Raw genomic sequence first — 115,343 nt, forward strand, 5'->3', positions numbered from 1 at the left:
GCACCATGCGGATGTCGTTCACCAGCCGGTTCGACAGCGCCGAGTAGTCCTCAAGCGAATCGAGCGAGCTCCTGATCTCGTTTGCGATGCCGGTGGTGAGCTGGCCAAGCGAGGCGAGCCGCTCCATTCCGCCCACCTGTTTCTGCAGCGAGTTCAGGCTGTATCGGGTTTCGGCCAGCTCGTCGGCGCGCGCCTGCGCCTCTTCGGCAAGCTTCTTCGTCTCGATCGCGATCACCGCCTGGTCGGCGAAAGCCCGCACCAGCTCGATCTGCTGTTCCGTAAACGGTTGCGGCCGGGTCAACACGAAGACGCCGGTAGCGGCACCGTCGCGCAGCAGCGGCACGCAGAGGAATGCGCCCGAGCCGGCGCCGCCTGACGCTTCGCTCACATCAGGCACATGCACCACCGCCTTCTCCAGCGCCGCGCGGTCCATCCAGTCGTCGCGTCGCGGCCCGCGGGCTTCGCCGGTCGCCGCACCGAGACGATAGGCGCCGTCCTCCAGCCTGTAGATCTCGGCGCTCGCGGTGCCGCAGAGCGCGGCCGCCGACCCCGTCAGTGTGCCCAGCACCTTGTCGAGGTCGAAAGCCGAGCGGCCGAGCGTCTTCAGCACATAGGCTATCGCCGTCTGCTGCCGCAGCGTCTCGCTCACCTCGGCGGTGCGCGTCTCGACCTCGTCGGCGAGGCGCACGGTCTCGATCGCGGCAGCCGCCTGGTCGGCGAAGGTCTGGACGAGCCCGATCTCGCGCTCGCTGAACGGTCCGGGCAGCGGCCGCGTCAGCGTGAAGATGCCGACGGCGGCGCCGTCGCGCAGCAGCGGCACGCAGAGCACGGCAGCGATGTCGTTCGTCTTCGCGACCTCGGGGTGGTCGCTGTCGTTGGCCGTATCAGGTACGTGCAGGACCGCCAGATCGAGCGCGGCGTTGCCGGCCCAGCTGCTGTCTCCCCGTCGGACGGGGTTCGTCTTTTCCTGCGCCAGCCGATCCGGTCGGAACCCGGTGGCGGCAGCGAGATGATAAGCGCCGTCCTGCAGAAGGTGGATGCTGGAGGTACCGGCGCCGCAGAGCGCCGCCGCCGATGCCGCCAGCGACGCCAGTACCTTGTCGAGGTCGAAGGTCGAGCGGCCGATCGTCTTCAACCCCTCGGCGGTGGCGGCCTGCTGCCGCAGCACGTCGTCGAGCTCGGCCCTGCGAGCCCGCACCTCGTCTATTAGGCGCACGTTGCCGACGGCGATTGCCGCCTGATCGGCTATCGTCGAGGCCACCGCGATGTCCTGTCCGCCGAACGGCGTCGGCCGGATGATCACCAGCGCCCCGATCGCTCCGCGCTCCGCGATCAGCGGCACGGCAAGCGTGCTGTCGGCGGCTGCATCGTCCGACAGTTGCAGCGGCGCGGCTTCGCTGACGGCGCGCGCTGCCAAGTTTGCCGCCTGCGCATGCGCTTCGTCGCCGAGCCATCCCTGCGGGAAACCGGCGCTGCCGGCGTTCGCAAGGGCGCCGCCATTGTCCGCCAGGCAGATCGCCGTCCTGTCTGCGCCGCAGAATTCGGCTGCGGACCGCGCCAGCGTGTCGAGGACGGAGCCGAGGTGGAAGCGCGAGCGGCCGAGGGTAGCCAGCATGCGTGCCGTCGTCTCCCGCTCGTTCAGCGCGCGGCCGAGGCTTTGGGTGCGTTCTGAAAGAGCGCCGGCGAGCCGCGTCTTGGCGATGGCGATGGCCGCCTGCGCTGCCAGCGTGCGCGCCAGCTCGATCTCGCCTTCGTCGAAGGCCGCCAGCCGCCGCAGGGTCAGCGAGCCGGCCGCCTTGCCGCCGAGCATCAGCGGAACGGCCAGCACGGCGCCGACGGAGGATGCGGCATGGATCATGCGCCCCTCCGCGATGGCGTGTTCCGCCGCAGAGTTGTCTCCCGCCGTGCCCGCCACGGCGACGAGGAGGAGCGCTCCACCCTCGGCAAGGTTGAGCTCAGCGGCCTCCGCCCGGCACAGTTCGGCTGCGGTCGCCACGACCGCGTCGAGCGCCTGCCGGGGATCTGCCTCGACATCGGCGACGAGATCGAGCGTCCGGGCAACGGCTTCGCGGAACTGCCGCGCGCCTTCGAGTTGGTCGGCGCGCAGCGCGGCGAGCCCGGACAGCCGTTCCGTCTCCATCGCGATTGCCGCCTGGTCGGCAAAGCTGTCCGCCAGCGCTGCCGTCTCTTCGTCGAAGGCTTCTCCTTCGGTGCGCAGCAGCACCAGCGCTCCCTGCGCGGCGCCGTCCTTGCGCAGCGGGACGCCGAGCGCGGCGTTGAAGGCCGCTTGGCCCGGCATGCCGGCGAGGTGGACGGTCCTGTTCTGCGTGATCGCGGCGGCCGCCACTGCGTCGCGCGCCGCGGCGAGCGTCGCCTCGGAGTCTTCTTCCGGCATTCCCGCCGTCGCGTAGACCTCGATTCCGTCGCTGCCTTGGCCGAACAATATGCCGGAGCTTGCGCCGCATGCCCGCGCAGCCGCATCGGCCACTGCTTGGAGCACGGCGCCGAGGCCGTCCGCCGGATTGGCGACGTGTTTCAGCGCCTCGCCGGCCGCCATGCGCTGCAGGCGCGCCGTCTCGCGATCCCTGGCATGCAGCCTGCGCGCACCGTCCAGCTCGCCGGTATAGACCCCGATCGTTTCGGCAAGCTCGGCGGCATGCGCCTCGATCGTTCCTTTCAATTCCCCGGCGTGCAGGCCGCGCGTCTCGGCAAGCTCCGCCTCGCGCCGATCATGCGCCTCGGCCAACTCGACGGCGTGACGCTCGCGGAGCTCGCCGATCTCGGCTGCGTGCCGCTGCTCCGCCGCTTCCACGTCGGCGACATGGCGCTGGCGCGACTCGTCGCGCTCGGCGGTGCGTTCGCCGAGTTCCTCGGCGTGCAGGCGGCGCATCTCGGCAAGCTCCGCCTCGTGTTGCTGGCGGGTTTCTTCCACCTCGGCGGCGTGCCGCTGAAGCGTCTCGTCCATCTCGGCCGCGCGCCGCCGCTCGGCCTCGTCCACGTCGGTGACATGGTGCTGCCGCGATTCGTCGCGCTCGGCCGTGCGTTGGGCGAGTTCCTCGGCATGCAGGCGGTTTGCCTCGGCAAGCTCTGCCTCGTGCTGCTGGCCGGTCTCCTCCACCTCGGCGGTGTGTCGCTGAAGGGTCTCTTCCACCTCGGCGGCATGCCGCTGGAGCGTCTCGTCCATCTCGGCCACGCGCCGCCGCTCGGCCTCTTCCAGGTCCGCGGCATGGCGCTGGCGCCACTCGTCGCGCTCGGCCGTGCGTTCGCCAAGCGCCTCGGCGTGCAGGCGGTTCGTCTCGGCAAGCTCCGCCTCGTGCCGCTGGCGGGTATCCTCCACCTCGGCGGCGTGCCGCCGCAGGGTCTCGTCCATCTCTGCCGTGCGCCGCTGCTCGGCCTCTTCCAGGTCGGCGGCATGGCGTTGCCGCCACTCGTCGCGTTCGGCCGTGCGCGTTGCGATCTCGGTCGGCAACTGCGTGCCGGCGATGGCAAGCGCCGCCTGGTCGGCCAGTTCCGCGGCGAGCCTTCCCTGCTCCTCGTCGAACGGCAGCACCTGGCTGCGGGCCAGCGTCATCACGCCGACCATCTCGCCCTTCGCGAGCAGCGGCAGCCCCAGCATCGAGCGGGTCCCGGCGAATTTTCCGGAGTGCTCCGGGTCCTGCCACGCGTCGGTCAGGCTGAGCCCAGCAGCCCCGGCGACGACGCGGCGTGCAAGGCTGGCATGGCCCTCGGTGGGGGCTTCTGCGCCCGAGGCGTCGCGCAAGACCGTGCCGTCGAGACGGAAGAACTGCGCGTCGTCCGCGGCGCATTCGCGGGCTGCCCGTCCGGCCAGCCCGGCCAGCATCGCGTCCAGATCGTAGTCCGTCCGGCTGACCGCCCGGAGCAGGGCGCCGGTGGCGGTTTCGCGGTCGAGCGAAGCGGCGAGCCCCGAAGTACGCGTATTGAGGTCGCCGGAAAGCCTTGCGCTCTCCAGGGCGATCGCCGTCTGGTCCGCGAAGGTCTTCAGCAGCTCGATCTGCCTGGCGGGCAGGGCGCCTGCCTCCGGCCTTTCGACGGTCAGCACGCCGATCGGCCGGCCGTTGCTCAGCAGCGGTACCGCCACCAGGCTCTTCGAGCCGAGCTGCGCGGACAGCGGGCCTGCTTCTTGCTCTGCCTCGATGTCGGCGATCTCGACCACGCCGCGGGTTTCCATCGCTCGCGCGGCGGCCGTGCCCGGCACCGGCTCGGCCGGGAATGTCCTCGTCGCAAGCTCGATCGCCTCCGGCGGCAAGCCGTGCACCGCCTTGAGATGCAGCCGCTCGCCGTCGAACAACTCGATGTGGCAATAGGGGGCGTCGCAGAACCGGGCGGCGTTGCGGGCGATGGCGTCGAGTGTTTGTCCGGCGCTCGCCGGCGACCTCGCGATCCCCCGCAATATATCGTCCGTCGCCATCTGCTCTTCGGACGACCGCGCCAGCTTGCGGTCCCGCGTCTCGATTTCGTCGAGCAGCTTCATGTGCCGGATGGCGATCAGCGCCTGGTCGGCGAAATCCTCCGCCACCGCCGCCTGCCGGTCGCCGAAGGCGATGGGGTCGGCGCGCGACAGCGCGAACACGGCCTCGACGCGGCCGTCATGCTTGAGCGGCAAAGCGAGCGCCGAACGTTCGTCGCTGTAGGCGGGCCGTTCGCCGTAGTCGCCGGCGAAGCGGACGTCGCGCAGCACGTCGTCGACATTGATGATCTGTCCGGAGAAGGCCGCCGCCGCCGCCATCGCATGCTTCTCGGACCCGGCCGTGAAGGGTTCCTTGCGCGCCGCCTCGGCCCATTCGCGGGTGTGTCCGAGCTGAGCCGCGAGGCGGAACGCATCGCCCTGGCGCAGCCATACCGCGCCGACATTGGCCTCCGTCAGCCGCACCGCCGAGCCGATCAGATCGTCCAGCACCCGCTCGAGCTGGTAGTCCGTACGGCTGATCGTCTTCAGCATGTCGACCGTCAGCCCGGCCTGCTGTTGGGCGATGTCCATGCCCTGCGTTCGGTCGTCGACCTCGGCCTCCAGCCCCTTCCGGTTCTGCTGCAGCCGGCTCGCCATCGTATTGAAGCGGTCGGCCAGCGCGCCGATCTCGTCGCGCCGGTTCAGGACGACCCGCTGCGCCAGGTCGCCTTCGCCGAGCTGTTCGGCGCCGGCCTGCAGCTTTCGGATCGGAACGGAGACGCGGCGCGCCAGCCATATGCCGGCTGCGGCGGCGACCAGCAGCCCGGCGGCCGCCAGCAGCGCCGACTGCCAGGCCAGTGTCATGAAAGGCGCGAGCGCCGCGCTCCGCGGCGTCTCCGCTATAACCCGCCAGCCCGTATCGGGGACCTCGGCATAGGCGGCGAGCGCCGGCGTGCCGTCTTCGGTCAGCGCGTCGGCGGTGGTGCCGGTGCCGGCGGCTGCGAGCGCCGCCGCCACCTGCGGCAGCGCCGCCATGTCGCTGTCGCCGGCGATCGGGTTCTTCTCAGGATGCGCGATCAGCCGACCGGTGCCGTCGACCACGAATGCCCGGCCGTCTTCTCCGCCGGCGGCGTTCACCAGTTGCGCGACGAAGGCGAGGTCGATCTCGGCGACGGTGGCTCCGCCGCCCGGATGCGCCATGCCGATCGTCGTCGAAAGCTCGGCCCCGTTGCGGACATAGACCGGGCCGAACCATGTCCGCGCCTTGACCGTTTCGGTGAAGCGCGGCTCATTGGCGTGGTTGGTGCGGCTGGCGATCGAATCGGGTGCGAAGCGCGACACCTTGAGCTGCTCGAGACCATTGCCGTCGATATGGAAGAGCTCGGTGACGGCGGGGAACTGCTTCAGCATGCGGGTGAAGTCGGCGCGCTGCTGTTCGATGCCGGCGCTCGTCCAGGCGGGCTGCGTCGTCCAGGCGATCTGGCTTTGCAGTTCCGACACCGCCGCGCCGATGCGCCCGGCAAGCGTCTCCGCCTTCTGGCGCTCCGCCGCGAACGCGCTGCGCTGGGCATTGTCATAGGCCCACCAGAGGCCTGCCGCGCTGCCGAGCGCCAGCAGCAGCAGGGCAAGCGCCACCATTGCAGTGGCGAATTTCAGCGACAGCGGAATGCGCAGCCGTCGGCCCGGCCCGTCGGCCGCGGCTTTCGATCCGTTCACGGCGATAGCCACCGTTCAGCTCGGCCGTGCGAGCGGACTGGTCCGTGCCATTACAACCCCCCGGAATCCCGCAATTCTGAACCGGGCCGTCACAGGCGTATGTCGGCTGCCGGTTGAGAGACCGGCAACCTAAGCATCTTTGAAAACCTTGTCCATGAAGGGCGGTCCGGAAAGCCTTAATTTCCTGCGTAAAACCGCCATCGCCTCATCCTCTCCCCGAGCCGGGGAGAGGATCGTTTGCGAGGCGCCCGTCGCCCCGGGCGTCTCGGTCTTGGCTCGACAGCATCGGACCGAAAAGTGCGAAGCGGTTTTCGGATAAATCCGATGCCGAACAAAGAGATAGAACGGCGAACGCTATTCGGGCGTTCGTCGTACTAGTGCGCCGAGTGGTCGGCTTCCTTGCCGCCGGCCTTTTCGACGGCGAACTCGACCTCCACCGTGCCGGCCTTCTCGAAGGTCAGCGTGCCCGGGAATTTCACGCCCTCGACCGCCGGCGCCTTCAGCTCCATGAACATCAGATGGTAGGAGCCCGGCTCGAGCTTGACCTCGCCGCCGGCCGGGATTTCCACCCCGCCGGTGACCGGCCGCATGTTCATCACGCCGTCCTTCACCGTCATCTCGTGGATTTCGCCCTTGCCGGCGATCCCCGCGGTCGCCGAGACCAGCCTGTCCGGCGTCGACCCGTGGTTCTTGACGGTCAGGTAGCCGGCCGCGACCTTGGCGCCGGGAAGCGTCGCGCGCGACCAGGGATGGCCGATCTCGAGATCGCCGAGCTTGTATTCATGCGCCGTCGCCGCCTGCGCGAACGACAGGGCCAAGGCGAAGGCGGCCGCGGGCAGGGCGGCGTTGCGGAAAGAGAAGATCATCATATTGCTCCGAAGAATGGTGTCGCGCCGCGTCCTGCGGTCGGCGAACCTCTGCTGCTGACAAGGGCATGATCCGGAATCCGGTTTTGGAAGGGACCATGCCAGACATTCGGTCGGCCGCGCCTTGTTGGAGCGCGGCGTCCGGCTGTCAGGCGGCAGGCGGAGCGCGGGGATTGGCCGGGGTTCGCCGCTCGCGCGGGAAAACGGGCTGCGGCGGCGGAAAGCTGATCTCCTCGCCGACAAGCGCGACGGCCGGCCATTCGACCTCGACGGGCAGGCCGGCGGCGGTCTGGAAGGCGGCGCTGCAGGAAAGCATGCAGCAGTCGGGCATGTGGCCGCCGTCGCGGCCCGGGCCGGATGGGCTGTGGCCGGTGCTGCCTTCCGCGCAGATGACGTTGCCGAAAAGGTCGCGCTGGACGGGCGGGGCGGCGATGGCGAGGGCCGTCTGCAGGACAAGCGCCAGCGCCGCGACGAAAGCCGCGAGCCTTGCCATGCCGATCCTGTTGTCACCCTGTCTCATGAGGCGCGCCGCCTGGAGCATTTCCGTCCGTCCTGGATAGTCCCGGAAACGTCCCACCTCCTTGCTCTTGCGCAAATTCGGTCCCGAAACCGGCGCGCGCCTGCCGGGTTTTTAGCATGCGCGTCCTGCCCGGCAAACGCGGCGCATGCCTCTGCGGCAAGATGACCGTCGGGCCGCCGCCTATCCCGCCTGCGGCGCGAACCGCGCCATCAGCGAATGCGTCTCGCCGGCATAGGTCAGCCGGACATCCGTCACCGGCATGTCGTCGCCACCCCAGGTGCGCCGCTGCACGACGAGGCAGGGGCTGTGGCGCGGCACGTCCAGCATCTTCGCCACATGCTCGTCCGCCGCCACCGCGCGGATCGTGTGCTCGGCGGCGTTCCAGGGCACGCGGGACAGCAGCCAGGGCCCCGGCACGGCCGTCTCGAATTTTTCGTCGGCAGCCTCCGGCACCGCCGCCAGGCTGATCGCGCGTTCCTCCAGGCAGAAGGGGGCTGCCCCGGCGAAATGCCGGCAGACCAGCTCGACCAGCCCCGTGCCTGCCGGAAAACCGTCTTCGTCGTCGGCCGCCAGACGCTGCTTGCGCGACGCGAGTTCATAGCGATAGGGCAGGCCCAGCGCCTCGACCTCCGTCCTGATGTCGTGGATCTCCAGGATAGCCGCCTGGCTCTGCGGCCGCCTGACGAAGCTACCGGAGCGCCGGCGCCGCTCGATCAACCCGCTCCGCGCAAGCTCCGACATCGCCTTGTTCACGGTCATGCGCGAGCAATGGTATTCGGCCGACAGTTCATGCTCGAAGGGAATGCGGTGGCCGGGCGGCCATTCGCCCGACAGGATGCGGCCGCGAATGTCGGACAGGATGCGCTGGTAGAGCGACACTCCCTTTGCGTCCGCTTCGGCGTCCATCCTGTCCTGCTGCTCCGCTTTCTATGCCGTCACCGGATCGTCCGGAAGCCGTCTTGCGGCTTCGGTCCGGTACTCTGCTTGGAATCGGCCCGCTAGCCGGCCGCCAGGTCCATCATGACCTTCCGGAACCGCTTGGCAATGGCGTCGGCGCGTATATGCCGGCCGCCCTCGACCAGCTTCTGCCCGCGCACCCAGGTGCAGTCCACCCTCGCGCCGCCGGCAAAGATCCAGGCGTCGAGGATGGCGTCCTCGTCCTTGCCGGCGAGCGTCGGATGCGACGGATCGAGCGACACGAAGTCGGCCGGCGCGCCTTCGGCCAGCCCACCGCCGCCCGCGCCCAGAGCGACGGTTCCGCCGGCAACCGCCGCGTCGAACAGCGCCCGCCCGTTCGACTGGCCGGGTCTCGCCAGCACGTTGCGCGCCTCCCGGGCGAGGCGCTGCGAATATTCGAGCTGGCGCAATTCGTCGGCCAGCCCGATCAGCACGTTGGAATCCGAGCCGATGCCGAAGCGCCCGCCGCTCTCCAGGAAAAGCGGTCCCGGAAAGGTGCCGTCGCCGAGATTGGCCTCGGTGATCGGGCAGAGCCCGGCCACCGCGCCGGCCTTCGCCATGCCCGCGGTCTCGGCATCGGTCATGTGGGTGGCGTGGATCAGGCACCAGTTGCCGTCGACGCCGGCATTGGCCAGCAGCCACTCCACCGGTCGCGCGCCGGACCATGCCTGGCAGTCCTCGACCTCGCGCATCTGCTCGGCGGCATGGATGTGGATCCGGCCCTTTTGGCCGCCCGCGACCAGCGCCGTGACCGCCGCCAGTTCTTCCGGCGTCACCGCGCGCAGGCTGTGCGGCGCCACGCCGACCACCGCTTCAGGAACTGATTCAACCGCCTTCCGGCTTGATTCAAACAGGCGGGAGAAGCCGTTGAGATCGTTGATGAAACGGCGCTGTCCCTCGCTCGGCGTCTGCCCCCCGAAACCCGAGTGCGCGTAAAACACCGGCAACAGCGTCAGCCCGATGCCTGTCTCGCTCGCGGCTGCCGCGATCCGCGCCGCCATCTCGGCGATATCAGTATAGGGCCGCCCGTCGACATCGTGGTGCAGATAGTGGAATTCGCCGACGCGGGTGAACCCCGCCTCCAGCATCTCCGCATAGAGCTGGCAGGCTACCGCCTCCACCTGGTCCGGCGTCATCGACAGCGCGAAGCGGTACATCACCTCGCGCCACGACCAGAAGCTGTCGGCGCCCGGCCCGCGCGTCTCGGCCAGCCCCGCCATGCCGCGCTGGAAGGCGTGGCTGTGCAGGTTGGGCATGCCCGGCACGAGGATCGCGCAGCGCTCGTCGCCGGCCCTCGCCGCCGCTCCAGCCGTCACCGAAGCGATCCGCCCGCCACCTGTCTCGATGCGCACGTCCTTGGCCCAGCCGTCCGGCAGGAGTGCGGTCCCTGCGAACAGCGAACTCATGCCATGCCCCTTTCAGATTGCGGCATTTCCTTCCGGCCTTTCATGGCAGTTGACCTTGCACGCCCTGCTTCACCCCGGCGCGTCCGGACGGCTATAACACGTCGTCGCAACCAGTCGCAGGCCGTAGATGCGTCCTCTTTCGTCGCCGATCTCTTCCTCCAGCCTCTGGGCCGGCTGATGGCTCCCGTTACCGTCGATCCCCGCAAGGTCCGCGAGTTCGAGACCGCCGGCGCCTTCTACGAATGGCTCGGCAGGAACCACGACCGGACCGACGAGGTCTGGATCAAGATCCACAAGGTCGGTTCCGGGCTAGCATCGATCACTCCGAAGGAGGCGATCGACGTCGTGCTCTGCTGGGGCTGGATCGACGCCATCCGCAAGGGGTTCGACGAGAAGAGCTATCTGCAGCGCTACACGCCGCGCGGCGCGAAAAGCACCTGGAGCCAGATCAACGTCGACAATGTCACGCGCCTCGTCGGGGAGGGCCGCATGACCGAGCACGGGCTGAAGCATGTCGAGGCGGCCAAGGCCGACGGCCGCTGGGACCGCGCCTATGCGAGCGGAAAGGACATGACCATCCCCGGCGACCTGCAGGCCGCCATCGACGCCGAGCCGAAAGCGAAGGCGATGCTGGCGCGGCTCAGCGCGCAGAACCGTTTCGCGCTCGCCTTCCGCGTCGGCAACATGAAGACCGAAGCCGGCCGCAGGAAGAAGATCGAGACCTTCGTCGCCATGCTGAAGCGCGGCGTGACGATCTACCCGCAGAAGAAGTGAGCTTTCCTAGCGGAAGGCAGTCAACGCGTGGCCCGATAAAATTGTCGTGGGCAAGCTTTCATCGGGCAGAAGAATGAATTAGGGGTCTGGGAAACCATCTTTGAGGGACTTGAGATGAAATCTCTGCTTCTTGCACTGGCGGCATCCGCCGCCTTGGTTCTTCCCGCGCAGGCCGAGGATGTGACGGTCGCCGTGACCGCCATCGTCGAGCATCCGGCGCTCGACGCCACGCGCGACGGCGTCAAGGACGCGCTGGCCGCCGCCGGCTACAAGGAAGGCGAGGGGCTGACCTTTGTCTACCAGTCGGCCCAGGGCAACCCGGCCACCGCTGCCCAGATCGCGCGCCAGTTCGTCGGCGACGCGCCCAACGTCATCGTTCCGATATCGACGCCGTCGGCCCAGGCCGTGGTTTCGGCCACGCAGGACATCCCGGTGGTGTTCACCGCGGTGTCCGATCCGCTCGGCGCACAGCTCGTCAAGGACATGCAGAAGCCCGGCGGCAACGTCACCGGCCTTTCCGACATGTCGCCGGTCGCTGCCCATGTCGACCTGATCAAGGAAATCCTGCCGCAGGTGAAGACCATCGGCTACCTCTACAATTCCGGCGAGGCGAACTCGGTGTCGCTGCTTGCCGCCCTGAAGGAAGCAGCCGAGCCCGCCGGCATCACGGTGGTCGAGTCCGCCGCCACCAAGACGGCCGAGGTGCAGGGCGCCGCCCGCGCGCTGGTTGGCCGGGTCGACGCCGTCTACGTACCGACCGACAACACCATCATCTCGGCCCTCGAGGCTGCGGTGGCGGTAGCCGAGGAAGCCAAGATGCCGCTGTTCACGGCCGACACGGATTCGGTCAGCCGCGGTTCGATCGCCGCGCTTGGCTTCAACTACTACGACGTCGGCAAGCAGACCGGCGAGGTCGTGGTGCGCATCCTCAAGGGCGAGAAGCCCGGCGACATCGCGGTCGAGGTTGCCAAGGGCACCGATCTGGTCGTCAACAAGTCGGCGGCGCAGAAGATCGGGCTCGAGCTGCCCGAAAGCGTCGTTTCGCGCGCCACCAAGGTGATCGACTGACAGGACGGCTGGGCGATCCAGGGATCGCCCGGCCTCGTTTTTCCCGTCCGGCGTGCGGCTCCGCGGGGCAAGCCCGGATCGGAAGGCCCGCCGCAGGAGTATCCGTGAGATGCGCATGCTGCTGAAAGGCAGGCAATCTTGAGCCAGATCGCTTTTTGGGGCGCCGTCGAGCTGGGGCTCGTCTACGCGTTCGTGGCGCTCGGTGTCTATCTGGCCTTCCGGGTGCTCGATTTCCCCGACCTAACGGTCGACGGTTCGTTTCCGCTCGGCGCCGCCGTGACGGCGGTGCTGATCCTCGCCGGCCTCAATGCGTGGCTGGCCGCGCTCGTGGCGATGGCCGCCGGCGCCGCCGCGGGGCTGGTCACGGCCCTGCTCAACGTGCGCTTCAAGATCCTGCACCTCCTGGCATCGATCCTGACCATGATCGCGCTGTTTTCCGTCAACCTCAGGGTGATGGGCAAGCCGAACGTGGCGCTGATCAACGCCGACACGATGCTCACGCCCTTCTACGGGTTCGGCCTCAGCAGCTATCTGGTCCGCCCGCTCTTCGTCGGCATCCTTGCCGTGATCGCGCTTCTCGTCGTGTGGCGCTTCCTCGTCAGCGACGCCGGGCTCGCCATGCGGGCCACCGGCGCCAATCCCCGGATGGCGCGGGCGCAGGGCGTCAACACCGCCGGGCAGATCTATCTCGGCATGGCCATCTCCAACGCGCTGGTGGCGCTGGGCGGGGCGCTGTTCGCACAAACCAACGGCTTTGCCGACGTCACCTCGGGCGTAGGCACCATCGTGGTGGGACTGGCTGCGGTCATCATCGGCGAGACGCTGCTCGGCGCACGCGGCATCCTCATTGCGCTGATCGGCTGCGTCATCGGCTCCATCCTCTACCGCATCGCCATCCAGCTCGCGCTTTCCAGCGACGCGCTCGGCCTGCAGGCCTCCGACCTCAACCTGGTGACGGCCGTGCTCGTCACCTTCGCCCTCGTGCTGCCCCGTCTTCGCCGCGGAGGTAACCGATGATCTCGCTCCGCAACATAGGCGTCGTGTTCGGTAAGGGCACCCCGCTCGAGAAGAGGGCGCTGAACGGCATCAATCTCGAGATTGACGAGGGCATGTTCGTCACCGTGATCGGCTCCAACGGGGCTGGCAAGTCGACCCTGCTCGGCGTGCTTGCCGGCGACATCGCGCCGAGCACCGGGCAGGTGCTCATCGGCGGCGTGGACGTCACCCACAAGCCGACCGCGCGGCGCGCCGAGCTGGTGGCGCGCGTGTTCCAGGACCCGCTGGCGGGAAGCTGCGGCGCGCTGACCATCGAGGAGAATCTGGCGCTGGCCGAACGGCGCGGCCGGCGTCGCGGCCTGACGATGGCGCTCAATGCGGGACGCCGCGCGATGTTCCGCGAGCGCGTTGCCGACCTCAATCTCGGCCTCGAGAACCGTCTCGGCGACCGCATGGACCTGCTGTCCGGCGGGCAGCGGCAGGCGGTGTCGCTGGTCATGGCCACGCTCACCGGATCCGATATGCTGCTGCTCGACGAGCATACCGCCGCGCTCGACCCCGGCATGGCCGAATTTGTCATGAAGCTGACCGAGAAGTTTGTCGCGGAACGCAAGCTGACGACGCTGATGGTCACCCATTCCATGCGTCAGGCGCTCGATTTCGGCGACCGCACCATCATGCTGCATGGCGGCGAGATCGTGCTCGACGTCCGCGGGGACGAGCGTAAGGGCATGCAGGTCGAAGATCTGATCGAGATGTTCCGCCGCATCCGCGGCCAGACCATCGACGACGACGAACTGCTCATCGGCTAGGGCTGTCGAGGTTCAGCTCAGGCGGCCGGCATCGGCTGAAACCGCCAGACCTCAGTCCACCTTGGCCTTCACCGCCCATGCGCGCGCCTTCAGCGCGATGGAGCCGTCGTCGCTGCGCGGCAGCCTGGCCTCCAGCCGGTCCTTCAGGCGCTGCCGTGCGTCGGGCGCGAGGCTGGCGACATAGCCCGGCGCCGGACCGGCGCCCAGCGTGAAGGGCCGCCAGTAATCGTCGAAATCCGAAAACACCGTCGGCGCCTCGAGCGCCTCGCAGGCCGCGCCCGCCAGTCCGGCCTCCCGAGCCGTCGCGGTCAGCGCGTCCGGCGTGCAGAAGGGAAAACGCCGGTCCTCGGTCAGCTCGCCCGCCTTGGCGTCGAGTGCCGCGGCCTCCCGCCAGAAGGCGCGCAGGAATTCCAGCCCGGCGCCGGGATAGTCCCAGACATAGAAGGCGACGGTGGCGCCCGGCCGCGCCGCGCGCTTCATCTCGCCGACCGCCTTCACCCTGTCGGGCACGAAATTCAGCATCAGCGCCGAGACGACGGCGTCGCGGCTGGCCGTCTCCACAGGCAGCGCCTGCGCGTCCCCCTGGCGGAAGTCGGCGCGCTGGTCGGGAACGCTTGCCCGTGCCTTGGCGAGAAACCCTTCGGAGGGATCGACGGCGACAAGGCTTTCCGGATCGCAGTGCGCAAGGATCGCCGCCGACAGCGCGCCGGTGCCGCAGCCGACCTCCAGCCAGTCGAGTTCGCGCGGCAGCGCCAGGAGGTCGAGGAAGAGCGGGGCGATGCGCCGGCTCCATCGGCCCATGTAGAATTCGTAGGCGTCGCCTGCCTGCCAGGCGTCATGTCGGGAAGCTTCGCTCATGGCGCATCCTCCGGCGCCCCGCCCGGGAACGCCATGCGAGAATACATGCTCGGGGAGCCTGCCGTCGAGCGCTAAGGCGGGCCCGGCATCAACGACGCGCCAGCGCCTCGATGTCCAACCCCAGCAGGTCGCCTATCCCCTCCACCGTGACGTCCGGCGCGCGGTATTTTCCCGCATTGGCCGGGTCGAGCGCATAATGCCCCTGGCGCGGGAACACCGTCACCAGCCGCTCGCCCCAGACCTTCTTCACCGCATCGAGGATGCGCTGCTTGTCGTCGATCAGCACGTAGCGCCTTGCCGGAAATTCGCGCTCGACCGTCGCGAGCATCTCCTCCTTGTGAACGAAGATCAGCACGCGGCCGTCCACCGCCTTCCAGATGCCCGAGCGCTGCACCTTGCGCGGCTGGAACACCACGTCGCCATCCGACAGGATCACCGTCGGCCCGGTTTTCGCGAGCCTGTCCAGCACCGCCAGCGCGCCCGGATAGAGCCGGTCGGCGAACGGATAGTCGATCAGGAAGCCGGAAACCGAGAGCAGCCGGTGCGCCGCCTCGCCGTTCTCTTCGAGGTCGGCCCGGTAGCGCTGCAGCGCGCCGAGATAGTCGGCATAGCCGAGTTCCTCCCTCAGCCTTTCGAAATGCCTCCAGTAGAGTTCTCCCGCCCTGCCGAAATTGCCGGTCAGATGCGCCCGGAGGTCGTCGGCGACGCGGTCGTTGTCGAGCAGCGTGTTGTCGACATCCAGGAGAAAGACGACGTCGTGCGTCATGCGTGTCCCCACGTGTTGCTCATGTGTTGCCGGTCCCGCAAACACGAGGCGAGGCTAGCGCCGTTCGTGCCTGACGCCTAGCACCTGCAACTTCCGGGGGAACCGGAGCCCTCGCCGTGCATTCTCTAGCGGACAAGGAAAAGGAGCACAGGGTGAAGGCGCTGCTGGCGATCGTTGCGGGTTTTGGGGCGTCGCTCGGCATGTTTGCCGGCGGGCTCGCCCTTGCCATCTATCTGGTCGCGGTGGAGCCGGAACAGCAGCCCGGCCCCAGCGTCGACGTCGCCGACCTCTGGACGGCGGAGCCGCGCAAGGTGGACAGGGCGGCGCAGCATCTCGAACGGCTGCCGGCCGAGACACCTTCCGATCCTAAGCTGACCGACGGGAATGCCGCCGACCCGGCCCGGAATCCCGCCACCGGCGCGGTGGACGATTTCGTCACCGGTTCGGTTCAGGCGGCGGTAGGCGAGGGCGCCCGCGAGGATCGCGTGCCCCCTGACGAATACCCCTCGAACGAACTGTCGGCGGCCCATCTCGCCTGGTGCGCCGACCGTTACCGCTCCTATCGTCCGGAGGACGACAGCTACACGTCCTACAGCGGCGACCAGCAGCCCTGCGTCTCGCCGTTCTCCGGCGACCTTGCCGCCACCGCCGAAGACGTGTCGTCCCCGCTCGCCGAGAGCTATCCGGAGCTCCTCGCGGAACCCGCGGTGCAATATGCCTCGGACGGCCCGGCCGCCTTCGCCTCGGACGACCATGTGAGCTACTGCTTCAGCCGCTACCGCTCCTACCGCCCCGAGGACAACAGCTACCAGCCCTATGGCGGCGGCCCGCGCCAGCAGTGCCGGTAGCCTGCGGGCCCTCCGGTCCCGATATCCGCCCCGTTCCTCCGCCGCCGGCGTTCCTCCCGGCGCGGCGATGTGGCAGTCTGCCCCCGAATATCCCTCGGAGGTGGAATCATGACCGATCTGGGAGAACTGCTCGACCCCGTCCGCAGGCAGGTCATCGACCTCAAGGACGCGCTGCTTCATGCTCGCTACCGCTATGACGGCCTCGACCTCATCCTGGAGGGCGTCGCGGACCCGAAAGTCCGGGGCGCGGCGCAGGAAATCTTTGCCGTCGCCGGCGAGAAGATGAACGCGGTCGACGACCTGCTCGACGAGCTCTACCGCGAGCTTTCCGATCTCGACCGCAAGCTCGAGACGCTCGACCGCAAGGCCTGACCCGGCCTACCGGGAGGGCAGCCGGCGGCGCTCGCGCTCGGCTGGCGGCAGCAGGTCGCCGACACGGAAGGCGAAACCCACCACCCGGGTCGCGTCCGCATCTACCTCGCAGCGATAGCTCAAATCGTACCATTCTCCGCCGACGCGGAAGGCGGCCTTCTGGGCGTCGATGACCTCCGCGCCGTCATCCAGCCGGAAGGATGGCAGGAGATCAGGGAAGTAGGGCGGCCACGTGTTGCGCAACTGCTCGCGCAGTTCGGTGACGCAGAGCCGGCCGCCCCTGACGCCGCGCGGCAGCCTGCCCATCGCGCTGGTCGCGATCACGTCGCCGGTGGCCTGTTGCGAGTACAGCCTTTCGGCCTCCTTCGGCTCGGCGCCTTCTTCCGCCTTGGCGGCTTCTGCCGGGTCCGGCGCCGCGGCCTCCGGCTCTCCGGGCGGCGGAAGCTGGTTCTCCGACCCGTCCGCCGTCAGGGCAGGCGGCTGCACGGGCTCCGGCTTTTCGGCTTCGCGCTCTGCTTCCGGCGACGCCGAACCTTCCTCCGGGCTGTTGCCGTCCAGGGCCTGGCGAGGCCCGGCATCCTTCTCGCCGAACTGGAAGACCGGGCTGATGACCTCAGGGGCGGCCTGCTGGCCGTCTGCCTCATCGCCGGTCGGAGGCGGCTTCTCCTCCGCCGCCTGTTCCGGCTCCTCGGGTTTTTCCGGCTCGGGCTCTTCAGCCTTTTCCTGCGGCGGCGGCTCGGCCTTCGCTTCTTCCTGCTGTTCGGGCGGCTGCACGAGCTCGACGTCGACGGCCTGTTCCTCCTCCGGCTGGAACAGCGACACCGGCAGCCCGAATATCACCAGCGCAGCGATGGATAGATGGACGGCCAGCGAAACCGGCAAGGCCCATCTCGACGCAAGGCCCGGATTCTGCAGATCGTCCTTCATCGGAACCGATGTGGAATGAATTACACCCGGCTTCAAGCGTCCATCCCGCAAATATCCGTGTCTGCCCTGCGTCCGTCATCGGCCGCGATCCCGTTCGGCCAGGTGGCCGTGCCCGAGACGTCGCGGCGTCGATCTGCCGTCAAATCTACCTGCCATTGCGGCTGAAAGATGCGCCGAGGCTCCGAAATCGGCGTACCGGCGCGGGGCGTTCCTGATCGCGAGCCTCGGCCTGCCTACCGGTCCATGCTGATGACGTCGCCGGCGTCGGTCACCGTGCAGTGCGAGCTGTCGCCGCCGGTGTCCATGGTCAGCACCCAGTTCGCGCCCGACCGCTTGGCGTGCTTCATCACGCTCGAACCGTCCGGCTCCTCCTGGTATTCGTCGGCGCTGTTCATGCAGGCGTCCACCGCCGCCTTGGAGGGTTCGCCCGGCGCTGCGGCGTCGCTTTCCTCCATCGCCTTCATGCCGCAGTCGCCGTCCGGCAGCATGTCGATCGTCTTGTAGCGTCCCTGTGACACGTGCACCTTCACGCAGACGCCGGTCTTTGCGTTCCACCAGATGTTGTTGCCGCCGACATCGGCATAGCCGCGCGTCTGCATCTGGGTCTCCGCGCCGGGCGCCCGCGCCCCCAGCAGGTCGACGATGTCGTCAGGAGTGTCGGCGAGTGCCGGCGATGCAAGGAGCGCGAGGCCGGCAGGAATGATCAGTTTCAGTTTCCGCATCGTTCGCCTCGCGGTTTTTAGGGCCGTACAGCGTTAGTGTACGGCCGGCGGTGCCCTTGTCCTTCAGCCGGCCGGCTGGGGCTCCGGAAATTGCCACGTCCCGTTCAGGATCTCTTCGCGTGGGCGGTAGAGCCTGACCGTGTAGTTCCAGCCCTTCATGATCGGCAGGCAGTTCGGCACCTTGCCGTCGCACCCGCCGAACTGGATGTCTATCGCGCCGCCGTCGCTCTTCTTGGCGGTGATGTTGTTGATCGAATAGGCGTTGTACTCGTTCTTTTCGTAGTAGCCCTCGGCGTCGTAGAGGCTGACCGACCAGAAGCCGTCGACCGGCACGTCCTTGACGTTGAGCCTGTAGACGGTGGTGCCGTCATTGTTGGCCGGCGTGATGTTGAGGTAGGTGGCGTCCTTGTCCGGATTGCCGCCCCAGCCCGCAGCGGTTCCGAGCAGGTGACGGATGGGATCGACATCGTCCTTCGTGCCGAACGCGCCCTTGAAGTCGGGAATCGTCGTCGCCAGAACCAGAAGCGCATCGCGCACCTTCTTCTGACTGGCCTGGTCCCAGTCGGGAATCTCGAAGGTGCCGGCGCTTGCCTGTTCGACCTTGATCGCGTCCTGAAGTGCATGCACGTCCTTGACGTCCTCGGGATCGGCAGGATCGACCAGCGTGCGGATCGCCACGACGACGTAGCGAGTGCCGACCTTCTCCTTGTCGAGCGTATAGCCGCCCGCGCCGTAGTTCACCTCGGGAACATAGTGATCCTCGCTGATCACCTGCATCGACATAAAGCGCTCGCCCGCGTCCGGCAGGGTGACGGTCACGGGCCCGGCGTCGAGATCGAACAAAGCCGACGAATAGAGCGTGTCGCGGTTGAGGCGGATGACCGTCTGGTGGTCTATGTTCGCCGGCTCGCGGCTATGATGGAACGTTCCGAGCGCGCCGGCCTCCTTGAGGACGCCTCCGAAATAGAGATCGCTTTCCGCTCGGTTGAAATTGTCCACCGTTACCGGTTCGGCCGCGGTCGCCTGTTGTCCGATCAATGCGACGAACCCCGCCGCGAGCATCGCCGCCATCACTTTGGCATTCATTTTTGTCTCTCCCGAAAACTCAGTTCACGCGCTCGAGCGGCGGCGCCTTCCAGGTGCCGTCGAGCGCTTCCTTTTTCGGCCAGTAGAGCCGCATCGCCATGAAGAACGGTCCCTCGGGCGCCGGCAGCCAGTTGGCCTCCTTGTCCGCGCCCGGGCTCTCATTCTGGATATAGAGCGTCAGCCCGCCGTCGGCGTCCTTCTTGAGATCGGGCAGCATCGGCGAGTTGATGAGATACCGGTTCAGCCTGTTGGCCGACAGCAGGCTCTCCGGCAGCTTGTACATGGTCAGCGACCAGAAGGCGTTGACCGGCGGCAGCCCGTCCGGCGCAAAGCGCAGCGTGTAGCGGTTCGCTCCGGTCATCGGCTGCTGCGCGGCATCCGTGAAATAGGCCGGATACATCGCCTCGTCCTTCGAGTTGCCGTAGATGCCGAGGACCGCGCCCGACATGCGGTCGAGGTAATTGCCCTTCAGATGCTCGCGCGTGCCGAACCCGTCGGCGCTGGTCTTCTTGCCGGTGTCGAGCTCCGTCTTCTTGAATTCGGCGAACGTCGCCCAGGCGTCGGCCATGCCGCCTTCCACCGCCGCGCGCATCTCCGGCGACAGCGCAGCCGCGTCGAATCTCTTGCCGCCCTGGATGCCGAGCTTCGCGAAGCGCGCCCTCATCTCCGTTTCCGCCGGGTTGACCGGGCAGAATTGCAGCACGAAGTTCAAGACGTCGAAGAACTCCGGCGAGGTCTTCTGCGCCTCCGGCGTCAGGGGTTTGCGGAAATCGACGCCGGCCGACGCCGCCGGCGCCGGCTGGCCGAGGAAAGTCGACAGCGGCTCCACCTTGTAACCGGCCTGTATGTTCTCGACATTGCCGATGTCGTCGGGGTCGAAGAGCTGCGTGCGGTAGAGCACGAAGGCGAACTGCGTCTCGGAGCGGATGACCTCCTTGACGCCCGCCGGCTTCTCGCCCTGCCAGTTCGGCCCGGCGAGCAGGAAGCTGCCCGCGCCGTTGCCGGTCGCGCGGCTGCCGACATAGGCGAAGTTGAACGTGTACATGTCGATGAACTGGAGCGAGTAGTACCGTCCCTCCTCGACCTCAGGCACCGTGATGACGAGCGGCTCGGCCCAAAGGTCGGCGCCGACATAGGAATAGGGCGTATCGGAATTGGGCGTCTGGATCGCCGTGTCGTCGGGCGTGTAGACGCGGGCATTGTTGAAGATCACGTTCCACGGCGCCTTGTACTCCGGGCCGCCCTTGTCGACGAAATAGGAGTGCTGGATGCGATAGTTGTCCACCATCGGGAAGCCATAGATATAGGCCTCCTTGGCGATGGCCCGCGCCTCCTCGGCCGACAGTTCCTGCGCGTATGCTCCCGGTGTCGTCAGCGGCTGGACCAGGGCTGCCGCCAGCAGCGCCGCCGAACCACGGAGAGCTTGTCGCCGCGTCGTCAATATCGTTCGCATGGGAGCCTCCGCCGAACAGACAGGGCGCGAGACTAGGCTTGCGCTCGACAGTTTGGAAGTGGGGTGGTGACGCCGTTGACGGCGAAAGGCGGAAATGCCGTACCTGGTCTGCACGGGCACGACCGCAACGCGAGACTGCGCGACAATCGAATCCAATATTCCGGGCGAATCCGCTATTTTCTGCAGTCGGTCCCGGATCCCGGAAGGGGAATGCGACATGGTGGATTCCGATCGCATCGACAGGCTGATCGCAGCCGTGCCCCATGCGCTCGCGCTGCGCGCCGGGCTTGACCTCGGCATCTTCACCCGGCTCGCCGGCGGCGCGGCGACCGCCGACAACCTTGGGGCTGCGCTCGAAGTCGATCCCGACCGCCTGTCGCGGCTCCTCTATGCGCTGGCCAGCATCGGTCTCCTCGACGTCGAGGACGGAAAATTTCGCAACGGAGCCGAAGCGGCCGCATTCCTCGACGCGACCAGCCCGACCTATCGCGGCGGCGACCACGCGCTGCTGCGCGAACTCTGGGAGGCCGACCTCAAGACCGCGGACTCGCTGCGGCAGAACCGGCCGGCCGCCCTGCACGACTTTTCCGAAGCGGGGCCCGAGGAAGCGGCCGCCTTCAGCCGTATGCTGGCGCCGGGCGGGGTGATCTTCGGCCGGCAACTGGCCGAGGCGATCGACCTCTCGGCGGTCGGTTCGGTGATCGACATCGGCGGCGGCGCAGGCGCCATTCTCGTCGGACTGCGCGAGCGGTGGCCACACATCGCGGCGACGCTGATGGAATTGCCGACGGTCGCTGCGGTCGCGCCAAAAATCCTGGCGGAATACGGCGCCGGCGACGTGGTCGTCGAGGAAGGCGACATAACCGTCGCGCCGTCGGCCGGCCGGCACGACCTGGCGATCCTGAAGGCCGTCGTCCAGGTGCTTCCGCCGGACCAGGCGCGCAGCTCGATCCTGAACGCGGCGCGTAGCCTGAAGCCCGGAGGCGAGATCGCCATCGCCGGGTCGGGCGTCGTCGACGACGACCGCCTCGGCCCGCCCGAGGGCGTCTTCCTCAACCTCACCTTCCTGAACCTCTACCGCCACGGCGAATCCTACACGGAAGCCCAGTATCGCCAGTGGATGACCGAGGCCGGCTTCCGCGACATCTCCAGGTCGCGTCTGGCGGATGGCAGCACCTTGTTTCGCGGGCGTCTCGCGGACCGATCTTGGTGAGCGAGGCCGGCATGTCCGCCGGGGGTGGACGGTCAGGGCCTTATGCTGACTTTGCCCTCAAGTCGGGCAATGTCGAAATCAGTGATCAAGATATCGACGCGCACCGCCCATGATCCCGCGAACGGCAGCACAACGCCATCGGCTCGCCATGTTCCATCTCCGGGCTGTTCCGCCCGACGCCGGAAGGGTTCGATTCCGGCGTCTGGATTGGAGAAAACGAATGTGACCTCCTTGGCTTCGAGCGGACCAAAATCCCCGGTCATGATGATAGCCGAAACTGCGACCTCCCCGGCCTTGCCGGGGGTGATCGTAAGGTCGGCCATTGCCTTGTTGCTGTGGACATGAAGAGTTGCAGGCAAAGCAGCCGCGGCTGCCAAAACCCGCGGAGGAGGCGTAAACCGCCATGTCGAAACTGCGCCGAGAATGAGCAGTGCGAGCAGCGTTTCGAGCGCTATCGAGCGCGCCATCCGTTGCGTCGACCTCTCGTCGCCCTTCTCAACGGGAGTCGTGAGTTTCCAGCGGTTAACTGCCGCGAGGAGGAAAAGCCCTGCGAGCAACACCAGCTTCACGACGAACACTTGACCATAGGCCGTATCGAGCAGTGCGCCGGGACTGTCGATCTGCACGATGGCGAGGATGACGCCTGCGCCCACGAGCATGGCTATGAATGCGGGAATGATCTTCGAGAAACGCGTGAGCGCGCGAGCCGCGCCATGCTCTCCGCGCCGCAAGGCCAGACCGAGAGGAGCCAGCGCACCGATCCAGACTGCTATGGCGGCTGCATGCAGGAAGACAGCCGGACGCATCAGCCATTGCGGCGAAGCGGCGCTTGCGTGGCCGCTGAGGGCAAGGGAGCCGGCGCCCAACAAAAGGGCTGCCGTTGCTGCCTCCGCGGCGGCCTTGGAGTCGAGTGCCAGGGATGCTCCCGCAGCCAGAAACCCGAAGAACGCGACATATATCGTCGTTCCGTATGTCGTTGCGTATCCGGTGCTCCAGACAATGGGTTCACCAAACCTGTCGATCGGCGTCCCGAGAGCGTCGAGCCCCTGAAATCCGAGCGAAAACACGGCGCCGATGAAGCCGATGACAATCGCCGTACCAACGATCGCGGAGCCAGCCGTGACGCCTGGCATCAGCAGCGTGCGAGCGAACACGCCGCCGATTCCAAAGAACAGGCCGATATAGAGCGCTGCCTTCGACATCCAGAGACCGGACCTCACGGCCCAATCGGCTTGTTCCTCGACCATCGGAGCCTGAGCACTGACTTCCCCTACAGAAAAGATGACCGAGCCGCCTATGGGATGTCCGTCGCTCGACACGACGCGCCATGTAAATACATGCGTACCGCGACTGAGTTTTTCCGGTGCGAGGACTTGAAGCGTAGTGTCGCGCAGCTCGAAGTTCTTGAGCGCTGTCGATGTCCCATCGGGCCGGACAAGATTCAGGCCCAATGGTGAAACAGGCTCGCTGAAAACCAGCGTGAAATGGGAAGGTGCGGACTCGATTATCGCGCCATCGGCCGGAGTGCTCCCGTTGAGGGAAGCGTGTGCTGACGCGGCAACCGCCTGGACGAAGAGTGCGAAGAGCATCAACACCAGCGTCGGCAGGGTGCTCGATACGTTTGTCTTCATGGATGGAAATCCGACTGTGGGCGGAGGCACGCCTTGCTCAACGTGCCTCCGTGTTGCATCAGATCAATGTCCGCTGGTCTTTTCGAGGAGTTTGATCCCGGGGGCAGGAAGCTCCAGATCGTCACTCGACTGGCCCTCCGCCGGTATCTCAATCCATCGCTCGGCCGCGCCCTCCGGGCATTCCTGAACCACCGGGAAATAGAGCGTCTGGCCGACAGGGAGCCCGGGTGTCAGGTAGCCCCTGAGAACGAACTCGTCATACTCGTCGTCGCCGAGGTTTCCCCCGCTCCAGATGACTTCCTTGACGCCTTCGCTGGTCGGGGTCCCGTAGTAGTCATAGGATTGGCCGTATGCGCCGCGCACCTTCTCAAGCGTCCAGCCCGGCTTCGGCTGCGGCTTGACCGAAATCACGCCCTCGGGGATTTGGACGCGCACGACGTTTGTCGGTTTTCCCTCGCAACCGTGGGGAACCCGGAATACGGCTTTGTACGTCGATCCGACCGGCGCCTCGCTGGTTTCGAGGCTGACATGGGCAAGGGCGGGGCTGGTAGCCAGAATGATGGCTGAAGCGGCGAGATAGGCTTTCATGACGGGAATCCTTCCGTGCCGGTCTGGCCGGCTATGTCTCTGATAAGAATGGAACGCAGCGCATCAATGGCTGCGAAGGTCGACGATCAGAGAACCGGAGGGGGAGCGCGTGGACTGCCGGGGTTGTATTCGTCCGGAGCGATGTGAATTTTTGTTTTGACGAAGCCGGAAAAACCGAGCGGAACCGCCGGATGGACGAGCAGCGAATGCGCAGTGTCAGGTTCGATGGCGGCATGCGCGACAGCGCTGCAGCTATGAATGCAACAATCCGGTTGTTTGGGGAGGTCCTCGGCTGGTGCCGACGAATGGCCGTCGGCGCCGGTAATGCAGAGCGGATTGCCGAAGATGTCGAGCAGCGGTCCGGCTGAATGAACGCCCGCCCAAGCCGGCAGCATGAACTGCATGAGAAGCACGACCACCGCCGCCAACGCGACGACCGGCCTTGCCATCCTGCGCGATCCCCAGTCCATCTGTTTTGTGTAGCACTCGGCAATCCCAATGGGGAGCCTATCGTTGTGCGGCAAAGCGCGCTGCAAGAAGCTGACGGCCATGGCCGTTAGCTTTGCTGGCCTGCTTGTCGCGCCGCGCGGGTTGAGCTGGTTCCTACCCCCAACAGCCCCTGCAAATTCAGCTCCTTCCCCTCGCGCAATCGATCGCAATCTCGTAACCCACATCGGCATGCCTCACCACGCCGGTCGCCGGATCTTGCCACAGCACGCGCTCCAGCCGCCTTGTTGCTCTGTCCGTGCCTTCAGTGGCGATCACCATGCCGGCGTCACACGCAAAATCATCCAGCCATTGAGAAGACCGCCGCGGCCGGCCGAGGCGCGGCGGTAGGGGCTGCTACTGGGTGTGGCCCGTCGCCATGTTGGCGGGCAGCATCAGGTGCTGATATTTGGTGCCCGGAAACATCACGTAGGGGTTCGTAGGATCGGGGTCGAGATCGCTGGGGTAATTCGCCGCCATCTCGTGGGCCGCCTTCCCGACGATCATGACGTGCGGACCCGTATGAACCCAATGCGACTTGTCGGTCGCATAGGGATCATGATTGCTTGTGCCCAGGTCCCCTGCCAGCATGTAGATGAAGCCGGTCTTGTCCGGCGGCTCTGCCTTGGTGAAAATCGCCTTGAACCAGTCGAGCCCGGCGGCATCCGCGCACCACGGCTCGCCGCTCATGTCCACGGCGCAGGTCCAGATGTTGGTTCCGGCCTTTACGGGCGTGACTGTGAAGCCGTCACCGATCCGGACGATCGTGGCATTCTTGCCGATGTCCGCCGGGGCAGCGGACATCGCTTTTGCTATGAATTCGGGATCCCCCTTGGGAATGTCCGCGGTGAGTTCCGCGGCAAGGCCTATTGCGGGGAAAGCCAAAGTGACCGACGCGAGGGTAAAGAGCCATTTCATGGCCACCTCCTGTGTAAGCGGCCGGCCTGGCTAACCTACGCCCAAGACCCCGCTCGGAGAAGAGGTTCGCACTGTCACTTTTGAATTGCCCCTTTCGGGCAGTCCTACCCCAGAATCCCCGGCAGGTTCAGCCCCTTCTCCTTGGCGCACTCCACTGCAATCTCGTAGCCCGCATCGGCATGGCGCATGACGCCGGTCGCCGGGTCGTTCCACAGCACGCGCTCCAGCCGCTTGGCCGCTTCCTCGGTGCCGTCGGCGACGATCACCATGCCTGAATGCTGCGAGAAGCCCATGCCGACGCCGCCACCGTGGTGCAGCGACACCCAGGTCGCGCCGGACGCGGTGTTGAGCAGCGCGTTGAGCAGCGGCCAGTCCGACACCGCGTCGGAACCGTCCTTCATCGCCTCGGTCTCGCGGTTCGGCGAGGCGACCGAGCCGGAATCGAGGTGGTCGCGGCCGATCACGACAGGCGCCTTCAGCTCGCCCTTCGCCACCATGTCGTTGAAGGCGAGCCCCAGCCTGTGGCGGTCGCCGAGCCCCACCCAGCAGATGCGCGCCGGCAGGCCCTGGAAGGAGATGCGCTCGCGCGCCATGTCCAGCCAGTTGTGCAGATGCGTGTTGCCGGGCGTCAGTTCCTTCACCTTGGCGTCGGTCTTGTAGATATCTTCCGGGTCGCCCGACAGCGCGGCCCAGCGGAACGGGCCGATGCCGCGGCAGAACAGCGGGCGGATATAGGCCGGCACGAAACCGGGGAAGGCGAAGGCGTTTTCAAAGCCCTCGTCCTTCGCCACCTGGCGGATGTTGTTGCCGTAGTCCAGCGTCGGAACGCCGGCCTCCCAGAACTTCACCATCGCCTCGACATGCTCGCGCATCGACGCGCGCGCCGCCTTCTCAACAGCCTTGGGATCGCTGACGCGCTTCTCGCGCCACTCCGCCATCGACCAGCCTTTCGGCAGGTAGCCGTTCAGCGGATCATGCGCCGAGGTCTGGTCGGTCAGCATGTCCGGGCGAACCCCACGGCGGAAAAGCTCGGGCACGATCTCTGCGGCGTTGCCGAGCAGGCCGACCGACTTGGCTTCGCCTGCCTTCGTCCAGCGCTCGATCTTCTCCAGTGCTTCCTCGATCGTCTCCGCCTTCTCGTCGAGATAGCGGGTGCGCAGGCGGAAATCGATGGAATCGGGATTGCACTCGATCGCCAGGCAGGAGGCGCCGGCCATCACCGCCGCCAGCGGCTGCGCGCCGCCCATGCCGCCGAGGCCGGCGGTCAGGATCCACTTGCCCTTGAGGTCGCCGCCATAATGCTGGCGGCCGGCCTCGACGAAGGTTTCGTAGGTGCCCTGGACGATGCCCTGCGTGCCGATATAGATCCAAGAGCCGGCCGTCATCTGGCCGTACATCATGAGGCCTTTCTTATCGAGCTCGTTGAATTTTTCCCAGTTCGCCCAATGGGGCACCAGGTTGGAGTTGGCGATCAAGACGCGCGGCGCGTTCTCATGCGTGCGGAACACGCCGACCGGCTTGCCGGACTGCACCAGCAGCGTCTCGTCCTCCTTGAGGGTCTTCAGCGTCGACACGATCTTGTCGAAGTCGTTCCAGGTGCGCGCCGCCCGGCCGATGCCGCCATAGACGACGAGCTCGTTCGGGTTCTCGGCGACGTCGGGATCGAGGTTGTTCATCAGCATCCGGAGAGGGGCTTCCGTCGTCCACGAAAGGGCGTTGAGTTCGCTGCCGCGCGGGCTGCGAATCTCGCGGATGTTGTGGCGTGGGTCGGTCATCTGCTTGCTCCGGCGAGTTCGAGGGCGGTTCGTTCGATTGCGGCGAGCACCTTTTTCAACACGGCCGTGAGCCGGCGCTCCTTGCCTATGTCGAGTTCGAAGGGCGGCGTTTCAGTCTCCAGGTGGGTGATCCTCGCCAGTTCCATCTGGATGGCGTGCACGCCCGTTTGGGGCCGCCCGTAGTGGCGGGTCGTCCAGCCACCCCGGAAGCGGCCGTTGAGAACGGAGGTGTAGCCCTCCGCGCCGGCGCAGATATCGGCCACCGCGCGTTCGATCTCGGGCGCGCAGGTCACGCCATTGTCGGTCCCGATGTTGAAGTCGGGCAGCACGCCGTCGAACAAAAACGGGCAACGCGAGCGGATCGAGTGGCAGTCATAGACGACGGCGATACCATGCAGCGCCTTCACGCGCGCGATTTCGGTCTCCAGCACGGCGTGATAGGGGCGGTGGTATGCCGCGACGCGCTCCGCGACGTCGGTGTCCGTCGGCTCCAGCCCTTCCTTCCAGATCGGCTGGTCGTCGAAATCGGTCAGCGGCACAAGCGAGGTCGTGTTCTGCCCGGGATAGAGGCTCGCCCCCGATGGGTCGCGGTTGGCGTCGATCACGTAGCGATGGAAAGTCGCGCGAACGGTCGTCGCCTTCGGCAGCAGGCCGCCATAGAGCAGGTTTATATGCCAGTCCGTGTCGCGCAGCTTGCAGCCCTCGTCGTTCAGGCGATCGCCGACGCCACCGGGAAGCTGAATGCCGGTGTGCGGAAAGGCCAGGATGACCGGCGAGGTGCCACGGTTGAACTCGACGTGTGTCATGGCTGGCCCTCGCTCGCGCCGCGCGTCATCCAACACCTTGATCCTACCAGATGATCAGTGCGCTGATGCTGGGTCATCGGAGAACCGCTTGTTCGGATAAATGCGCTTCTTCTCCGTCAAATCGACGAACAATGTCCCGTGGATTCCCTGGACTTCTGGTTTCTTCAGAAGCCGGGGCCAGAGCGCGGAATAAATCTGGCTGGCCTTCTTTGGCCCAATGCGTTTCCAGAAATCTTCAACGAACTCGATGTCCTGCCCATCTGGAAACATCAATTTGAAATCTTCATCCGGCATCGCGTAGATATTGTACGCACAATTGTCGGCGGGCTCGATTATCTGAATATTCTTCATCAACGCATTGCCCCGTTTTTGACTATGCGGCTAGCCCAATGATGGAAGGATGCCGGCACTCACGCTGGCGTTGAGGCCGCCCGAAAGCACCAGTTCCGCGCCCGCCTTCAAATCGTCCGCCATGTAGCGGTCGACTTCCAAGTCCGGCACCGCCTGCCGAACCGCATGGTGTGCCTTCAGCAGTTCGTGGCCGGTCTTCAGTGGGCTGCGGAAGTCCACGCCCTGCGCTGCCGTGATCGCCTCTATGCCGATGATTCCGCTGAGGTTTTCGGTCATCTGCAGCAGTCTGCGAGCGCCGTGGCAGGCCATCGACACATGGTCTTCCTGGTTGGCCGAGGTCGGCGTGGAATCGACCGATGCCGGATGCGCCATCTGCTTGTTCTCGCTCATCAGCGCGGCACTGGTGACCTCGGCGATCATCAGCCCGGAGTTCAGCCCCGGCTTCTTCGCCAGGAAGGCCGGCAGGCCGAACGACAGCGCCGGATCGACCAGCAGCGCGATTCGACGCTGCGCAATCGCGCCGATCTCGCAGACTGCAATGGCGATCTGGTCTGCCGCGAAAGCCACCGGCTCGGCATGAAAATTCCCGCCCGACACCACCGAACCGTCTGAAAACACGAGAGGATTGTCGGTGACGGCGTTGGCCTCCGTCTCCAGTGTCTTCGCCGCCATCCTGAGCAGATCGAGGCAGGCGCCGTCGACCTGTGGCTGGCAGCGGATGCAATAGGGGTCCTGCACGCGCTCGTCGCCTTCGAGATGGCTGTCGCGGATTTCCGAGCCTTTCAGCAACGCGCGCAGCGCAGCGGCGGTGTCGATCTGCCCGCGATGGCCGCGAAGCGTATGGATTTCCTCGTGAAACGGCGCCGACGAGCCCATCGCCGCGTCGGTCGACAGGGCGCCTGTGATCAGCGCCGCATTGGCCGCGCGATGCGCCCGGAACAGGCCCGCGAGCGCCAGCGCGGTCGACACCTGCGTCCCGTTGATCAGGGCCAGCCCTTCCTTGGCGGCCAGCGTGATGGCTTTGAGACCAGCCTTTTCAAGGCCTTGCGCGGCATCCATGCGCTCGCCCTGATAAAAGACCTCGCCGACGCCGAGCATCGCCGCCGTCATATGCGCCAGCGGCGCGAGGTCGCCCGACGCGCCGACCGAGCCCTTTTCGGGGATCAGCGGCAGCACGTCCTTGGCCAGCATCGCCTCGATCATGGCGACCGTCGTGGGTTTCACGCCGGACGCGCCACGGCCGAGCGAGATCAGCTTCAGCGCCATGATCAGCCTGACGATCTCTGCGGGAAGCGGCTGCCCGACGCCGCAGCAATGCGACAGGATCAGGTTCCGCTGCAGCGTCTCGACGTCCTTGGCGTCGATCCTGACGCTCGCCAGTTTCCCAAAACCGGTGTTGATGCCGTAGACCGGCTCGCCCTTGTCGACGATCTTCTGGATCACGCCGGCCGCCGCGGCGATCTTTTCGCGACAGCCCTCGTCGAGCGACGGTAGCGCGCCTTCATAGATGTCGCGCAGCTCCGCGAGCGTGACCTGCCCCGGTTTCAGCACCAGGGACTTGGCGGACGATTTCATTGGCCTCTCCAGACGCGGCGATAGAGCGGATTGAATCCCATGCGGTAAACAAGTTCGGCTGGGCTCTCGGCGTCCCAGATGGCGAGGTCGGCCCACTTGCCAGCTTCCAGCGTTCCCGTTTCGCCTTGCAGCCTCAGCGCCCGTGCGGCCTCGCGCGTCACGCCGGCAAGGCATTCATCGACCGTCATGCCGAACAGCGTCGCCGCCATGTTCATGGTGAGCAGCAGCGAGGTGAGGGGGGACGTGCCGGGGTTGCTGTCGGTGGCGACCGCCATCCTGACGCCGTGCCGGCGGAACAGCTCGATCGGCGGCTTCTTCGTCTCGCGGATGAAATAGAAGGCGCCGGGCAGGATGACCGCCACCGTTCCGGCTTTCGCCATCGCGATCGCGCCCGCTTCGTCTGTATATTCCAGATGATCCGCCGACAGCGCGCCGTAGCGCGCGGCGAGTGCTGCGCCATGCAGGTTGGACAGTTGGTCGGCATGCAGCTTCACCGGCAGGCCGATCGCCTTCGCCCTGTCGAACACGCGCGCCATCTGCTCGGGCGAGAATGCGATGCCCTCGCAGAAGCCGTCGACGGCATCCGCCAGTCCGGACGCGGCGATTTCCGGCAGCATGCCGTTGGCGACCAGGTCGATATAGGCGTCCTTGTCGCCGTTTGCCTCTGCCGGCAGGGCATGCGCGCCGAGGAAGGTCGTGCGGACCGTGACCTCTCGTTCCGTCGCCAGCCGGCGCGCCGCGCGAAGCGACTTCGCCTCGTTCTCGAGGTCGAGCCCGTAGCCGGACTTGATCTCGACCGTGGTCGCTCCTTCGGCGATCAGCGCGTCCAGCCGCGGCAGCGACTGGCGGACGAGTTCGTCCTCGCTTGCCGCGCGCAGGGCCTTGACCGAGGAGACGATGCCGCCGCCGGCCTTGGCGACCTCCTCATAGGTCGCGCCGGCAAGCCGCATCTCGAATTCGTTGGCCCGGTTGCCGGCATGGACGAGGTGGGTGTGGCAGTCGATGAGGCCCGGCGTGATCAGCCGCCCCTCGCAATCGACGATCTCGGCTGCGCGACCGAGTTCCGCGGGCAGTCCGGCCTCCGGTCCCGCATAGGCGATGCGGCCCTCGCGTGCGGCCACCGCGCCCTTGAGCTCCAGGGCGGGAGCGTCTTCCGACATGGTCGCAAGCCGGGCATTGCGCCAGACAGTGATCCGGTCCGATGCTGGAGTCGAAGCCATCGCCTCCCATTCCCTCGGTTGTTAGATATGTATATACATATTACCGACAGAGCACGTGGCGGTCAATGGAGAGAATAACAGATGCTCATATTGCGTGCAGAGAACCACCGGCGGATGCGATGGAAGAACGGCGGCGGCGAGACGGCCGAGATTGCCGTCTTCCCCGAAGGCGCCGGGCTCGATGAATTCGGCTGGCGGGTTTCGATGGCGACGGTCGAAGCGGGTGGGCCGTTTTCGGCGTTTCCTGGTGTCGACCGCACGCTGTCGATCCTCGAGGGCGAGGGGATGGCGCTCGAGATCGATGGCCGGCCGCCGGTGACGCTGACCGAGGGTTCCGCGCCTTATGGCTTCGCCGCCGATGCGGCGACACACGCAAATCTCGTCGGCGGACCGATCACCGACCTCAACGTGATGACCCGGCGCGGGGTCTATCGGCACAAGGTCGGTCTGCACGACCTGCGCGGGCTGCGGGAGATCTCGTGGGTAGGCGAGGCGGCGCTCGTCTTCTGCAGCTCCGGGAGCCTGCTCGTCAATTCCGACGGGAGGCAGGAGAAGCTTGCCCGGTTCGACGCTGCCCTGTTGGACAATCCGCAGGCAGGCCTCCGCGTCGAGGGCAGTGGCCGCTTCTTCCTGATCGAACTCAGCCTGATCGCATCTCGATAAGAGGTCTCGGCGTGGCTCAGGCGCCGGCGGGCATGTCCTGCGCGCCGCGCCAGAGCCACACCGTCATCGTGCCCGACCGCCCGCGGATAGGTGCCTGCAACGGCCCCTGCAGGCGGCCGGCGGCCGGCAGCGCCTCACCTGCTGCCCGGTAGAGGTCGCCGCTCAACGCCACGTCCGCGCCGTTCTGTGCGGCCACTTCCATCAGCCGGCTGGCGACGTTCACCGTGTCGCCCGTCGCGGTGATCTGCTGCTGGCGTCCGCCGCCGAGCCGCGAGGCGACGATCGAGCCGCAATGCGCGCCGAGCTTTATGCCTATCCGCTTGGCGAAGCTTGCCGGTTGCGCGGCGAGCCATGATTTTGCGCGTGCGGCGAGCGCTGCTGCGCAGGCGAGCGCGTTGGCGGGGTCTCCCGGCGTCGGCTGCGGCAGACCGAAGACGATCATCGCCCCGTCGCCCATGAAGCTGGTGATGACGCCGCTGCGGGCCTGCGCCTCTTCCTCCACCAGCCGGTAGAAGTCGTCGAGCAGCTCGCGCATCGCGACCGCGCTCGCCACCTCGCTGAAGGCGGTGAAGCCCGACAGGTCGATGAAGACGATCGCCGCCTCCTGCCGGACCGGCTCCGCCAGGAAGCCCGGATCGTGCGCCAGCCAGTCGCGCAAAGCGGGCGCCTGGAAATGCTGCAGGATTTCGTTCTGCACCGCGAAGCTCTGTGCGCGCCGGCGGTCCAGCCAGAGCTGGTCGGCCCCATAGATGATCACCGGCGGAATGGCGGCGGCGATCGGCAGCGCCGCGCTGAACCATATGCCTTGCGCGAAGAAGGCGAAGTTCGCGGTGAGCCACAGCGCCATCACCACGGCCATCGCGGCGAAGCCGGGCAGGCTGCGGCGCCAGGCGAGCAAGGCGACCAGGATCATCGGGAGGAGGACGGCGACAGTTGCATCGGCGAGGCGCACCCGCGCGTCGCGGACCAGCCCGTCGCCGGCAACCAGATTCGAAATGGCGGTGGAGATAACCTCGACGCCCGGCAGCACCGGATCGAAAGGCGTCGGAAACACGTCGCCGCTGCCGATCACAGTCGCGCCGATCACCACGATGCGGCCCTCGACCTGCCCGCGATCGACCGTCCCAGCGAGCAGGGCGCCGGCGCCCACCGTCTCGATCGTCCCGCGCGGTCCGTAATAGCCGATTGGCAGCCTTTGCCCGAGATCGGTCGGAACCGCGCGGTCTCCCAGCACCATGCGACCGGGCTCGAAGGCCGGTTCGGCATTCAGGGCGACCGATGCTGCCTGCAGCGGGAACGACGCCTCGATCCTGTCGCTGGCGCGGAAGACCATCGGGACCAGACGCGGAGTGCCGCCGAAATCGGTCGCGACGTTGACCAGCCCGACCGCAGCCCGCTGTGCAAAAAGGTCGAGGGGCAGGGCCAGCCGGTCGGCGATCGGCACGCGGTCAAGCGCCCCGCCGCCGGCGGGGCCGAGCCTCTGCCTGTCGGCGTCGAAGACGGCGGCGCCGGCGATCACGCTGCGGTTGCGGGCGAGCGCATCGGCAAGGGCCGCATCGTCGGCTTCGTCGCCGGCGTCCAGAAGCAGCACGTCGACCGCAACGGCCTTCGGCGAGAATCGGGCGACGCCGTCAATGATGCGGGCAAGCGTGCCGCGGCTGACCGGATATTTGCCTTCCTCTCTCACGAACGCGTCGTCGACGGCGACGATCAGCACGGAGGAGGGCGGCTTGCGGACGCCGCGGACCAGCGTGCGCAGGTCGGTCATGGTTGCCTCGACCCTGTCGAGGAACCACGCCTCGCCGCCGAGATGCGGGATGGCGAGCGCGGCGCCCCAGAGCCCCGCCAGCAAAACCGCGACGATGGCCTGCAGCCGCCGGCCGCCCATCATTCGCCGAAGCGGGCAAGCAGCGCCGCCACCCGCGCGGCGCCCCATTGGCGGACCGTCAGCGGCGCCGTGCCGGCTTCGACGTCGACGCCGTCGCCCGGCCCGAGTTCCACGCCCGCGCCGCCGCTTTCGCGGCTGACGGCGACGCGTCCGTTGACCACGAAGACGGAGGTCTTGCCGTCGGCGACGTCTACGGCCCATCTGGTTCCGCGCACGGCGGCGATCGCCTGAGGCGTGACCACCTCGAACCCGTTGCCGGTCGAGCCGGCCGGCGTTTCGAGCAGCAATGCCTTGCCCTGCAAGGCGGCTGCATCCGGGCCGGCCGTTCCGTCGCGGTCCTGCAGTTCGAACTGCGTACCGGCTTCCGCCGTTATCGTCACGCCGTTCGGACAGGTAAGCACTTCACGTGCCGGATCCTGCAACTGCCGGATCTCGCAGCCTGCGGTCTGCCCGAGCGCCGGCATCGTGGACATGGCGATCACGGCGGCCGGAATCAGGCCCGCCTTCCAGGTGCTGGTGAATTCCATCGGAAGCTCCTCGCTTGCCCGCCGCCCAGCCTGTTCCGTTGCTGATGATGACGCCGTAGCAGGCGATCGTTTCAGTCGGTTGTCGCCGCGCGGACGATGTGGATACCGAGGCGCCAGGTGCATCGCTCAAAAGGACCTCGAGGGCCTGATCGGTCCGCCATCGCATTCCAGCCACGAAAAAGCCCAAATCCAAACATTGTCACGAAGGTCGATCCACGCTTTGATCGAAACGCGTGCCGACGGGTTCTACGGCCGATGTTTGCGGTTATGCCGCAAGCGGGGTACGAGGATGTTGCGGCGCAACCAATCGCCGGTGAAACGGTTTAAGCACGGGCCTGCGGTCGCTCGGTCTACTGCCTGAACGGATTTTATATGAATATTCAGACCGATCCGAAACGGCTGCAAATGCCGGCGCATCATTTCCCACCTGCTCCCGAACAGCCGATACGGGACAAATTCCTGCACGAGGACCGGCTGCGGTCGCTTGGCGAAAACCTGGCCAGGAATCAGATCCCGGTGCTCTTCGGCATGGAGGCGTTCGACTTCCAGAAGCGCGTGCGCGAGAACGCCGCGAAGATCCTCGACGTCTACCTCTCGACCAACGCCGCGCAGGGCCGCGGCGAGATGGTGACGCCGGCCGCCCAGTGGCTGCTCGACAACAACTATCTGGTCGAAGAGACCATCTTCCAGATCAAGCGCGACCTGCCGCGGCGCTTCTACCGCGAACTGCCGACGATGACGCTGCCCGACGGCACCACCGTGCCGCGCGCGCTGGCGCTGGCCTGGGTCTATGTCGCCCATTCGGACAGCCAGGTCGCCAGCCATACGTTCAAGGCGGTCGTCGAAGGGTTCCAGTCGGTCGAGCCGATGAAGATCGGCGAGCTCTGGGCGCTGCCGTCGCTGCTCCGCTTCGTGCTGGTCGAGAATCTCAGGCGCATCGCCGTCCGGGTGAACCGCGCCCGGCAGATGCGCCAGATCGCCAACGAGGTCGCCGACCGGGTGCTCGCGACGCCCGACGACGAGGACGACCGCAGGATCCTCGCTGACTATTCCGCGCATGCCCGCGACACCACGTTCGCGACCCATCTTCTCTACCGCCTGCGTGACGGCTCGCAGAATTCCGGCAAGGCGCTGAACTGGCTCGAGAAGGAGCTGGAGACGTCAGGCACCGACGCGGAAGAGATCATCATCGACGAACACCAGACGCTGTCCTCCGGCAACGTCACCACGGGCAACATCGTCCGCGGGCTCCGGCTCATCAACGACATCGAGTGGAGGGACTGGTTCGAAGGCGTCAGCCGCATCGATGCGCTGCTCAGGGAGCGCACCGACGTCGCTGCGCTCGATTTCCCGTCGCGCGACCAGTACCGACAGGCGATCGAGGAACTGGCGCGGCGCTCCAACCTCAGCGAGTTCGAGGTAGCGGAGAAGGCGACGGAGCTCGCCGGCTACGGCAAGCCCGAGGCGGCGTTGCGCGAAAGCCAGGCCGGGGCCTCAGCCGGCCTGGCTGCCGAAGACAATGTCGGCTTCTTCCTGGTCGGCTCGCGCCGCGAGGAACTGGAACAGGCGATCGGCTACCGTCCGAGCTTCGGAACGCGGCTGCTGCGCGCCTTCCGCGCCACCGGCTGGACCGGCATCGTCGTGCCCGTCTTCCTGCTCACCGTGCTCCTCATGGTGATGGCGGGCTCGGCGCTTGCCGCCATCGGCCTGTCCGATCCGGCGATCGCGCTGCTGCTCCTGCTGTTCGCCGTGCCGGCGAGCGAGGGTGCGCTTGCCTTCTTCAACACCGTGGTGCTGCTTTTCCTCACGCCGACGCGGCTCGTCGGCTACGAGTTCAGGGAAGGCGTTCCGGCGGAGGCGCGCACGCTGGTGGTGGTGCCGACCCTCATCGGCTCGCGTGACGACGTCGAGGAGAGCGTGCGCAAGCTCGAGGTGCATCATCTCGCCAACATGACCGGCGAGGTGCATTTTGCGCTGTTGTCCGATTGGCCGGATAGCAGCGTCGAGCAGACCACCGCCGATACGGAAATCCTGGCCTTCGCGAGGGCAGAGATCGAGCGGCTCAACCAGCGCTATCCGGTCAGCGGGCCGCCGCGTTTCTACCTGCTGCACCGCAAGCGCCTCTACAACCCGTCGCAGGGATGCTGGATGGGCTGGGAGCGCAAGCGCGGCAAGCTGCACGAGCTCAACCTGCTCCTGCGCGGCGAGCCGGATACGACTTTCATGCCGCCGGACGCGCCGCTGCCGGAAGACGTCGTCCACGTCATGACGCTCGACGCCGACACGCGCATGATGCGCGATGCGGTCGACCGTCTGGTCGGCAAGCTCTGCCATCCGCTCAACCGGCCGGTGATCGACGGCGGCAAGGTCGTCGCCGGCTATTCGATCCTGCAGCCGCGCGTGACGCCGTCGCTGACCACCGGCGACGAAGCGTCGTTCCTGCAGCGCGTCTTCTCCGCCAATCGCGGCATCGATCCCTACGTCTTCGCCGTCTCCGACCTCTACCAGGACGTGTTCGGCGAGGGCTCTTTCACCGGCAAGGGGCTCTATCACATCGACGCGCTGGAGACGGCGCTCGACGGCCGCATCGCCGAGAACGAGGTGCTGAGCCACGATCTGCTCGAAGGGGCGCTGGCGCAATCGGCGCTGGTCACCGACGTCGAGGTCGTCGAGGACTACCCGACCCGCTATTCGGTCGACGCGTCGCGCCAGCATCGCTGGGCGCGGGGCGACTGGCAGCTCCTCGGCTACATCTTCGATCCGAAGTCCGGCGTTCCCGCTCTGTCGCGCTGGAAAATGATCGACAACCTCCGCCGCTCGCTGACCCCGATCTTCTGGGTGATGGCGACGATCGCCGGTTGGACGCTGCTGCCTTTCACGCAGGCGGCGCAATGGCAGGCGCTACTCATCCTTGCGCTGTTCATGGCGCCGACCTTCGACATCGTCGATTCGGTCCTGCCGAAGAGCCGCGAGATGACGGCGCGCGGCCATTTCACCGCGCTGGCGCGCGACGCCGCATTCGGCACGGCGCTGGTCGCGCTGCGTGTGGTGCTGATGGCGCACAGCGCCTGGATGATGGGCGACGCCATCGTGCGCACGCTCTACCGCATGTTCGTCAGCCGCCAGAACCTACTCGAATGGCGCACCGCCTCACAGGCGCACCAGGCTGACGGCAACAGCCTCCGCTCCTACTATGCGCTGATGTACGGCGCGGTGATCATCGCGGTCGTCGGGCTGGCGATCCCGGTGCTCGCCGACTCCACCGGCGCGTTCGTCGCCTTCTTCTTCTTCGTCTTCTGGGCGGGATCGCCCGCCTTCGCCTGGCTGATCAGCCGGTCGGCCGAGACCGAGGACCGCCTGCGCGTCTCGCCCGCCGATACCGCGATGCTGCGCACCGTCGCGCGCCGCACCTGGGCCTATTTCGAGACCTTCGTGACGGCCGAGCACAATCACCTGCCGCCGGACAATTTCCAGGAGACGCCGCACCCGGTCGTGGCGCCCAGGACCTCGCCGACGAACATCGGCGTCTATCTGCTGTCGGTCGTCTCGGCGCGCGATTTCGGCTGGATCAGCCTGGCCGACGCGGCCGCGCGCATCGACGCGACGGTGTCGACCATCGAGAAGATGGAGCGCCATCGCGGCCACCTCTTCAACTGGTACGAGACGACGGCGCTCCGGCCGCTCTACCCGCTCTACGTTTCGGCCGTCGACAGCGGCAATCTCGCTGGCCATCTGGTCGCGGTCGCCGCCGCCTGCGCCGAATGGGCCGAGGCGCCCTCGGTGCATCTGCAGGGCGACTTCGACGGCATACTCGACTGCGTCACCATCCTCGACGAGAGCCTGTCCGAGCTGCCCGACGACCGGCGGCAGCTCAGGCCGCTCAGGCAAAGGCTGCTCGACCGCGTGGTCGGCATGCGCCGCGCGGTCCAGACCATCAAGACCCAGCCCGAGATGGCGTCGATCCGCACCATCAACCTGACCGTCCAGGCGAGCGAGATCCGCAAGCTCGCCGTCGCCATCGACACCGAGGCGAAGTCCACGCGCAGCGCCGAGCTCGCCGAATGGGCGGCCCGGCTGGCGGCGACCTGCGAGGCGCATGTGCAGGACGCGCACAGCGACGATCAGGCGGTCGCCGTGCTGCGCACCAAGCTCATGGCGCTCAGCCAGCGCTGCCGGCAGTACGCCTTCGAGATGGATTTCTCCTTCCTCATGCGGCACGAGCGCAAGCTGCTGTCGATCGGCTACCGCGTCGAGCAGCACCAGCTTGACGAGGCCTGCTACGACCTGCTCGCCTCCGAGGCGCGGCTGACCAGCCTGTTCGGCATCGCCAAGGGCGACCTGCCGACCGAGCACTGGTTCCGGCTCGGCCGGCCGATCGTCGAGATCGGCTTCCGCGGCGCGCTGATGTCGTGGTCGGGCTCGATGTTCGAGTACCTGATGCCGCCGCTGGTGATGAAGGAGCCGCAGGGCGGCATCCTCAACCAGACCAGCCACCTGATCATCAAGCGTCAGATGCAGTACGGCCGCCAGAAGCGCATACCGTGGGGCATATCCGAAGCCGCCTACAATGCGCGCGATCCCGAGCTGACCTACCAGTACACCAATTTCGGCGTGCCCGGCCTCGGCCTGAAGCGCGGGCTCGGCCAGAACACGGTGATCGCGCCCTATGCGACCGTGCTTGCCGCGCAGTTCATGCCGCGCGAGGCCGTAGAGAACCTCGAGCGGCTGAACGCGCTCGGCGCGCTCGGCCGCTACGGCTACCACGACGCCGTCGACTTCACCCCGCAGCGCGTGCCCGAGGGCACCGACCACCAGGTCGTCTACAACTACATGGCCCACCATTCGGGCATGTCGATCGTCGCCGTCGCCAACGCGGTGTTCGAGGGCCGCATGCGCGATCGCTTCCACAGCGATCCGGTGATCGAGGCTGCGGAGCTGCTTCTGCAGGAGAAGGCGCCGCGCGACATCCCCGTTTCGACGGTGCGCACCGAGGCCGACGAACGCGTCAAGAGCCTCCCCGTCGAGCAGAGCCCCGACACCCGGCTGGTGCTCAATCCGGCCGCTGCGCTGCGCTCGACCAGCCTGATGTCCAACGGTCGCTATTCCGTGATGGTGACCGCGCGGGGCTCCGGCTACAGCCGCTGGGGCGAGATGGCGGTGACGCGCTGGCAGGCCGATCCGACCGAGGACCGGCTTGGCACCTACATCTTCGTGCGCGACACCTCGACCAACGAGTGGTGGTCGGCGACGTCGGAGCCGAAGCAGGCGCCCGAAGAGTTCACCGAGACGCTGCTTTGCGACGACAAGGCGACCTTCATCAAGACGGTGGGGACGCTCAGGACCGAGGTCGAGTGCATCGTCGTCTCGGAAGGCGACGGCGAGGCGCGCCGCGTAACCATCATCAACGACGGCGCGACCGACCGGCTGATCGAGGTGACCTCGTTCGCCGAGCTGGCGCTGGCCCTCGAGGCCAACGACAACGCGCATCCGGCCTTCTCGAAGATGTTCGTCGAGACGGAGATATCGCCCGACCGCAACGCCATCTTCGCCGAGCGGCGCAAGCGCGCGCCAAGCGAGACCGACATCGCGGCGGCGCATTTCGTCACCGACCCGACCGGCGTGCGCGACATGGAGGCGGAGACCGACCGCCGCGCCTTTATCGGCCGCGGGCGCACCATCGCCGACCCGGCCGCCTTCGATCCGGAGGCGCGCCTTTCCGGCGCCGCCGGCTTCACGCTCGATCCGGTGATGGCGCTGCGCCGCCGCGTGCGCGTGCGCGCCAACAAGAAGGTCTCGCTGACCTTCTGGACGGTCGTCGGCGCCAACCGTGCCGAGGTCGAGGCCTCGATCGGCCGGCTCGACCATCCCGAAGGTTTCCAGCGCCAGGCGATGCTCGCCTGGACGCGCAGCCAGGTGCAGACCCGGCACATCGGGCTCAACCTCTCCGACGCCGCCAACGTGCAGCGGCTCGCCTCCTACCTGATCTACCCCGATCCGTTCCTGCGCCAGTCGGCAGACCTGATCGCAGCCGGCCTCGGTCGCCAGTCGGCGCTCTGGCCGATGAGCATCTCCGGCGACTATCCGATCTGCGCGATCAGGATCGACGACGTGGCCGATCTGGAAATCGTGGCGAGCGCGCTGCGCTACCAGGAATACATGCGATCGAGGGGGCTGGTGGCTGACCTCGTTATCGTCAACGAACAGGCGTCCTCCTACGTGCAGGACCTGCAGCAGGCGATCGAGCAGCTCTGCGAGAACAGCCGTTCTCGCGGCGGCGAACTCGGACCGCGCCAGCACATCTTCGCCGTGCGCCGCGACCTGATGGACGAGAATTCCTACAAGACCCTGCTCGCCGTGGCGCGCGTGGTGCTGCACACCAGGAACGGCCGCATCTTCGACCAGATCGAACGCGCGGAAGCGGCAGCCCTTGCCACCCGCGACGCCGCCAGGCTGGCCGACGGCCAGGCGGCCGAGACAGCGGTCCCGCCGCTGCCGGCTGCTGCTGCTCAGCCCGTACCGGCCCGCATAACCGAGCGCCCGGGCGGCGAAGGGCTGCAATCGTGGAACGGTTTTGGCGGCTTCGACCGCGACGGACGGGATTATGTGGTGAGGCTCGCCGCCGGCCGCGCGACGCCGCATCCCTGGATCAACGTCATCTCCAACAAGGCGTTCGGCTTCCACACCTCCGCCGAGGGCGCATCCTTCACCTGGAGCCGCAACAGCCGCGACTTCCAGCTCACGCCGTGGACGAACGACCCGGTCACCAACCGGCCCGGCGAGGCGTTCTACGTGCATGACCTCGTTGGCGGCGGCACCTTCTCGCCCTTCGCGGCGGTCGCCCCCGACGCCTCGACGCGTTACGAGGCGCGGCACGGGCAGGGTTTCTCGACCTTCACGGCGAAGCGCGGCCCGCTGACGCTGGAGCTGACGCAGCTCGTCGATGCCGCCGATCCGGTGAAGCTGTCGCGGCTGACGGTCCGCAACGACGGCCCGGGCGCGGCGCGGCTCAGGGTCTATGCCTATGTCGAATGGGTGCTCGGCAACAACCGCGCCCGGTCGGCGCCGGCCATCGTGCCCGAGCTCGATGCCAGGACGGGCGCGCTTTTCGCCCGCAATCCCTACAGCCTCGACTTCGGCGACCGCACGGCGTTTCTCGCCAGCGACGGCGAGGCACAGTCGGTGACCGCAGACCGCCATGAATTCATCGGCCGCGGGGCGACCGTCGAGCTGCCCAAGACGGTCGCGTCGGGCGCGCCGCTGTCCGGCAAGGTCGAGGCGGGCAACGATCCCTGCGCGGCGATGGCGCGCGACATCGAGGTTCCGGCCGGCGGCGAAGTCGCGCTGCTCTGGCTGCTCGGCGATGCCGCGTCCCCTGACGAGGCAAGCGCGCTGGTCGAAAAGCACCGGGCCGCGGATTTTGCCAGCCGCCTTGCCGAAACCGGGAAGGAATGGGGCGGCTTCCTCGAGACCCTGCAGGTGGAGACGCCCGACCAGGCGTTCGACGCCATGGTCAATCACTGGCTTCCCTACCAGAGCGTCGCCTGCCGCATCCGCGCGCGCTCCGCCTTCTACCAGGCGAGCGGCGCCTTCGGCTTCCGCGACCAGTTGCAGGACACGCTGGCCTTGCTGCTGCACGATCCGCAGCTTGCGCGCGACCAGATCCTGAACGCCGCGCGACGGCAGTTCCAGGAAGGCGACGTGCAGCACTGGTGGCTGCCGCGCACCGGGGCAGGCGTGCGCACCATCATATCGGACGACGTGGTGTGGCTTGCCTATGCCGTGCATCGGTACATGCGCGTCACCGGCGACGACGGCATCCTGAAGGAACAGGTGCCCTATATCGAGGGCGAGCCCCTGCAGCCGGGCCAGCACGACGCCTTCTTCACGCCGGAGGTCTCGCAGAAGACCGCCAGCGTCTACGAGCATTGCGTGCGTGCGCTGGACCTCGCGGTGAAGCGGACGGGCGCCAACGGCCTGCCGCTCATCCTCGGCGGCGACTGGAACGACGGCATGAACCGCGTCGGCGAGGAGGGCAAGGGCGAGAGCGTCTGGCTCGGCTGGTTCCTGCTCAAGACACTCGGCAACTTCGCCGCCATCGCCAAGGGCCAGGGCGACGCCAAGCGCGCCAAGGCCTGGGACAAGCATGCCCACAGGCTGAAGCAGGCGCTCGAGAATGCTGCCTGGGACGGCGAATGGTACCGGCGCGGCAGCTATGACGACGGCACGCCGCTCGGCTCCCGGGATTCCGAGGAATGCATGATCGATTCCATTGCCCAGTCGTGGAGCGTCATGTCCGGGGGCGGCGATCCGGTGCGCTCGCGCACCGCCATGGAGGCGGCGACGAGGCACCTGGTCGACGACGAGCTCAAGATCATCAAGCTCTTCACGCCTGCCTTCCACGACACGCCGAAGGAGCCGGGCTACATCAAGAGCTACCCGCCGGGCGTCCGCGAGAATGGCGGCCAGTACACCCATGCCGCGACGTGGTTCGTGATCGCGCTTGCCGAGATGGGCAAGGCCGACGAGGCCTACCGCTGCTTCTCCATGCTCAACCCGGTGAACCATGCGCTCGACGAGGAAGCTGCCGAGCGCTACCGGACCGAGCCCTATGTCGTGGCTGCCGACGTCTATTCCTCGCCCGACAAGGGAGGCCGCGGCGGCTGGACCTGGTACACGGGCTCGGCCGGCTGGATGTACCGCGCGGCGGTCGAGAGCATCCTCGGCATCCGCAAGGCCGGCAACCGCCTGTCGGTGGAGCCCGCGCTGCCCAGCCACTGGGATGGGTTCAAGGCGACGCTGCGACTTTCCGACGCGGTCTACCGGATCGAAGTGCGGCGGCAGAAAGGCGCCAAACCGGCCATCGAGGTCGACGGCGAGCGCCGGTCGGGATCGGAGATCGAGCTTCGCGAGACCGGAGAGTTCGAGATTTCAGTATTCGTTCCGAAATAGACTTGCGAAATTTATCACGGAATCAGAGGCGGCCGCCTTTTTTTCGCCGCAACACTGCCTTTTTTGCTTAATTCTCAATCCGTTAGAAGATCACGGGACATTACACGTGGTTGTCGTTTGTTGTTCGGCCCAAGGGAACGGACCCGATAGGAGCGCATTGTAGTGCGTCCCTACAGCAAACACGGCATCTTCTATGGTGCGCTGCACAATTTTCATATGACGAGGTAATTGCGTGTCATTGTTCGAGGTTTACTGGAGGGCTCTCCGGTATCTGGGCGCGGATAGGGGGCGAGTAGCCCTGATCTGCGGCGCCAACATCGTCCTTGCCATGGTGACCATCGCCGAGCCGATCCTGTTCGGCAGGATCATCGATGCGATTTCCGGTCACCAGGAACTGGTCCCGACACTCGTCCTCTGGGCCGGTCTCGGCGTCTTCAACATCGTGGCCTTCGTTCTGGTGGCGCGCGGCGCCGACCGCCTCGCGCATGCGCGCAGGGCAGGGGTGCTCTGCGACTCCTTCGAGCGCGTGATCACCATGCCGCTCGCCTGGCACCACGAGCGAGGCACCTCGAACACGCTCCACACGATGCTGCGCGCGATCGACTCCCTGTCGGCGCTCTGGCTCGAATTCATGCGCCAGCACCTGTCTACTTTCGTGGCGCTGGTTCTTCTGGTCCCGACCGCGCTGACGCTCGATTTGCGCATGTCGGTGGTGCTGATCACGCTCGGCGCGCTCTACATCGCCATTGGCCGGCTGGTCATGCGCAAGACCAGCGAAGGCCAGAAGTCGGTCGAGAGGCACCACCACAAGGTCTTCGACCATGTGAGCGATTCCGTCGGCAACGTCGCCGTGCTGCAGAGCTACAACCGCATCGGCCACGAGGCCGAAGCGCTGCGCAACCATGTGCGGTCGCTGCTTTCGGCGCAGAATCCGGTGCTCGACTGGTGGGCGCTGGCGAGTGCGCTGCACCGGCTCTCGTCGACCATCTCGATGATGGTGGTGCTGATCATCGGCGCGCTGCTCGTTTCGCGCGGCGAACTGCGCATCGGCGACATCGTTGCGTTCACCGGTTTCGCCACTCTGCTGATCAGCCGGCTCGAGCAGGTCTCGAATTTCGTCAACCAGGTATTCGACGCCAAGGTGAAGCTGGAGGAGTTCTACAAGCTCGAGGACGATGCCGCCGAGGCCGAGGAACCGGCCGGCCTGCGCGAACTGGAGCATGCCAAAGGCCATGTCCGTTTCGAGGACGTGACGTTCCGCTTCCCGAATTCGGGACAGGGGGTCGCCGACGTCTCCTTCGAGGTCAAGGCCGGCCAGACGATCGCCATCGTCGGACCCACGGGTTCCGGCAAGACGACGCTCATCAACCTGCTGCAGCGCGTCCACGCGCCCCAGCAGGGCCGTATCCTCATTGACGGCGTCGACATCGCCAGCGTCACCAGGAAGTCGCTGCGGCAGCAGATCGCCACCGTTTTCCAGGATGCCGGCCTGTTCAACCGCTCGATCGAGGAGAATATTCGCATCGGCCGCGCCGGCGCGGTGAACAACGAGGTCCATGCCGCCGCCGAGGCCGCCGCCGCGCACGACTTCATCCTCGCCAAGAGCGACGGCTACGATACGCCGGCCGGCGAGCGCGGCAGCCAGCTTTCCGGCGGCGAGCGCCAGCGCATCGCGATCGCCCGCGCCATCCTAAAGGACGCGCCGATCCTGGTGCTTGACGAGGCGACCAGCGCGCTGGACGTCGAGACCGAGGTGCGCGTCAAGGAGGCCATCGACCGCCTGCGCGAAGGCCGCACCACCTTCATCATCGCCCACCGGCTGACCACGGTGCGCGATGCCGATCTGGTCGTCTTCCTCGACAACGGGCGCATCGTCGAGGCCGGCGGCTTCAACGAGCTTTCGGCCCGGAACGGCCGCTTCGCGAGCCTGCTGAGAGCCGGCGGCCTGCTCACCGACGAGGAGGTGCGGCGTCTTTCCCGCATCGCGGTGGAAGAGGCGGCCTGACCGACGCGGTGCGCCTCCTCTCTGCGGAGAGGTGGCAGGCACAGGATGAGAGGGCGGCGACATCTTTGCCGCCCCTGAAGCGTGGACAGGCTTTTCCGCCAACCCATTGATTTTGCTCGATCACGAAAAATAGCTGGGCGGGTTTATCAACGCCCCCAAAACCTCCTGCATAATCCTCGCCATCTCCCTCGCGGGAACACGGGTCATGAACCGGATGAGCGTGGAGGGGACGGTACCGGTTCGGTCGCGCGGAGGTGGCGCGGCTGGGTGATGAGCCCCGAGGACCGGGCCCTGACCGAGGTCGCGCGGTGAAACGATTCTGCGTCCCCTCCAGGTAGGGCAAGCATGCCGGCGGGGTGCGGGAAACCGGCCACGTATTACAATTTGAGAGGCTCGGGTCCCGTGCCCCGCTTCCCACCTTTTCAGGCAATGGCCAGATGCGAAAGCAGGCGTGGCGACGACGGCGCGCGCCTTCTGCGGCGCTTGGGCACGATTGCGGCTGGAGAACAGCGGGGCTATGTAACGCGCCATGAGCGATACGAGCGACGGCGATACACGGAACAGGATGAGACGCCTTTCCGACCTCGCCAATCCGACGAGGTTCCTGGCGCTGGTCGACCGCGTGCTGCCGTGGCTCGCGGGCGCGAGCCTCGTCGTTCTTGCAGTCGGCCTCTGGCTCGGCTTTACGGCGCCCGAGGACTTCCAGCAGGGCATCACGGTCCGGATCATGTACATCCACGTGCCGTTCGCCTGGCTTTCCATGTTCTGCTACTCGCTGATGGCGGCCTCGGCGCTCGGCACGCTGGTCTGGCGCCATCCGCTGGCCGACGTGGCGCTGAAGTCGGCGGCTCCCATCGGCGCCACCTTCACCGCGCTGGCGCTCGCCACCGGCTCGATCTGGGGCAAGCCCATGTGGGGCACCTGGTGGGTGTGGGACGCGCGGCTGACCTCGGTCTTCGTGCTCTTCCTGATGTATCTCGGCATCATGGCGTTGACGCGGGCGCTCGACGATCCCTCCAAGTCCGCGCGGGCGGCCGCGGTCATCACGCTGGTCGGCTTCGTCAACATCCCGATCATCAAGTTTTCGGTCGACTGGTGGAACACGCTGCACCAGCCAGCGTCGGTGTTCCGGCTCGACGGGCCGACGATCGACGCCTCGATGCTCTGGCCGCTGATGGTTACGGCCGTCGGCTTCACCCTGCTTTTCATCACCCTGCATCTGATGGCGATGCGCACCGAGATCTGGCGCCGGCGCGTCATCGCCATGCGCCAGATCGCGGCGCGGCGAGCGGAGCGGCCGTCAGCCGGCTAGCCCCGCGCTACGGCCGGATCCCATAAGCCTCGCGCATCAGCGCGATATCCGCCAGCTTTGCATGGAAGGCCGACCAGTCGTCGCCGTCGGCGATCGGCGCCCACAGCGCCTCGACCTCGTCGATCAGCATCGTGCAGGGTTTTTCGCGCGAGAAATAGGCGTGATCGAGACGCAGTCCCGCTGCCTGCTGGTGCGCGCCGATCGCCGCGAAGACCGGCTCGAAACCCTTTGCCGCGTAGGCCTCGGCCGAGGGGCTGCCGGCGGCGCGTTTCTCGTTCGCCATGCCGCCGTGCCAGTCGAAGAAGAACTGCTCGAACGGCATCTTGGTGTCGATCAGGAATTTCCACACCGAGCGCACCAGCGCCGTCGCCGCTTCCTCGCCTGATGGCGCAAGGCCGAGCCGGCGCAGCATGGCTGCGTTGAAGGCACGGTGGAACTGCGGCTCGAAGCCGCGCAGCACGTCCTCCAGCTTCGACTTCTCCGCCAGCGGCAGCAGGCATTCGGCCAGCCGCGTCAGGTTCCAGAGCAGCGTGTCGGGCTGGCGGCCATAGGCGTAGAGCCCGGTCTCGTCGAAATAGGCGGCGGTGAAGGTGGGGTCGAGCACTGGCAGGAAACGCCACGGACCATAGTCGAAGCTTTCCCCGGTGATGTTGATGTTGTCGGTGTTGAGCACGCCGTGGACGAAGCCGGCGAGCATCCAGGCCGCGCCCGTCAGCGCGACGCGGCGGCAGACCTCCTCGAGGAAGGCCACCGCGCGCTCGCCCGGCTCGTCGCGCCAGAGCTCCGGCATATAGGTGCGGATCGAATGGTCGAGCAGCTTGCCGATGCCGTCATGGTGGTCGATGAACAGCAGGCGCTGGAAACTGCCGATGCGGATGTGGGAGTGGCTGAGCCGGACAAGCACCGAGGAGCGCGTCGGCGAGGGCTCGTCGCCACGCATCAACTCTTCGCCTGTCTCGATCAGGCTGAGGGTCTTCGACGTGTCGACGCCGAGCGCCTCCAGCATCTCGGTGGCGAGGATTTCGCGCACCCCGCCCTTCAGCGTCAGTCGCCCGTCGGCGGTGCGGGACCAGGGCGTGCGGCCGCTGCCCTTGGTGCCGAGGTCGAGCAGCCGGCCGTCCTTGAGGTCGTGCATCTGGGCGAACAGGAAGCCGCGCCCGTCGCCGATCTCGGGGTTGTAAACGCGGAACTGGTGGCCGTGGTAGCGCAGCGCCAGCGGGATCGGATAGCCGCCGGGGAGAGGCTTGAAGCGGCCGAAATGATCGAGCCATTCAGCGTCGGTCAGCGCGCCAAGGCCGACGCGTCCGGCCCAACGCTGGTTGCGGTAGCGCAGGATGTGCCCCGGGAACTTCGCCGGCTCGACCTCGTCGAAGAAATCGTCGCCGAGCGCGGCGTGGGCGAGGGACGGGCGGAAGTTTTCTGCAACGGGCATCAAGTCACTCCGGCCGGAGAGGCCGGCGCTGACCCCTTATGTAGCGTCGGTAGGGGAAGAGGGCTACCGACGGTTCAGGCCGTCATCCTAGGGACAAGCCCGAGGATGACGGCGAGTATCACCTGGCAGACAGTCATGCTGCCCGTGCCGGAAACACCCGGTAGCGGCGCGGGCGGAAGGCGACGCGGCTTTGCTGGGACGCGGGGTGCCCGACCGGTAGTTCGATTTCGACGCGCTGGCGTTCGCCGCCGATCTCGAGTTCGACGCGGCGGGTGCCAGCGACGCGGCGGGTGGCCGCGACCGTGCCGGCGATGCAGCCGCCGCAGCCGTCGAGCAGCTCGACGTCCTGCGGACGGAAGAACAGCGTGGCATCGCCGTCCGCCACGTCGGGCGCCGGCAGGCCGATCGTGCGGTCGGCGATCCAAAGCTCGCCATTGCCGATCCTGACAGGCAGCGAGCTCGACTCGCCGATGAAGCCGTAGACGAAAGGCGAATTTGGCGTGTCGTAGATGTCGTCGGCGGTGCCGATCTGCTCGATCTGGCCCTGGCTCATGACGACGACGCGGTCGGCGAGTTCGAGCGCCTCTTCCTGGTCATGGGTGACGAAGACCGTCGTGTGGCCGGTGGCGTCGTGGATCTCGCGCAGCCAGCGGCGCAGCTCGCGGCGCACCTGCGCGTCGAGCGCGCCGAACGGTTCGTCGAGGAGCAGCACCTTGGGCTCGATGGCCAGCGCCCGGGCAAGCGCGACGCGCTGGCGCTGGCCGCCGGAAAGCTGCGCCGGGTAACGCTTCTCCAGGCCCGAGAGCTGGACGAGGTCGAGCAGCTCGGAGGCGCGGCGGCCGATCTCGGTTTTGGTCGGCCGCGTGGCGCCGGGCCTGACCTTCAGACCGAAGCCGATATTGTCGGCGACGGTCATGTGGCGGAACAGCGCGTAATGCTGGAAGACGAAGCCGACATTGCGCTCCTGCACGGTCTTGTGCGAGGCGTCCTCGTCGCCGAAATAGATCGCGCCTGCGGTCGGGCGCTCGAGCCCGGCAATCAGCCTCAAGAGCGTGGTCTTGCCGGAGCCCGAGGGGCCGAGCAGCGCGATGAGTTCGCCGGAGCGGATATCGAGCGAGACATCGCGCAGCGCCGGAAAGCGGTCGAACTCCTTGCGCACCTTGCGGATGGAAACGTCCATGACAGGTCCCTAATGCTTCTTGGATGCGGCGATCTCGTCGCCGTAGCGGTATTCGAGGAAGGATTTCAGCACGAGCGTGACCAGGGCCAGGCCGGCAAGCAGGGTCGAGACCGCGAAGGCGGCGACGAAATTGTACTCGTTGTAGAGGATCTCGACATGCAGCGGCATGGTGTTGGTGAAGCCGCGTATGTGGCCCGACACGACCGAAACCGCGCCGAACTCTCCCATCGCGCGCGCGTTGCAGAGCAGTACGCCGTAGAGCAGGCCCCATTTGATGTTGGGCAGCGTGACGTACCAGAAGGCCTGCCAGCCGCTGGCGCCGAGCGACAGCGCCGCCTCCTCGTCGCCGGTGCCCTGGTCCTGCATCAGCGGGATCAGCTCGCGCGCTACGAAGGGGAAGGTCACGAAGATGGTGGCGAGAACGATGCCGGGGACGGCGAACAGGATCTCGATCCCGTGGCTTTTGAGCCAGGGGCCAAGCACGCTGCCGGCGCCGAAGAGCAGCACGTAGACCAGGCCCGAGATGACCGGCGACACCGAGAAGGGCAGGTCGATCAGCGTCGTCAGGAAGGCCTTGCCCTTGAACTCGAACTTGGCGATCGCCCAGGCCGCGGCGATGCCGAAGACCATGTTGAGCGGAACGGCGATCACTGCCACGAGCAGGGTCAGCCTGATCGCGGCCTGCGTGTCCGGGTCGCCAAAACTCGCAAGAAACTCGCCGGCGCCCTTGCGGAGCGCTTCGACGAAGACAGCCGCCAGCGGCAGCACCAGGAAGAGAAGCAGGAAAATCAATGCGGTGCCGATCAGAACCGCCTTGGTTGCCGGCGATTCCGTGGTCGCGCTGATATATCGGCCCTTCCTCACGCCGGATAAATTAGCGGAGGCGGAGCGGTCCGGCAAAGCGCTGGTGGCCTCAAGTGCCATAACCGTACCTCCTTCGGCTCCACGCCTGCACCAGGTTTATGACGAACAGCATGAGGAAGGAGATCGCCAGCATGATCGCCGCGATGGCGGTAGCGCCGGCATAGTTGAACTCCTCGAGCCTGATGATGATGAGCAGCGGCGCAATCTCCGAGACATAGGGGATGTTGCCGGCGATGAAGATGACCGAGCCGTATTCGCCGACGGCGCGCGCGAAGGCGAGCGCGAAGCCGGTCAGTACGGCCGGCGCGAGGCCGGGCATGACGACGCGCGTGACGGTCTGGAGACGGCTCGCGCCGAGCGTCGCGGCAACCTCCTCGACCTCGCGGTCGATCTCCTCCATCACCGGCTGCACCGTCCTGACGACGAAGGGCAGGCCGATGAAGATCAGCGCCACGACGATGCCGAGCGGGGTGAAGGCGACCTTGATGCCGAGCGGCGCGAGAAGCTGTCCGACCCAGCCGTTGGGCGCGTAGATCGCGGCGAGCGCGATGCCGGCCACGGCGGTCGGCAGCGCGAAAGGCAGGTCGACCACAGCGTCAACGATGCGTCGGCCGGGGAAGCGGTAGCGCACCAGCACCCAGGCGACGACGACGCCGAAAACCACGTTGACGAGGGCCGCGATCAGCGAGGCGCCGAAGGATATCTGCAGCGACTTGACCGTGCGCTCGTCGGTGGCGATCGCCCAGAACTCGGTCCAGCCGAGCCCGGTCGTGCGCCAGACTACGCCCGAAAGCGGGATGAGGATGATCAGCGTGAGGTAGGCAATCGTGAAGCCGAGCGTCAACCCGAAGCCCGGGATGACGCTCGGCCTCCTGAAATGCCACCCCCGTGCAAGGGCAGCGTCGCTCATGGTCAGTTCGTCGGCTTGTAGATCTGGTCGAAGACGCCGCCGTCGCCGAAGTGGTAGGGCTGCGCCTTCGCCCAGCCGCCGAAGATCGGATCGTCGATCGACACGAGTTCGAGCTTGGGCAGCTTTTGCAGGATGTCCGCGGGCACCACCTCCGGGTTCGACGGGCGGTAGAAGTGCTTGGCGGCGATCTTCTGGCCCTCGTCGGAATAGAGATATTCGAGATAGGCCTCGGCGACCTTGCGCGTGCCCTTGGCGTCGACATTGGCGTCGACGACGGCAACCGGCGGCTCGGCGAGGATCGAGGAAGGCGGCACCACGATGTCGAAGGCGTCCTCGCCGAATTCTGCGCCGGCGAGTGCCGCTTCGTTTTCCCAGGCCAGCAGGACGTCGCCGATCTGGCGCTGCGCGAATGTTGTTAGCGAGCCGCGCGCTCCGGTGTCGAGGACGGGCGCGCGCTTGTAGAGTTCGGCGACATAGGCCCTGATCTTCGTCTCGTCGCCGCCGAACTGCTTGTTGGCCCATGCCCAGGCGGCGAGATAGTTCCAGCGGGCGCCGCCGGAGGTCTTCGGATTGGGCGTCACGATCTGGATGTCGTCTTTCACCAGGTCGCCCCAGTCATGGATGCCCTTCGGATTGCCCTTGCGCACCAGGAAGACGATGGTCGAGGTGTAGGGGGCCGAATTGTGCGGTAGGCGCTTGCGCCAGTCGGGATTGATCTTGCCGCCGTTCTCGACGATCGCGTTGATGTCGCTTTCGAGCGCCAGCGTCACCACGTCGGCCTCCAGGCCGTCGATCACAGCGCGGGCCTGTTTGCCGGAGCCGCCATGCGACTGCTGGATGGTGACGGTCTCGCCGGTGTCGGCCTTCCATTTTGCGGCGAAGGCCTGATTGTATTCCTTGTAGAGTTCGCGGGTCGGGTCGTAGGAAACGTTGAGCAGCGTGGTGTCGGCGAAGGCGAAGCCGAGTACGCCGAACTGGACTGCGCCGGCCAGCAGGCCTGCGAGGAGAGAGCGGGATGCGGATCTGGTCATGGGTATGCCTCCGTTGATCGCATTCAAACTCTACCAAACTTATAGAATTAGGATCGTAGGCCCCCGTTCCTTTTTCGCGTCGCTCTGAGCAAAAATAGTGTCCGGCCCGGACGCTCGAAGAATTTTTTTCCAAATCCTGTGGGCGTACGTATCCCGAACGCAGGGAAACGCGGAAGCGGGGAGAGGGGTTCCCGCAATGTCGTCACCAAATGTGAGTCGGGAGCCTACTCGACGAAAACCTTGACGCTTGCGGCGCGGCCGGCGGCGTCGATGACCGTCAGTGTCGAGTAGCCGGCGCCGTCCGGCTGCCAGACGGCCTCGCGGCGGCGCTCGATCTCGACCAGCGGCTTGCCGTTGGCCAGCCAGCGGAACGGCGCGCGGCCGCCCTGCAGCTTCAGCACCAGCGGGGTGGCGTCGGTGGTCGCCGTACCCAGTTCGACGCGGGCGCCGTCGGGCGGGAAGACGATCCGAGGAGCGGGTTCCGCTACGGCGCGCGGGGCCGGGGTAAGCTCGCCAGCCTGTGCCGAGACAAAGCGCTCCAGCGTCACCGGCAGATCGCTGTGGGCCGAGCGGAAGGCGCCCGCCGGTGGACGGCGGAACGGCGTCGCGGCTAGGCTGGAGCGGACAAAACCTTCGAACAGGATCGGCGCGGCTGTCACGTAACCCGAAATGCCGGGCAGCGACCCCGAATCGGCGCGGCCGACCCAGACCCCCAGCACATGGCGTCCGTCATAGCCGACCGACCAGGCGTCGCGGTTGCCGTAGGAGGTGCCGGTCTTGTAGGCGATGGCGCGTGGCGCCGCCCCCGCCGGCGGCCTGACGCCGGCCAGCATGTCGGTGACCTGCCAGGCGGCCTGTTCCTCCAGCACCATGCCGTTGGTGAGCGGCGCCGGTGCGGCAGCTTCCGCGCCGTCGCGCAGCACCTTCGCCTTGCCGCCGTTCGACAGGCCTGTATAGAGCTGGACGAGGTCGCGCAGGGAGATCCCGACGCCGCCAAGCCCGATGGCGAGGCCGGGGATTTCTCCCGCGGGCAGGGTCGGCGTGACGCCGGCCTGGCGGAAGCGCGAGACGAGGCGCTGCGGGCCGACGGCGTCGAGCAGGCGGATCGCCGGCACGTTGAGCGAAAGCTGCAGCGCTTGGCGCACCGTCACGTCGCCCTGGTAGGTCATGTCGAAATTCTTGGGGCGGTAGCCGGCGAAGTCGGCCGGCCGGTCCTCGATCAGCGTCTCTTGGGCAACCAGCCCTTCCTCGATGGCGAGGCCGTAGATGAAGGGTTTCAGCGCCGAGCCGGGAGAACGCAGGGTGCGGCTCATGTCGATCCAGCCGGAGCGGCTGGCGTCGAAATAATCTGCCGAGCCGACCTCGCCGAGGATTTCGCCGGTCATCGCGTCGGCGAGCACCATCGCCACCGACACGCGCGGACCGACGCGGCGCGCCCCCTCGCGCGCGACCGTTTCAAGTCCTTCCTGCACGCTCCTCCTGATGGTGAGCTGGTGACGCGACTCGGCAGGGCGGCTGCGCAGCGCGGCATCAGCCGCGTGCGCGGCAAGCGCCGGCAAGGGGCGGCGGACGGCCGCGACTTCCTCCAGCGCGGCGCGCCCGGCTTCCAGTTCGCCGAGCAGGCCGGCATTGACCATGCGGATCAGCACGCGGTCGCGCGCCGCCTGCGCGCCTTCAGGATTACGGTCCGGGCGGCGGCGCTCGGGCAATTGCGGCAGCGCCACCAGCAGGGCGGCCTCGGAAACGCCGAGGCGCTTAGGCTCCTTGCCGAACCAGGCGAGCGAGGCGGCGCGCACGCCTTCGAGATTGCCGCCATAGGGCGCCAGCGTCAGATAGCGCTCCAGGACATCGGCCTTGGAAAGCCGCCGCTCGATCTGGATCGCCCGGAAGATCTGGCGGAGCTTGCTGCCGAAGCTGCGGCTTTCGCGCGGCTCGATCAGGCGCGCGAGCTGCATCGACAGCGTGGAGCCGCCCGAGACGATGCGGCCGTTGCTCGCGAACTGGGTCGCCGCGCGGGCAAGCGCGATGTAGTCGACGCCGGCATGCTCGTAGAAACGCTTGTCCTCGTAGGCGACCAGCATTTTTACGAATTGCGGGTCGACCTGATCGAGCGTGGTCGCCAGCCGCCAGCGCCCGTCAGGCGTCGCATAGGCGCGCAAGAGCTGGCCGTCGCGGTCGACGACTTCAGCGGAGGCCGCGAGTTTTTCGGGCAGCGGCGGAGGAAAGGCGCGATCGGCGGCTTCGAAAAAGGCCCACCCGGCGACAGCGAGGGCGGCCGCCGAGCCACCCGCGACCGCCGAACGCCGGAGCCATCTGTTGAGACGCATCGCGTCGCCCTTCATCCCTTCGCAGGCGCCTTCTCCCCGCGGACGGGGACAAGGAAGGTCGCCTCGCTCACGGCGCCTTGACCTCCATCATGCCGGTCGAGGTGCGGGCCGAATATTGCGGCCGGTACATGTCCTCGACGCCGGCGGCTGGATGGACGAAGACGCCCGGCGTCACCGCGCGCACGACATAGGCGAGCGTGATGTCGCGGCTCGCCCCTTCCTCGCGGTCGAAGGCCGCGATGAAGCGGTCGTCGCGGAACTCCAGATGCGCCGCGTCGGTGCGCTGCAGCCAGCCGAAATTCGCCAGATCCGCGCTGGACACCAGCCTCGGATTGTCGATCTCGAAACCAGCCGGCAGCAGGTCGTTGACCAGCACGCGCGAGGCCCAGTCGTTGTTCTCGGTGACCCTGAGCACCACGACGAAACGCTCGTTCTGCGTCACCTCCGTGACATTCGCCTCGCTGCCGTCCATGCGATAGTAGGTGCGGGCGATGATGAAGCCGTCGCCGCCGGCCGGCAGCGGTTGCGCGGGTGCGGCGACCGTCGTCACCACCGCCTGGATCGGCGTGGTGCCGGCATTCGCCACCGTGATCGGCTGTGCAAGCAGTTCGTCGCCTGTCACGGTCCTGGCGAAAGCGCCGGTGTAGGCCGCCCCGTCGACAGCAAGCTGCAGCGAGGCGTTGCCCGCCTGCAGCGCGCGCGCGGCAAGCAGCATCCAGGCGTTGTCCTGGGTGCTCGTCCAGCGGGTCGCGGCGCGTTCGGCCGAGACGAGCTTGACGAGTTCCGGCACGATCGACGGCATCGGCCGGCTCTCGGCGGCAAGCGCCAGGATCGCGGCGCCGTCGCGCAGCCTGGAACCGTAGTCGGAGCGGTACCAGTTGTACTCCGGCGTGTTCTTGGCAAGCTGGAGGGCCGCCGTGAACGCGGCCTCCGAGCGCTGCGCGTCGCCATAGAGGGCGAGGCTCGCGGCAAGCTGGGCCACCGCCATCGGGCTCGAAAAGGCCTCGAGCTGCGTGTCGGAATAATATCTGAGGTCGCCGACCGAGGCCCGCTTGTTGCGGGCTAGCACGTAGAGCGCGTAGGCGATCTCCGAGCCGCGGTCCTCGAGGTCTATGTCGTAGGCGAGCGCGTTCTGCAGGTTGGAAAGTGCCTGGCTTATCGACTGCGCGGGCACCTCGTAACCCTTTTCGCGCGCCCGGGTCAGGAAGTCCGACACATAGGCGTCGAGCCACAGATCGCCCGAACCGGGGCTCCAGAGGCCGAAGCTGCCGGACGAGGACTGGTAGTTCAGCAAGCGCCAGATGGCATCCTGGACGCGCTCCTTGAGTTCGGGCTCGTCCTTGAGGCCGGAGCCGGCCGCAAGTTCGCTGACATAGAGCAGCGGCAGCGCGCGGCTGGTCGTCTGTTCGGCGCAGCCATAGGGATAGCGATCGAGCGTCATCAGCATCGCCGGCACGTCGAAGGACGCTGACTGTGAGACGCCGACGCTGACGGTGGCGCCTTCCAACAGGCTAGCCGCGAGAAGCTCGCGATCGACTCGCAGCGACGAGCCGTTGGGGCCGAGATCGACAACCATGCGGGTGGTGACCGGCGTCGCTGCCGGCCGTACGGGCAGCGAAAGGACCTGTTCGACGGCCAGGCCGTCGGCATGGGCAAGCCTGACCGTGATGCCGGCGTTGCCAACCGTTTCGGCCGACAGCGGCACCGTCATGGTGACGCGCTTGCCGCCGGTGAGCGTCAGCTTGTCGGGGAACGGGCCGGCGGAGACGTCGCCGCCGGTCTCGATGTCCAGCGCATAGTCGCCGTCGGGACCGTCGGTGTTGGCGACGTCGAGACGCATGACCGCTGCGTCTCCCGGAGCCAGGAAGCGGGGCAGGGCGGCTGTCAGGACGACCGGATCGCGCACGATGACGTCCTGCTCGGCATGGCCGACCGCCTCCTTCGTCCAGGCGACGGTCATGATGCGCACCGTGCCGTTGAACTGCGGAATGTCGAAATTGACCGTCGCCTTGCCGTCCATGTCGAGGCGGACCGGTCCGGAGAAGAAGGCGACCAGCTTTTCGGTCGGCGGGCTGCCCTGGGCCTGCAGGGCGGCCCCCCCGTCGCCGCCGGTGCGGATGCGGCCGGTGGCGCCCAGCGAGCCGTCGATCAGGCGGCCGTAGAGATCGCGCAGTTCGAGCCCCAGGCGACGCTGGCCGAAGAACCATTCGACCGGATCGGGCGCCTCGTAGCGGGTCAGGTTGAGGATGCCGACATCGACCGCGGCGACCATGACATAGGGGTCGCTGCCGGGCGCGGCCCCGGTAACCGAAACCGGGATCGAGAGCGTCGAGCGCGGCGTCGATTTTTCGGGTGCTGCGGTCGCCACCGTCAGCTTGCGCTGGCCGGGATCGACCTTCAGCCACTTCACGCCGATGGCGCGGGCGGGCATGCGCGATTCCTGCGCCTCGCCCGGCCGGAAGAGGGTGGCCGTGACATAGGCGCCGGCGCCCCAGTCGGCGCCGACAGGTATGTCGACGGTCCCGCCGCCCTCCGGCACTGTGGCCGACACGGTGGTGATCAGCTTCTCGGCGCCCACTGCGACCAGTACCTCGCCGGCGAAGCGCGGCGAGACCTTCAGCTTGGCGACTTCGCCCGGCGCATAGCTTTCCTTGTCGAGCGCGATCTCGAGGCCGTCGGGCGTCTCGGTGGACGTGGCGGTGACGAACCAGCCGGCGTCGAATTCGTAGCTGGTCGCCGGGCCTGCCGGATCGGGCGTCTCAATTTCGAGGCGATAGCGGCCCCAGTCGACCGACTGCGAGATCGAGACCTCGCCGTCGGCGGGAATGTCGATCGTGCCGGTGGCGACCGCCTCGGTGAAGGTCACCGGTTCGTAGTTCCAGTAATTACCCGAGCGGTACCACTGGTAGTTCCGCTCGATCTTGACGAGCTTCCACAGCGCGCCGGGGATGGCCTTGCGCTGGCCGGAAGAATCGGAGGCGATCAGCGAGAATTTCGCCGTGCCGCCCTGCGGGACCTCGTCGCCGGCAAAGTCCGGACGGATGCCGATCATATCGGCGCTGGGCATGACGGCGATGTCGAGCGAGCGCTCGACCGCGCGGCCGCCGGCCTCGCGCATGCGCAGCGTGACGGCGGCGTTGATCAGCCGCGTGGTCGACGGCGCCTGGTCTACGGTGACGGGGAAGCTTGCCTTGCCGTCATCGCCGATGAAGGGCAGGCCGGTCAGCGGCGTGCGGTTCGCCTCGCCGGTGTCCTCGTCGGCGAGGCCGAAATAGTAGCCCTTGAACGTGTCCCACTGGCGCTTGGTGGTCAGCGTGACCTCGCCTTCCAGCGCGAGGCCCGCCGCCGGCGCGCCGTAGAGGAAACGGCCGTCGACGGTGATATCGGCCGTCTCGCCGGGGGCGATCTCGGGCTTGTCCGAGGTCATGTCGAACTCGATGCGGTCGGGCACGAAGTCCTCGACCAGGAAGTTCTGGCTGGCGACGGCGGCTTCCTTGGGATCGGTGTGGATCGCCACCGTCCAGGTACCGCGCATGGCGGCGCTGGACAGGCCGAGGTCGACGGCATGGCCGCCTGCAGAAGCGCCGTCCGAGACGATGCGGCGGTCCTCGACGCCGTCGGGGCGGGTGAAGATGAAGGTGAGCGGCAGGTTCTCGACCGCATCGGCCGAATCGTCGCGGGCAAGCGCCGCGACATGCACGGTCTCGCCGGCGCGGTAGATGCCGCGCTCGGTCCAGGCATAGACGTCGAGTGCGCCGGGCGCGGCGCGTCCCTCCACGCCGCGGTCGGACAGGTCGAAGCCCGCCTTGGTCATGTCGAGGAAGACGAAGTCCTGCTCGCCCTGCGAGGCCATCAGCACGGCCGGCGCCATGCCGTTTTCGCCGCGGTTGAGGCCGGGGTTGAAAATGGCGCGGCCCTCGGCGTCGGTCTTGGCCGTGCCGAGGATCTCGTTGTTCCTGGCAAGCAGGGTCAGCTCGATGTCTGCGATCGGCTTGGCGGTGCCGAGCGAGCGGGCGAAGACGTTCAATCCATCCTGGCCGGTATAGGTGGAAAGCCCGATGTCGGAGACGACAAACCACTGCGTGGCGCGCGGGATCCAGGCATCGGTGCGGTCGTCCTTCGGCTGGGCGGTCAGCACATAGACGCCGGGCTTGCGGTCGGGCAGCGCCTCATCGACCGGGAAGCTGGTTGTGACTTCCTTGTTGAGTTCGTTGGCGATGGTAAGTTCGCCTTCCCAGACTGGCGCACCGAGCTGGGTGGCGACGCTGTCGAGGTCGTAAGTGTCGAGCTGCCGCAGGAACTGGTAGCCGGAGAGAAGCTGCGCCAGCGAGCGGTCGCCGACGCGGAAAAGCTTCATCTCGGCGGCGTCCATGTTGACGGTGACGACCGGAATGCCGCGCCGGGCGGTTGACGGCAGCACGAAGGCGTCGCCGGTGAAGCGGGCGGTCGCGGCGCGGTCCTGGATGTAGATCGACAGCAGCACGGGCCCTTCGAGCACCTCGCCGATCGCCGCGGGCAGGCCGGGGCGGAAGGCGATGCGGTAGTTGCGGCCGTGCTCCAGCCCTTCGACGCAGATCTGGCGGCCCTCAGCCTCGATGCTCTTCGGCGCTCCTTCGTCGACGGTGACGAAAGGCGTGTAGTCGACACCGGCCTTGACCAGGTCCTCGGAAAACTGGGCGCAGACGCGCGGCGAGGCGCTGTCTGCCTCCACCGTATGTTGGACGACGCGAAAACCCTTGCGTGCCTTGAGGTCCTCGTATTCGGCGCGCACCGACGCGGAGTTCACCAGCGCGAGGCTCGCCTCATAAGCCTGCAGAGACGGGCGGAAGAGGTCGCGGTTGTCGAGCGCGCCGGCAATGGCCGCCAGCGCCTCCGCGCGGAAAGGCGCGGTCCGCGAAAGCAGGTAGGCGTTGTAGACGGCGGATGTGGCATCGCTTTTCAGCGTCGCGGTCTCCTGGCTGTTGATGCCCTCGACCTTCCGGAGCGCGTTCGAGAGCTTGAGCCAGAGCGCGCCGTCGTCAGGCGACGTGGCGACTGCCGTGGTGAAACGCTGCACCGCCGTGCGGGGGTCGCCGGTGAGCAGCGCCGAATCGCCGGCTTCGGCGAGCGCCGCCAGGCCCTGTTCGCCGACCGCGATGCTGCCGTTGGTCAGCCGCGTGCGCATGCGGGCGGCTTCGTCGGCCATCCAGGCCGGGAAATAGGAGAGGGCGGGCGGTGCGCCGATGTCGGGATCGCCGCTGATCGGCACGACCTTGCCGGCGACAGCGCCGTTGAACGTCTTCGTCGTCGCGAAGTCGGACTTCAGGAAACACCATTTGGCCTTGGTGTTGTAGGTGAAGGCGCGGCACTGGCTGTCGCCAAGGCAGGAGGTCTTGCACTGGTCGAGCGTGACGTTCTGCTCGGATCTGAGATCGAAGCCGAAATAGTCGGTATTGTCCGAGGTGATGACCTGCCGGGCCTCCACCGCGGCGGCCACGCCGACGAAACCGAACAGAAGAAACGCAAGTACCGAAAGAACGCGCGCACGCATGCCGCACCTCCCCATGACGATCCGTTTCGCCGCGGCGCTGCCGGATTCCGCTTGAATGCGCCTGCGGGGCAGGAAGACCGCCTGCCAGTGTTTGCGCATGCCGCCAAGCATGCTATGTCGCCTGCGCTCCCGCAGGCCGGGAAAACATTGATTTAGCGGCAAGAAGTGCTCGGATGCAATTCCTGACACATCGATTGTGGCCCCTTTACGAACGTTTCAAAACTTCATTCCAATTTTAGTTTTGACGGTTAGTTTGGAGGAGATGGCAGTCGAAAGTGCGTTGAGTTCGGGAAGGATTGCGGCAGGGCGTGGCGTGCGCCTCCTGCTCGTCGCCCTATTGTCCGGCACTGCCGCAATGACGCACACGCCTTCCGCCAACGCTTTCGAACTCTTCGGCTTCAAGCTTTTCGGCTCCGACGAGGAGGACGACGATGTCGTCGATCCCCTTCATTATACGGTGACGCTCACCGTCGAGGGCGGCGACGAGAAGCTGAAGGACGATCTCGACGAGGCATCCTCCCTGGTGCAGGACGTGGAGCGCCCGGTTTCGGGGTCACTCGGGCTGCTTGCGAAAGCCCGCTCCGACCGCGAGCAGCTCGTGGCGGCGCTCTATGCTCAGGCCCGCTACGATGGCGTCGTGCAGATCGCGATCGCAGGACAGTCGCTCGACGACATCGCGCCGGACGCGGATTTCGGCGCCGGGCCGGTGCCGGTGACCATCACCATCGATCCCGGCGCGGTCTTCACGCTGGACGAGATAAAGCTCGAAGGCGACGCCGCCAACCTCATGCCGGCCGAGTTCGGCCTGATCCCGGGCGGCAATGCGGGCTCCGCCGCGATCCTGCGGGCGGAGGCCGAGATCGTGCGGCGACTCAAGGAAGACGGCCGGCCGCTGGCGCAGGTGACCGGCCGCGACGTCGTCGCCGATCACGAGACGGCGACCCTCGATGTCACGCTCGCCGTCGAGGCCGGCCCCATCGCCGGCTACGGCCCGACCACGGTCAGCGGCGCCGAAACGATGGATCCGGGCTTTACCGCCTATGTCACCGGGCTGAAGGAAGGCCGGCAATATTCGCCCAGGGAGGTGGACGAGGCCCGCGACCGGCTGCTGGCGCTCGGGGTCTTCTCCAGCGTGACGGTGTCGCAGGGAACGGCGCTCGATGCCAATGGGCAGATCCCAATCGAGGTCGAGGTGACCGAGCGCAAGCTGCGCTACTACGGCGTCGGCGCCACCTACTCGAACACGGAAGGGCTGGGCATCGAAGGCTATTGGGGCCACCGCAACCTGTTCGGCCGCGGCGAGACGCTTCGCATTGAAGGCTCGATCGGCCGCATCGGCGACGACGACGTCTCGGACGTCAGCAAGCTGAACTACAATGCCGCCATATTGTTCGAGAAACCCGCCGTCGTCGGCCCCGATTCGAAGTTCTTCTCGCGCTTCCGCACCGTCTATGAGCATCCGGACGCCTACGACCGCTTCTCCACGGAAGTCGCGGCTGGCCTGTCCTACCAGTTCACGCGGACGCAGAGCGCCTCCGTCGAAGCTTCGCTGGAATACGAGGACGTCACCGATTTCTTCCACCCGGACGGGCAGCGCCATCTTATCGCCAGCTTGCCCACGCAATACGTTTTCGACAATCGCGACAACAAGCTCGACCCGAAGCGCGGGTTCCGGGCGCTGGCGTTTGCGGAGCCGGCCCATGACTTCCTCACCGGTGCGACCTTCGTGAAGCTCCGCGGCGAACTCTCCGCCTACAGGGCAATCGACGACGCCCAGCGCTTCGTCTTGGCCGGCCGCGTGGCGACGGGTTCGATCTTCGGCGCGTCGCTTGAGCAGATCCCGGCCGACCGGCGCTTCTATGTCGGCGGTGGCGGCTCGGTACGCGGTTACGAATATCAGGGCATCGGTCCGAAGGACCCGGACGGCAATCCGATCGGCGGCCGCTCCTACATGGAGCTGTCCACCGAATTGCGCGTGCAGGTGACCGAGACGATCGGTATCGTGCCGTTCATCGATGCCGGCGCGGTGTCGGAGGACGAGTTCCTCGGTTCGGCGGGCTTCAAGGTGGGCGCCGGCGTCGGCCTGCGCTATCTGATGCCCTTCGGACCGCTGAGGATCGATGCGGCGGTGCCGTTGAACCCCGGCCCCGACGATCCGGACTTCGGCATCTATGCCGGTGTCGGCCAGGCGTTCTGACCGATGCGGTTCGTCAAGCTTTTCGCTCGCATCCTGCGCTATGCGATCTACGCGACGCTCGCCTTCGTGGTCGGTGCGATCGCGGTGCTGACACTGACCGAGCGCGGCCGGGAGAATCTCGCCGGGCTCATCTCGGACCTCGCGTCGTCGCCGGGGCAGGTGGTCAGGATCGCTGGCATCGACGGTATCTGGTCCGGCAATTTCAGGCTGCAGAGCCTGGTGCTGGAAGATGCCGACGGGCCGTGGCTCGTCGCCCGCAACGTGGCGGTCGACTGGTCGCCGCTGAAACTGTTTTCCGCCACCTTCGCCGCCGACCGCATCTATGCCGAGCGGATCGAGGTGGCGAGGACGCCGAAGCCGGCAAGCAAGCCGAAGGAGGAGGCCGGCTCCTTCTCGCTGCCGGTCTCGATCGACCTCAAGCAGATCGACCTGCCCGACATCGCGCTCGGACCCGCGCTGGCGGGCGGCGTGGCGTCGGTCGCGGCGAAGGGCTCGGCGCGGGCGGAGGCATCGCCGCTTCAGGTCGTCTCGCAGCTCAACATCGCACGCAGCGACGGGCGCGCCGGCGCCATCGACGCCTCGATCGACTTCGCGCCGGACGAGAACCGGCTCGGCCTCGACATTCGCGCCTCGGAACCGCAGGGCGGCATCCTTGCCAATCTGCTCGGGCTGCCGGGAGAGCCGCCGGTCGAGATTAACGTGTCGGGCAGCGGACCGGCCGCCAACTGGGCCGGCAGCGGCACTTTCGCGGTCGACGGAACGGTGATCACCCGCGTCGAGGGCCGCCACCAGTTCGTCAGCGACGGCAGCGCGATCGAGGCCAAGGGCGACGGCGATTTCGAGCGCTTCATGCCCGAGAACCTCAGGCCGCTGCTGTCAGGAAATTCGAGCTTCGACTTCGCCGGCGTGCTCACACCGGCAGGCGGCGTCAGGATCGAGCGCGGCACGATCGAGAGCAACGCCGTGAAAGGCACTGTATCGGGCACGCTGGACCCGCAGGGCGCCAGCGATTTCGCGCTGCAGGTCGAAGCGGCGGGCGAGGGCGTGCCACTTTCCTTCGGCACGCCGGAGAGCCCGATCGACATGATCGTGCAGATGGCCTCGATCAGGGCGCTCGGCGACGGCCGTGAGCCGAACCTCGATATCGCGGCGACGCTTTCGAAGGTGGCGACCAACGACGCCGAACTCGACGACCTGGCGGTTGCCCTGCATTCGGACTCCTTCAACATCCAGGCGCGCACCGGGCCGGTGACGGGAACGGCGACGGCGGCTGCGCTGATCATCGACAACCCGACCATCGCCCCGCTGGTGGCCGGAAAGATCGGAGCCGGATTTGCCGGTACGCTGACCACGGATTCGCTGACGGTCACCGACGGCAATCTCAGCAGCGATGCTATTGCCGGTAAATTCACCGGCGACGTCTCGCTGGTGGACGGCTCGGTGACCTTGAAGCTCAACGCCGATGTGGCCTCGTCGGCGCTGCCTGCGTCGGTACGGCCGGCGCTTGCCGAGCGCGTACAGCTCGACGCCGCCATCGCCCGCGACCATGAAGGCATGGTCTCGGCTGATCCGTTCTCGATCTCGTCCGGCGAGCTTTCCGCATCCGGCCGGGTGCGCACCGCTAACCAGGAGATCGACGCCAGCATCAGCGGGCGGCTTGGTAATGTCGGCCTGCTGGCGCAGGGCGCCTCGGGCGCGGTCGACCTGGAGGTGACGGCAAAGGGAGCGCTGGCGGCACCCGACGTGTCGCTGGCCATGACCAGCGATCGCATCGAGGCGGCCGGACGCGAGATCGCAGGGCTGCGGCTGACTGCGGCCGGCAGGGCCGACATGGACAATCCGGCGGCCGAGGTGTCGCTCACCGGCACGGTCGGCGGCGAGGCGCTCGACGGCAGGGCCAATCTTTCGACCTCCGGCGGCAAGCGCGAAGTGAAGGGCCTCACCCTGTCGCTCGGCAAAAACCGCATCGCCGGCGACCTGGTGCTCGACGAAAAATTCCTGCCGCTCGGAACGGTGACCTTCCAGCTTCCCGACGTCGGTGCGCTGGCGGCTCTCGCGCTTGAGACGGTGAAGGGAGACCTCAACGGTACGATCAGCTTCACCGACAATGCCGGCAAACCGCAACTCGCGGTCAATGCCACGACGAAATCACTGGCGCGCGGCGACCTGACGGCCGCAGACGTCGCGATCGATGCGACGGTCAGCGACTATGCCGCGGCGCCTGCGGTCGCAGGCCGTGTGCAGGCGGCTACCGTAACCTCCGGCACGACGGTGGTGAAAGGCATAGACGTCAAGCTGACACAGGAGGGCGGCTGGACCGGCTTCGACGGTGGCGCGACCGTATCCGATATCCCGGCGCGCGCATCTGGGCGCGTGCAGGTCGCGGACGGCCGGACGGTGATCGAGCTCGCCTCCGGGCAGGCGACCGTGCGCGGGCTGCAGGCGAGGCTGGCGCGGGCCTCACGCGTCGAGATCGCCAACGGCACCACTACCCTCGACAACATCGCGCTCGACATAGGCGGCGGTAACGTCACGGTATCCGGAACCGCCGGTTCGACGCTCAACATCAACGCGACGCTGTCCGCGGTCCCGGCCACGGTCGTCAATAATTTCGCGCCGGGCCTCGATGCCGCCGGCGCCATCTCCGGCACCGCGAAGGTCACTGGCGCCGCCGCCAATCCGGCGGTCGGCTATTCGCTGGACTGGAGGGGCGCACAGACGGCGCAGACGCGTTCCGCCGGCTTCGGCGGGTTCACCATCACGTCGAGCGGCGACTTTTCCGGCGGCAGGCTGACGTTCCAGGCTAATGCCGCCGACAGCGCGGGCCTCGGTATCCGGGGTGGCGGCACGGTCGATACCGGTTCGCGCGCGCTCTCGCTCGATTTCTCAGGCGGCGTGCCGTTCTCCTTCCTGTCGTCGCAACTGGCGGCATCCGGCCTGTCGTTGACCGGCACGTCGAACGTCGACCTGCAGGTGCGCGGCACTTTCAGTTCGCCTGCCATCGGCGGCTCGCTGTCGACCTCGGGCGCGCGGTTCGTCGCGGCGGCGTCGGGCATTGCCATCAACGACATCCGCGCCGAGATCGCGATGGCCAACAACGTCGCGACCATCCGCACGCTGACGGGCAACCTGTCGACGGGCGGCAGCCTGTCGGGGTCCGGTACGGTCGGTATTGCCGCCGGCAGCGGGTTCCCCGCCGACATAAAGCTGCGCATCAACAATGGGCGCTACACGGACGGTCGCGTCGTCACCACGACGATGAACGGCGATCTCGCCATCAAGGGGCCGCTGCTGTCGCAGCCGGTGCTGTCGGGCACGGTCGACCTCGAGAAGACGGTCATCACCGTTCCGGACCGGCTGCCGGGCTCATTGGCGGCGCTCGACGTGCGGCACAAGAACGAGACGGAAGCCGTCAGGGCGCAGCAAGAGGCGCTGGCGCCGTCGAAGGCCACCGGCGGCGGCTCCGGGGCGCTCACGCTCGACCTTACCGTCAACGCCAACAACCAGATCTTCGTCACTGGCCGCGGCCTCGATGCCGAGCTTGGCGGCAGCCTGAAGCTCACCGGCTCGACCGCCGCGCCGGAAGCGGTGGGCGAATTCACGCTGCGGCGCGGGCGCCTCTCCGTGCTGGGCAGGCGACTGACCTTCACGCGCGGCACGATCAATTTCGCCGGCTCGCTGGTGCCCAACCTCGACTTCGCCGCCGATTCCGACGTCGGCGACACCACGGTGACGGTGAGCGTGTCCGGCCCCGCCAACAATCCGCATTTCAATTTCACCTCGATGCCTGCCCTGCCGCAGGACGAGGTGCTGGCGCGGCTGATCTTCGGCCGCTCGCTGTCCAATCTCTCGCCGCTGCAGATCGCGCAGCTCGCAGATGCGGCGGCGTCCCTGACCGGCGGCGGCAGCAGCTCGCTTCTTCAGTCGCTGCGCAGCCAGATCGGCGTCGACGATCTCGATATCCGCACCAACGAGGACGGCAGCACCTCCGTCTCGGCCGGCAAATATCTGAATGACCGCACTTATTTCTCTCTTGAGAAGGGTGACAAGGCCGGCTCCGGAAAGGCCAAGATCGACCTCGATATCGGCAGGGGCGTCAAGCTGCGCGGCGAGGCCAACGACGGCGGCGAAGCCAAGGGCGGCATCTTCTTCGAACGCGAATATTGATCGTTTAAAGGCCTTTAGGCGCTTTCCACACATCTTTGGGGTTGACACCCCTGACCCTTGGAAACAGGGGGAAGCGCGCCGTTCTGGCACCACTGGCGGGCCTGCTTGGCGCTACCCGAATTCACGCCGAAACGTCAGTTTGGCGCGACTGGAAGATTCTCTCGAATCTGCAGAGCGCTACCATTTTTGCGCCAAGTTTGTCGCATTCCCGCATACCGGCTCCCCGCTAAAGTTGCACATTTCCGCTCCGGTTCTCATTCCGGTCTGCTTTTGACAATGCAGACCGGATGCGGAATTGTAATCGGCGGAAAGCCAACAATGGGAGTTCGTGATGAAATTCTACAGGAACAACGGGGATCGCGTTCCGGATCACATCCGCAAGATGGCGGAGGACGCCAAGGCGGGTGAAGTCAGCAGGCGCGAATTCCTCGCTCTGGCCAGCGTGTTCGGCGCTTCGACCGCGATGGCTTACGGCATGATCGGGCTAGCCGCGCCGACGGACGCGTTTGCCCAGGAAACGCCCAAGAAGGGCGGCGTGCTGAAGGTCTCGATGTTCGTCAAGGCGAACAAGGATCCGCGTACAGCCGACTGGTCTGAGATCGCCAACGCGATGCGCCAGTCGCTCGAGCCGCTCGTCAAGTTCACGCGCGACGCCACTTTCGAAGGGCGGCTGCTGGAGAGCTGGGACGTCAACGAGGACGCGACCGAATACGTCTTCCACGTGCGCAAGGACGTGACCTGGACCAACGGCGACGTCTTCAACGCCGACGACGTGATCTACAACATCCAGCGCTGGTGCGATCAGACGGTCGAGGGCAACTCGATGACGCAGCGCCTCGGCGCGCTCATCGATCCGGATGCCAAGAAACTGCGCGAGGGCGCGGTCGAGCGGGTCGACGACTTCACCGTCAAGCTGAAGCTTTCCGGGCCTGACGTGACCATCATCCCCGGCGTGTCCGACTATCCGGCGCTCGTCGTGCACCGGAGCTTCGACGAGACCGGCGCGGACTGGGTGAAGAACCCGATCGGCACCGGGCCTTTCGAACTGGTGTCCTACGAAGTGGGCAACCGCGTCGTCTATAAGCGCCGCGAGAGCGGCAAGTGGTGGGGCGGCGAGGCGCCTCTCGACGGCATCGAGTTCATCGACTACGGCACCGATCCGTCGGCCGAAGTGAACGCCTTCGAAGCCGGTGAAATCCATACGAACTACGAGACGACCGCCGACTACGTCTCCATCCTCGACGACCTCGGGCTGAACAAGTCGGAGGTGCAGACCTCGACGACGCTGACGGTCCGCATGAACGTCGCCAACAAGCCTTATGACGACCAGAAGGTGCGCAAGGGCGTGCAGCTCGCGGTCGACAACAACGTCCTCCTTCAGCTCGGCATCAACAATGCCGGCACCAAGGCGGACAACTACCATGTCGCGCCTATCCAGCCTGACTTTGCCGAGGGTATCGCTCCGCACGAGCGCGACGTCGAGAAGAGCAAGGCGATGCTGACCGAAGCCGGCCAGCAGGACTTCGAGCACGAGATCATCTCGGTCGACGAGAACTGGCACAAGAACACCTGCGACGCGGTCGCCGCGCAGATGCGTGAGGCCGGCCTCAAGGTCAAGCGAACGGTGCTGCCCGGTTCGACCTTCTGGAACGACTGGACGAAATATCCGTTCTCGGCGACGAACTGGAACATGCGCCCGCTCGGCATCCAGGTCGTGGTGCTTGCCTATCGCACCGGCGGCAGCTGGAACGAGACGGCCTACTCCAACCCGGATCTCGACAAGCTGATCGACAAGGCGGTGACGATCGGAAACGATGCGGACCGCAAGCCGGTGATGAAGGATATCCAGCAGATCCTTCAGGACTCGGGCATCATCATTCAGCCCTACTGGCGCAACCTCTACAACCACTCGGTGGCGGCCGTGAAGAACCACGGCATGCATCCGATGTTCGAGCTCGAGCTCTCACACGTCTGGCTCGACGAGGGCTGATCGGCGAATTGGGGAAGGGGCCTGCACGCCCCTTCCCACTGTTCAGACCGGTCTGCACTCGGGGTCGAACCAAAGCAACAGACCCCGATGCACGGCCGGGCCACAGTGGGTTCACAGCGAACCTACCCCAACCCGTTAGGCAGGGGGTGCAATGCTGACCTTCATTTCGCGGCGTCTGGGCACCATGCTGCTGACCATGCTGTGCCTGACGCTCGTCGTCTTCTTCATGGTCAATCTGGAGCCCAATCTCCGGAAACTCTCGATCAGCCAGCTCGACATGCGTTCGTCCGATGCGGACATCGAGCAGTGGCTGGTGAAGAATGGCTACCGGCAGAATTTCTTCGTCCGCTACGGCCAGTGGCTGGGCGTTGTCCAGAAGCAGCCCAACGTCGATCCGGCGACCGGCAAGGCGGTGCCCCGTTTCAGTTACTGCAACGAACCGGCGGAGCCGTATTTCGGCGGCATATTGCAGGGTAATTTCGGCTGCTCGACCAAGTTCAAGACGCTGGTTGCGAACAAGCTCTTCCCGGCGCTCGCCGCCACCGGCAAGCTGATGTTCTGGGTGATGGCGACGATGGTTCCCATCTCGCTGCTGATAGGCATCCTCGCTGGCATGAGGGAGGGGTCGCGCACGGACCGGACGCTTTCCGTCGCCTCGATCGCCACGACGGCGACGCCGGAATATGTGTCGGGCGTCATCTTCACCGTCATCTTCGCTTCCTGGCTCGGCTGGCTGAACGGCTCTGCGGCTTCGGCGACCGGGCAGGGGCTGACCTTCTACAATTTCACCCTGCCGGTGATGACGATGGCGGTCTACGGCATCGGCTACATCGCGCGCATGACCCGCGCCTCGATGGTCGAGGTGATGACGCAGCAATATATCCGCACTGCGCGGCTGAAGGGGCTCTCCTTCTCCAGCGTCGTCATCAAGCACGCGCTGCGCAACGCACTGATCGCTCCGTTTACCGTCATCATGCTGCAGTTTCCGTGGCTGCTCACCGGCGTCGTCATCGTCGAGACGATGTTCCGCTACCAGGGTTTCGGCTTCACGCTGGTCGAGGCGGCCGGCAACAACGACATCGACCTCCTGCTCGGATGCTCGCTGGTGTCGGTCTTCATCGTTCTGATGACGCAGCTGATCTCGGACATCGGCTACGCCTATCTCAATCCACGCATCCGGGTGCAGTAGGGGACACCGCGCATGGGGATCGAATATATCGGCGTCTTCCAGATCATCGTCGGGGTCATCGGCCGCTTCTGGCCGGTATGGCTGGCGCTGGCGATCGTGCTCGGCATCAGCTTCTTCTACAAGAAGAAACTCGGCCTCTACGGCCAGCTGTTCGACAGCGGCGTCGGCATAGCCGGCGTCTCGATCTGCTTCTTCTGGCTGTTCACGGCGATCTTCGCCTCGACGATCGCGCCCTTCGACCCGCTCGGCCAGGTGCCGGTCATGAAGGATGCGCTGCCGGGCGCGATCGAGCCGGGCACGCAGAACATATATTTCTTCGGCGGCGACAAGCTCGCCCGCGACGTGTTCTCGCGCATGGTGTTCGGCAGCAAGATCGTGCTGATCATCGCGCCCGCGGCGACTGCCTTCGCGCTGATGGTCGGCATCACGCTTGGCCTGCCGGCCGGCTATTATGGTGGGCGGATCGACTCGATCCTCTCCTTCCTCGCCAACCTCGTGCTGGCGTTCCCCGTCATCCTGCTCTTCTATCTGCTGGTGACGCCTGGAATAATGGACACGCCGATCCCCTACGGGCTCGCCGGACTGTTCTTCCTGTTCCCGATCATCTTCTTCCTGACGCTGTTCTACACGCGCTTCAAGAACCGGCCGGACCGGCTCTACGTGCTGCTCGGGCTGACCATCTTGCTCGGCGGCTGGGTCTATATCGGTCTCGTCTTCGACGCCGATCCGCTCGGCATCGTCTCGATCGCGCCCAACCAGCTCAACATCTTCGTGGCGGTCGTCTTCGCGTCCAGTCCCGGCGTCTTCCGCATCGTTCGCGGGCTGGTTATGGACATCAAGACGCGCGACTATGTGGCGGCGGCGCAGACGCGCGGCGAGACGCCCTGGTACATCATGCTGTGGGAGATCCTGCCCAACGCGCGCGGACCGCTGATCGTCGATGCCTGCCTGCGCATCGGCTACACGACGATCCTGCTCGGCACGCTGGGCTATTTCGGCCTAGGCCTGGCGCCGGAGAGCCCCGACTGGGGCACCGCGATCAAGGACGCCAGCCGTCTGCTGCGTTCCTTCATCCACCCGGCGCTGCCACCGACGATCGCCCTGATGAGCTTCGTGCTGGGCCTGAACCTGCTTGCCGACGCACTGCGCGAGCAATCGATGAAAGACTGATCCGCATGGCCGCCGAAAGCGGTTGCCGGTTTCCGGAAAAGGCCATGCGATAGGAGAGCGGATGATGAACGAAGCTGTGAAAGCCACGAACATCGACGACGCCGAACCCATCATCGACATCGAGAACCTGTCGATTTCCTTCTTCACGCGCCGCGGCGAGATCCCCGCGGTGATGGACTTTTCCTGCAAGGTGATGCCCGGCGAGGCGATGGGCATCGTCGGCGAATCCGGCTGCGGCAAGTCGACGGTGTCGCTCGGCATCATGCGCGACCTGTCGAACGTCGGGAAGATCGTCGGCGGCCGCATCAAGTTCAAGGGCAAGGACATGGGCGAGCTGACCGAGGAGGAGCTGCGCTCCATCCGCGGCAACGAGATCGCTATGATCTACCAGGAGCCGATGGCTTCCCTGAACCCTGCCATGAAGATCGGCCAGCAGCTCATGGAAGTGCCGATCCTGCACGACAAGGTGTCGAAGGAAGAGGCCTACAAAAGAGCGCTGGAGACGGTGCGCGCGGTGCGGCTGCCCGATCCGGAACGGATGATGAAATCCTATCCGCATCAGCTTTCGGGCGGTCAGCAGCAGCGCATCGTCATCGCCATGGCGCTGCTGTCGAAGCCGGCGCTGCTCCTGCTCGACGAACCCACCACGGCGCTCGACGTGACGGTCGAGGCCGGCATCGTCCAGCTCGTAAAGGGGCTCGGCAAGGAACTCGGCACATCGATGATCTTCGTGTCGCACAATCTCGGCCTCATCCTGGAGACCTGCGACCGCATCACTGTCATGTATTCCGGCGAAGCCGTCGAGACCGGCAACATCAAGGACGTCTTCGACCGCATGCGGCACCCCTATACGCAAGGGCTGTTCCGCTCGATCCCGCTACCCGGCGCCGACAAGAACTCGCGGCCGCTGGTCGCCATCCCCGGCCAGTTGCCGCTGCCGCACGAGCGGCCGAAGGGCTGCAATTTCGGACCGCGCTGCCACCATTTCGTCGAGGGCGTCTGCAACGCCGCCGAGATCCCGATGATCCCGGTCGAGGGGCACGAGAACCATTTCTCGCGCTGCGTGCGTTTCAACGAGATCGACTGGGAGGCGCTGCCCGAGGGCGCCAAGCAGGAGAAGGAACCGGTGACGCCCGGCGCGCCGATGCTCAAGGTCGACGATCTCAAGAAATACTACAAGGTCGCCGCCAACGAGATTTTCGGCGGGGCGGAGCCGCGCACCGTCAAGGCCAACGAGACGATCAGCTTCATCGCGCGCGAGTCGGAGACGGTGGCGATCGTCGGCGAGTCCGGCTGCGGCAAGTCCACGCTGGCGAAAGTCCTGCTCGGGCTGGAGACGGCGTCGGCCGGCACCGTCATGCTCGGCAACACGGAGATCCAGTCGACCGGCATCGAGAATCGCGACGTCGATACGGTGTCGTCGATCCAGATGGTGTTCCAGAACCCGTTCGACACGTTGAACCCCAGCCATTCGGTCGGTTCGCAGATCATCCGGACGCTGGAGAAGTTCAAGGTTGGCAAGACGGTCGCCGACCGCAAGCAGCGCATGCTTGAGCTGCTCGACCTCGTGAAGCTTCCGCGCGCCTTCGCCGAACGCATGCCGCGCCAGCTTTCAGGCGGGCAGAAGCAGCGCATCGGTGTCGCGCGCGCATTCGCCGGCGCCGCCAAGGTGGTGGTGGCGGACGAGCCGGTCTCGGCGCTCGACGTGTCGGTGCAGGCCGCCGTCACCGAGCTCCTGATGGATATCCAGCGCAAGAACAAGACGACGATGCTGTTCATCAGCCACGACCTGTCCGTGGTGCGCTACATCGCCGACCGCGTCGTCGTCATGTATCTCGGCTACATCGTCGAGCAGGGCACGACCGACCAGATATTCTCGCCACCTTATCACCCCTATACGGAGGCGCTGCTGTCGGCGATCCCGATCGCGGATACGAGCGTGGTCAAGACGCACATCGTTCTCGAGGGCGACATTCCCTCGGCGATGAACCCGCCGACCGGCTGCCCGTTCCAGACGCGCTGCCGCTACAAGCATCTGGTGCCGGACAATCTCTGCGAGACGAAGGTGCCGCCGGTGAAGGATCTCGGCGACGGCCACAAGAGCCTGTGCTGGCTGGACGACGACGTGCTCTCGCGCATGGAGCCGGTGATACGCTTCGACGTCCAGCACGCCTCCCACGAAGGTGTGCCGGAGGATGCGCCGCACGGCGTCGGCCCGGGCTATGCCGGCGAGCCGCCGAAGCGTCCGCGTGGCAAGAACGCGACTGTCCAGGCCGGTGAATTCGGCGAGGATGCCGAGGAGGCGGAGGCGACGATGCGGGCGCGTCAGCACGAGCGCCGCGACGAGACCTCCGAGCCGCATGCGGACGACGATCACTCGCACTCGGCGCCGTTGACGCCGCGCACGGTGGGCGACGGACGGCAGGCCGACGATGAGGACGTGCCCTCGGCCTTCGAACCTACCGAAGCCGAAAACGAGGAAGACGCAAAGAAGAAGCCGCAGTAGGCTGCGGCCTCAATTGCATTCCTGCAATTGCTGCTCGTATTCGCGCGCCATTTTCTCCGTCTCCCGTGCATAGCGCTGCAGGCCGGGTTTCTGCGCCCAGTCGCCGCGGCCGTAGCCGCTCCAGCCGAAATAATAGGCGAGGTAGAGATTGTAGGCGTCGGTTCTCGACACGCCGAACCGATCGGCGGTCTTGGAATGGTACCAGCCGACGAAATCGACCGCGTCGGCGAAATTGTTGCGTTTGGCCGAGCCGTTGCCGGTTTCCTTCTGGTATTGCGTCCAGGTGCCGTCCAGCGCCTGCGAATAGCCATAGGCCGACGAGGCCCGCTTCCAGGGGATGAAGCCGAGCAGCATGGTGCGCGGCGGCTTGGCATTGTGCTGGAAGCCGGATTCCTTGCGCAGCGTCGCCATCAGCACCGGCACCGGCACGCCGTATTTGCGCTCTGACTTCTCGGCGGCCGTGCGCCAGTTCTCGAACCAGCCGTTCTTCTGGTCGAACACCCTGCAGACATTGTTGATGTGGCTCGGCGCCGACGCGCATGCGGACAGCGCGAGCACCAATGCGAACACAGCTACAATTTTACTCAAGCTCGAACGAAGCATTAACCGATCAATAGGCTTAAAAGCTGAAAGGATTGTTGCACTAACTGTTAACCCTGCGGCCGCCGTAGATAGGGGCGTGGAAGCGCCGCGGGAAGTGTCCTTGTGACAATGAGGTTAAGCGGGGAGGTTAAGGACGGCCGGATCGCCCTGGACGGGCCGCGCGAGGAATACGACCCATCTTGTCGGAATTTTGGCACTCGTCATCCGAAGTGACGCGATCACGACAAACCTGTCCGGAAAAGGACGGTTTTCCGATAGCCGGACCGGCCAGCGCGCGATTGTTATGCCGGCATGACCGAAACAAGACGCCGCCGCAGCACCGAGCGCTCCGCCAAGGGACCGGCTGCGATCCCTCAACTGCCGCTCCGCCGCGTGCGCAATCCCTACCCGCCGATGGCGCTGCTCTCGGCCGACCAGATCGAGGCCATCCACGAGGCTTCGCTGCATATCCTCGAGAATTTCGGCATCGAGGTGATGAGCGCCCGCGCGCTGGCGCTGTTCGAGAAGGCCGGCGCCTCGGTCGACCATGCGACGCAGACGGTGCGGCTCGATCGCGGGCTGGTGGCCGAGGCGCTGAAGACCGCGCCGTCCGCCTATACGCTCACTCCGCGTAATCCGAGCCACGCCGTCCATCTCGGCGGCGACACGATCAACTTCACGCTGGTCGCCGGGCCGCCCAATGTGCACGACATGGAGCGTGGACGCCGCGCCGGCAACCTTCGCGATTATTCCGACCTCATCCGCCTGGCGCAGCATTTCAACTGCATCCACATGCTCGGTAACCAGGTCTGCGCGCCGATCGAGCTGCCGGCGAATTCGCGCCACCTCGACACCTATTTCGCCAACCTGACGCTGACCGACAAGAGCTTCCACGTTTCGGCGATCGGCCGGGGCAGGGCGCTCGACGGCATATCGATGATGGCGATCTCGCGCGGCCTGACGCTCGACCAGATGCGTAACGACCCCGGCGTGACGACGATCATCTCGGTCAATTCACCGCGCCGCTTCGACGACGCCATGTCGGAAGGGCTGATCACCATGGCCGAGCACGGCCAGTCGGTCGCGGTGACGCCGTTCACGCTGATGGGCGCCATGAGCCCGGTGACCCTCGCCGGTGCGCTGGCGCAGCAGAATGCCGAGGCGCTGTTCGGCGTGGTATTGACTCAGCTGGTCAGGCCGGGCGCTCCGGTCATGTACGGCGCCTTCACCTCGAATGTCGACATGCGCTCAGGCGCGCCGGCCTTCGGCACGCCGGAGAACACCAAGGCCAACGTCGCGTCCGGCCAGTTCGCCCGCCGTTATTCACTCCCCTACCGCACCACTCCCGGCAGCGCATCCAACGTCGCCGACGCGCAGGGCGCTTACGAGACGATGATGGCGCTGTGGGGCGCCGTCCTCGGCCACGGCAATCTCGTCTACCACGCCGCCGGCTGGCAGGAGGGCGGGCTGACGGCGAGCTACGAGAAGCTGATCATCGACGTCGAGATGATCCAGCACATGATGGCGTTTCTCGAACCCATCAGGGTGGACGAGGGGGAACTCGCCGTAGAAGCGCTCGGTCGCGTGCCGACCGGCGGCCACTTCTTCGGCGAGCCGCACACGCTGGAACGCTACTCCACCGCCTTCTACCAGCCGATGCTGTCCAACTGGCAGAACTTCGAGGCGTGGACTGAGGCAGGTGCGCTCGACGCTACCCAGCGCGCGACAAAGCTCTGGAAGAAGGCGCTCGAGGAATACCAGCAGCCAGCGATGGATCCCGCGATAAGCGAGGCGCTGGAGGCCTATGTGGCGAAGCGCCGTGAAGAGATCGGGGACGGCGAGCCGTGAAGTTTCATATTCCGATTCAACCCCTTCGTATCCAGATTCCTAAAAATCCTGCAACTCTTTGAAACAACGGACGAAAACATGAAATCGCATGCGCAGGTCGTGGTCATCGGCGGAGGCGTGGTGGGATGCTCCGTGCTCTATCATCTGGCCCGCAGCGGCTGGAGGGATGTGGTGCTTTTGGAGCGCGACGAACTGACGTCTGGCTCGACATGGCATGCCGCCGGCGGCATGCACACGATCAACGGCGACCCCAACGTCGCCAAGCTGCAGAAATACACGATCGAACTCTACAAGGAGATCGAGGAACTGTCGGGGCAGGCGACCGGCGTGCATGTCACCGGTGGCGTTTTGCTTGCCGCGACCGAGGCGCGCATGGACTGGCTGCGCGGTGTCGTCGCCAAGGGCCGCTATCTCGGCCTCGACCTGGAGGAGATATCCGCCGAGGAAGCGCATCGCCTGATGCCGCTCATCGACCCGAAACAGTTCGTCGGCGCCGTCAGAAATTCGGAGGACGGCCACCTCGATCCTTCGGGCGTGACGCACGCCTATGCCAAGGCAGCGCGAAAACTGGGAGCGGAGGTCGAGCGCTTCACCAAGGTCGAGGACATCGTGCGGATGGCCGACGGCAGGTGGCGCGTCGTCACCAACAAGGGCGAGGTCATCGCCGAGCATGTCGTCAATGCCGGCGGGCTGTGGGCGCGCGAGGTCGGCCGCATGGTCGGGCTGGAGCTGCCTGTGCTCGCCATGGAGCACATGTATCTCATCACCGAGGACATGCCCGAAGTCGCCGAGTGGAATCAGAAAACCGGCACCGAGGTGATCCACGCGGTCGACTTCGACGGCGAGCTGTACCTGCGCCAGGAGCGCGGCGGCATGCTGATGGGCACCTACGAGAAGGCCAACAAGCCGTGGTCGGAATTCACCACGCCGTGGAATTTCGGCCACGAGTTGCTGGAACCGGACATCGACCGTATCGCGCCGTCGCTGGAAGTCGGCTTCCGTCACTTCCCGGCCTTCCAGAACACCGGCATCAAGCAGATCATCAACGGCCCCTTCACTTTCGCGCCCGACGGCAACCCGCTGGTCGGCCCGGTGCGCGGGCTGCCGGGCTTCTGGGTTGCCTGCGGCGTCATGGCCGGCTTCAGCCAGGGCGGCGGCGTCGGCCTCGCTCTCTCCAACTGGATGATCCATGGCGATCCCGGCTTTGACATCTGGGCGATGGACGTCGCGCGCTACGGCGACTGGGCGACCATGGCCTACACCAACGCCAAGGTGCGCGAAAACTATTCCAGACGCTTCTCGATCCGCTTCCCGAACGAGGAACTGCCGGCCGCACGTCCGCTCAAGACCACGCCCGTCTACGATCTGCTGGCCGAAAAAGGCGCGCAGTTCGGGGTCGCGTACGGGCTGGAGGTGCCGCTCTGGTACGCGCCCGAAGGCGTGAAGGACGAGTTTTCGTGGCGCCGCTCGTCCGATTTCGAGCACGTCGGCAACGAGGTGAAGGCGGTGCGCGAGCGTGTCGGCCTCACCGAAATCTCGTCCTTCGCCAAATACCGGGTCGTGGGGCAGGGGGCCGAAGCCTGGCTCGACCGGCTGCTCGCCTGCAAGCTGCCCAAGCCGGGCCGCATGACGCTTGCTCCCATGCTGAAGGAGGACGGCAGGCTGATCGGCGACTTCACGCTCGCCAATGTAGGCGGGGAGGGGGTGGAACCGCCGCTGCTTATAGAGCCGCGCCACGAACGACGCGCGGAATCGGAAACCCTTGCCGAGCGCTGGGGTGTCGAAAGAGCGAGTGCATTGAGAGAATACGCTCCGGAATGGATGATCTTCGGCTCCGGCGTGGCCGAGCAGTTCCACATGCGTTGGTTTGAACAACACCTACCGTCTGACAACTCTGTACGCGTCGAAGCCCTCGGCCTCTCGCTGGTCGGTTTAGCAATTGCTGGACCACGTGCCCGCGATTTGCTGGAGAAGGTCGTCCGCGCGGATGTTTCGAACGAGTCACACCCGTTCATGGGAATCCGGCGCATCGACATCGGCATGTCGCCCTGCCTGGTCGGGCGCGTCAGCTACACCGGCGATCTCGGCTACGAGATCTGGATGGCGCCGGAATACCAGCGCAGCGTCTTCCATGCGCTGATGTCTGCCGGAGACGAGTTCGGGATCAGGCTTTTCGGCAGCCGCGCGCTCAACGCGCTCCGGCTGGAGAAGAATTACGGCTCCTGGGCGCGCGAGTACCGGCCGATCTACGGGCCGCTCGAAGCCGGGCTCGACCGCTTCGTCGCCTACGGCAAGCAGGCCGACTTCATCGGCAAGGCGGCTGCGCTCGCCGAGAAGCAGGCAGGCGGCAAGCTCAGGCTGCGGGCCTTCATCCTCGACGCTGAGGACGCAGACGTGATCGGCGACGAGGCGATCTGGCATGAAGGGCAGGTGAAAGGCTGGGTGACCTCGGGCGGCTACGCGCACGGGTCAAAACTCTCCGTCGCCTTGGGCTACGTGCCGAAGGAGATCGCCGACGCTGCCGGCGGCTTCGAGATCGAGCTGCTCGGCAAGCGTTATCCGGCGCGCATCCAGCCGGCGCCGCTGTTCGACGCCAATCTTGAGCGCATGCGCGGATGAGCGAAATCGGGTCCATGAAGACACCGCTCACCGTTGCTCGCGACCGGGCGGCCCTGCTCTGCATCGACCTGCAGGAGGAGCATCGCCAGGACCGACGCCTTCTCGCCGTCGGCTTCGACGGCGTCGTCGCCAATGTCCGGCGGCTGCAGGACGCCACCCGGGAAAACGGCATTCCCGTCTATCATTTCGCCTATATCGTCGATGCCGCCGCATCGCTTCCGCATCATCCCAAGCTGCCGGACGGCCGCTCGGCCTTCAGCGACAAGGACGATCCGCTGACCGCCATCTGTCCCGAGGTCGCGCCGCTTGACGGCGAGCGGCTTGTCATCAAGTCCGAGGCCAACGCATTCGGCACCGGGCTGGGCGATGAGCTGAAGGCGGCAGGCGCCGAGTGGCTGTTCGTCTGCGGCGTCTGGACGGAGGCCTGCGTCGACGCCACGGTGAAGGCCGCGCTGAAGCTCGGCTTCCGGGTCGTGCTGGTGAAGGACGCCTGCGGCAGCGGATCGGCCGCCATGCACCAGACCGGCATCCTCAACCTCGCAAACCGGCTTTACGGTGGAGCCGTGACCGATACCGAGGGCGCATGCCGCCTGATGGTGGGGGAGGCGGTCACGGCGTGGCAGCCGGACCGGCCGGTCCCCATCCGCTACGGTTTCGAGGATGCCGGCGCCCTTTACGCCGAGCTCTGAGGTGCTTCAGCTCTATAACTTGACTAACATTATCATGTTTTTACGCTTTGAAATCAAGGGCTTGGGCAAAATTTGACCGATTGATAAAAAATCAAAACGTGCTAGCCTTCCGGAAAAACCAATAATGGGGAATTCCGTATGCCCGAAGGCCAGTTCAAGGAAGGCATTGCCGGCGGACGTCTGGCGCCTTCCCAATACGACGACAATTTCGCGGACCTGCATCCTCCGCTCGATCACCACGAGGCGCTGGTCGAAAGCGATCGCTGCTATTTCTGCTACGACGCGCCCTGCATGCATGCATGCCCGACCGAGATCGACATTCCGCTGTTCATCCGCCAGATCTCGACCGGCAATCCGATAGGCTCGGCCAAGACGATCTTCGACCAGAACATCCTCGGCGGCATGTGCGCCCGCGTCTGCCCGACCGAGACGCTCTGCGAGGAGGCCTGCGTGCGCGAGGAGGCGGAAGGCAAACCGGTGCAGATCGGCCGCCTGCAGCGCTACGCCACCGACACGGCGATGACGGCCGGCAAGCAGTTCTACGAAAGAGCCGCGCCGACCGGCCGCAAGATCGCCGTCGTCGGCGCCGGCCCCGCCGGTCTTGCCGCCGCGCATCGCCTCGCCCGTTACGGCCATGACGTCACCATCTTCGAGGCGAAGGAAAAAGCCGGCGGCCTCAACGAATACGGCATCGCGGCCTACAAGAGCACCGACGATTTCGCGCAGGCCGAGGTCGACTACGTCACCGCCATTGGCGGCATCACCATCGAGCATGGCCGCGCGCTCGGCCGCGACATCCATCTTGCCGACCTCGCCGCCGCCTATGACGCGGTGTTCCTCGGCATGGGGCTTGGCGGCGTCAATGCGCTGAGGGCCGAGGGCGAGGATGCCGGCGGCGTCGACAATGCCGTCGAGTTCATCGCCGAGCTCCGCCAGGCCGAGGACCTTGCCTCGCTTCCCGTCGGCCGCAAGGTGGTCGTCGTCGGCGGCGGCATGACCGCGATCGACGCCGCGGTGCAGTCGAAGCTGCTCGGCGCCGAGGAAGTCACGATCGTCTACCGGCGCGGCAAGGAGCATATGAACGCGTCCGAGTTCGAGCAGGACCTGGCGGCGTCGAAGGGCGTCACCATCCGCCACTGGCTGCAGCCCAGGCGTGTCGTCTCACAGTCCGGCAAGGTGGCCGGCATCGAGCTGGAATACACTGAGATGCAGGACGGCAGGCTCGTCGGGCTCGGCCAGACGGTCACCGTCCCCGCCGACCAGGTGTTCAAGGCGATCGGCCAGACCTTCGTCGGCGATCACCTCAACGGCAGTGGCGCTTCCATCGCCATGCGGGACGGCCGCATCGAGGTCGACGCCGAAGGGCGCACGTCGAATGCCAAGGTCTGGGCCGGCGGTGACTGCGTCGCCGACGCGCGCGAGGACCTGACGGTCGCAGCGGTCGCGGCTGGTCGCGACGCTGCAGAGAGCATCCATCGGGCGCTTCGAGGAGCGGGAGGATGATCGATGAGCGACATCGAGGAAGGCGTAAGCCGGCACTATTCCGCCTATGACGTGCTTCCCCGCATCCGCGCGGGGCTGCAGGCGATGGGGCGCGATCCCGATCATGTCGAGCCGGGCGACCTGAAGCTCGTGGACGAATTCCATATCGGCGGCGCGGAAGCCACCGCCGCCCTGCTTTCGGAGCTGGAGATCAAGCCGGGCATGGATGTGCTCGACATCGGCTGCGGCATCGGCGGGCCGGCCCGCACGATCGCACTGGAGAAGAAGGCCAACGTCACCGGGGTCGACCTGACGCCGGATTTCGTGGAAGCCGCAAGCACGTTGTCCAGCATGGCCGGCATGGGCGACCGCGTCGTCTTCAGGGTCGGAAGTGCGCTCGATCTTCCGTTCGCCGACGCTTCGTTCGATTTCGCGACGCTGCTGCATGTCGGGATGAACATTGCCGACAAGCTGAAGCTCTTCCAGGAAGCGCACCGCGTGCTGCGTCCGGCTGGCGTCTTCGCCGTCTACGAGGTGATGCGCACCGGAGACGGCACCCTCGCGTTTCCCGTCCCCTGGGCCGAGCGCGAGGAACTGTCGGCGCTTGCGGCGCCCGATGCCTATCGCGACGCGGCGGCAAAAGCAGGCTTCCGGCTCGACGGCGAGACGGACCGCCGGCCGATGGCGCTCGACTTCTTCCACCGCATCCGCGCCCAGGCGGCCGGCGCCAAGCCGTCGCCGCTCGGACTGCACCTCCTGATGGGACCGACAGTCGGCCAGAAGATGGCCAATATGATCGACGCCATCAAGGCGGGCACGATCGCCCCCGTCCAGATGATTTTCCGCAAAGCCTAGCCGGAGAAAAGCCATGGCAGACATCCGCAACAACTTCGTCGGCATCAAGAGCCCGAACCCGTTCTGGCTGGCTTCGGCGCCCCCGACCGACAAGGCCTACAACGTCATCCGCGCCTTCAAGGCGGGCTGGGGCGGCGTGGTCTGGAAGACGCTCGGCGAGGAGGGGCCGCCCGTCGTCAACGTCAACGGGCCGCGCTACGGCGCCATCTGGGGCGCGGACCGTCGCCTGCTCGGCCTCAACAATATCGAGCTCATCACCGACCGCGACCTGCAGACCAATCTGCGCGAGATCAAGCAAGTCAAGAAGGACTGGCCCGACCGTGCCGTCGTCGTATCGCTGATGGTGCCCTGCGTGGAGGAAAGCTGGAAGGCGATCCTGCCGCTGGTGGAGGAGACCGGCGCCGACGGCATCGAGCTCAATTTCGGCTGCCCGCACGGCATGTCGGAACGCGGCATGGGATCGGCGGTCGGGCAGGTGCCGGAATATATCGAGATGGTGGTGCGCTGGTGCAAGGCGAACACCCGCATGCCGGTCATCACCAAGTTGACGCCCAACATCACCGACATCCGGAAGCCCGCGCGGGCAGCACTCGCCGGCGGCACCGATGCGGTCTCGTTGATCAACACGATCAACTCGATCACCTCGGTCAATCTCGACACCTTCTCGCCTGAGCCCTCGATCGACGGCAAGGGCACGCATGGCGGCTATTGCGGTCCGGCGGTGAAGCCGATCGCGCTCAACATGGTTGCGGAGATTGCGCGCGACCAGGAGACACGCGGCCTGCCGATCTCGGCGATCGGCGGCATCACCACCTGGCGCGACGCGGCAGAGTTCATGGCGCTCGGCGCCGGCAACGCGCAGGTCTGCACGGCGGCCATGACCTACGGCTTCAAGATCGTGCAGGAGATGATCGCCGGGCTCGAGAACTGGATGGACGAGAAGGGCCATCGCTCGCTCGACGACATCGTCGGCCGCGCGATGCCCAACGTCACCGACTGGCAGTATCTCAACCTCAACTATGTCGCCAAGGCGCATATCGACCAGGACGCCTGCATCAAGTGCGGCCGCTGCCACATCGCCTGCGAGGACACCTCGCATCAGGCGATCACCGCGATGGTGGACGGCGTCAGGCACTTCGAGGTGATGGAGGACGAGTGCGTCGGCTGCAACCTCTGCGTCAACGTCTGCCCGGTCGAGAACTGCATCACCATGGTGCCGCTCGCCGCCGGCGTCATCGACCAGCGCACCAAGCAGCCGGTCTCGCCCGTTTATGCCAACTGGACCCAGCATCCCAACAATCCGGCGGCCAGGCAGGCAGCCGAATAGTTCCTCCTGCCGGGCGGGCGGCCGCGTTGCGTATCGGCCTCCGCCCGGTTCCCCCTGGGAAACGCTTCAGGCTTTGCCGCGCCGCCCGAATCCGCTAGCAGTCGAAGGACGAAGCTCAGGCGGGATGGTACGATGACGGCGACGACACTGGTTCTGATCGGCCGCGTGGTGTTCGGCGCCTTCTTCCTGATCGCGGGTATCCGCAACTTCCGTCATTTTGGCGAGCGCCTGGAGATCCTGACCAATTACGGCTGGAAACTGCCGGCGCCGATCATGGCTGTGGGTTTCGCCGTGCAGCTGCTTGGCGGGCTTGCGCTGATATTCGGCATCTGGACCGTGCCGGCGGCGGTCGCGCTCATCCTCTTCCTGGTCGCCGCGACGCCGCTCTACCACAATCTCTTCATGTTTCAGGGCAAGGAGCGCGACCCGCATCTCTACCTGACGCTGGTCAACATCACGCTCGCCGCCGGCCTTTTGCTGGTCATCGCGGACGCGAGCTGACGGTTCCAGGCCGCGGGCGAGGTTGGCCGAACCCGAGCAGACACGAATTCTCCAATTCGTGAGGCCTGAACGGTCGAAAACTGTTTGACTACATCGATTTGCGCCGACAGAACGGGGCAGGACTTTTCGGAGTCGCCTTTGCCGCATGACGTGAACCTCATAGCGACGATCGCCGTCGGTTTCGTGCTGGCGTCGATTTTCGGCTACCTGGCCGACAGGCTCAGGTTGCCGGCGCTCGTCGGCTATCTGGTCGCAGGCATCTTCGTCGGCCCGTTCACCCCCGGTTTCGTCGCCGACACCGGCATGGCGGGGCAGCTCGCCGAAATCGGCGTGATCCTGCTCATGTTCGGCGTCGGCCTCCATTTTTCCGCCTCCGACCTGTTGGCTGTCCGGGGAATAGCGATCGCCGGCGCGGTCGGCCAGATCCTGCTCGCCACGCTCATGGGCATGGCGCTCACCCATTTCTGGGGCTGGAGCGTCGGGCATGGCATCGTCTTCGGCCTCTGCATCTCCGTCGCAAGCACCGTGGTGCTGCTCAAGGCGCTCGAGGAGCGCAACCTCCTGCAATCGACGATGGGTCGTGTCGCGGTCGGCTGGCTGATCGTCGAGGATCTGGCGATGGTGCTGGCGCTGGTGCTGCTGCCCGCCTTCGCCACCGTTCTCGGAGGCCATGCGGACACCGGCCACGGCGACGCGCAGCAGGGACCGGTGGCGATCGTGCTCCTGCTGACGCTCGCCAAGGTTGGCGGCTTCGTGCTCATGGCCGCCCTGATCGGACCTCGTGTGGTGCCATGGGTACTGATCAAGGTGGCGCGCACCGGGTCGCGCGAACTCTTCACCCTTTCGGTGCTCGCGCTTGCGATGGGCATCGCCTTCGGCTCCGCCGCGGCTTTCGGCGTCTCTTTTGCGCTCGGCGCCTTCTTCGCCGGCGTCATCATGGGCGAATCCCAGCTCAGCCACCGCGCGTCCACCAATTCGCTTCCCTTGCAGGACGCGTTTTCGGTGCTGTTCTTCGTGTCGATCGGAATGCTCTTCGAGCCGACGGTCCTTGTCGAAAGACCTCTCGAAGTGCTCGGCGTGGTCGTCGTCATCGTCGTCGGCAAGCCGATCGCCGCCTTCCTGATCGTTCTCGCGCTGCGCTACCCGCTCCGGCTGGCGCTTGGCGTTTCAGCAAGCCTGGCGCAGATTGGCGAGTTCTCCTTCATTCTCGCCGGGCTCGGGGCGACCTACGGGCTGATGACCACCGAGGGCCAGAGCCTGATTCTGGCGGGCGCCATCCTGTCGATCACGCTCAATCCTCTGGCTTTCTCCGCGGCCGACGCCATCGATCGCCGGTTGCGCGCCCGCTTCCCCGTCTGGGCGGTCAATTTCGGCAAGCGGCACGAGCGCGTGCTCGCCGTGGAGCTCGAGCGCATCCGGGGGGAGGCCGAAAAACGCGAGCACGAGCAGGCGCGCAAGATCACCGAATTCGTCGAAACCTTCCCGCTCTTCTCAGCCATCGACAAGGAAGACCAGGAAGAGCTGCTGCTGCTCTTCGTGCCTCTGTCGGCAGCGCCCGGTGACCGCATCATCCGGGTGGGCGAAAAAGGCGACGCCATGTACTTCCTGGTGTCGGGAACCGTCGACGTACATGTCAAAGGCACTGCATTTTCCCTGGAGGCGGGAGCGTTCTTCGGCGAGATGGCGCTGCTCACCGGTGCGCCGCGCGTGGCGGACGTGACGGCCGTGGATTTCTGCAATTTCCTGGTGCTCTACCAGAGGGACTTCCGGCTGTTCATGTCGCGCCACCCGGAAGTGAGGGCGGCGGTCCAGGCGATGGCCGAAGAACGCCTCGCCATGAACCGGGCGGCGGCGACCGCCGCCGAGCATGGCGACGAGCGCCTGGACCAGGGGGCTGCCGCGACCGATCGGTAGGTCAAGGCCGCCGTATATGCCTGCCGGGCCGTCTAGCCCTGCGTTCGCGACAGCTTGTCGGACTGGTAGAACGAGACTGTGTGGCCGTCGGGGTCGCGAAAGTCGGCGAACCAGCCGTCTGGCGCCTGCGAGACAGGCGTCACGATCTCGATCCCCGCCGCCGCCAGCGAGGCGATGACAGTATCGATCCCGCCCTCCGGCAGGTTGAAGACGACGTTCGGCGAATTGCCCGGCTTCGGATCGCCCTTGAACGCCATCACCTCGACATTGCTTCCGATGCTGGCCATCAGGAACGAGCCGTGATCGTCGTCGTCGAAGCGCTGGAAATCGAGGCCGAGATGTTCCCGGTAGAAGCGTTCGGTGCGGTCGATGTCGCGGACGTTGAAGATGATCGTGACGCGGTCGATCTTCTGGCGCATGGCATACTCCTCTTGACTGGTTGTTGCGCCCTTAGTTGCCGCGGCCTGCGGAAACGTGACCGCCGGAGATCAAAATTATCATGCCGTCGGGGTCGCGCACCGCAAACTGGCGGACCGGCCGCGGTGGCAAGGCCGCCTTCATGGCCCGGCGGGCGAGGCCGAGCGGTGCCTCTGCATGCCTCTCGACGAAGGAATGGGGGCGGGCCCCTGATGTCTCGATCGCCTTCCTGAGGCCGGCGATGCGCTGCCTGAGGGCGACATCGTTCAACCCGAGGAGATAGCCGATCTCGCGCCGTCCCATGCCGAGATTGATCAGCAGCGCCACCACGCGGCGGCTCGGCGGCAACGCGACGACCAATTCCTGTGGCAGCTTCATCTGCGTGCTGTCGCTGGCGTCGCGCTCGAAGCCGTGAGCCGTTTCGCGATGCCTGCGCCGGACCGCAGTCCGCGAGAGGAAGCGCGCCCGCAGCATGATCGCGCCCCTGGCCCAGGCGATGAAATTCGGATCGGCCGGGCTTCTGCCCTGGCTGATCGCCGAGAGAAGTACGTCCTGAACGAGATCGTCCGCCTCGTGGGCGATTTTCGAATGGCGTACGGCTACCGCTTGTAGACTGCGCAGGACAGATGCGGACAGTTGCGGCATCGGTGCGATCAGCCTTTCCGGCGGGGGCGCAATCCGTCCAGGAAGAGTTGCTCGAGGAAATGTGCGGCCGCCTCGAAACGGCTCTCGCCGTCACGGTCGGGGCCGAGCACGGCGCGCACCTGCACGTCGAAATCGGCGTAATGCTGCGTCGTCGCCCAGATCGAGAAGATCAGGTGCCATGGATCGGTTTGTACGATCTTGCCGTCGCGCATCCAGCCCTTGATCACTTCAGCCTTCTCGTCGACGAGATCCTTCATGTCGCCCTCCAGCATCGGCTTGATGCGCGGTGCGCCCTGCAGGATCTCGTTGGCGAAGAGGCGGCTCTCGCGCGGATAGTCGCGCGCCATTTCCAGCTTGCGGCGTATGTAGCCGCGCAGCTCCGTCAGCGGGTCGCCGACATTGTCCAGTTCGCGCAGCGGCGCCAGCCAGGTGTCGAGCAGGCGCTGCATCAGCGTCTCGTGGATGTCTTCCTTGCTGCGGAAATAGTAGAGCAGGTTGGGTTTCGACATGCCGGCGGCCTCGGCGATCTGGTCGATCGTCGAGCCGCGGAAGCCGTGCGCGGAGAAAACCTCGAGCGCCGCCTCCAGGATCAACTCGCGCTTTTCCTGCTGGATGCGCGTGCGCCGGGGGGCGGCCGCCGCGGCAGTCATGCGCCGAACCCCCGGGAGCGTCTGTGGCCCAATTCGCTGGACCAGTTTTTGCTCATCTGTGGAGCGCGCTCCCCGAGCTTCATTTACGCTATCAGTCCCCTTGACCGCCTCTTTGGCGGTGCTAACGTTTGTCCATTCGGTCAAAATTCGACTAGCACGAAAAGGCCTCCCGGACCAAGCGCTGGCATCACCGCAACGGGTTTACTTGAAAGGAAAGCTTGGTCATGTCGAACCGGCTCAGGGTTACGCCGAACGATCTCAACGCATTCTGGATGCCGTTCACGGCAAACCGGCAGTTCAAGCAGGCGCCGCGCATGCTGGCCGCCGCCAAGGACATGCACTACACGACCACCGACGGCCGCAAGATCCTCGACGGCACGGCGGGCCTCTGGTGCGTCAATGCCGGCCACTGCCGCCCCAAGATCACCGAGGCGATCCAGCACCAGGCGGCCGAGCTCGACTACGCGCCGGCCTTCCAGATGGGCCACCCGATCGTCTTCGAACTCTCCAACCGGCTGATCGACATCGCGCCTGCCGGCATGGAGCATGTGTTCTACACCAATTCGGGCTCGGAATCGGTCGACACCGCGCTGAAGATGGCGCTTGCCTACCACCGCGCCAAGGGCGACGGATCGCGCACCCGCCTCATCGGCCGTGAGCGCGGCTATCACGGCGTCAACTTCGGCGGCATCTCGGTCGGCGGCATCGTCACCAACCGCAAGATGTTCGGCACGTTGCTCGCCGGCGTCGATCATATGCCGCATACGCATCTCCCCGCGAAGAACGCCTTCACGCGCGGCGTGCCGGAGCATGGCGCCGAACTCGCCAACGAGTTGGAGCGCATCGTCGCGCTGCATGACGCCTCGACGATCGCAGCCGTCATTGTCGAACCGGTCGCCGGCTCGACCGGCGTGCTCATCCCGCCGAAGGGTTACCTGCAGAAGCTTCGCGAGATCTGCACCAAGCACGGCATCCTTCTGATCTTCGACGAGGTCATCACCGGCTTCGGCCGCCTCGGCACGCCGTTCGCGGCCGACTATTTCGGCGTTACGCCCGACATCATCACCACCGCCAAGGGCGTCACCAACGGCGTCATCCCGATGGGCGCGGTGTTCGTGAAGAAGGAAATCCACGACGCCTTCATGAACGGGCCGGAGCATCTCATCGAGTTCTTCCACGGCTACACCTATTCCGGCAATCCGATCGCCTGCGCGGCCGCGCTCGGCACGCTCGATACCTACAAGGAAGAGGGACTTTTGACCCGCGGCGCCGAGCTCGCGCCCTATTGGGAGGAGGCGTTGCATTCGCTGAAGGGCGAGCCGAATGTCATCGACATCCGCAACATCGGCCTCGTCGGCGCGATCGAGCTCGAGCCGATCGCCGGCAGCCCGTCCAAGCGCGCATTCCAGGCTTTCGTGAAGGCCTTCGAGCGCGGTGCGCTGATCCGCACCACCGGCGATATCATCGCTTTGTCGCCGCCGCTGATCATCACCAAGGGCCAGATCAACGAACTGATCGATCACGTCCGCGAGGTGCTGCGGGCCGTCGACTGATGACAGCGATTTGCGAGGCGGCGACGGGAACCGCCGCCCGCACGCTGGAGTATGATCCCGAAGATCATGCTCGGATAAAAAGACACAGCATGATCCCCGGGAAGTCGGAACCGGTTTTCGGATCAGATCATGCCGGATAAAGATAGAGCGTGATGGTGCTTTGACGAAGCATCATCGCGCTCTGTGCAATGAGAGGAAGCACTATGACCGCCCCCGGCGAAAATCTCCGAATCAATTCAGACCGTTTGTGGGATTCGCTGATGGAGATGGCCAAGATCGGCCCCGGCATCGCCGGCGGCAACAATCGCCAGACGCTGACCGACGAGGACGGCGAGGGGAGGCGGCTGTTCCAGAAATGGTGCGATGCGGCGGGTCTCACCATGGGCGTCGACCAGATGGGCACCATGTTCGCCCGTCGCGAGGGCACGGACCCCGACGCGCTTCCCGTCTATGTCGGTTCGCACCTCGACACCCAGCCGACAGGCGGCAAGTTCGACGGCGTGCTCGGCGTGCTGGGGGGCCTCGAAGTGATCCGCACCCTGAACGACCTCGACATCAAGACGAAGCATCCGATCGTCGTTGCCAATTGGACTAACGAGGAAGGCACCCGCTACGCGCCGGCCATGATGGCGTCGGCGGTGTTTGCCGACATGATCACCCAGGACTACGCCTACGACCGCCAGGACAAGGACGGCAAGCGCTTCGGCGATGAGCTGGAGCGCATCGGCTGGAAGGGCGACGAGCCAGTAGGCGCCCGCAAGATGAAGGCTTTCTTCGAACTGCATATCGAGCAGGGGCCGATCCTCGAGGACGAGGACATTGACATCGGCGTCGTCACCCACGGCCAGGGCCTGAAGTGGCTGCAGGTCACGCTGACCGGCAGGGAGGCGCATACCGGCTCGACGCCGATGCCCAAGCGCCGCAACGCCGGGCTCGGCATGGCGCGCGTCACCGAACTGGTGCACGAGGTGGCGATGGACTACCAGCCGGACGCCGTCGGTGCGATCGGCCACATGGAGGTCTATCCGAATTCGCGCAACATCATCGCCGGCCGCACCGTCTTCACCGTCGACATACGCTCGCCGGAGAAGAAGGTGCTCGATACGATGGATGCCCGCATCCGCGAGGGCATCGCCACGATCTGCGAGGCGCTCGACATCAAGTTCGAGATCGAGCAGGTCGGCCATTTCGATCCGGTGACCTTCGACAAGGATTGCGTCAAGGCAGTTCGCGACGCCGCCGAGCGGCTCGGCTACTCGCACCGCAACATCGTATCCGGCGCCGGCCACGACGCCTGCTGGGTCAACCGCGTCGCGCCGACGGCGATGGTGTTCTGCCCCTGCGTCGATGGGCTTTCGCACAACGAGGCCGAGGAGATCTTCCCGGAATGGGCGGCCGCCGGCTGCGACGTGCTTTTCCACGCGGTGGTCGAGACGGCAGTGATCGTCGAGTGAGGCGGCTGCCGGGAGGCCTGTTGAACAAGGCTTGGAAAGCGAGGATAATTGCCGCGATCCAGGAGGAGGCCATCGTGGGGCGTCCAAGAGAATTGACGGCGGAAGAACGGCGACAACTTATTTCCGAAGGCTACCGGCCCGTGGAAATGTGGGTGCCTGACCTGTCCGATCCACAATTGCTGGCCAAGGCCGACGCCGAAGCCAAGAGGATCGCCAAGGCCGATCAGGACGAAGATATTCTGGACTGGATCGAGGCGGTACAGAAGGACATGTGGGAGGGCGAAGACCGTACATGAAGCGCGGCGATGTGGTGATTGTCGCGTTGCCGGGGGATCTGGGCAAGCCGCGACCGGCAGTCATCGTGCAGGCCGACGTTCTCAACGACAATCTCAGGACAATCATGCTTTGTCCTATCAGCAGTTTCTCCTCCAACCCCAGCTTCTTTCGCGTTCCCGTCGAGCCCACTCCTGAAAACGGACTTCGCTTGCCCTCGGAAATCATGGTGGAGAAGCTCCAGGCCGCCAACCGCATCAGGATAGCCCAGGTTATCGGCCGACTGGACGACCTTACCCTTCGCAAGCTCGCCCGATCGCTGACGATCGCGCTCGGCTTGACGGAGGTCTGATTGAAGCGTCCGTCCTGTCTTTCCGCATTGCTGAGCCTGACCGTCGCTGTCGGCGTCCCTGCGATCTCAGCCGAACTCGACATCCCCGGCAACTATGGCAACGAGGCCGGCTGCAGGCATGCCGCGACCGGCGACTTCGAAGGCGATGATTTGCTCCTGCTGACACGCCGCGACGTCAGCACTTACGCGACGCTCTGCTCCTTCGTTCATCTCTACCCGGCCGAGGCGGACAGCCACGTGGCCGTCGTCACCTGCGGTCATGAGGGCGAGGGCTACACGACGCTCGGCCTCATGCGTGTGCAAAAAGATCCCGATGGCGTGGACGCCTATCACATCTTCGACGAAGATGGTGCCACGTGGGGGAAGGCCGGGCGGTGTCCATGACGATGACGGAAGCTGCGGCGGGGGAAACGACGGCTGTCGTCGAAGCCAGAAAACTCGGTCTGACATTCCAGACGAATGACGGGCCGGTGCAGGCTTTGACCGGCGTCGACCTCACCATCGGCAAGGGCGAGTTCGTCTCCTTTATCGGGCCTTCGGGCTGCGGCAAGACCACGTTCCTGCGCGTGATCGCCGATCTCGAAAAACCGACCGAAGGCACGATCTCGGTCAATGGCATGTCGCCGGAGCAGGCGCGCGAGCGCCGCGCCTACGGCTACGTCTTCCAGGCCGCCGCGCTGTTTCCCTGGCGCACCATAGCGAAGAACGTCGCGCTGCCGCTGGAGATCATGGGCGTCCCGGCGGCAGAGCAGAAGGCGCGCATCGCGCGGGTGATGGACCTCGTGAACCTCACCGGTTTCGAGAAGAAATATCCCTGGCAGCTTTCAGGCGGCATGCAGCAGCGTGCTTCCATCGCCCGTGCGCTCGCCTTCGACGCCGATCTTCTCCTGATGGACGAGCCGTTCGGCGCGCTCGATGAGATCGTGCGCGACCATCTCAACAAGCAGCTTCTCGAACTCTGGGCGCGCACCGACAAGACGATCTGTTTCGTCACGCATTCCATCCCCGAGGCGGTCTACCTGTCGACGCGCATCGTCGTCATGTCGCCGCGGCCGGGCCGGGTGACCGACGTGATCGAATCGACGCTGCCGAGGGAACGTCCGCTCCACATCCGCGAAAGCGCTGAATTCCTCGCCATCGCCCACCGCGTCCGCGACGGCCTGCATGCGGGACACGGCTATGAGGATTGAGGGGGCTTGATGGATCGCGCCCGCGACAAGATCGTCCCCGTCCTCACCATCCTCGCCGGGCTGGTGGTCGTCTGGTATGTCGCGGCGGTGCTCCTTAACGCACCGTTCCAGCGCGATCTCGACCGGCGCGCGGGCGAGACGCCTGATACGATCGAGTTCATCGCCAAGACCCTGTCGCAGCCAAAGCCCACCATGCCGGCGCCGCATCAGGTCGCGGAGAACTTCTTCGAGAACACGTTTCTCAGGAAGATCACCAGCAATCGCAGCCTCGTCTACCACGCCTGGGTGACGCTTTCCTCGACGCTGCTCGGCTTCGCCTTCGGTACGGCGCTCGGCATAGTGATCGCGGTCGGCATCGTGCATGTCCAGGCGCTCGACCGCAGCCTGATGCCCTGGATCATCGCCTCGCAGACGATCCCCATTCTTGCCATCGCGCCGATGGTGGTGGTGGTCTTCGCGGCGGTCGGCATAACGGGCATCGTGCCGAAATCGCTGATCTCCACCTATCTATCCTTCTTCCCGGTTGCCGTCGGCATGGTGAAGGGTCTGCGCTCGCCGGAATTCATGCATCTCGACCTGATGCACACCTACAACGCCAGCGCCTCCCAGCTCTTCTGGAAACTGCGGGTGCCTGCTTCCGTGCCTTTCCTCTTCGCCTCGATGAAGGTGGCGGTCGCAGCGAGCCTAGTCGGCGCGATCGTCGCCGAACTGCCGACCGGCGCGGTGGCAGGCATCGGATCGAAGCTGCTCGCCGCCTCCTATTACAGCCAGACCATCGACATGTGGTCGGCGCTGGTCGCCGGCTCGATCGTGGCGGCGCTGCTCGTCACGCTGGTTGGCCTCGCCGGCCGCCTCGTCGACCGCTCGATGGGGGCGCGTCCGGCATGAGGTGGTTCACGCTTTCCTGGCAGGCGGTCGCCGCGATCCTGCTCTGCATCCTGGCCGGCCTTCTCGGTCCGATGACGCAGCCCGAGATGAAGGCGCTCGCCAATCCGGCCGTGACCATCGCCTATCCGTTCCTCAACACCAAGGGCCTCATCTTCGACCTCATCCTGGGCGCTGCCGCTGTCTCGATGCTGCGCATCCCGCCGCTTGCCGCCGTGGCCGCGCTGGCCATAGGCGCGCATGTCGCGGCATGGCTCTTGCTGACTGGCATCGTCGGTTTCGAGGGATCGGCGCATGCGCCGTACTATCTGCTGCTCGCCGCCGCCTGGCTGCTCGCCTGGCGCTGCGTGACCATCCTGTCGGAGCTGAAGCCGGCGAACCGCGCCGCGAACGCGCTCCTGCGCCTCGTCATCCCGTTCATCTTCGGCGTCTGGATCCTGATCGTCTGGGAAGCCGTCGTGCGCGGCGCCGGCATCCCCTTCATCCTGCTGCCGCCGCCATCGGCCATCGGCGTGCGGATTGCGAACTCGCTCCCCATCCTTGCCGCCGATGTCAACCAGACGATCTTCAAGTCCGTCATAGCAGGCTATGTCATCGGCTGCGGCGCCGGCTTCCTGACGGCGATCCTCGCCGATCGCGTCGCCTTTCTCGGGCGCGGCCTGCTGCCGATCGGCAACATGGTGTCGGCGCTGCCGATCGTCGGCGTGGCGCCGATCATGGTGATGTGGTTCGGCTTCGGCTGGGAATCGAAGGCGGCGGTCGTCGCCATCATGACCTTCTTCCCGATGCTGGTGAACACGGTGACCGGGCTCGCCGCCTCCGGCCACATGGAGCGCGACCTGATGCGCACCTACGCTTCCGACTACACGCAGACGCTTCTGAAGCTCAGGCTGCCGGCTGCGGCGCCTTTCATCTTCAACGCGCTCAAGATCAATTCGACGCTGGCACTCATAGGGGCGATCGTCGCCGAGTTCTTCGGCACTCCGGTCGTGGGCATGGGTTTCCGAATCTCGACGGAGGTCGGCCGCATGAACATCGACATGGTGTGGGCCGAAATCGCTGTTGCGGCGCTCATCGGTTCGGTCTTCTATGGCCTGATCGCCCTCGCAGAAAGGGCGGCCACGTTTTGGCATCCGTCCGTCCGTGGTGGATAGGCGGTACTTCAGAGGGCAAGAGCATGAAAAAGCTTATGGTCTCCATGTTGGCAGGCGCTATGTCGCTCGCCGCATTCCAGGCACTGGCTGCGGACAAGGTGACGCTGCAGCTGAAATGGGTCACGCAGGCGCAGTTCGCCGGCTACTACGTTGCCAAGGACAAAGGGTTCTATGAAGAGGAAGGTCTCGACGTCGAGATAAAGCCGGGCGGTCCCGACATCGCGCCCGAGCAGGTGATCGCGGGCGGCGGCGCCGACGTGATCGTCACCTGGATGGCGGCGGGGCTGGCCGCGCGCGACAAGGGTGTCGGCCTCATCAACATCGCCCAGCCCTACAAGAAGGCAGGCATGGAGCTCGTCTGCCCGAAGGATGGCCCGGTGAAGAGCGAGGCCGACTTCAAGGGCAAGACGCTCGGCGTCTGGTTCTTCGGCAACGAATACCCGTTCTATGCCTGGATGAACAAGATCGGCCTGCCGACCGAAGGCGGCCCGGACGGCGTCACCGTACTGAAGCAGAGCTTCGACGTGCAGCCGCTGATCCAGAAGCAGGCCGATTGCATCTCGGTCATGACCTACAATGAGTACTGGCAGTTGATCGACGCCGGCTACAAGCCGGAAGACCTGATCGTCTTCAACTACACCGAGATGGGCAACGACCTGCTTGAGGACGGGCTTTACGTGCTCGAGGACAAGCTCAAGGACCCCGCCTTCGAGGAGAAGATGGTCAAGTTCGTGCGTGCCTCTATGAAGGGCTGGAAATACGCGTCGGAAAACCCCGATGAAGCGGGCGAGATCATCATCGAGAACGGCGGCCAGGACGAGAACCACCAGAAGCGCATGATGGGTGAGGTGGCCAAGCTGATCGACAATGCTGACGGCAAGCTGATTCCGGCCGCCTACGACCGGACCGCCAAGGCGCTGCTCGACCAGAAGATCATCTCGAAGCCAGCGGAAGGCGGCTACACGACAGTCATCACCGACAAGGCTGTTCCGTAAGGCCTGCCGCTCTGCGACTGCGAAAAGGGCGGGCGACCGCCCTTTTTTCATGGGCGGGGAAACTTCCGCGCTCCCGGTTCGTTTTCAGGGTGCCGCCGGCAACGCCGTGCGGCCCCCGCAACAAACTTCTGGGAGGAATGATATGCGCATCCACGTTCTATCGCGTGTCGCCACCGCCCTGACGATCGGCACGATGCTGGCAGTGGCTTCACCCGCCTTTGCCGAGATGGTGAAGATGTCGGCCACTATGGACGCTGCCCAGGAGGTGCCGCCCAATGACAGCGCCGGCAAGGGCACCGCCGACATTTCCTTCGACACCGAATCCAAGCAGCTCGACTGGACGATCGAATATTCCGGCCTGACCGGAGACGCCACCGGCGCGCATTTCCATGGCCCTGCGGACGCCGGTGCGAATGCCGACGTCGCCGTTCCGATAGAGGATCCGAAGAGCGGGGCGAAAGGCTCGGCGACGCTGACGGACGCCCAGGCGGCCGACCTGATGGCCGGCAAATACTACGTCAACGTCCACACCGCCGCGCATGCCGGCGGCGAGATACGGGGCCAGGTGGAAAAGGCGATGTAGCGCGAGAGCGGCTGGGAGCAGCAAAAAGTGGGCGGGCGACCGCCCCTTTCATGTCGTGAGACAGAGCGGTTCTCGCCGCCGCAGGCGGCCGGCTGGAAGATCAGGCTTCGGGCCCGTCGGCGCAGAATATGGCGTAAAGCGCCTCGACCAGCCGGGACGCCTTCTGCGCGGTCAGCCGATAGAATATCTGCTTGCCCTCGCGGCGGGTTTCCACGATTCCGGCTTCGCGCAGAACGTTGAGCTGTTGCGACAGGTTGGGCTGGCGGATGGCCAGCTTCTCTTCCAGCGCGCTGACGGAATACTCCGCTTCGGCGAGCGTGCAGACGAGCATCAGCCGGGACGGATGGGCGAGCGTCTTCAGCAGGGCCGCCGCTTCGGCGGCCCTGACCTCCATCGCCGCCGGTTGCGCCGTCGGCCGGCTCTTGTCCAGTGTCGAAACGGCGGTCACCAGGCTGCTCCAGTCAAGGCGTCCAGCGGGATCTTCAAATAGCGCCGGCTGTTCGCCTCCGGTTCCGGCAGGCGGCCGCCGCGGATGTTGACCTGCAGCGCCGCCAGGATCAGCTTCGGCATCGGCAGGCTGCGATCCCGGGCCGTGCGGAGTTCCACGAAGGACCGCTCGGACATCCCGGCCAGATGCGGGTTGGTCCGCTTCTGCTCGCCGACTGTGCTTTCCCAGCGTGCGGCGCGTCCTCCGGGCTGGTAGTCGTGACCGGTAAAGACACGCGTCTCGTCGGGAAGTCTTAGTATTTCAGTGATCGACTGCCACAGCCTGCGGGCGTCGCCGCCGGGGAAATCCGCGCGGGCAGTTCCGCTGTCGGGCATGAACATCGTGTCATGCACGAAGGCGGCGTCGCCGATCAGGTAGGTGACGGACGCAAGCGTGTGGCCGGGCGAGAACATGACCTTGCCGCTCACCGAACCGATCTTGAACTCGTCGCCTTCGGCAAACAGCCGATCCCACTGGGAGCCGTCGACGGGCAGTTCGGGCCAGTTGTAGATATCCTTCCAGAGGCGTTGCACGTCCGTGACGCGCTCGCCGATCGCCGTCGGCGCCCCTGTCTTCTGCTTGAGATACTGGGCGGCCGAGAAGTGGTCGGCATGGGGATGCGTGTCCAAGATCCATTCGACGGTCAATTCCTTGGCGGCGATGTAGTTCAGGATCGCATCGGCGCTCCTGGTCGCGGTCGAACCGGACTTTTCGTCGAAATCAAGCACGGGATCGATGATTGCGCATTTTCGGGTCCGCGGGTCGGAGACCACATACTGGACGCTGCCGGTGCGGGGCTCGTGGAAGCCTTTGACGTCGACCGGCCGCGCGGCGTTTCGCTGCAGCCACGAAGCGGCGCCGGACAGGTCGAAGCTGTGCCGTTTCCCGAAAGCGACGACGTCGTCGGCAGCCATGCGACCGTCGAGAACCTCGCCGAGCACATATAGCGCCATGGCGCGAGTGCCGCTCTTGCAGTGCGCGAACACCGGCCCGCCCGCATCGCCGAGCGCCACCTGGAAGGCGCGGATGTCGGCTTCGGTGATGGTGGCCATCGTGACCGGGATGAACGCGAACGACATACCGGCCTCGTCGGCTGCGGCGCGCTCGGCCTGACTGCCGGGCTGCGTCGTCTCCTCGCCATCCGGACGCAGGTCGATCAGGCGGCGGAAGCCCGCATCGCCCAGGGCGGCTATATCCTGCCCGTCCGGCTGGCCTCCGATGGACAGCATGTCATTGATCTGGACGACGGTCATCGATTGCTCCTTGTCATTATACATTTTCATATAATGTATAATGACGGTTTTGCAATCGGTCACGCCGTCTTTGCGGCGGCGCTAACCGTCAGCGGCTCTCCCGGATCTCCGTCAGCGTGCGTGTCGGGGTGATCGCCTCAGGGTCGAGCTTGACCTCGATGATCGACGGCTTGCCGCTTTTCCGCGCACGCTCGAATGCCGGCACGAACTCCTCGGTGGTCTCCACCGTCTCGCCATGCCCACCGAAAGCGCGGGCATAGGCGGCGAAGTCGGGGTTCTTCAGGTCGGTGCCCGAGACGCGGCCCGGATAGTCACGCTCCTGATGCATGCGGATCGTGCCGTAGATGCCGTTGTTCAGGATCACCACGATGATCGGCAGATCGTACTGGACCGCGGTCGCGAACTCCTGTCCGTGCATCAGGAAATCGCCGTCGCCGGCCCAGACGATCACCTCGCGTCCGGGGAAGAGGCGCTTGGCGGCGACGCCCGCCGGCAGGCCGTAGCCCATGGAGCCGGAAGTCGGCGCGCCCTGCGTGGCGAAGTTGCGGAAGCGGTGGAAGCGATGCATCCAGGTGGCGAAGTTGCCGGCGCCGTTGCAGATGATCGCGTCTTCCGGCAGCACGTCTTCGAGATGCTCCATGATCGGGCCCATACGCACCGCGCCGGGACCCGATGCGGGAGGTGTCGACCACTGGAGATAGGCGCCGTGCAGCGTCGCGGTGCGATCGGCCCAGGCCGGCGGCGCTTCCGGCCCGCGCCCGGCAAATGCCTTGGCGAAGGCATGCGGCGAGGCGTTGATGGCGAGCGCCGGGCGATAGACGCGGCCGAGTTCGCCGGCGTCGGGGTGGACATGCACCAGCGTCTGGTCGGGGTAGGGGCTCTTCAGCAGCGTGTAGTCCGAGGAGGGCATCTCGCCCATGCGTCCGCCGACCAATAGCACGAGGTCGGCTTCCTTGATTGCTGCCGCGAGCTTCGGGTTCGGTCCGATTCCCACGTCGCCGGCATAGCAGGGATGCAGATGGTCGAAGAGCATCTGGCGGCGGAACGAACAGCCGACCGGCAGCGCCCAGCTTTCGGCCGAGCGCTGGAACAGGCCGACCGCTTCCTCGCTCCAACGCGTGCCGCCGAGGATGACGAAGGGCCGCTCGGCCTTCTCCAGCAGTTCTTCCAACTGCTGCATCTCATGCTCGCCGGGCGAGGTCTCGACCGGCGTATGGGGCAGGGCGCGCGGAGTGTCGGCCTCGCTGGTCAGCATGTCCTCGGGCAGCGACACCACGACAGGGCCGGGGCGGCCGGACGTCGCCACCGCGAAGGCGCGCGTCAGAAGCTCCGGAATGCGGGCCGCGTCGTCGATCTCCACCACCCATTTGGCGATGTCGCCGTAGAAGCGCTTGTAATCGACCTCCTGGAAGGCCTCGCGCTCCTTGGCGTGGCCGGCAATCTGGCCGATGAACAGGATCATCGGGTTGGAATCCTGCCGGGCGATGTGGACGCCCGCCGAAGCGTTGGTGGCGCCCGGTCCCCGGGTGACGAAGCAGATGCCCGGCTTTCCGGTCAGCCTGCCTTCGCAGTCCGCCATCATCGCGGCGCCGCCTTCTTGCCGGCAGACGATCGTCTCGATGGAGGAATCGTGCAGCGCATCGAGCACGGCGAGATAGGATTCGCCCGGCACGCAGAAGATCCGATCGACGCCGTTGGCTTCGAGCGCTTCGACGATCAGTTGTCCGCCCGTCTTCATGCTGCGCGCCTTCATTTCTTCTCCAGTTCGGCGAGTATCTCTGCCGTATGCTCGCCCAGCCTAGGTGAGGGGCGGCCATAGGCGAGCGGTGTTTCGGAAAGCCGCATCGGCGAGCGCACCGAGGGCAGTTTGTTGCCTTGGCCGTCGTCGATGTCCATGCGCATGCCGCGCGCCTTCACCTGCGGATCGGAGAACATCTCGCCGATGGTGTTGATCGGACTTGCCGGCACGCCGGCAGCGTCGAGTTTCGCCAGCAGGGGCACCCGCTCGAAGCGCGTCAGCGCCTCGACCATCTTTTCGCGCAGGCGCTCGCGGTTGGCGACGCGCGCAGCATTGGTGGCGAAATCGGGATCCTGCGGCAGTCCGTCCAGGCCGACCGTCTTGCAGAACTTCTGGAACTGCCCGTCATTGCCGACCGCCAGGATGAAATGCCCGTCGGCCGCAGGCAACACTTCGTAGGGCGCGATGTTGGGATGCGCGTTGCCCATCTGCACCGGCGACTTGCCGGACACCAGGAAGTTGAGGTTCTGGTTGGCGAGCACCGAGATCTGCGCGTCGAACAACGCCATGTCGATGTGCTGGCCCTGGCCGGTCGCCTCGGCATGGCGAAGCGCCGCCTGGATGGCGATCACCGAATAAAGCCCGGTGAAGAGGTCGGTGACGGCCACGCCTACCTTCTGCGGCTCGCCGCCGGCCGGCCCGGTGATCGACATCAGGCCGGACATGCCCTGCACGATGAAGTCATAGCCGGCGCGCGGCGCGTACGGCCCGTCCTGGCCGAACCCGGTGATCGAGCAGTAGACGAGCTTCGGGTTGATCTTCTTCAAGCTCTCGTAGTCGAGACCGTATTTCTTCAGGCCGCCGAGCTTGAAGTTCTCGATCAGCACATCGGCCGTGGCTACGAGTTGCCGGACGGTCTCGGCGCCCTCGCTCGTCGAGAAGTCGATGGCGATCGAGCGCTTGCCCCGGTTGCAGGAATGATAATAGGCCGCCGACAGGTTCTCGCCGTCATGCGCGGTGACGAAGGGTGGCCCCCATTTGCGGGTATCGTCGCCGCCGTCGGGGTTCTCGACCTTGATCACGTCCGCGCCGAGGTCCGCCAGCATCTGCCCGGCCCAGGGGCCGGCAAGGATACGGGCAAGCTCGATGACGCGAATATTGTGGAGGGGAGGCTGGGGCATCGGTACCTGTCTCTATTCGAGCGTCCCGTCTAGCAACGGGCGCGGCCGATGTCATGTGCCACGGATTAGCGCAGGTTTGTTTTGCGTGGGCGTCCGCCTTTCGCGCCGTTGGCGCGCGCCGCCGCCGCCTTCGCCGGCGAGGTCGCTCGCCCAGCGTGGCGCGCCATGTATGAACGCGTGCCGAAAATGCCTGCGAGCAGGCCAGGGACGGTGAAATCGACGTCGAGCGTTTCCCAATGAAGGCCGTAACCCGCGCCCATCACCTCGACTTCAGCCAGTTCGTCGTCGGTCGCTTGCTCCAGACCTTGTGCGAGATGAGGCGGGAAGGCGAAGGTGCAGCCATTCGTGAGTTCGATCAGGATCCGGTGAAGCCGGCGGTCATAGTGTGCTTTCGCGGCGCGTGGTTCGCTTGATGCAGCCGCGCGACCGCGCGCAAGTGCTTCGTCAATTTCCTTGTCCGTCAATTCAGCCATGTACTTCGTTCCATCTGGCGAGCAGCGCCTCATGATTCCGTTCGACTAGGCGCATGCTTTTGCGGATGTCGGCATGCTTCATTCCCACGGCCCAGATCAACTCGGGCCGGTTGTTGGGACCGGAGAGATTTATCTTGGCTTCCCCGTCGCCGAACACATGTACATGCGCCGGTTGATGATCATCCGAGAAGATCACGATCCGGAAACCATCGGCACGCAAGACCGTGATCATCAAATAACCTATCGTGATAGGTTTTTCAAGATTCCACTCAGCCATTCGGCGAAATCAACCATGATCGCGTCCCGATTGAGCTCGTTCAGGCTTTCGTGGCGGGTGTCGGCGTAAATCGTTGAAACCAGATTCAAAAATTCCATCCGGCGCAGGCGTTCCGCGAGACGTTCGACCGCTCTGCCGCCATCGGTCGCGGGGTCCTTCGCGCCGCCGACGAGATGGATCGGCAGGCCGCGCGGCAGCGCCCTGAAGTTGCGGTCGTCGTCGCCGAAAAAGACGAATCCGAACAGGTCCTGCCACATGGAAACCGACGCGTCCCAGCCGCAGAGCGGATCGTCGATGTATTTCTTCACTTCCTCCGCGTCCCTCGACAGCCAGTCGAAAGGCGTGGCGTGGCCGGGCACTTGCCTGCCCCAGGCCTGGAAGGTGAGGCGCGGCAGCAGCCGTGAAGGCACGTCTGATCCCAGCCGGAATTTTTCCCAGGCGAGGATCGCCCGGGCGGCCAGGCCGGCGAGGCCCGCCGAGAAATTGGCGTTCCAGATCGCCGCGGCATGAATGCCTTCCGGGTGGCGCAGCAGGTAGTTCAGCGCGATCAGGCCGCCCATCGAATGGCCGAAGAGGATCACCGGCAGGCCGGGGTACTCGGCATTGATCAGGTCGTGGATCGCGGTTACGTCGGCGATCACCTTGTCCTGCCCGCCAGGCGTGCCGAACCGCCCCGGCGGCGCGTCCGGGGCAGTGGTGAAGCCGTGGCCGCGATGGTCGTGGGCGTAGCTGTGGAAGCCGCGTCCGGCGAGGAAATCCGCGAAGCGGCCGTAGCGCACAGCGTGTTCGGCAAGGCCGTGATTGATGTGCACGACGGCTCGGGCCTCGCCGTCCGCTCGCCGCGTATAGAGATTGAGCGTCGCACCGGTCGGCGAGGCGACCTGCCTTTGCGCATCGAATGGCATTCGCCGTCGGCTATTTCTGGACCGCGGCCGGAGGTTTCGATCCCTGCCATGCCCAGCGGATCAGTGACCATGCGCTGCCGCCGGTCGCCATGCCGAGCAGGTAGACGATGATGAAAAGAATGGCGAGCGGCATCGTGAAGCTGAAGCCGAGGAAGCCGACCGTGACGCTCTGCAGGTTCTGCACCGCGAAGATCAGGAATGCGATCGCCAGCACGGCAACCACTGTCATGTGAAACCAGCGCATCTCGGCCTCCCTTTGCGTCGCCGGCAGGATGCTCCGGCGCGGCTGAGAAGTACAGTGGGAGGCCTTGGACTTCGCTGGCTGCGGCCAGCCGCCTGTCAGGAGGACCGGCCCGCTGGCTTGCGAGGCATGCGGGATGACCTATATAGCCGTAATTCCTTTCAGGCGCCGGATTTGGGCGCGATCCCGACAGTTTCAGCCATTCCCATGCAGCCCGCGATTTCGATCTCGAACCTGTCCAAGACCTATGCCACCGGCTTCGAGGCGCTGAAGGGCGTCGACCTCGAGATCAGGCATGGCGAGATTTTTGCCCTGCTCGGCCCGAACGGCGCCGGCAAGACCACGCTGATCAACATCGTCTGCGGCATCGTGAAGCCCGGCGAGGGCACGGTTCTGGCTGATGGTCACGACATCGTCTCCGACTACCGCGCAGCGCGCTCGCTGATCGGGCTGGTGCCGCAGGAACTCACCACCGACGCTTTCGAGACGGTATGGGCGACCGTCAGCTTCAGTCGCGGCCTGTTCGGCAAGACGAAGAATCCGGCGCATATCGAGAAGGTGCTGAAGGACCTGTCCCTCTGGGACAAGAAGGACTCGAAGATCATGACGCTGTCCGGCGGCATGAAACGCCGCGTCATGATCGCCAAGGCGCTTTCCCACGAGCCCAGTATCCTGTTCCTCGACGAGCCGTCGGCCGGCGTCGATGTCGAGCTCCGCCGCGACATGTGGGAAGTCGTGCGGCGTCTCAGGGACTCCGGCGTCACCATCATCCTCACCACCCACTACATCGAGGAAGCCGAGGAGATGGCCGACCGCGTCGGCGTCATCAACAAGGGCAAGCTCGTGCTGGTCGAGGAAAAGACGGCGCTGATGAAGAAGCTCGGCAAGAAGGAACTGACCCTGCACTTGCAGCAGCCGCTCGATCGCGTGCCGGAGAGCCTCGCCGGATTCTCGCTGCAGCTTTCCGAGGACGGCAACGAGCTTGTCTATGTCTACGACACGCAGGGCGAGCGCACCGGCATCACTGGGCTCTTCAAGGCGCTCGAGGGCGAGAACATACGCTTCCGCGACCTCGCCACTACGCAAAGCTCGCTCGAGGAAATCTTCGTCAACCTGGTGGGCCGCAGACAATGAATTTCCATGCGGTGAAGGCGATCTACAGATTCGAGATGGCGCGCACGGGGCGCACGCTGTTGCAGAGCGTCGTCTCGCCGGTCGTCTCGACCTCGCTCTATTTCGTCGTGTTCGGCGCCGCGATCGGCTCGCGCATTACCGAGGTCGGCGGCGTCAGCTACGGCGCCTTCATCGTGCCGGGTCTCATCATGCTGTCGCTGCTCACGCAAAGCATCTCCAACGCGTCCTTCGGCATCTATTTCCCGAAATTCGTTGGCACCATCTACGAGGTGCTGTCGGCGCCGGTTTCCTTCATCGAGATCGTCATGGCCTATGTCGGTGCGGCCGCGACGAAATCGATCATGATCGGACTGATCATCCTGGCGACCGCCCATCTGTTCGTGCCCATCGAGATCCAGCACCCGTTCTTCATGCTGCTGTTCCTGGTGCTGACGGCGGTCACCTTCGCGCTGTTCGGCTTCATCATCGGCATATGGGCGGACAATTTCGAAAAACTGCAGCTCATCCCGCTCTTGATCGTCACGCCGCTGACATTCCTCGGCGGCAGCTTCTACTCGATCGACATGCTGCCGCCGGTCTGGCAGACGATCAGCCTGTTCAACCCGGTGCTCTATCTCGTCTCCGGCTTCCGCTGGAGCTTCTTCGGCCAGGCCGACGTCAGCGTGACGGTCAGCCTCGGCATGACGCTCGTCTTCCTCGCCGCCTGCCTGATCTTCATCTGGTGGATTTTCCGGACCGGCTGGCGCATCAAGACCTGACCGCTCCGAGCTGTCTTAGCGCCGCGGCAGCAGCCCCAGCACGCCGACGCAGCCCGCTATGATCATGCCGCCGCCGGCGAACTGTATCGCCGACAGCTGCTCGCCGAGCAGCAAGGCGCCGACGATCACGGCGACCGCGGTGACGACGAACTCGACGCTGATCGCCCGTGTCGCCCCGATCCTGGCGACGAGGCCGAAGAACAGGAAATAGGTGAGCGCGCTCATCACGCTGCCGCTGATGACGAGATAAAGATAGTCGATCGGCTCGGGGACGCCCGGAACGGGAACGAAGGCGATGAGCGGCAGGGTGAGCAGCCCGCCGAACATGAACGACCACAGGGTCACGTCCAGCGGGCTGACGCCCTTCAGCCGCCGGTGCGCGTAGTTGCTGCCATAGGCTGCCGAGAAACAGGCGACCAGGGCGGCGGCGCAACCGCCGATGAAGGACATGGTCATCGGTTCGGCGGGGAAGCCGACCAGCATGACGATCCCGACGACGCCGAGAAGCAGGCCCGCCAGCCGCTGCGGGGTGATGCTCTCCACGCCCCAGAGCTGGCCTATGAGCATCGAGAACATCGGGATGGTGGCGACGATGATGGCGGCCATGGCGGTGCCGATCAGCGGCATGGCGTAGGACAGCCCGACCAACTGGATCGCGACGGTCGTCGCGCCGACCACGGCGTAGGGCTGCCATCCGGCCTGGAAGTGCAGCGGTTTTCGAAGCAGCCGCGCCGCCAGGAGGAGCGTGAAGCCGGCGATGAAGGCACGGAAGGTGACGGCGCCGATCCAGCCGAAGGCGAGGACCGCCTGCAACTGCACGAGGAACGACAGCCCCCAGGCGAGCGCCAGGAACGCGTAAATGGCCGTGTCGCCCGTGCTGAGCGGGCGGGTCGAAATCGAGGACACTGGACGATGCTTGGTTGCTGTCGCGGGAGGTCCGGCAATAGGCCGGGGCATCGCCGGCGGCAAGCAACCAGCGCGGTGTAAGCGCTGGGCCTGCCGCCGAGGATCGGGCAGCCCGGTACTTGGGCAAGGTAACTGGCCGGACCGGACTGCCGATGCCTGCTCAGTGGCGGGCCACCTGCAGGTGAGGGTGCCCGTCGCTGGTCCTTGAGGCGGAAACGCCATCGGCATCGATCGTCGCCGTAACGCGGCTTCGGAATGCCGAAAAGCTGTCGAAGCTGACGACGTCTACCGGTGTGTCGAACTGCAACACGACCTCGTATGAGCCTCCGCCATAGACCTCGCGCACGCCCAGCACACGGCCGGCGAACGGCTGCTTGAGGTATCTGCCGGCGACGCGGTCGCCGACCTGGAGCGGAACTTCCGGCAGGTTGGACAATCGCGCCGACGCGGTGTTCCAGTCGCGATAGCCGAGTTCGGCGGCGACCTTTTCGAGCGCCGCGGAGTGGCTGATTGCGATGCCGCGGGCGGTATGCTCGGCCCGGATGGCATGGGCGCGCTGTTTGGCTTGTTCCCGCGTGGCGGGCAGGGTTGGGGTTTGCATGGCAAGCTTTCCGTCATCCATGCGGTCGATATCGCGGGTGCTCGCCTTGCCGCATGACCGCGATGATCGGGTCTTGCGAGAACTGTCCGGCTTGCCGGGAGGCTTCACCGTCGGATTTGTCCGGCGAGCGGCGGGCGCCTCAGGCCCGCCGTGCAGATAGGTCGAAGGCGGCACTGCGTCAACCATTGCTGTTCCGCCCGCCATCGCCTAAATAGCGCGCAACTCTCCATCCAGATCAGGGATACCGCGCGCGTGGCACGCCAGTTCATTTATCACATGGCCGGGCTCAACAAGGCCTACGGCACCAAGAAGGTCCTCGAGAACCTCAACCTGTCCTTCTATCCGGACGCCAAGATCGGCATCCTGGGTCCCAACGGCTCGGGCAAGTCGACCGTCCTGCGCATCATGGCCGGGCTCGACAAGGATTTCCAGGGCGAAGCCTGGCTCGCCGAGGGCGCCACCGTCGGCTACCTCGCGCAGGAGCCGCATCTCGATCCGGCGAAGACCGTGTTCGAGAACGTCATGGACGGCGTCAAGAAGAAGACGGCCATCGTTGAGCGCTACAACGAGCTGATGATGAATTATTCCGACGAGACCGCCGACGAGTCGGCGAAGCTCCAGGACGAGATGGATCGCCTCAACCTCTGGGATCTCGAGCAGCAGGTCGAGATGGCGATGGAGGCGCTGCAGTGCCCGCCCGGCGATTCCGAGGTCACCAACCTGTCGGGCGGCGAGCGCCGCCGCGTCGCGCTCTGCCGGCTGCTGCTCGAACAGCCCGACCTGTTGCTGCTCGACGAGCCGACCAACCATCTCGACGCCGAGACCACCCAGTGGCTCGAAAAGCACCTGCGTGACTATCCGGGCTCCGTGCTGATCATCACCCACGACCGCTACTTCCTCGACAACGTCACCGGCTGGATTCTCGAGCTCGACCGCGGTCGCGGCATCCCCTACGAGGGCAATTATACCAAGTACCTCGACGCCAAGGCCAAGCGGCTCATCCAGGAAGGCCGCGAGGACGACGCCCGCCAGAAATCGATCTGGCGCGAGCGCGAGTGGATCCAGTCCTCGCCAAAAGCTCGCCAGACCAAGTCCAAGGCCCGCATCAAGGCCTATGAGGAGCTGCTCGAGCAGGCCCAGAACCGCAAGCCGACCGACACGCAGATCGTCATCCCGTCCAGCGAGCGGCTGGGCAACCGGGTGATCGAACTCGAAGGCGTCAACAAGGGCTTTGGCGACGAGCTGCTGATCGAGAACCTGTCGTTTCGCCTGCCTCCGGGCGGCATCGTCGGCGTCATCGGCCCCAACGGCGCCGGCAAGACCACGCTCTTCAAGATGATCACGGGCCAGGAGAAGCCGGATGCCGGCACGATCCATGTCGGCGAGACGGTGAAGCTCGGCTATGTCGACCAAAGCCGCGACGCGCTCGACCCCAGCAAGACCGTCTGGGAGGAAATCTCCGGCGGCGCCGAGGTGATCAAGCTCGGCAAGCACGAGGTGAACTCGCGCGCCTACTGCTCGTCCTTCAACTTCCGCGGCGGCGACCAGCAGCAGAAGGTCGGCAACCTCTCGGGCGGCCAGCGCAACCGCGTGCACCTCGCCAAGATGCTGAAGAACGGCGGCAACGTGCTGCTGCTCGACGAACCGACCAACGACCTCGACACCGAGACTCTCGGTGCGCTCGAAGACGCGCTCGAAGCCTATGCCGGCTGCGCGGTCATCATCAGCCACGATCGCATGTTCCTCGACCGCATGGCGACCCACATGCTGGCCTTCGAGGGCGACGCGCATGTCGAATGGTTCGAGGGCAACTTCGAGGAATATGAGAAGGACAAGGCCCGCCGCCTCGGACCGGAGGCGCTCGTTCCTCACCGCATGACGCACAAGCGGCTGACGCGCTGAGCCATCAGGAAAAAGCCGGGCAATGCCCGGCTTTTTTGTAGGTCACTGAATCCGGCAGCAGAACGGGAAGAACGGCCCGCTCAGTCCCGGCGCGGCCGTCGGCGTGATGGTGAAGTCGCGCACGGCGTCGCTTTCGTCGGTGCAGCCGCCGGGCGTCGCAGCGATCGTGCCTTTCACCGGATGGCTGGTCTCGAAGGTCCAGGGATCGTTCGAGGAGAAGGTCACTGTGCCCGGCGTCTCCTGGATGTCCGAGCCGGAAAAGGCGTCGACGAATGTCGAACTCATCGTCCCGCCGCTGCAGGTGAGCCTGATCGCCCAGTTCGGCTCGAAGCCGGAGCAGATCATCGTCTGGCCGGAGGGGACAAGGCCGCCCTCGCAGGAATAGTCGGCAGCGAGCGCGGGCACCGACGCGGCGGCCAGCATGGCGGCAAGCACTGTCTGTCGAAGAGCGGCAGGCATGCGATCCTCCTTCACGAAGCTCCCGGCCCGGCGTCACGCTACGCTCGAAGCCAGCCGCGGTAAAGCCGCCGCGGCTGTTGCGGATTCGGTTGTTGATCCGGCTGTCGGGGAGGGCACGAAAAAGCCGCGCCAAAAGGTCGGCGCGGCTTCGGACACGAAGCTGTGGTCGGTCAGGCGGCCTCTGCCTTGCGGTTCTTCGCTGACCCTTGCGCGAGATCGGCGATGTGGTCCCACTTCTCCCATAGGGCGATGCGATTAGCATATTCCTGCTTGATCATCGGCAGGCCGACGTCGCCGAAGAAGACGCGCAGCGGCGGCTCGGCGGCGTCGACCAGCGCCAGCATCGCCGGCCCGGTCGCCTCGGGGTCGCCGGGCACCACATTCGCACGCCGTGCCTTCATCGTCTCGCGCGCCGGCTCGTAAGCCTCGATGGGATTTGCCCGCTTCGACGACGGCCCGCTCCAGTCGGTGGAGAAGCCGGCCGGCTCGACCAGCGTCACATGGACGCCGAACGCGGCGACTTCCGCCGCCAGCGACTGGCTGAAGCCTTCGAGGGCCCATTTCGAGGCGTGGTAGAGGCCGAGGTTCGGGAAGGCGTTGACGCCGCCGATGGAGGAAATCTGGATGATGTGGCCCGAGCCCTGCTTGCGCATGATCGGCAGCGCGGCCTGCGTCACCCACAGCGCGCCGAAGACGTTGGTCTCGATCTGCGCGCGGGCTTCCGCCTCGCTGATCTCCTCGATGGCGCCGAACAGGCCGTAGCCGGCATTGTTGATGACGACGTCGAGCCGGCCGAAGCGCCGGTGTGCTTCGGCGACCGCCGCCTCGACGGCGCGCTTGTCGTTGACGTCGAGTTTTATCGCTGCGATGGCGTCGCCATATTTGCCGACGAGGTCTTTCAGCGTGCTGACGTCGCGCGCCGTCGCCGCGACGCGGTCACCGCGCGCCAGCGCTGCTTCGACCCAGACCCGCCCAAAACCCTTGGACGAGCCGGTGATGAACCAAACCTTGGATGTCATGGTGTAAGCCTCCGTGGGTCCAGGCCGCACGGCCCGGACTTGGAATCGTGATCGCCTCGCGCCAGCCCATATCTAGGTGCGCATATTGCCGGCTGGAAGGAGCGCCGCTCAAAGATCGTCGTCGTCGGGATCGAGCAGCCTCGTGGCGCGCCATGAGGTCAGCACCTCGTTGGTGCGGTCGATGACGAAGAAGCGCGCGGCGTCGCGGTCGTAGCCTTCGGCGAGCAGTTGTTCGTAGTCGGTGTGCTGGTGACGCACATGCGCGACTGTCGCCAGCCACACCGCGATCGACGGCGGCAGTTCCTTCATGTGCCTCGAACCGGCCTCGGCGCGGATCGCCTCGATCTCGGAATAGGGCGCGGCCGGCAGCAGCAGGGTCAGCGCCTCGGCGATCGCCTTGCGGCGCTTCGTGGTGGCGATCAAGGCGCGTCCTTGTGGCGTGGCGGCGCTGCGTCCGGAAAGCTGTCGATCGACGCGAAATAGGGTTTTAGGTCGATCACCGGCGTCCCGTCGAGAACATCGATGGCGTCGAGCGTGAGCAGTCCGGCCTCGGCATCGAGCGCGACGAGGCGCGCGACATGCAGCCCGACCGGGTTCGGCCTGGCCGGCGAGCGCAGCGCGAACACGCCCTTCGGCGCCGATGCATGGCGGGGATGCTGGACGATCAGGTTGCGCGGCGCAAAACCCAGCCAGGACAGGATGACGACATGGCTGGTGCCGGCGAGGCCGGCGAGGCCCGGCCGGTACTGCGGCTCGATCTCCAGGCTCGCCTGCTCGCCTGAGGCGCGTGCGGCGGCCATGTTCTTCGGGCAGTCGGCCCTTGTCTTCCACGGCGAGCGGATGCTTCCGATGAAGACCAGATGGGCATCCGCCGCCATCGCTGCGGGATCGTCCGCCAGCGCGATTTCACCCTCGCGCGCTTCAAACATGGATTGCCTCCCTTCGAAACGTCCGCGCCATTTTCTTGTCCGCCTGCGACATTGACGGTTGCCAAGGGAGCGAATTGCACATAAAGATATCTTTATATCTGAATTACAGAGACCGCAACGTGACGGCAACGCGATGACAGCCACACTCGACGATCTGGTCGACACCCTCAAGGCGGCGGCCGAAACCAGTCGCCTGCGCATCCTGGCGCTGCTGTCGCGCGGCGACCTTACCGTCTCCGACCTCACCGAGATCCTCAACCAGTCGCAGCCGCGCGTCTCGCGCCATCTGAAGCTTCTGCTCGATGCCGGCCTGATCGGTCGCTACCAGGAGGGGTCCTGGGCCTATTTCCGCATCGCCGACGACGATACGGCGCGCGATTTCGTGCATGGCATCGTCGGCCGCCTCAATGCCGGCGATCCGCAGATCGAGCGCGATCTCGAGCGGCTGGCCGCCGTCAAGCACCGCCGGCAGGCGAGGGCGGCCGAATATTTTTCCGACAACGCCGCAAGCTGGGACGAGATCCGCTCGCTGCATGCCTCCGACCGCGCCGTCGAGGCGGCGCTGCTGAAGCTGGTCGGCAAGCGTCCCTTCCAGTCCATGCTCGACCTCGGCACCGGCACCGGCCGGCTGCTCGAAATCTTTGCGCCGCTCTATCGCCGCGGCGTCGGCATCGACATGTCGCGCGAGATGCTGGCCGTCGCCCGCGCCAATCTCGACAAGGCCGGCGTCGGCAATGCGCAGGTGCGCCAGGGCGACATCTATGCGCCGCCGGTAGAACGCGACAGCTTCGACCTCGTCACCATCCACCAGGTGCTGCATTATCTCGACGACCCGGCGCTGGCCGTCCGCGAGGCGGCGCGCCTGCTGCGCCCCGGCGGCCGGCTGATCGTCGTCGATTTCGCGCCGCATGCGCTGGAGTTCCTGCGCGACGAGCACGCGCATATCCGCCTCGGCGTTTCCGACAAGCAGATCGCGGACTGGTTTTCAGAAGCCGGTCTCGACCTCGAGGAAAGCCAGGAATTCGAGCCGCGTGGCGGCTCCGAGGCGCGGCTGACGGTGAAGCTCTGGCTCGGTCGCGACCGCCGCCGGCTGATTGCCGAACCGACCCGCGCCGGCGAAAGGGAGACAGCCTGATGAACGAACCGAATTTCTCCCGCCGCCCTGATATCGGCCAGAAGATTGCCGTCTCCTTCGAGTTCTTTCCGCCCAGGACCGACGACATGGAGACGCGGCTCTGGGACACGGTGCAGCGGCTGGAGCCGCTCGCTCCCCGCTTCGTGTCCGTCACCTACGGCGCCGGCGGCTCGACGCGCGAGCGCACCGCACGCACCGTCAACCGTATCCTGACCGGTTCGAAGCTGACGCCGGCGGCGCATCTCACCTGCGTCGACGCCACGCGCGGCGACATCGACACCGTGATCGCCGAGTTCGCCGGCATGGGCGTGAAGCGCTTCGTCGCCTTGCGCGGCGACCCCGCCGCCGGCGTCGGCGCCCGCTACCAGCCGCATCCCGGCGGCTATGCCAACGGGGCCGAACTCGTCTCCGCGCTGAAGGCGCAGGGCGATTTCGACATATCCGTGTCCGCCTATCCGGAAAAGCATCCGGAGAGCCCGGACTTCGCCACCGACATCGAGATGCTGAAGCGCAAGGTCGACAATGGCGCGACGCGCGCCATCACCCAGTTCTTCTTCGACAACGACCTCTACGAGCGCTACGTCGAGCGCGCCCGCCGCGCCGGCATCTACATCCCCATCGTGCCCGGCGTGCTGCCGATCCACAATTTCACCCAGGTCGCCAATTTCTCGGGACGTTGCGGCGCGCATATCCCGGCCTGGCTCGGCGAGCGCTTTGACGGGCTTCAAGCCGATCCGCAGACCCATGCGCTGGTGGCCGCCGCGGTCGCGGCCGAGCAGGTCATGGACCTCGTGGAACGGGGCGTTTCGGACTTCCATTTCTACACGATGAACCGCGCCGACCTGGTCGTCGCCGTCTGCCACATGATCGGGATCAGGGCGCATTCGGCCGGGGTTCCGGCCTCTGCCGCCGCCTGAGGTAAAGGCAAGCGCGGGCGAAATGCGAAAAGGCCGGGCATCTGCCCGGCCTTTTCAAATCTTCACCGCCTTTTCAGGCCGTTGTCATGTCCCTTCGCTTCCGCTTACGGAAGAACTCCCATTATGAGGGCGCCGATAAAAGCAAACGCAGCACAAATCATGAGTGCATTGATTGGCCGTGTAAGACCCATACGTAGCCTCCTCACTTGAGAAACTATGGCGAGAGTCTAGGTGACTTGAGGCAACAGGCAAGCGGAAATTTTGCTGCAATGCGACGTGATTATGGAAAAAGCGACCTGCCGATCCGCTTAAGTCTACGGAATTTATAGGCAATCCGGATTTTAGGTGTTGTGGAAAAAATATGGCGGGTCTGTGACAGCAATGGGCGTCGCAGCCCTGTTGCCGCAGGGTCATGCCCTAGCGTCGCCCGAGAATCCGTCCGTCGATGGTGATCAGGCCGAGTCCGATCAAAATCATTCCCGCGACTTCGAAAAGCTCAAGCCTTTCACCAAGGAAGACGAAGCCGAGCAGGATGGCGCCGACCGGCACGACCAGCGTCACCAGCGATGCGTTGGTGGCGCCGGCCGAGCCGATGAGGCCGAAAAAGAGGATGTAGGCGAAGGCGGTGGACACCAGCGCCAGGGCGAATATGGCGGCCCAGATCGGCGGGCTCGCCGCGAACAGCCCGGCCGGGCCGTTCCACAGCAGCACGACCGGAACCATGATGATCGTGGAGGCGGTGAGCTGGCCGGTGGTCACCACCACCGGCGACACGGTCCGGAAGCGCCGCGCGAAGATCAGCGCCACAGCGTAGGAGAGCGACGCGCCGACGATGGCGAACTTCGCCCAGACCGGGCCGCCGAGGCTGGCGACGATGCCGGGCCCCACCATCACGGCGACGCCGGCAATGCCGAGCAGCACGCCGGCGACCTTGTTCAGCGACAGCTTCTCGTCGGCGGTGACGGCGTTGGCGAGCAGGATCGTCCAGAAGGGCGTCGTCGAGTTGAGGACGGCGGCCAGTCCGGCGCCCATCTCCGTCTGGCCGGCGAAGATCAGCGAGAAGGGCACCACGTTGTTGACCAGCGCTAGCAGGAAAAGGCTGCCCGCCAGCGGCAGCGCCAGCCGGAAGGACGGTCCGGCGACCAGGAGATAGAGGTGCAGCGCCGCTGCCGCGATCGAGACCCGGAACAGAACCAGCGTCAGCGGGTGCATCTCGGCGACCGCGATGCGGGCAAAGAAGAACGAGCCGCCCCAGATCGCGCCGAGCAGCAGGACCCGCGCCCAGTCGAAGGCAGACATCCGCCGCTGCGTCGCCGGCGCTACAGTGACCTCGGCCATGCCTCTTCCTCCGTGCCGGGCCTAGCTAGTCTCGGACATCGTCCGCCCGCCACCCGCTTCCTGCTCTGCCGCAACCGTTTTCCGCCGGTGGCCGCATCGGACGCGCCGCTGCCGTCCGTCATGGAACGGATTTCTTTGTGCCCTAGCTTGTTCTAGATTCCGACCGCCAGCCGAGGAGAGGCCATTGCAGCGATTCGAGAATGCCCGCGCGGCGGCCCGCGCGCTTCGTCCCGATGAGCCGGTCTATTGCTTCCGTCCGGAGGTGCTCAAGGCCGACGCCCGGCAATTCATGGAGATGTTCCCCGGCAAGACGGCCTACGCGGTCAAGACCAATGGCGAACAGATCGTCCTGAAGGCGCTCGCCGAAGCCGGCGTATCGGCGTTCGACGTCGCTTCGCCCGGCGAGTTCGCGGCGGTGCGTGCCGTCGCGCCCGATGCCGAGATGCTCTACATGCACCCGGTCAAGGCGCAGTCCGACATAAGGCTGGCGCTGGAGGAATATGGCATCCGAGTCATCGCGGTCGATCACGAGGACGAGATCACCAAGGTGACGCGGGTGGTGCGGGCGCTCGACCTCGACCCCGGCTCGCTGACCGTCTTCGTGCGCATCCAGACCAAGGGACACGCGGCCTACGAACTGTCGAAGAAATTCGGCGCCGGGCCGGCCAACGCCGTCGAACTCGCCGAGCGGCTGAACCGCACCGGCTTCCGGGTCGGGCTCTGCTTCCATGTCGGCAGCCAGATCGAGGACCCCGACACCTACGAGCGGGCGCTGGCGTCCGCCGACTGGGTGCGCAACCGGCTTTCGTTCGACCTCGCGGGGCTCGACGTGGGCGGCGGCTTCCCCGCCGAATACGGCAACGATCCGAGCCGCAAGCAGGTCGAGATGCCGTCGCTCGGCCAGCTGATGTCCAGGCTTGCCGGCGACATCAAGGAATATGGCTTCGACGGCATTCCGCTGGTCGCCGAACCCGGACGCGTCATCGTCGCGCGCTGCCTGTCGCTCATCGTGCGTGTGCTGCTGCGCAAGGGCAGGCGGCTCTACATCAATGACGGCATCTGGGCGTCGCTGTCCGATTCATGGACCGGCAAGATCACGCTGCCGGCGCGCTTCATCCCCGATCCCGCGATCCGCTCGCGCAACGGCAGCGAGAAGAACATCGTACCTTTCAAGGTGTGCGGCGCCACCTGCGATTCGGTCGACATCCTGTCGCGGCCGTTCTGGCTGCCGGAGACGGTCGATACCGGCGACTGGATCGAGATCGGCCACATCGGCGCCTATTCGCTGTCGCTCAGGACCCGCTTCAACGGCTTCTATCCCGACACCTTCGTCGAGGTCACCACGCCCTTCGACGAAGGCGACGCGCCGCAAGGTCTGGCGAGCCTGGAGACGATGGCGGACTAGGGGAGATAAGGGAGTAGGTTAGTAGGGAATAGGAAGTGAGTTCCCCTACTAACCTACTCCCTTATCCCCCTACTCCCCTAAGTCGCATTCTGCTTCAGCCACTTCTTCCACGCCGCCATGTTGCCGTTGAAGACATTGATGTCGGCGTTGCCGCGAATGCCGGGAACGACGCCCGTGCCGGTGTACTGCCAGAAGGTGAAGGGGTGGTCGGCGTATTTCTGGGTCGGGTGGCCGGCGACCGAGCGCAGCCAGTACGGGTAGCCGCGGAAGCTCGACAGGCCGTTGTCGTCGAAGAAGTCGACCGACGTGTAGATGATCGGCCGCTTGCCGTAATGCCTTTCGACGATCGAGAGGAAGGTCTTCATCTCGCTGCGCACGGTGGCCGGGTCGGGCCGCTTCTTGCAGGTCGGCGAGTCCGGGTTCCACTCCATGTCCAGCACCGGCGGCATGGCCGCGCGATCGTTCGGCACGTTCCTTATGTACCAGGCCGCCTGCTCGGCGGCGGGGCGGCAGAAATAGAAGAAGTGATAGGCGGCGCGCGGCACGCCGGCCGCCTTGGTATTTTGCCAGTGCTCGTCGAAATAGCTGTCGATGCGGTCGCCGCCTTCGGTCGCCTTGATGAAGGCGAAGGAGACGCCGCTCGCGCGCGCTTTGTGCCAGTCGATGGAGGTCTGGTATTTCGACACGTCGGTGCCGTGGACGGCGTAGGTCCAGGGCGCGCCGCTGTCCCATTCGTGCGGGTCGGTATCCTCGAAGCGCGGATGCGTCACCGCGACCGAGGGCGAGCCGGAACTGGCCGACAGCGAGGCCGGAGACAGGCCGTCGGCGACCGAGCAGGCGGAAACCGCGAAAAGCGCTGCTGCGGCGGCAAGGTTGCGCAAGGCGCGCGCGGCCGCCGGCTGCCCGGCAGCCGAAATCCCCACGCTGTTGAACCGCCTCTCCCGCATCCGTCCCCGAACCCTTGCGGCCATGCCGCACTGCCTGTCACCCTGCCGTAAGAGCGCATCGTTGGGCCATCATGGTTGATTTTCGGTTGATGGCGCGACCGCAGGCTGCGAATCCTCGTCGGGCAAAACACGGCAAATCGATGGCGGAAGAATGGCAGCCGGTGCAGCGTCGGGCAATCAGGGCTTCGTCAGCACCGAGTACACGGCATAGCCGCGATAAAGCGAAACGAAGGTGAGGCTTTTGCCGACGCGGCGCGATTCCGATTCGAGGATGTCGCGCAGCGAATCCCGCGGGCTGACGTGGAATTTCGCCAGCCAGCCGCGCAGCGCCGTCTTCGACCAGCGGGGCAGGCGCTCCTGCCGGCCGAAATCGACCACATGCAGCGAGCCGCCGTCGTTCACTGCGGCAAGCGCC

At 66.0% G+C, this 115,343-nt stretch carries 92 protein-coding genes (2 of these 92 only partly in view); 41 read left to right on the plus strand and 51 right to left on the minus strand.

From position 1 onward, the window contains the following. From D8676_RS07990 to D8676_RS08010, 5 genes are all read right to left on the minus strand, one after another. Window positions 1–6,124, minus strand: the 5' portion of a protein-coding gene (locus tag D8676_RS07990) for a GAF domain-containing protein (protein WP_147448166.1). Its footprint begins 704 nt before the window's first position; the window shows 6,124 of its 6,828 coding nt (coding positions 1–6,124); the start codon lies at window positions 6,122–6,124; the stop codon falls past the left edge of the window. 374 nt (window positions 6,125–6,498) lie between these two features. Continuing rightward, window positions 6,499–6,990, minus strand: coding sequence for a copper chaperone PCu(A)C (locus D8676_RS07995; protein WP_121580303.1), 492 nt, complete (start codon window positions 6,988–6,990; stop codon window positions 6,499–6,501). A gap of 148 nt (window positions 6,991–7,138) precedes the next feature. Further along, the gene (locus tag D8676_RS08000; RefSeq protein WP_147448167.1) at window positions 7,139–7,510 is read right to left on the minus strand and encodes a DUF2946 family protein; all 372 of its coding nucleotides are present in this window, start codon (window positions 7,508–7,510) and stop codon (window positions 7,139–7,141) included. A gap of 180 nt (window positions 7,511–7,690) precedes the next feature. Further along, a complete protein-coding gene (gene hutC / locus D8676_RS08005) occupies window positions 7,691–8,416 on the minus strand; it encodes a histidine utilization repressor (RefSeq protein WP_121580305.1) in 726 nt (241 codons plus the stop codon). A gap of 92 nt (window positions 8,417–8,508) precedes the next feature. Continuing rightward, window positions 8,509–9,873, minus strand: a complete 1,365-nt coding sequence (locus D8676_RS08010; protein WP_121580306.1) for a formimidoylglutamate deiminase — start codon at window positions 9,871–9,873, stop codon at window positions 8,509–8,511. 177 nt (window positions 9,874–10,050) lie between these two features. Between D8676_RS08010 and D8676_RS08015 the strand changes: the two genes are divergently transcribed. The 4 genes from D8676_RS08015 (at window position 10,051) to D8676_RS08030 (ending at window position 13,523) form a co-directional block, all read left to right on the plus strand. Then, window positions 10,051–10,647 (plus strand): YdeI/OmpD-associated family protein, encoded by a 597-nt coding sequence (locus D8676_RS08015; RefSeq protein ID WP_121580307.1) that lies wholly within the window; start codon window positions 10,051–10,053, stop codon window positions 10,645–10,647. Window positions 10,648–10,761: 114 nt separating this feature from the next. Beyond that, entirely contained in the window at window positions 10,762–11,715 is a 954-nt protein-coding gene (locus D8676_RS08020) for an ABC transporter substrate-binding protein (RefSeq protein WP_121580308.1), read from the plus strand. Between the two features lie 138 nt (window positions 11,716–11,853). Further along, entirely contained in the window at window positions 11,854–12,732 is an 879-nt protein-coding gene (locus tag D8676_RS08025; RefSeq protein WP_121580309.1) for an ABC transporter permease, read from the plus strand. Beyond that, window positions 12,729–13,523, plus strand: coding sequence for an ABC transporter ATP-binding protein (locus D8676_RS08030; RefSeq protein WP_121580310.1), 795 nt, complete (start codon window positions 12,729–12,731; stop codon window positions 13,521–13,523). The genes D8676_RS08025 and D8676_RS08030 overlap by 4 nt, the downstream gene beginning before the upstream one ends. 51 nt (window positions 13,524–13,574) lie before the next feature. Here D8676_RS08030 and D8676_RS08035 read toward each other — a convergent pair whose 3' ends face one another. Then, window positions 13,575–14,381: a class I SAM-dependent methyltransferase gene (locus D8676_RS08035; RefSeq protein ID WP_121580311.1), complete on the minus strand. Its 807-nt coding sequence runs from the start codon at window positions 14,379–14,381 to the stop codon at window positions 13,575–13,577. 88 nt (window positions 14,382–14,469) lie between these two features. Beyond that, on the minus strand, window positions 14,470–15,147 hold the full coding sequence (locus D8676_RS08040; protein WP_121580312.1) for an HAD family hydrolase: 678 nt from the start codon (window positions 15,145–15,147) through the stop codon (window positions 14,470–14,472). 116 nt (window positions 15,148–15,263) lie between these two features. On the opposite strand from D8676_RS08040, the gene D8676_RS08045 reads away from it, so the two are divergent. After that, the gene (locus D8676_RS08045) at window positions 15,264–15,995 is read left to right on the plus strand and encodes a BA14K family protein (protein WP_245426664.1); all 732 of its coding nucleotides are present in this window, start codon (window positions 15,264–15,266) and stop codon (window positions 15,993–15,995) included. 108 nt (window positions 15,996–16,103) lie between these two features. Next, on the plus strand, window positions 16,104–16,367 hold the full coding sequence (locus D8676_RS08050; protein ID WP_121580314.1) for a hypothetical protein: 264 nt from the start codon (window positions 16,104–16,106) through the stop codon (window positions 16,365–16,367). A 6-nt stretch (window positions 16,368–16,373) separates the two neighbouring features. Here the strand turns inward: D8676_RS08050 and D8676_RS08055 are convergent, their stop codons facing one another. The 4 genes from D8676_RS08055 to D8676_RS08070 form a co-directional block, all read right to left on the minus strand. Then, on the minus strand, window positions 16,374–17,330 hold the full coding sequence (locus D8676_RS08055) for a DUF930 domain-containing protein (protein ID WP_147448168.1): 957 nt from the start codon (window positions 17,328–17,330) through the stop codon (window positions 16,374–16,376). Between the two features lie 197 nt (window positions 17,331–17,527). Continuing rightward, window positions 17,528–18,016, minus strand: a complete 489-nt coding sequence (locus D8676_RS08060) for a hypothetical protein (RefSeq protein ID WP_121580316.1) — start codon at window positions 18,014–18,016, stop codon at window positions 17,528–17,530. Between the two features lie 63 nt (window positions 18,017–18,079). Continuing rightward, window positions 18,080–19,078 carry a DUF1254 domain-containing protein gene (locus D8676_RS08065; protein WP_245426682.1) on the minus strand — a complete coding sequence of 333 codons (999 nt, stop codon included), beginning with the start codon at window positions 19,076–19,078 and terminating at the stop codon, window positions 18,080–18,082. A 43-nt stretch (window positions 19,079–19,121) separates the two neighbouring features. Then, window positions 19,122–20,555, minus strand: coding sequence for a DUF1254 domain-containing protein (locus tag D8676_RS08070; protein ID WP_121580318.1), 1,434 nt, complete (start codon window positions 20,553–20,555; stop codon window positions 19,122–19,124). Window positions 20,556–20,772: 217 nt separating this feature from the next. Here D8676_RS08070 and D8676_RS08075 point away from each other — a divergent pair, with 217 nt between their 5' ends. Next, complete coding sequence (locus D8676_RS08075; protein ID WP_121580319.1) at window positions 20,773–21,768, plus strand: methyltransferase; 996 nt, start codon at window positions 20,773–20,775, stop codon at window positions 21,766–21,768. 32 nt (window positions 21,769–21,800) lie between these two features. Here the strand turns inward: D8676_RS08075 and D8676_RS08080 are convergent, their stop codons facing one another. The 10 genes from D8676_RS08080 to hutI form a co-directional block, all read right to left on the minus strand. Next, complete coding sequence (locus tag D8676_RS08080; protein ID WP_121580320.1) at window positions 21,801–23,399, minus strand: CopD family protein; 1,599 nt, start codon at window positions 23,397–23,399, stop codon at window positions 21,801–21,803. Between the two features lie 63 nt (window positions 23,400–23,462). Beyond that, on the minus strand, window positions 23,463–23,987 hold the full coding sequence (locus D8676_RS08085) for a YcnI family protein (protein WP_121580321.1): 525 nt from the start codon (window positions 23,985–23,987) through the stop codon (window positions 23,463–23,465). 86 nt (window positions 23,988–24,073) lie between these two features. Then, a complete protein-coding gene (locus D8676_RS08090) occupies window positions 24,074–24,538 on the minus strand; it encodes a hypothetical protein (RefSeq protein WP_147448169.1) in 465 nt (154 codons plus the stop codon). Between the two features lie 76 nt (window positions 24,539–24,614). Further along, window positions 24,615–24,755, minus strand: coding sequence for a hypothetical protein (locus tag D8676_RS08095; RefSeq protein ID WP_121580323.1), 141 nt, complete (start codon window positions 24,753–24,755; stop codon window positions 24,615–24,617). A gap of 75 nt (window positions 24,756–24,830) precedes the next feature. Further along, entirely contained in the window at window positions 24,831–25,391 is a 561-nt protein-coding gene (locus tag D8676_RS08100) for a hypothetical protein (protein WP_121580324.1), read from the minus strand. A gap of 104 nt (window positions 25,392–25,495) precedes the next feature. Beyond that, window positions 25,496–27,166, minus strand: a complete 1,671-nt coding sequence (gene hutU, locus D8676_RS08105; protein WP_121580325.1) for a urocanate hydratase — start codon at window positions 27,164–27,166, stop codon at window positions 25,496–25,498. Then, entirely contained in the window at window positions 27,163–27,972 is an 810-nt protein-coding gene (gene hutG, locus D8676_RS08110) for an N-formylglutamate deformylase (protein ID WP_121580326.1), read from the minus strand. Before hutG ends, hutU begins: the two co-directional genes overlap by 4 nt. Before the next feature lie 54 nt (window positions 27,973–28,026). Then, window positions 28,027–28,323 carry a hypothetical protein gene (locus tag D8676_RS08115; protein ID WP_121580327.1) on the minus strand — a complete coding sequence of 99 codons (297 nt, stop codon included), beginning with the start codon at window positions 28,321–28,323 and terminating at the stop codon, window positions 28,027–28,029. A 30-nt stretch (window positions 28,324–28,353) separates the two neighbouring features. Continuing rightward, window positions 28,354–29,898, minus strand: coding sequence for a histidine ammonia-lyase (hutH, locus tag D8676_RS08120; protein ID WP_121580328.1), 1,545 nt, complete (start codon window positions 29,896–29,898; stop codon window positions 28,354–28,356). Continuing rightward, window positions 29,895–31,118: an imidazolonepropionase gene (hutI, locus tag D8676_RS08125; protein ID WP_121580329.1), complete on the minus strand. Its 1,224-nt coding sequence runs from the start codon at window positions 31,116–31,118 to the stop codon at window positions 29,895–29,897. Before hutI ends, hutH begins: the two co-directional genes overlap by 4 nt. An 81-nt stretch (window positions 31,119–31,199) precedes the next feature. On the opposite strand from hutI, the gene D8676_RS08130 reads away from it, so the two are divergent. Further along, the gene (locus D8676_RS08130) at window positions 31,200–31,781 is read left to right on the plus strand and encodes a HutD family protein (protein ID WP_121580330.1); all 582 of its coding nucleotides are present in this window, start codon (window positions 31,200–31,202) and stop codon (window positions 31,779–31,781) included. Between the two features lie 16 nt (window positions 31,782–31,797). On the opposite strand, the gene D8676_RS08135 is transcribed toward D8676_RS08130, so the two are convergent. Beyond that, complete coding sequence (locus D8676_RS08135; RefSeq protein WP_121580331.1) at window positions 31,798–33,669, minus strand: adenylate/guanylate cyclase domain-containing protein; 1,872 nt, start codon at window positions 33,667–33,669, stop codon at window positions 31,798–31,800. Further along, window positions 33,669–34,196 carry a FecR domain-containing protein gene (locus D8676_RS08140; RefSeq protein ID WP_121580332.1) on the minus strand — a complete coding sequence of 176 codons (528 nt, stop codon included), beginning with the start codon at window positions 34,194–34,196 and terminating at the stop codon, window positions 33,669–33,671. Before D8676_RS08140 ends, D8676_RS08135 begins: the two co-directional genes overlap by 1 nt. A 372-nt stretch (window positions 34,197–34,568) precedes the next feature. Between D8676_RS08140 and D8676_RS08145 the strand changes: the two genes are divergently transcribed. The 3 genes from D8676_RS08145 to D8676_RS08155 all read left to right on the plus strand — a co-directional run bounded on the left by D8676_RS08145 (window position 34,569) and on the right by D8676_RS08155 (window position 46,462). After that, window positions 34,569–43,145: a glucoamylase family protein gene (locus D8676_RS08145; protein WP_121580333.1), complete on the plus strand. Its 8,577-nt coding sequence runs from the start codon at window positions 34,569–34,571 to the stop codon at window positions 43,143–43,145. Window positions 43,146–43,377: 232 nt separating this feature from the next. Next, entirely contained in the window at window positions 43,378–45,150 is a 1,773-nt protein-coding gene (locus tag D8676_RS08150; RefSeq protein WP_121580334.1) for a glucan ABC transporter ATP-binding protein/ permease, read from the plus strand. Between the two features lie 565 nt (window positions 45,151–45,715). After that, window positions 45,716–46,462 (plus strand): heme ABC transporter permease, encoded by a 747-nt coding sequence (locus D8676_RS08155; protein ID WP_245426665.1) that lies wholly within the window; start codon window positions 45,716–45,718, stop codon window positions 46,460–46,462. A 7-nt stretch (window positions 46,463–46,469) separates the two neighbouring features. On the opposite strand, the gene D8676_RS08160 is transcribed toward D8676_RS08155, so the two are convergent. From D8676_RS08160 to D8676_RS08190, 7 genes are all read right to left on the minus strand, one after another. Then, window positions 46,470–47,894 (minus strand): protein adenylyltransferase SelO, encoded by a 1,425-nt coding sequence (locus D8676_RS08160; RefSeq protein WP_121580336.1) that lies wholly within the window; start codon window positions 47,892–47,894, stop codon window positions 46,470–46,472. Between the two features lie 133 nt (window positions 47,895–48,027). After that, a complete protein-coding gene (locus tag D8676_RS08165) occupies window positions 48,028–49,074 on the minus strand; it encodes a sulfate/molybdate ABC transporter ATP-binding protein (RefSeq protein ID WP_121580337.1) in 1,047 nt (348 codons plus the stop codon). A gap of 9 nt (window positions 49,075–49,083) precedes the next feature. Further along, window positions 49,084–49,998, minus strand: coding sequence for a sulfate ABC transporter permease subunit CysW (gene cysW / locus D8676_RS08170; protein ID WP_121580338.1), 915 nt, complete (start codon window positions 49,996–49,998; stop codon window positions 49,084–49,086). Continuing rightward, a complete protein-coding gene (cysT, locus tag D8676_RS08175) occupies window positions 49,988–50,848 on the minus strand; it encodes a sulfate ABC transporter permease subunit CysT (protein WP_121580339.1) in 861 nt (286 codons plus the stop codon). Before cysT ends, cysW begins: the two co-directional genes overlap by 11 nt. A 2-nt stretch (window positions 50,849–50,850) precedes the next feature. Beyond that, window positions 50,851–51,879 (minus strand): sulfate ABC transporter substrate-binding protein, encoded by a 1,029-nt coding sequence (locus tag D8676_RS08180; protein ID WP_121580340.1) that lies wholly within the window; start codon window positions 51,877–51,879, stop codon window positions 50,851–50,853. A gap of 224 nt (window positions 51,880–52,103) precedes the next feature. Next, a complete protein-coding gene (gene pbpC / locus D8676_RS08185) occupies window positions 52,104–54,206 on the minus strand; it encodes a penicillin-binding protein 1C (RefSeq protein ID WP_245426666.1) in 2,103 nt (700 codons plus the stop codon). Between the two features lie 67 nt (window positions 54,207–54,273). Continuing rightward, a complete protein-coding gene (locus tag D8676_RS08190; RefSeq protein WP_183097025.1) occupies window positions 54,274–59,736 on the minus strand; it encodes an alpha-2-macroglobulin family protein in 5,463 nt (1,820 codons plus the stop codon). Between the two features lie 262 nt (window positions 59,737–59,998). Between D8676_RS08190 and D8676_RS08195 the strand changes: the two genes are divergently transcribed. The 6 genes from D8676_RS08195 to D8676_RS08220 all read left to right on the plus strand — a co-directional run bounded on the left by D8676_RS08195 (window position 59,999) and on the right by D8676_RS08220 (window position 72,955). Continuing rightward, a complete protein-coding gene (locus tag D8676_RS08195) occupies window positions 59,999–61,933 on the plus strand; it encodes an autotransporter assembly complex family protein (RefSeq protein WP_121580342.1) in 1,935 nt (644 codons plus the stop codon). 3 nt (window positions 61,934–61,936) lie between these two features. After that, on the plus strand, window positions 61,937–66,100 hold the full coding sequence (locus D8676_RS08200) for a translocation/assembly module TamB domain-containing protein (protein WP_121580343.1): 4,164 nt from the start codon (window positions 61,937–61,939) through the stop codon (window positions 66,098–66,100). Window positions 66,101–66,431: 331 nt separating this feature from the next. Further along, window positions 66,432–68,090 (plus strand): ABC transporter substrate-binding protein, encoded by a 1,659-nt coding sequence (locus D8676_RS08205; protein ID WP_121580344.1) that lies wholly within the window; start codon window positions 66,432–66,434, stop codon window positions 68,088–68,090. A 151-nt stretch (window positions 68,091–68,241) separates the two neighbouring features. Continuing rightward, window positions 68,242–69,279 carry an ABC transporter permease gene (locus D8676_RS08210; RefSeq protein WP_121580345.1) on the plus strand — a complete coding sequence of 346 codons (1,038 nt, stop codon included), beginning with the start codon at window positions 68,242–68,244 and terminating at the stop codon, window positions 69,277–69,279. 12 nt (window positions 69,280–69,291) lie between these two features. Then, window positions 69,292–70,449 carry an ABC transporter permease gene (locus D8676_RS08215; RefSeq protein WP_121580346.1) on the plus strand — a complete coding sequence of 386 codons (1,158 nt, stop codon included), beginning with the start codon at window positions 69,292–69,294 and terminating at the stop codon, window positions 70,447–70,449. Between the two features lie 64 nt (window positions 70,450–70,513). Beyond that, window positions 70,514–72,955: an ABC transporter ATP-binding protein gene (locus tag D8676_RS08220; RefSeq protein WP_121580471.1), complete on the plus strand. Its 2,442-nt coding sequence runs from the start codon at window positions 70,514–70,516 to the stop codon at window positions 72,953–72,955. 9 nt (window positions 72,956–72,964) lie between these two features. Here D8676_RS08220 and D8676_RS08225 read toward each other — a convergent pair whose 3' ends face one another. Further along, window positions 72,965–73,558, minus strand: coding sequence for a transglycosylase SLT domain-containing protein (locus D8676_RS08225; protein WP_121580347.1), 594 nt, complete (start codon window positions 73,556–73,558; stop codon window positions 72,965–72,967). A 291-nt stretch (window positions 73,559–73,849) separates the two neighbouring features. Here D8676_RS08225 and D8676_RS08230 point away from each other — a divergent pair, with 291 nt between their 5' ends. The 8 genes from D8676_RS08230 to D8676_RS08265 all read left to right on the plus strand — a co-directional run bounded on the left by D8676_RS08230 (window position 73,850) and on the right by D8676_RS08265 (window position 84,772). Beyond that, window positions 73,850–75,385, plus strand: a complete 1,536-nt coding sequence (locus tag D8676_RS08230) for a trimethylamine methyltransferase family protein (RefSeq protein WP_121580348.1) — start codon at window positions 73,850–73,852, stop codon at window positions 75,383–75,385. A gap of 78 nt (window positions 75,386–75,463) precedes the next feature. Continuing rightward, the gene (locus tag D8676_RS27545; protein WP_210210713.1) at window positions 75,464–78,004 is read left to right on the plus strand and encodes an FAD-dependent oxidoreductase; all 2,541 of its coding nucleotides are present in this window, start codon (window positions 75,464–75,466) and stop codon (window positions 78,002–78,004) included. 14 nt (window positions 78,005–78,018) lie between these two features. Further along, window positions 78,019–78,693: an isochorismatase family protein gene (locus D8676_RS08240; protein WP_121580472.1), complete on the plus strand. Its 675-nt coding sequence runs from the start codon at window positions 78,019–78,021 to the stop codon at window positions 78,691–78,693. Between the two features lie 138 nt (window positions 78,694–78,831). Beyond that, entirely contained in the window at window positions 78,832–80,196 is a 1,365-nt protein-coding gene (locus D8676_RS08245) for an NAD(P)-dependent oxidoreductase (RefSeq protein ID WP_121580349.1), read from the plus strand. Between the two features lie 3 nt (window positions 80,197–80,199). Beyond that, the gene (locus D8676_RS08250; protein ID WP_121580350.1) at window positions 80,200–81,030 is read left to right on the plus strand and encodes a methyltransferase domain-containing protein; all 831 of its coding nucleotides are present in this window, start codon (window positions 80,200–80,202) and stop codon (window positions 81,028–81,030) included. A 13-nt stretch (window positions 81,031–81,043) separates the two neighbouring features. Continuing rightward, window positions 81,044–82,357 carry an NAD-dependent dihydropyrimidine dehydrogenase subunit PreA gene (gene preA, locus D8676_RS08255; RefSeq protein ID WP_121580351.1) on the plus strand — a complete coding sequence of 438 codons (1,314 nt, stop codon included), beginning with the start codon at window positions 81,044–81,046 and terminating at the stop codon, window positions 82,355–82,357. 132 nt (window positions 82,358–82,489) lie between these two features. Next, window positions 82,490–82,858, plus strand: coding sequence for a DoxX family protein (locus tag D8676_RS08260; protein WP_121580352.1), 369 nt, complete (start codon window positions 82,490–82,492; stop codon window positions 82,856–82,858). Between the two features lie 138 nt (window positions 82,859–82,996). Continuing rightward, window positions 82,997–84,772, plus strand: coding sequence for a cation:proton antiporter (locus D8676_RS08265; protein WP_121580353.1), 1,776 nt, complete (start codon window positions 82,997–82,999; stop codon window positions 84,770–84,772). A 32-nt stretch (window positions 84,773–84,804) separates the two neighbouring features. Here D8676_RS08265 and D8676_RS08270 read toward each other — a convergent pair whose 3' ends face one another. From D8676_RS08270 to D8676_RS08280, 3 genes are read right to left on the minus strand one after another with little or no spacing between them, the layout of a single operon-like run. Next, window positions 84,805–85,191 (minus strand): VOC family protein, encoded by a 387-nt coding sequence (locus tag D8676_RS08270; protein WP_121580354.1) that lies wholly within the window; start codon window positions 85,189–85,191, stop codon window positions 84,805–84,807. Window positions 85,192–85,222: 31 nt separating this feature from the next. Then, complete coding sequence (locus tag D8676_RS08275; RefSeq protein ID WP_121580355.1) at window positions 85,223–85,834, minus strand: sigma-70 family RNA polymerase sigma factor; 612 nt, start codon at window positions 85,832–85,834, stop codon at window positions 85,223–85,225. 8 nt (window positions 85,835–85,842) lie between these two features. Next, window positions 85,843–86,484, minus strand: coding sequence for a TetR family transcriptional regulator C-terminal domain-containing protein (locus tag D8676_RS08280; protein WP_121580356.1), 642 nt, complete (start codon window positions 86,482–86,484; stop codon window positions 85,843–85,845). 224 nt (window positions 86,485–86,708) lie between these two features. Between D8676_RS08280 and D8676_RS08285 the strand changes: the two genes are divergently transcribed. The 10 genes from D8676_RS08285 to D8676_RS08330 all read left to right on the plus strand — a co-directional run bounded on the left by D8676_RS08285 (window position 86,709) and on the right by D8676_RS08330 (window position 94,923). After that, window positions 86,709–88,037: an aspartate aminotransferase family protein gene (locus D8676_RS08285; protein WP_121580357.1), complete on the plus strand. Its 1,329-nt coding sequence runs from the start codon at window positions 86,709–86,711 to the stop codon at window positions 88,035–88,037. A 203-nt stretch (window positions 88,038–88,240) separates the two neighbouring features. Continuing rightward, window positions 88,241–89,491, plus strand: coding sequence for a Zn-dependent hydrolase (locus tag D8676_RS08290; RefSeq protein WP_121580358.1), 1,251 nt, complete (start codon window positions 88,241–88,243; stop codon window positions 89,489–89,491). Window positions 89,492–89,511: 20 nt separating this feature from the next. Then, complete coding sequence (locus tag D8676_RS08295) at window positions 89,512–89,787, plus strand: antitoxin MazE-like protein (protein WP_183097026.1); 276 nt, start codon at window positions 89,512–89,514, stop codon at window positions 89,785–89,787. Then, entirely contained in the window at window positions 89,784–90,116 is a 333-nt protein-coding gene (locus D8676_RS08300; protein ID WP_121580360.1) for a type II toxin-antitoxin system PemK/MazF family toxin, read from the plus strand. The genes D8676_RS08295 and D8676_RS08300 overlap by 4 nt, the downstream gene beginning before the upstream one ends. Next, on the plus strand, window positions 90,117–90,500 hold the full coding sequence (locus D8676_RS08305) for a hypothetical protein (RefSeq protein WP_147448171.1): 384 nt from the start codon (window positions 90,117–90,119) through the stop codon (window positions 90,498–90,500). Continuing rightward, window positions 90,497–91,306: an ABC transporter ATP-binding protein gene (locus tag D8676_RS08310; RefSeq protein WP_245426667.1), complete on the plus strand. Its 810-nt coding sequence runs from the start codon at window positions 90,497–90,499 to the stop codon at window positions 91,304–91,306. Before D8676_RS08305 ends, D8676_RS08310 begins: the two co-directional genes overlap by 4 nt. Before the next feature lie 9 nt (window positions 91,307–91,315). After that, entirely contained in the window at window positions 91,316–92,194 is an 879-nt protein-coding gene (locus tag D8676_RS08315) for an ABC transporter permease (RefSeq protein WP_121580362.1), read from the plus strand. Further along, window positions 92,191–93,345 carry an ABC transporter permease gene (locus tag D8676_RS08320; RefSeq protein WP_121580363.1) on the plus strand — a complete coding sequence of 385 codons (1,155 nt, stop codon included), beginning with the start codon at window positions 92,191–92,193 and terminating at the stop codon, window positions 93,343–93,345. The genes D8676_RS08315 and D8676_RS08320 overlap by 4 nt, the downstream gene beginning before the upstream one ends. 23 nt (window positions 93,346–93,368) lie before the next feature. Beyond that, window positions 93,369–94,340, plus strand: a complete 972-nt coding sequence (locus D8676_RS08325) for an ABC transporter substrate-binding protein (RefSeq protein ID WP_121580364.1) — start codon at window positions 93,369–93,371, stop codon at window positions 94,338–94,340. 142 nt (window positions 94,341–94,482) lie between these two features. Continuing rightward, on the plus strand, window positions 94,483–94,923 hold the full coding sequence (locus D8676_RS08330; RefSeq protein ID WP_121580365.1) for a CHRD domain-containing protein: 441 nt from the start codon (window positions 94,483–94,485) through the stop codon (window positions 94,921–94,923). A gap of 100 nt (window positions 94,924–95,023) precedes the next feature. Here the strand turns inward: D8676_RS08330 and bigR are convergent, their stop codons facing one another. The 8 genes from bigR to D8676_RS08370 form a co-directional block, all read right to left on the minus strand. Further along, window positions 95,024–95,317 (minus strand): sulfite-sensing transcriptional repressor BigR, encoded by a 294-nt coding sequence (gene bigR, locus D8676_RS08335; protein WP_121580474.1) that lies wholly within the window; start codon window positions 95,315–95,317, stop codon window positions 95,024–95,026. A 50-nt stretch (window positions 95,318–95,367) separates the two neighbouring features. Further along, window positions 95,368–96,663 carry a bifunctional sulfur transferase/dioxygenase Blh gene (blh, locus tag D8676_RS08340; RefSeq protein WP_121580475.1) on the minus strand — a complete coding sequence of 432 codons (1,296 nt, stop codon included), beginning with the start codon at window positions 96,661–96,663 and terminating at the stop codon, window positions 95,368–95,370. Window positions 96,664–96,751: 88 nt separating this feature from the next. Next, window positions 96,752–98,401, minus strand: coding sequence for a thiamine pyrophosphate-binding protein (locus D8676_RS08345; protein ID WP_121580476.1), 1,650 nt, complete (start codon window positions 98,399–98,401; stop codon window positions 96,752–96,754). Between the two features lie 11 nt (window positions 98,402–98,412). Continuing rightward, window positions 98,413–99,582, minus strand: a complete 1,170-nt coding sequence (locus D8676_RS08350; RefSeq protein ID WP_121580366.1) for a CaiB/BaiF CoA-transferase family protein — start codon at window positions 99,580–99,582, stop codon at window positions 98,413–98,415. A gap of 65 nt (window positions 99,583–99,647) precedes the next feature. After that, complete coding sequence (locus tag D8676_RS08355) at window positions 99,648–100,055, minus strand: DUF2442 domain-containing protein (protein WP_121580367.1); 408 nt, start codon at window positions 100,053–100,055, stop codon at window positions 99,648–99,650. Beyond that, the gene (locus D8676_RS08360; RefSeq protein ID WP_121580368.1) at window positions 100,048–100,287 is read right to left on the minus strand and encodes a DUF4160 domain-containing protein; all 240 of its coding nucleotides are present in this window, start codon (window positions 100,285–100,287) and stop codon (window positions 100,048–100,050) included. Before D8676_RS08360 ends, D8676_RS08355 begins: the two co-directional genes overlap by 8 nt. 8 nt (window positions 100,288–100,295) lie before the next feature. After that, window positions 100,296–101,237: an alpha/beta hydrolase gene (locus D8676_RS08365; protein ID WP_121580369.1), complete on the minus strand. Its 942-nt coding sequence runs from the start codon at window positions 101,235–101,237 to the stop codon at window positions 100,296–100,298. A gap of 10 nt (window positions 101,238–101,247) precedes the next feature. Next, entirely contained in the window at window positions 101,248–101,481 is a 234-nt protein-coding gene (locus D8676_RS08370) for a LapA family protein (RefSeq protein ID WP_121580370.1), read from the minus strand. 204 nt (window positions 101,482–101,685) lie between these two features. On the opposite strand from D8676_RS08370, the gene D8676_RS08375 reads away from it, so the two are divergent. Both D8676_RS08375 and D8676_RS08380 read left to right on the plus strand, forming a co-directional pair. Next, a complete protein-coding gene (locus D8676_RS08375; RefSeq protein WP_121580371.1) occupies window positions 101,686–102,612 on the plus strand; it encodes an ABC transporter ATP-binding protein in 927 nt (308 codons plus the stop codon). After that, window positions 102,609–103,370 carry an ABC transporter permease gene (locus D8676_RS08380; RefSeq protein ID WP_121580372.1) on the plus strand — a complete coding sequence of 254 codons (762 nt, stop codon included), beginning with the start codon at window positions 102,609–102,611 and terminating at the stop codon, window positions 103,368–103,370. The genes D8676_RS08375 and D8676_RS08380 overlap by 4 nt, the downstream gene beginning before the upstream one ends. 15 nt (window positions 103,371–103,385) lie before the next feature. Here the strand turns inward: D8676_RS08380 and D8676_RS08385 are convergent, their stop codons facing one another. After that, window positions 103,386–104,276 (minus strand): DMT family transporter, encoded by an 891-nt coding sequence (locus D8676_RS08385; protein WP_245426668.1) that lies wholly within the window; start codon window positions 104,274–104,276, stop codon window positions 103,386–103,388. A gap of 160 nt (window positions 104,277–104,436) precedes the next feature. After that, window positions 104,437–105,063, minus strand: coding sequence for a glyoxalase superfamily protein (locus tag D8676_RS08390; protein WP_245426669.1), 627 nt, complete (start codon window positions 105,061–105,063; stop codon window positions 104,437–104,439). Between the two features lie 66 nt (window positions 105,064–105,129). On the opposite strand from D8676_RS08390, the gene ettA reads away from it, so the two are divergent. Then, window positions 105,130–106,779, plus strand: a complete 1,650-nt coding sequence (gene ettA / locus D8676_RS08395) for an energy-dependent translational throttle protein EttA (protein ID WP_121580373.1) — start codon at window positions 105,130–105,132, stop codon at window positions 106,777–106,779. A gap of 42 nt (window positions 106,780–106,821) precedes the next feature. Here the strand turns inward: ettA and D8676_RS08400 are convergent, their stop codons facing one another. From D8676_RS08400 to tsaA, 4 genes are all read right to left on the minus strand, one after another. After that, window positions 106,822–107,238 carry a hypothetical protein gene (locus tag D8676_RS08400; RefSeq protein ID WP_121580374.1) on the minus strand — a complete coding sequence of 139 codons (417 nt, stop codon included), beginning with the start codon at window positions 107,236–107,238 and terminating at the stop codon, window positions 106,822–106,824. Window positions 107,239–107,408: 170 nt separating this feature from the next. Beyond that, complete coding sequence (locus D8676_RS08405; RefSeq protein WP_121580375.1) at window positions 107,409–108,257, minus strand: SDR family oxidoreductase; 849 nt, start codon at window positions 108,255–108,257, stop codon at window positions 107,409–107,411. 108 nt (window positions 108,258–108,365) lie between these two features. After that, a complete protein-coding gene (locus D8676_RS08410; protein WP_121580376.1) occupies window positions 108,366–108,680 on the minus strand; it encodes a DUF2293 domain-containing protein in 315 nt (104 codons plus the stop codon). Further along, a complete protein-coding gene (tsaA, locus tag D8676_RS08415; protein ID WP_121580377.1) occupies window positions 108,677–109,186 on the minus strand; it encodes a tRNA (N6-threonylcarbamoyladenosine(37)-N6)-methyltransferase TrmO in 510 nt (169 codons plus the stop codon). The genes D8676_RS08410 and tsaA overlap by 4 nt, the downstream gene beginning before the upstream one ends. Before the next feature lie 133 nt (window positions 109,187–109,319). Between tsaA and D8676_RS08420 the strand changes: the two genes are divergently transcribed. Continuing rightward, entirely contained in the window at window positions 109,320–110,321 is a 1,002-nt protein-coding gene (locus tag D8676_RS08420) for a metalloregulator ArsR/SmtB family transcription factor (RefSeq protein ID WP_121580378.1), read from the plus strand. Further along, entirely contained in the window at window positions 110,321–111,238 is a 918-nt protein-coding gene (gene metF / locus D8676_RS08425) for a methylenetetrahydrofolate reductase [NAD(P)H] (protein WP_121580379.1), read from the plus strand. The genes D8676_RS08420 and metF overlap by 1 nt, the downstream gene beginning before the upstream one ends. Before the next feature lie 417 nt (window positions 111,239–111,655). Here metF and D8676_RS08430 read toward each other — a convergent pair whose 3' ends face one another. Next, complete coding sequence (locus D8676_RS08430; RefSeq protein ID WP_245426670.1) at window positions 111,656–112,576, minus strand: DMT family transporter; 921 nt, start codon at window positions 112,574–112,576, stop codon at window positions 111,656–111,658. Between the two features lie 184 nt (window positions 112,577–112,760). Between D8676_RS08430 and D8676_RS08435 the strand changes: the two genes are divergently transcribed. Then, window positions 112,761–113,981: an alanine racemase gene (locus D8676_RS08435; protein ID WP_121580380.1), complete on the plus strand. Its 1,221-nt coding sequence runs from the start codon at window positions 112,761–112,763 to the stop codon at window positions 113,979–113,981. A 77-nt stretch (window positions 113,982–114,058) separates the two neighbouring features. On the opposite strand, the gene D8676_RS08440 is transcribed toward D8676_RS08435, so the two are convergent. Further along, window positions 114,059–114,862, minus strand: a complete 804-nt coding sequence (locus tag D8676_RS08440; protein ID WP_245426683.1) for a glycoside hydrolase family 25 protein — start codon at window positions 114,860–114,862, stop codon at window positions 114,059–114,061. Window positions 114,863–115,105: 243 nt separating this feature from the next. Next, window positions 115,106–115,343, minus strand: the end of a protein-coding gene (locus D8676_RS08445; RefSeq protein WP_121580382.1) for a class I SAM-dependent methyltransferase. 419 nt of this gene lie beyond the right edge of the window; only the last 238 of its 657 coding nucleotides appear in the window; its start codon lies beyond the right edge, outside the window — the gene reads right to left on this strand; it ends in the stop codon at window positions 115,106–115,108.

This window comes from Mesorhizobium sp. YM1C-6-2 (assembly GCF_003666685.1).
Classification (GTDB): Bacteria; Pseudomonadota; Alphaproteobacteria; order Rhizobiales; family Rhizobiaceae; genus Mesorhizobium_K.

Coding starts and splice junctions, on each gene's coding strand:
- D8676_RS07995 (WP_121580303.1), bottom strand. CDS start 6,990: ATGATCTTCTCTTTCCGCAACGCCGCCCTGCCCGCGGCCGCCTTCGCC.
- D8676_RS08000 (WP_147448167.1), bottom strand. CDS start 7,510: ATGAGACAGGGTGACAACAGGATCGGCATGGCAAGGCTCGCGGCTTTC.
- hutC (WP_121580305.1), bottom strand. CDS start 8,416: ATGGACGCCGAAGCGGACGCAAAGGGAGTGTCGCTCTACCAGCGCATC.
- D8676_RS08010 (WP_121580306.1), bottom strand. CDS start 9,873: ATGAGTTCGCTGTTCGCAGGGACCGCACTCCTGCCGGACGGCTGGGCC.
- D8676_RS08015 (WP_121580307.1), top strand. CDS start 10,051: ATGGCTCCCGTTACCGTCGATCCCCGCAAGGTCCGCGAGTTCGAGACC.
- D8676_RS08020 (WP_121580308.1), top strand. CDS start 10,762: ATGAAATCTCTGCTTCTTGCACTGGCGGCATCCGCCGCCTTGGTTCTT.
- D8676_RS08030 (WP_121580310.1), top strand. CDS start 12,729: ATGATCTCGCTCCGCAACATAGGCGTCGTGTTCGGTAAGGGCACCCCG.
- D8676_RS08035 (WP_121580311.1), bottom strand. CDS start 14,381: ATGAGCGAAGCTTCCCGACATGACGCCTGGCAGGCAGGCGACGCCTAC.
- D8676_RS08040 (WP_121580312.1), bottom strand. CDS start 15,147: ATGACGCACGACGTCGTCTTTCTCCTGGATGTCGACAACACGCTGCTC.
- D8676_RS08050 (WP_121580314.1), top strand. CDS start 16,104: ATGACCGATCTGGGAGAACTGCTCGACCCCGTCCGCAGGCAGGTCATC.
- D8676_RS08060 (WP_121580316.1), bottom strand. CDS start 18,016: ATGCGGAAACTGAAACTGATCATTCCTGCCGGCCTCGCGCTCCTTGCA.
- D8676_RS08065 (WP_245426682.1), bottom strand. CDS start 19,078: ATGCTCGCGGCGGGGTTCGTCGCATTGATCGGACAACAGGCGACCGCG.
- D8676_RS08070 (WP_121580318.1), bottom strand. CDS start 20,555: ATGCGAACGATATTGACGACGCGGCGACAAGCTCTCCGTGGTTCGGCG.
- D8676_RS08075 (WP_121580319.1), top strand. CDS start 20,773: ATGGTGGATTCCGATCGCATCGACAGGCTGATCGCAGCCGTGCCCCAT.
- D8676_RS08080 (WP_121580320.1), bottom strand. CDS start 23,399: ATGAAGACAAACGTATCGAGCACCCTGCCGACGCTGGTGTTGATGCTC.
- D8676_RS08085 (WP_121580321.1), bottom strand. CDS start 23,987: ATGAAAGCCTATCTCGCCGCTTCAGCCATCATTCTGGCTACCAGCCCC.
- D8676_RS08090 (WP_147448169.1), bottom strand. CDS start 24,538: ATGGCCGTCAGCTTCTTGCAGCGCGCTTTGCCGCACAACGATAGGCTC.
- D8676_RS08095 (WP_121580323.1), bottom strand. CDS start 24,755: ATGGTGATCGCCACTGAAGGCACGGACAGAGCAACAAGGCGGCTGGAG.
- D8676_RS08100 (WP_121580324.1), bottom strand. CDS start 25,391: ATGAAATGGCTCTTTACCCTCGCGTCGGTCACTTTGGCTTTCCCCGCA.
- hutU (WP_121580325.1), bottom strand. CDS start 27,166: ATGACCGACCCACGCCACAACATCCGCGAGATTCGCAGCCCGCGCGGC.
- hutG (WP_121580326.1), bottom strand. CDS start 27,972: ATGACACACGTCGAGTTCAACCGTGGCACCTCGCCGGTCATCCTGGCC.
- D8676_RS08115 (WP_121580327.1), bottom strand. CDS start 28,323: ATGAAGAATATTCAGATAATCGAGCCCGCCGACAATTGTGCGTACAAT.
- hutH (WP_121580328.1), bottom strand. CDS start 29,898: ATGAAATCGTCCGCCAAGTCCCTGGTGCTGAAACCGGGGCAGGTCACG.
- hutI (WP_121580329.1), bottom strand. CDS start 31,118: ATGGCTTCGACTCCAGCATCGGACCGGATCACTGTCTGGCGCAATGCC.
- D8676_RS08130 (WP_121580330.1), top strand. CDS start 31,200: ATGCTCATATTGCGTGCAGAGAACCACCGGCGGATGCGATGGAAGAAC.
- D8676_RS08135 (WP_121580331.1), bottom strand. CDS start 33,669: ATGGGCGGCCGGCGGCTGCAGGCCATCGTCGCGGTTTTGCTGGCGGGG.
- D8676_RS08140 (WP_121580332.1), bottom strand. CDS start 34,196: ATGGAATTCACCAGCACCTGGAAGGCGGGCCTGATTCCGGCCGCCGTG.
- D8676_RS08145 (WP_121580333.1), top strand. CDS start 34,569: ATGAATATTCAGACCGATCCGAAACGGCTGCAAATGCCGGCGCATCAT.
- D8676_RS08155 (WP_245426665.1), top strand. CDS start 45,716: ATGAGACGCCTTTCCGACCTCGCCAATCCGACGAGGTTCCTGGCGCTG.
- D8676_RS08160 (WP_121580336.1), bottom strand. CDS start 47,894: ATGCCCGTTGCAGAAAACTTCCGCCCGTCCCTCGCCCACGCCGCGCTC.
- D8676_RS08165 (WP_121580337.1), bottom strand. CDS start 49,074: ATGGACGTTTCCATCCGCAAGGTGCGCAAGGAGTTCGACCGCTTTCCG.
- cysW (WP_121580338.1), bottom strand. CDS start 49,998: ATGGCACTTGAGGCCACCAGCGCTTTGCCGGACCGCTCCGCCTCCGCT.
- cysT (WP_121580339.1), bottom strand. CDS start 50,848: ATGAGCGACGCTGCCCTTGCACGGGGGTGGCATTTCAGGAGGCCGAGC.
- D8676_RS08180 (WP_121580340.1), bottom strand. CDS start 51,879: ATGACCAGATCCGCATCCCGCTCTCTCCTCGCAGGCCTGCTGGCCGGC.
- pbpC (WP_245426666.1), bottom strand. CDS start 54,206: ATGCGTCTCAACAGATGGCTCCGGCGTTCGGCGGTCGCGGGTGGCTCG.
- D8676_RS08190 (WP_183097025.1), bottom strand. CDS start 59,736: ATGCGTGCGCGCGTTCTTTCGGTACTTGCGTTTCTTCTGTTCGGTTTC.
- D8676_RS08195 (WP_121580342.1), top strand. CDS start 59,999: ATGGCAGTCGAAAGTGCGTTGAGTTCGGGAAGGATTGCGGCAGGGCGT.
- D8676_RS08200 (WP_121580343.1), top strand. CDS start 61,937: ATGCGGTTCGTCAAGCTTTTCGCTCGCATCCTGCGCTATGCGATCTAC.
- D8676_RS08205 (WP_121580344.1), top strand. CDS start 66,432: ATGAAATTCTACAGGAACAACGGGGATCGCGTTCCGGATCACATCCGC.
- D8676_RS08210 (WP_121580345.1), top strand. CDS start 68,242: ATGCTGACCTTCATTTCGCGGCGTCTGGGCACCATGCTGCTGACCATG.
- D8676_RS08215 (WP_121580346.1), top strand. CDS start 69,292: ATGGGGATCGAATATATCGGCGTCTTCCAGATCATCGTCGGGGTCATC.
- D8676_RS08220 (WP_121580471.1), top strand. CDS start 70,514: ATGAACGAAGCTGTGAAAGCCACGAACATCGACGACGCCGAACCCATC.
- D8676_RS08225 (WP_121580347.1), bottom strand. CDS start 73,558: ATGCTTCGTTCGAGCTTGAGTAAAATTGTAGCTGTGTTCGCATTGGTG.
- D8676_RS08230 (WP_121580348.1), top strand. CDS start 73,850: ATGACCGAAACAAGACGCCGCCGCAGCACCGAGCGCTCCGCCAAGGGA.
- D8676_RS27545 (WP_210210713.1), top strand. CDS start 75,464: ATGAAATCGCATGCGCAGGTCGTGGTCATCGGCGGAGGCGTGGTGGGA.
- D8676_RS08240 (WP_121580472.1), top strand. CDS start 78,019: ATGAAGACACCGCTCACCGTTGCTCGCGACCGGGCGGCCCTGCTCTGC.
- D8676_RS08245 (WP_121580349.1), top strand. CDS start 78,832: ATGCCCGAAGGCCAGTTCAAGGAAGGCATTGCCGGCGGACGTCTGGCG.
- D8676_RS08250 (WP_121580350.1), top strand. CDS start 80,200: ATGAGCGACATCGAGGAAGGCGTAAGCCGGCACTATTCCGCCTATGAC.
- preA (WP_121580351.1), top strand. CDS start 81,044: ATGGCAGACATCCGCAACAACTTCGTCGGCATCAAGAGCCCGAACCCG.
- D8676_RS08260 (WP_121580352.1), top strand. CDS start 82,490: ATGACGGCGACGACACTGGTTCTGATCGGCCGCGTGGTGTTCGGCGCC.
- D8676_RS08270 (WP_121580354.1), bottom strand. CDS start 85,191: ATGCGCCAGAAGATCGACCGCGTCACGATCATCTTCAACGTCCGCGAC.
- D8676_RS08275 (WP_121580355.1), bottom strand. CDS start 85,834: ATGCCGCAACTGTCCGCATCTGTCCTGCGCAGTCTACAAGCGGTAGCC.
- D8676_RS08280 (WP_121580356.1), bottom strand. CDS start 86,484: ATGACTGCCGCGGCGGCCGCCCCCCGGCGCACGCGCATCCAGCAGGAA.
- D8676_RS08285 (WP_121580357.1), top strand. CDS start 86,709: ATGTCGAACCGGCTCAGGGTTACGCCGAACGATCTCAACGCATTCTGG.
- D8676_RS08290 (WP_121580358.1), top strand. CDS start 88,241: ATGACCGCCCCCGGCGAAAATCTCCGAATCAATTCAGACCGTTTGTGG.
- D8676_RS08300 (WP_121580360.1), top strand. CDS start 89,784: ATGAAGCGCGGCGATGTGGTGATTGTCGCGTTGCCGGGGGATCTGGGC.
- D8676_RS08310 (WP_245426667.1), top strand. CDS start 90,497: ATGACGATGACGGAAGCTGCGGCGGGGGAAACGACGGCTGTCGTCGAA.
- D8676_RS08315 (WP_121580362.1), top strand. CDS start 91,316: ATGGATCGCGCCCGCGACAAGATCGTCCCCGTCCTCACCATCCTCGCC.
- D8676_RS08320 (WP_121580363.1), top strand. CDS start 92,191: ATGAGGTGGTTCACGCTTTCCTGGCAGGCGGTCGCCGCGATCCTGCTC.
- D8676_RS08325 (WP_121580364.1), top strand. CDS start 93,369: ATGAAAAAGCTTATGGTCTCCATGTTGGCAGGCGCTATGTCGCTCGCC.
- D8676_RS08330 (WP_121580365.1), top strand. CDS start 94,483: ATGCGCATCCACGTTCTATCGCGTGTCGCCACCGCCCTGACGATCGGC.
- bigR (WP_121580474.1), bottom strand. CDS start 95,317: ATGGAGGTCAGGGCCGCCGAAGCGGCGGCCCTGCTGAAGACGCTCGCC.
- blh (WP_121580475.1), bottom strand. CDS start 96,663: ATGACCGTCGTCCAGATCAATGACATGCTGTCCATCGGAGGCCAGCCG.
- D8676_RS08345 (WP_121580476.1), bottom strand. CDS start 98,401: ATGAAGACGGGCGGACAACTGATCGTCGAAGCGCTCGAAGCCAACGGC.
- D8676_RS08350 (WP_121580366.1), bottom strand. CDS start 99,582: ATGCCCCAGCCTCCCCTCCACAATATTCGCGTCATCGAGCTTGCCCGT.
- D8676_RS08355 (WP_121580367.1), bottom strand. CDS start 100,055: ATGGCTGAATTGACGGACAAGGAAATTGACGAAGCACTTGCGCGCGGT.
- D8676_RS08360 (WP_121580368.1), bottom strand. CDS start 100,287: ATGATCACGGTCTTGCGTGCCGATGGTTTCCGGATCGTGATCTTCTCG.
- D8676_RS08365 (WP_121580369.1), bottom strand. CDS start 101,237: ATGCCATTCGATGCGCAAAGGCAGGTCGCCTCGCCGACCGGTGCGACG.
- D8676_RS08370 (WP_121580370.1), bottom strand. CDS start 101,481: ATGCGCTGGTTTCACATGACAGTGGTTGCCGTGCTGGCGATCGCATTC.
- D8676_RS08375 (WP_121580371.1), top strand. CDS start 101,686: ATGCAGCCCGCGATTTCGATCTCGAACCTGTCCAAGACCTATGCCACC.
- D8676_RS08380 (WP_121580372.1), top strand. CDS start 102,609: ATGAATTTCCATGCGGTGAAGGCGATCTACAGATTCGAGATGGCGCGC.
- D8676_RS08390 (WP_245426669.1), bottom strand. CDS start 105,063: ATGGTTGACGCAGTGCCGCCTTCGACCTATCTGCACGGCGGGCCTGAG.
- D8676_RS08400 (WP_121580374.1), bottom strand. CDS start 107,238: ATGCCTGCCGCTCTTCGACAGACAGTGCTTGCCGCCATGCTGGCCGCC.
- D8676_RS08405 (WP_121580375.1), bottom strand. CDS start 108,257: ATGACATCCAAGGTTTGGTTCATCACCGGCTCGTCCAAGGGTTTTGGG.
- tsaA (WP_121580377.1), bottom strand. CDS start 109,186: ATGTTTGAAGCGCGCGAGGGTGAAATCGCGCTGGCGGACGATCCCGCA.
- D8676_RS08420 (WP_121580378.1), top strand. CDS start 109,320: ATGACAGCCACACTCGACGATCTGGTCGACACCCTCAAGGCGGCGGCC.
- metF (WP_121580379.1), top strand. CDS start 110,321: ATGAACGAACCGAATTTCTCCCGCCGCCCTGATATCGGCCAGAAGATT.
- D8676_RS08430 (WP_245426670.1), bottom strand. CDS start 112,576: ATGGCCGAGGTCACTGTAGCGCCGGCGACGCAGCGGCGGATGTCTGCC.